At 67.5% G+C, this 115343-nt stretch carries 97 protein-coding genes, 4 tRNA genes and 6 pseudogenes (2 of these 107 only partly in view); 64 read left to right on the top strand and 43 right to left on the bottom strand.

Annotated features, from left to right (window positions below; translation table 11 throughout):
• On the top strand, positions 1-2109 hold the 3' portion of the coding sequence (locus G6N50_RS30135) for a serine/threonine-protein kinase PknH/PknJ (RefSeq protein ID WP_083093166.1). The gene continues 189 nt to the left of window position 1, outside the view; the window shows 2109 of its 2298 coding nt (coding positions 190-2298); its start codon lies beyond the left edge, outside the window; it ends in the stop codon at positions 2107-2109.
• 141 nt (positions 2110-2250) lie between these two features.
• Here G6N50_RS30135 and G6N50_RS16225 read toward each other — a convergent pair whose 3' ends face one another.
• Positions 2251-3075 carry an SDR family oxidoreductase gene (locus G6N50_RS16225; protein ID WP_083093168.1) on the bottom strand — a complete coding sequence of 275 codons (825 nt, stop codon included), beginning with the start codon at positions 3073-3075 and terminating at the stop codon, positions 2251-2253.
• 57 nt (positions 3076-3132) lie between these two features.
• Here G6N50_RS16225 and G6N50_RS16220 point away from each other — a divergent pair, with 57 nt between their 5' ends.
• Positions 3133-3825, top strand: coding sequence for a demethylmenaquinone methyltransferase (locus tag G6N50_RS16220; RefSeq protein ID WP_083093169.1), 693 nt, complete (start codon positions 3133-3135; stop codon positions 3823-3825).
• A 7-nt stretch (positions 3826-3832) separates the two neighbouring features.
• Here the strand turns inward: G6N50_RS16220 and G6N50_RS16215 are convergent, their stop codons facing one another.
• The gene (locus G6N50_RS16215) at positions 3833-4243 is read right to left on the bottom strand and encodes a DUF732 domain-containing protein (RefSeq protein WP_083093171.1); all 411 of its coding nucleotides are present in this window, start codon (positions 4241-4243) and stop codon (positions 3833-3835) included.
• A gap of 112 nt (positions 4244-4355) precedes the next feature.
• Positions 4356-5594 carry a menaquinone reductase gene (menJ, locus tag G6N50_RS16210; protein WP_372509962.1) on the bottom strand — a complete coding sequence of 413 codons (1239 nt, stop codon included), beginning with the start codon at positions 5592-5594 and terminating at the stop codon, positions 4356-4358.
• Positions 5595-5614: 20 nt separating this feature from the next.
• Here menJ and grcC1 point away from each other — a divergent pair, with 20 nt between their 5' ends.
• The 3 genes from grcC1 (at position 5615) to G6N50_RS16195 (ending at position 7869) form a co-directional block, all read left to right on the top strand.
• Entirely contained in the window at positions 5615-6622 is a 1008-nt protein-coding gene (gene grcC1 / locus G6N50_RS16205; RefSeq protein WP_083093173.1) for a nonaprenyl/(2E,6E)-farnesyl/geranylgeranyl diphosphat synthase, read from the top strand.
• 99 nt (positions 6623-6721) lie between these two features.
• Positions 6722-7585: a zinc metalloprotease HtpX gene (gene htpX, locus G6N50_RS16200; RefSeq protein WP_083093174.1), complete on the top strand. Its 864-nt coding sequence runs from the start codon at positions 6722-6724 to the stop codon at positions 7583-7585.
• A gap of 41 nt (positions 7586-7626) precedes the next feature.
• Positions 7627-7869 carry a helix-turn-helix transcriptional regulator gene (locus tag G6N50_RS16195; RefSeq protein WP_083093176.1) on the top strand — a complete coding sequence of 81 codons (243 nt, stop codon included), beginning with the start codon at positions 7627-7629 and terminating at the stop codon, positions 7867-7869.
• A gap of 164 nt (positions 7870-8033) precedes the next feature.
• On the opposite strand, the gene G6N50_RS16190 is transcribed toward G6N50_RS16195, so the two are convergent.
• Both G6N50_RS16190 and G6N50_RS16185 read right to left on the bottom strand, forming a co-directional pair.
• The gene (locus G6N50_RS16190; protein ID WP_083093177.1) at positions 8034-9584 is read right to left on the bottom strand and encodes a SulP family inorganic anion transporter; all 1551 of its coding nucleotides are present in this window, start codon (positions 9582-9584) and stop codon (positions 8034-8036) included.
• A gap of 243 nt (positions 9585-9827) precedes the next feature.
• Positions 9828-10853: an NAD(P)H-dependent glycerol-3-phosphate dehydrogenase gene (locus tag G6N50_RS16185; RefSeq protein WP_083093179.1), complete on the bottom strand. Its 1026-nt coding sequence runs from the start codon at positions 10851-10853 to the stop codon at positions 9828-9830.
• Between the two features lie 172 nt (positions 10854-11025).
• On the opposite strand from G6N50_RS16185, the gene G6N50_RS16180 reads away from it, so the two are divergent.
• The gene (locus G6N50_RS16180) at positions 11026-12441 is read left to right on the top strand and encodes a trypsin-like peptidase domain-containing protein (protein ID WP_083093180.1); all 1416 of its coding nucleotides are present in this window, start codon (positions 11026-11028) and stop codon (positions 12439-12441) included.
• An 11-nt stretch (positions 12442-12452) separates the two neighbouring features.
• On the opposite strand, the gene G6N50_RS16175 is transcribed toward G6N50_RS16180, so the two are convergent.
• Both G6N50_RS16175 and G6N50_RS16170 read right to left on the bottom strand, forming a co-directional pair.
• Positions 12453-13964: a flavin-containing monooxygenase gene (locus G6N50_RS16175; RefSeq protein WP_083093182.1), complete on the bottom strand. Its 1512-nt coding sequence runs from the start codon at positions 13962-13964 to the stop codon at positions 12453-12455.
• Positions 13965-14069: 105 nt separating this feature from the next.
• Complete coding sequence (locus G6N50_RS16170; RefSeq protein ID WP_083093183.1) at positions 14070-14561, bottom strand: YajQ family cyclic di-GMP-binding protein; 492 nt, start codon at positions 14559-14561, stop codon at positions 14070-14072.
• Positions 14562-14630: 69 nt separating this feature from the next.
• Between G6N50_RS16170 and G6N50_RS16165 the strand changes: the two genes are divergently transcribed.
• The 3 genes from G6N50_RS16165 (at position 14631) to G6N50_RS16155 (ending at position 17380) form a co-directional block, all read left to right on the top strand.
• Positions 14631-14714, top strand: a tRNA-Tyr gene (locus G6N50_RS16165).
• A 156-nt stretch (positions 14715-14870) separates the two neighbouring features.
• Positions 14871-16811, top strand: a complete 1941-nt coding sequence (locus G6N50_RS16160) for a putative alpha/beta hydrolase (RefSeq protein ID WP_083093185.1) — start codon at positions 14871-14873, stop codon at positions 16809-16811.
• Positions 16812-16906: 95 nt separating this feature from the next.
• Entirely contained in the window at positions 16907-17380 is a 474-nt protein-coding gene (locus G6N50_RS16155; protein ID WP_083093186.1) for an LppA family lipoprotein, read from the top strand.
• Positions 17381-17389: 9 nt separating this feature from the next.
• Here G6N50_RS16155 and G6N50_RS16150 read toward each other — a convergent pair whose 3' ends face one another.
• Positions 17390-18337: a DMT family transporter gene (locus tag G6N50_RS16150; RefSeq protein ID WP_264028738.1), complete on the bottom strand. Its 948-nt coding sequence runs from the start codon at positions 18335-18337 to the stop codon at positions 17390-17392.
• 133 nt (positions 18338-18470) lie between these two features.
• On the opposite strand from G6N50_RS16150, the gene G6N50_RS16145 reads away from it, so the two are divergent.
• Positions 18471-18971: a hypothetical protein gene (locus G6N50_RS16145; RefSeq protein WP_083093189.1), complete on the top strand. Its 501-nt coding sequence runs from the start codon at positions 18471-18473 to the stop codon at positions 18969-18971.
• 9 nt (positions 18972-18980) lie between these two features.
• On the opposite strand, the pseudogene G6N50_RS16140 reads toward G6N50_RS16145, so the two are convergent.
• A pseudogene (locus G6N50_RS16140) lies at positions 18981-19361 on the bottom strand (molybdopterin dinucleotide binding domain-containing protein); the annotation flags it as partial.
• 114 nt (positions 19362-19475) lie between these two features.
• Here G6N50_RS16140 and G6N50_RS16135 point away from each other — a divergent pair.
• Both G6N50_RS16135 and G6N50_RS16130 read left to right on the top strand, forming a co-directional pair.
• The gene (locus G6N50_RS16135) at positions 19476-20771 is read left to right on the top strand and encodes an NRAMP family divalent metal transporter (protein ID WP_083093191.1); all 1296 of its coding nucleotides are present in this window, start codon (positions 19476-19478) and stop codon (positions 20769-20771) included.
• Between the two features lie 524 nt (positions 20772-21295).
• Entirely contained in the window at positions 21296-21517 is a 222-nt protein-coding gene (locus G6N50_RS16130) for a hypothetical protein (protein ID WP_083093192.1), read from the top strand.
• A 56-nt stretch (positions 21518-21573) separates the two neighbouring features.
• Here the strand turns inward: G6N50_RS16130 and G6N50_RS16125 are convergent, their stop codons facing one another.
• From G6N50_RS16125 to G6N50_RS16115, 3 genes are all read right to left on the bottom strand, one after another.
• Positions 21574-22917 carry a hypothetical protein gene (locus G6N50_RS16125; protein ID WP_083093194.1) on the bottom strand — a complete coding sequence of 448 codons (1344 nt, stop codon included), beginning with the start codon at positions 22915-22917 and terminating at the stop codon, positions 21574-21576.
• Between the two features lie 129 nt (positions 22918-23046).
• Positions 23047-24276, bottom strand: coding sequence for a cytochrome P450 (locus G6N50_RS16120; protein WP_083093195.1), 1230 nt, complete (start codon positions 24274-24276; stop codon positions 23047-23049).
• Between the two features lie 152 nt (positions 24277-24428).
• A complete protein-coding gene (locus G6N50_RS16115) occupies positions 24429-25319 on the bottom strand; it encodes an NYN domain-containing protein (RefSeq protein WP_083093197.1) in 891 nt (296 codons plus the stop codon).
• Positions 25320-25365: 46 nt separating this feature from the next.
• Between G6N50_RS16115 and G6N50_RS16110 the strand changes: the two genes are divergently transcribed.
• Both G6N50_RS16110 and G6N50_RS16105 read left to right on the top strand, forming a co-directional pair.
• Complete coding sequence (locus tag G6N50_RS16110; protein ID WP_083093199.1) at positions 25366-26238, top strand: alpha/beta fold hydrolase; 873 nt, start codon at positions 25366-25368, stop codon at positions 26236-26238.
• 61 nt (positions 26239-26299) lie between these two features.
• Positions 26300-27673: a cytochrome P450 gene (locus tag G6N50_RS16105; protein ID WP_083093200.1), complete on the top strand. Its 1374-nt coding sequence runs from the start codon at positions 26300-26302 to the stop codon at positions 27671-27673.
• Here G6N50_RS16105 and G6N50_RS16100 read toward each other — a convergent pair.
• Positions 27670-28524, bottom strand: a pseudogene (locus G6N50_RS16100) (FAD-dependent monooxygenase); the annotation flags it as partial. The gene G6N50_RS16105 and the pseudogene G6N50_RS16100 overlap by 4 nt on opposite strands.
• Here G6N50_RS16100 and G6N50_RS29405 point away from each other — a divergent pair.
• A pseudogene (locus tag G6N50_RS29405) lies at positions 28511-28783 on the top strand (MerR family DNA-binding protein); the annotation flags it as partial. The pseudogenes G6N50_RS16100 and G6N50_RS29405 overlap by 14 nt on opposite strands.
• Before the next feature lie 282 nt (positions 28784-29065).
• Here G6N50_RS29405 and G6N50_RS16090 read toward each other — a convergent pair.
• Complete coding sequence (locus G6N50_RS16090; RefSeq protein ID WP_083093202.1) at positions 29066-30316, bottom strand: cytochrome P450; 1251 nt, start codon at positions 30314-30316, stop codon at positions 29066-29068.
• A gap of 94 nt (positions 30317-30410) precedes the next feature.
• Entirely contained in the window at positions 30411-32627 is a 2217-nt protein-coding gene (locus G6N50_RS16085) for an FUSC family protein (protein WP_083093203.1), read from the bottom strand.
• A gap of 37 nt (positions 32628-32664) precedes the next feature.
• Between G6N50_RS16085 and galT the strand changes: the two genes are divergently transcribed.
• The 4 genes from galT to G6N50_RS16065 all read left to right on the top strand — a co-directional run bounded on the left by galT (position 32665) and on the right by G6N50_RS16065 (position 36588).
• On the top strand, positions 32665-33852 hold the full coding sequence (gene galT, locus G6N50_RS16080; protein ID WP_083093205.1) for a galactose-1-phosphate uridylyltransferase: 1188 nt from the start codon (positions 32665-32667) through the stop codon (positions 33850-33852).
• The gene (locus tag G6N50_RS16075; protein ID WP_083093206.1) at positions 33849-34949 is read left to right on the top strand and encodes a galactokinase; all 1101 of its coding nucleotides are present in this window, start codon (positions 33849-33851) and stop codon (positions 34947-34949) included. The genes galT and G6N50_RS16075 overlap by 4 nt, the downstream gene beginning before the upstream one ends.
• Positions 34950-35705, top strand: coding sequence for a Mut7-C RNAse domain-containing protein (locus tag G6N50_RS16070; RefSeq protein ID WP_083093208.1), 756 nt, complete (start codon positions 34950-34952; stop codon positions 35703-35705).
• 196 nt (positions 35706-35901) lie between these two features.
• A complete protein-coding gene (locus G6N50_RS16065) occupies positions 35902-36588 on the top strand; it encodes a PAS and ANTAR domain-containing protein (protein WP_083093209.1) in 687 nt (228 codons plus the stop codon).
• 3 nt (positions 36589-36591) lie between these two features.
• On the opposite strand, the gene G6N50_RS16060 is transcribed toward G6N50_RS16065, so the two are convergent.
• Both G6N50_RS16060 and G6N50_RS16055 read right to left on the bottom strand, forming a co-directional pair.
• Positions 36592-37077, bottom strand: a complete 486-nt coding sequence (locus G6N50_RS16060) for a hypothetical protein (RefSeq protein WP_083093545.1) — start codon at positions 37075-37077, stop codon at positions 36592-36594.
• A gap of 84 nt (positions 37078-37161) precedes the next feature.
• Positions 37162-37433 (bottom strand): annotated as a pseudogene (locus tag G6N50_RS16055) (LpqN/LpqT family lipoprotein); the annotation flags it as partial.
• 172 nt (positions 37434-37605) lie between these two features.
• Between G6N50_RS16055 and G6N50_RS16050 the strand changes: the two are divergent.
• Positions 37606-40248, top strand: coding sequence for a GH92 family glycosyl hydrolase (locus G6N50_RS16050; protein ID WP_083093211.1), 2643 nt, complete (start codon positions 37606-37608; stop codon positions 40246-40248).
• A gap of 4 nt (positions 40249-40252) precedes the next feature.
• Here the strand turns inward: G6N50_RS16050 and G6N50_RS16045 are convergent, their stop codons facing one another.
• Positions 40253-42628 carry a lysylphosphatidylglycerol synthase transmembrane domain-containing protein gene (locus G6N50_RS16045; protein WP_083093212.1) on the bottom strand — a complete coding sequence of 792 codons (2376 nt, stop codon included), beginning with the start codon at positions 42626-42628 and terminating at the stop codon, positions 40253-40255.
• A gap of 159 nt (positions 42629-42787) precedes the next feature.
• On the opposite strand from G6N50_RS16045, the gene G6N50_RS16040 reads away from it, so the two are divergent.
• Both G6N50_RS16040 and G6N50_RS16035 read left to right on the top strand, forming a co-directional pair.
• Positions 42788-43750, top strand: coding sequence for a class I SAM-dependent methyltransferase (locus G6N50_RS16040; protein ID WP_083093214.1), 963 nt, complete (start codon positions 42788-42790; stop codon positions 43748-43750).
• Between the two features lie 2 nt (positions 43751-43752).
• Positions 43753-44700 (top strand): class I SAM-dependent methyltransferase, encoded by a 948-nt coding sequence (locus G6N50_RS16035; RefSeq protein ID WP_083093215.1) that lies wholly within the window; start codon positions 43753-43755, stop codon positions 44698-44700.
• Positions 44701-44944: 244 nt separating this feature from the next.
• Here G6N50_RS16035 and G6N50_RS16030 read toward each other — a convergent pair whose 3' ends face one another.
• The 6 genes from G6N50_RS16030 to G6N50_RS16005 form a co-directional block, all read right to left on the bottom strand.
• Positions 44945-46186, bottom strand: coding sequence for an HNH endonuclease signature motif containing protein (locus G6N50_RS16030; protein WP_083093217.1), 1242 nt, complete (start codon positions 46184-46186; stop codon positions 44945-44947).
• 114 nt (positions 46187-46300) lie between these two features.
• Positions 46301-47029, bottom strand: coding sequence for a TVP38/TMEM64 family protein (locus G6N50_RS16025; RefSeq protein WP_083093549.1), 729 nt, complete (start codon positions 47027-47029; stop codon positions 46301-46303).
• Positions 47030-47046: 17 nt separating this feature from the next.
• The gene (gene recD / locus G6N50_RS16020; RefSeq protein ID WP_083093547.1) at positions 47047-48747 is read right to left on the bottom strand and encodes an exodeoxyribonuclease V subunit alpha; all 1701 of its coding nucleotides are present in this window, start codon (positions 48745-48747) and stop codon (positions 47047-47049) included.
• 11 nt (positions 48748-48758) lie between these two features.
• Entirely contained in the window at positions 48759-52061 is a 3303-nt protein-coding gene (recB, locus tag G6N50_RS16015) for an exodeoxyribonuclease V subunit beta (RefSeq protein ID WP_083093219.1), read from the bottom strand.
• Positions 52061-55354: an exodeoxyribonuclease V subunit gamma gene (recC, locus tag G6N50_RS16010; RefSeq protein ID WP_083093220.1), complete on the bottom strand. Its 3294-nt coding sequence runs from the start codon at positions 55352-55354 to the stop codon at positions 52061-52063. Before recC ends, recB begins: the two co-directional genes overlap by 1 nt.
• 83 nt (positions 55355-55437) lie before the next feature.
• Positions 55438-56304, bottom strand: a complete 867-nt coding sequence (locus G6N50_RS16005; protein WP_083093222.1) for a cyclopropane mycolic acid synthase family methyltransferase — start codon at positions 56302-56304, stop codon at positions 55438-55440.
• A 332-nt stretch (positions 56305-56636) separates the two neighbouring features.
• Here G6N50_RS16005 and G6N50_RS16000 point away from each other — a divergent pair, with 332 nt between their 5' ends.
• Together G6N50_RS16000 and cynS are read left to right on the top strand one after the other, a co-directional pair.
• Positions 56637-57152 carry a nitroreductase family protein gene (locus tag G6N50_RS16000; RefSeq protein WP_083093224.1) on the top strand — a complete coding sequence of 172 codons (516 nt, stop codon included), beginning with the start codon at positions 56637-56639 and terminating at the stop codon, positions 57150-57152.
• A 191-nt stretch (positions 57153-57343) separates the two neighbouring features.
• On the top strand, positions 57344-57799 hold the full coding sequence (gene cynS / locus G6N50_RS15995; protein ID WP_443677640.1) for a cyanase: 456 nt from the start codon (positions 57344-57346) through the stop codon (positions 57797-57799).
• A 106-nt stretch (positions 57800-57905) separates the two neighbouring features.
• On the opposite strand, the gene G6N50_RS15990 is transcribed toward cynS, so the two are convergent.
• The 5 genes and pseudogenes from G6N50_RS15990 to G6N50_RS15970 form a co-directional block, all read right to left on the bottom strand.
• Positions 57906-58385, bottom strand: a complete 480-nt coding sequence (locus tag G6N50_RS15990; protein ID WP_083093228.1) for a hypothetical protein — start codon at positions 58383-58385, stop codon at positions 57906-57908.
• Complete coding sequence (locus tag G6N50_RS15985; protein WP_083093230.1) at positions 58382-60829, bottom strand: molybdopterin oxidoreductase family protein; 2448 nt, start codon at positions 60827-60829, stop codon at positions 58382-58384. Before G6N50_RS15985 ends, G6N50_RS15990 begins: the two co-directional genes overlap by 4 nt.
• A gap of 60 nt (positions 60830-60889) precedes the next feature.
• A complete protein-coding gene (locus G6N50_RS15980; protein WP_083093231.1) occupies positions 60890-61585 on the bottom strand; it encodes a crotonase/enoyl-CoA hydratase family protein in 696 nt (231 codons plus the stop codon).
• Positions 61582-62435: pseudogene (locus tag G6N50_RS15975) on the bottom strand (hypothetical protein). Before G6N50_RS15975 ends, G6N50_RS15980 begins: the two are co-directional and overlap by 4 nt.
• Positions 62436-62505: 70 nt before the next feature.
• Entirely contained in the window at positions 62506-63219 is a 714-nt protein-coding gene (locus G6N50_RS15970; RefSeq protein WP_083093235.1) for an MBL fold metallo-hydrolase, read from the bottom strand.
• A 134-nt stretch (positions 63220-63353) separates the two neighbouring features.
• Here G6N50_RS15970 and G6N50_RS15965 point away from each other — a divergent pair, with 134 nt between their 5' ends.
• The 12 genes from G6N50_RS15965 to rplA all read left to right on the top strand — a co-directional run bounded on the left by G6N50_RS15965 (position 63354) and on the right by rplA (position 68381).
• Positions 63354-63560 (top strand): type II toxin-antitoxin system VapB family antitoxin, encoded by a 207-nt coding sequence (locus G6N50_RS15965; RefSeq protein ID WP_083093236.1) that lies wholly within the window; start codon positions 63354-63356, stop codon positions 63558-63560.
• A gap of 76 nt (positions 63561-63636) precedes the next feature.
• Positions 63637-63709, top strand: a tRNA-Thr gene (locus G6N50_RS15960).
• 52 nt (positions 63710-63761) lie between these two features.
• Positions 63762-63835: transfer RNA gene (locus G6N50_RS15955), tRNA-Met, on the top strand.
• A gap of 45 nt (positions 63836-63880) precedes the next feature.
• Entirely contained in the window at positions 63881-64048 is a 168-nt protein-coding gene (rpmG, locus tag G6N50_RS15950) for a 50S ribosomal protein L33 (protein WP_003898538.1), read from the top strand.
• A 75-nt stretch (positions 64049-64123) separates the two neighbouring features.
• Complete coding sequence (gene hadA / locus G6N50_RS15945) at positions 64124-64576, top strand: (3R)-hydroxyacyl-ACP dehydratase subunit HadA (RefSeq protein WP_276053588.1); 453 nt, start codon at positions 64124-64126, stop codon at positions 64574-64576.
• On the top strand, positions 64563-64991 hold the full coding sequence (gene hadB, locus G6N50_RS15940; RefSeq protein WP_067122372.1) for a (3R)-hydroxyacyl-ACP dehydratase subunit HadB: 429 nt from the start codon (positions 64563-64565) through the stop codon (positions 64989-64991). The genes hadA and hadB overlap by 14 nt, the downstream gene beginning before the upstream one ends.
• Before the next feature lie 3 nt (positions 64992-64994).
• On the top strand, positions 64995-65495 hold the full coding sequence (gene hadC, locus G6N50_RS15935; RefSeq protein WP_083093239.1) for a (3R)-hydroxyacyl-ACP dehydratase subunit HadC: 501 nt from the start codon (positions 64995-64997) through the stop codon (positions 65493-65495).
• Positions 65496-65639: 144 nt separating this feature from the next.
• Positions 65640-65712: transfer RNA gene (locus G6N50_RS15930), tRNA-Trp, on the top strand.
• Positions 65713-65859: 147 nt separating this feature from the next.
• Positions 65860-66309: a preprotein translocase subunit SecE gene (gene secE, locus G6N50_RS15925; protein ID WP_083093241.1), complete on the top strand. Its 450-nt coding sequence runs from the start codon at positions 65860-65862 to the stop codon at positions 66307-66309.
• A 25-nt stretch (positions 66310-66334) separates the two neighbouring features.
• Positions 66335-67129 carry a transcription termination/antitermination protein NusG gene (gene nusG / locus G6N50_RS15920; protein WP_083093243.1) on the top strand — a complete coding sequence of 265 codons (795 nt, stop codon included), beginning with the start codon at positions 66335-66337 and terminating at the stop codon, positions 67127-67129.
• A 47-nt stretch (positions 67130-67176) separates the two neighbouring features.
• Positions 67177-67605: a 50S ribosomal protein L11 gene (rplK, locus tag G6N50_RS15915; protein WP_007767860.1), complete on the top strand. Its 429-nt coding sequence runs from the start codon at positions 67177-67179 to the stop codon at positions 67603-67605.
• A 68-nt stretch (positions 67606-67673) separates the two neighbouring features.
• On the top strand, positions 67674-68381 hold the full coding sequence (gene rplA, locus G6N50_RS15910; protein WP_083093245.1) for a 50S ribosomal protein L1: 708 nt from the start codon (positions 67674-67676) through the stop codon (positions 68379-68381).
• Here the strand turns inward: rplA and G6N50_RS15905 are convergent.
• The 8 genes from G6N50_RS15905 to G6N50_RS15870 all read right to left on the bottom strand — a co-directional run bounded on the left by G6N50_RS15905 (position 68378) and on the right by G6N50_RS15870 (position 76231).
• Complete coding sequence (locus G6N50_RS15905; RefSeq protein ID WP_083093247.1) at positions 68378-69595, bottom strand: RNA polymerase sigma factor; 1218 nt, start codon at positions 69593-69595, stop codon at positions 68378-68380. The two genes, rplA and G6N50_RS15905, sit on opposite strands and share 4 nt — an antisense overlap.
• A gap of 9 nt (positions 69596-69604) precedes the next feature.
• Positions 69605-70300, bottom strand: a complete 696-nt coding sequence (locus G6N50_RS15900; protein WP_083093248.1) for a YciI family protein — start codon at positions 70298-70300, stop codon at positions 69605-69607.
• 94 nt (positions 70301-70394) lie between these two features.
• Positions 70395-71291 carry a hydroxymycolate synthase MmaA4 gene (gene mmaA4 / locus G6N50_RS15895; protein WP_083093550.1) on the bottom strand — a complete coding sequence of 299 codons (897 nt, stop codon included), beginning with the start codon at positions 71289-71291 and terminating at the stop codon, positions 70395-70397.
• Positions 71292-71373: 82 nt separating this feature from the next.
• Positions 71374-72255, bottom strand: a complete 882-nt coding sequence (locus G6N50_RS15890) for a cyclopropane mycolic acid synthase family methyltransferase (RefSeq protein ID WP_083093250.1) — start codon at positions 72253-72255, stop codon at positions 71374-71376.
• A gap of 144 nt (positions 72256-72399) precedes the next feature.
• Positions 72400-73260: a cyclopropane mycolic acid synthase family methyltransferase gene (locus tag G6N50_RS15885; protein WP_083093251.1), complete on the bottom strand. Its 861-nt coding sequence runs from the start codon at positions 73258-73260 to the stop codon at positions 72400-72402.
• A gap of 87 nt (positions 73261-73347) precedes the next feature.
• Positions 73348-74253, bottom strand: coding sequence for an alpha/beta fold hydrolase (locus G6N50_RS15880; RefSeq protein WP_083093253.1), 906 nt, complete (start codon positions 74251-74253; stop codon positions 73348-73350).
• Positions 74253-75596, bottom strand: a complete 1344-nt coding sequence (locus G6N50_RS15875; RefSeq protein ID WP_083093254.1) for an ABC1 kinase family protein — start codon at positions 75594-75596, stop codon at positions 74253-74255. The genes G6N50_RS15880 and G6N50_RS15875 overlap by 1 nt, the downstream gene beginning before the upstream one ends.
• Positions 75597-75637: 41 nt before the next feature.
• Entirely contained in the window at positions 75638-76231 is a 594-nt protein-coding gene (locus G6N50_RS15870; RefSeq protein WP_083093552.1) for a DinB family protein, read from the bottom strand.
• 76 nt (positions 76232-76307) lie between these two features.
• Between G6N50_RS15870 and G6N50_RS15865 the strand changes: the two genes are divergently transcribed.
• The 6 genes from G6N50_RS15865 to rplL all read left to right on the top strand — a co-directional run bounded on the left by G6N50_RS15865 (position 76308) and on the right by rplL (position 83803).
• Positions 76308-80486, top strand: coding sequence for a glycoside hydrolase family 38 N-terminal domain-containing protein (locus tag G6N50_RS15865; RefSeq protein WP_083093256.1), 4179 nt, complete (start codon positions 76308-76310; stop codon positions 80484-80486).
• On the top strand, positions 80483-81100 hold the full coding sequence (locus G6N50_RS15860) for a DUF7158 domain-containing protein (protein WP_083093258.1): 618 nt from the start codon (positions 80483-80485) through the stop codon (positions 81098-81100). The genes G6N50_RS15865 and G6N50_RS15860 overlap by 4 nt, the downstream gene beginning before the upstream one ends.
• A 5-nt stretch (positions 81101-81105) precedes the next feature.
• Positions 81106-82038 (top strand): ROK family protein, encoded by a 933-nt coding sequence (locus tag G6N50_RS15855; protein WP_083093260.1) that lies wholly within the window; start codon positions 81106-81108, stop codon positions 82036-82038.
• A gap of 5 nt (positions 82039-82043) precedes the next feature.
• Entirely contained in the window at positions 82044-82484 is a 441-nt protein-coding gene (locus G6N50_RS15850) for an anthrone oxygenase family protein (RefSeq protein ID WP_083093261.1), read from the top strand.
• Between the two features lie 246 nt (positions 82485-82730).
• Positions 82731-83363, top strand: a complete 633-nt coding sequence (gene rplJ / locus G6N50_RS15845) for a 50S ribosomal protein L10 (RefSeq protein ID WP_083093263.1) — start codon at positions 82731-82733, stop codon at positions 83361-83363.
• Positions 83364-83407: 44 nt separating this feature from the next.
• A complete protein-coding gene (gene rplL, locus G6N50_RS15840) occupies positions 83408-83803 on the top strand; it encodes a 50S ribosomal protein L7/L12 (protein ID WP_007767831.1) in 396 nt (131 codons plus the stop codon).
• A 48-nt stretch (positions 83804-83851) separates the two neighbouring features.
• Here the strand turns inward: rplL and G6N50_RS15835 are convergent, their stop codons facing one another.
• Complete coding sequence (locus G6N50_RS15835; RefSeq protein WP_083093265.1) at positions 83852-84535, bottom strand: TetR/AcrR family transcriptional regulator; 684 nt, start codon at positions 84533-84535, stop codon at positions 83852-83854.
• Between the two features lie 71 nt (positions 84536-84606).
• On the opposite strand from G6N50_RS15835, the gene G6N50_RS15830 reads away from it, so the two are divergent.
• The 10 genes from G6N50_RS15830 to G6N50_RS15780 all read left to right on the top strand — a co-directional run bounded on the left by G6N50_RS15830 (position 84607) and on the right by G6N50_RS15780 (position 101106).
• Entirely contained in the window at positions 84607-86088 is a 1482-nt protein-coding gene (locus G6N50_RS15830; RefSeq protein ID WP_083093266.1) for a carotenoid oxygenase family protein, read from the top strand.
• Between the two features lie 181 nt (positions 86089-86269).
• Positions 86270-87280, top strand: coding sequence for an ABC transporter ATP-binding protein (locus tag G6N50_RS15825; RefSeq protein WP_083093269.1), 1011 nt, complete (start codon positions 86270-86272; stop codon positions 87278-87280).
• 392 nt (positions 87281-87672) lie between these two features.
• Positions 87673-91194, top strand: coding sequence for a DNA-directed RNA polymerase subunit beta (gene rpoB / locus G6N50_RS15815; RefSeq protein WP_142275436.1), 3522 nt, complete (start codon positions 87673-87675; stop codon positions 91192-91194).
• Between the two features lie 70 nt (positions 91195-91264).
• Positions 91265-95215 (top strand): DNA-directed RNA polymerase subunit beta', encoded by a 3951-nt coding sequence (locus G6N50_RS15810; RefSeq protein ID WP_083093273.1) that lies wholly within the window; start codon positions 91265-91267, stop codon positions 95213-95215.
• 174 nt (positions 95216-95389) lie between these two features.
• Positions 95390-96145: a deoxyribonuclease IV gene (locus G6N50_RS15805; protein WP_083093275.1), complete on the top strand. Its 756-nt coding sequence runs from the start codon at positions 95390-95392 to the stop codon at positions 96143-96145.
• 10 nt (positions 96146-96155) lie between these two features.
• The gene (locus G6N50_RS15800; RefSeq protein ID WP_083093277.1) at positions 96156-96986 is read left to right on the top strand and encodes an alpha/beta hydrolase family esterase; all 831 of its coding nucleotides are present in this window, start codon (positions 96156-96158) and stop codon (positions 96984-96986) included.
• 49 nt (positions 96987-97035) lie between these two features.
• Entirely contained in the window at positions 97036-98673 is a 1638-nt protein-coding gene (locus G6N50_RS15795; protein ID WP_083093279.1) for an acyl-CoA dehydrogenase family protein, read from the top strand.
• An 8-nt stretch (positions 98674-98681) separates the two neighbouring features.
• Positions 98682-99620, top strand: a complete 939-nt coding sequence (locus tag G6N50_RS15790; RefSeq protein WP_083093281.1) for a crotonase/enoyl-CoA hydratase family protein — start codon at positions 98682-98684, stop codon at positions 99618-99620.
• Positions 99621-99622: 2 nt separating this feature from the next.
• Entirely contained in the window at positions 99623-100342 is a 720-nt protein-coding gene (locus G6N50_RS15785; protein ID WP_083093283.1) for a PaaX family transcriptional regulator C-terminal domain-containing protein, read from the top strand.
• Positions 100339-101106, top strand: coding sequence for a crotonase/enoyl-CoA hydratase family protein (locus tag G6N50_RS15780; protein ID WP_083093285.1), 768 nt, complete (start codon positions 100339-100341; stop codon positions 101104-101106). Before G6N50_RS15785 ends, G6N50_RS15780 begins: the two co-directional genes overlap by 4 nt.
• Before the next feature lie 41 nt (positions 101107-101147).
• On the opposite strand, the gene G6N50_RS15775 is transcribed toward G6N50_RS15780, so the two are convergent.
• Together G6N50_RS15775 and G6N50_RS15770 are read right to left on the bottom strand one after the other, a co-directional pair.
• Positions 101148-101636 carry a DUF3060 domain-containing protein gene (locus G6N50_RS15775; protein ID WP_083093286.1) on the bottom strand — a complete coding sequence of 163 codons (489 nt, stop codon included), beginning with the start codon at positions 101634-101636 and terminating at the stop codon, positions 101148-101150.
• Between the two features lie 42 nt (positions 101637-101678).
• The gene (locus G6N50_RS15770; RefSeq protein ID WP_083093288.1) at positions 101679-102047 is read right to left on the bottom strand and encodes a DUF3060 domain-containing protein; all 369 of its coding nucleotides are present in this window, start codon (positions 102045-102047) and stop codon (positions 101679-101681) included.
• Between the two features lie 194 nt (positions 102048-102241).
• Between G6N50_RS15770 and G6N50_RS15765 the strand changes: the two genes are divergently transcribed.
• The 9 genes from G6N50_RS15765 to G6N50_RS15725 all read left to right on the top strand — a co-directional run bounded on the left by G6N50_RS15765 (position 102242) and on the right by G6N50_RS15725 (position 111505).
• Positions 102242-102886: a TetR/AcrR family transcriptional regulator gene (locus tag G6N50_RS15765; protein ID WP_083093290.1), complete on the top strand. Its 645-nt coding sequence runs from the start codon at positions 102242-102244 to the stop codon at positions 102884-102886.
• 244 nt (positions 102887-103130) lie between these two features.
• Positions 103131-103505 carry a 30S ribosomal protein S12 gene (rpsL, locus tag G6N50_RS15760; RefSeq protein ID WP_007767794.1) on the top strand — a complete coding sequence of 125 codons (375 nt, stop codon included), beginning with the start codon at positions 103131-103133 and terminating at the stop codon, positions 103503-103505.
• Complete coding sequence (rpsG, locus tag G6N50_RS15755) at positions 103505-103975, top strand: 30S ribosomal protein S7 (RefSeq protein WP_067102815.1); 471 nt, start codon at positions 103505-103507, stop codon at positions 103973-103975. Before rpsL ends, rpsG begins: the two co-directional genes overlap by 1 nt.
• Positions 103976-104060: 85 nt before the next feature.
• Positions 104061-106166: an elongation factor G gene (gene fusA, locus G6N50_RS15750; RefSeq protein ID WP_083093291.1), complete on the top strand. Its 2106-nt coding sequence runs from the start codon at positions 104061-104063 to the stop codon at positions 106164-106166.
• A 166-nt stretch (positions 106167-106332) separates the two neighbouring features.
• The gene (gene tuf, locus G6N50_RS15745; protein WP_064883866.1) at positions 106333-107523 is read left to right on the top strand and encodes an elongation factor Tu; all 1191 of its coding nucleotides are present in this window, start codon (positions 106333-106335) and stop codon (positions 107521-107523) included.
• Positions 107524-107685: 162 nt separating this feature from the next.
• Positions 107686-108444 (top strand): PE family protein, encoded by a 759-nt coding sequence (locus tag G6N50_RS15740; protein ID WP_083093293.1) that lies wholly within the window; start codon positions 107686-107688, stop codon positions 108442-108444.
• A 93-nt stretch (positions 108445-108537) separates the two neighbouring features.
• Positions 108538-109374, top strand: coding sequence for an SHOCT domain-containing protein (locus G6N50_RS15735; RefSeq protein WP_083093294.1), 837 nt, complete (start codon positions 108538-108540; stop codon positions 109372-109374).
• Positions 109375-109464: 90 nt separating this feature from the next.
• Positions 109465-110292, top strand: a complete 828-nt coding sequence (locus G6N50_RS15730; RefSeq protein ID WP_083093296.1) for a mycofactocin-coupled SDR family oxidoreductase — start codon at positions 109465-109467, stop codon at positions 110290-110292.
• A gap of 25 nt (positions 110293-110317) precedes the next feature.
• Positions 110318-111505, top strand: a complete 1188-nt coding sequence (locus G6N50_RS15725) for an NAD(P)/FAD-dependent oxidoreductase (RefSeq protein WP_083093297.1) — start codon at positions 110318-110320, stop codon at positions 111503-111505.
• A 30-nt stretch (positions 111506-111535) separates the two neighbouring features.
• Here G6N50_RS15725 and G6N50_RS15720 read toward each other — a convergent pair whose 3' ends face one another.
• Positions 111536-112363 carry an inositol monophosphatase family protein gene (locus G6N50_RS15720; protein WP_083093299.1) on the bottom strand — a complete coding sequence of 276 codons (828 nt, stop codon included), beginning with the start codon at positions 112361-112363 and terminating at the stop codon, positions 111536-111538.
• A gap of 301 nt (positions 112364-112664) precedes the next feature.
• On the opposite strand from G6N50_RS15720, the pseudogene G6N50_RS15715 reads away from it, so the two are divergent.
• Positions 112665-113354: pseudogene (locus tag G6N50_RS15715) on the top strand (aldo/keto reductase); the annotation flags it as partial.
• 57 nt (positions 113355-113411) lie between these two features.
• Here G6N50_RS15715 and G6N50_RS15710 read toward each other — a convergent pair.
• Positions 113412-114455, bottom strand: a complete 1044-nt coding sequence (locus G6N50_RS15710; RefSeq protein ID WP_083093302.1) for a DUF2332 domain-containing protein — start codon at positions 114453-114455, stop codon at positions 113412-113414.
• Entirely contained in the window at positions 114452-115048 is a 597-nt protein-coding gene (mftR, locus tag G6N50_RS15705) for a mycofactocin system transcriptional regulator (protein WP_163650973.1), read from the bottom strand. Before mftR ends, G6N50_RS15710 begins: the two co-directional genes overlap by 4 nt.
• A gap of 99 nt (positions 115049-115147) precedes the next feature.
• Between mftR and mftA the strand changes: the two genes are divergently transcribed.
• Together mftA and mftB are read left to right on the top strand one after the other, a co-directional pair.
• Positions 115148-115237 carry a mycofactocin precursor MftA gene (mftA, locus tag G6N50_RS15700; RefSeq protein ID WP_007773607.1) on the top strand — a complete coding sequence of 30 codons (90 nt, stop codon included), beginning with the start codon at positions 115148-115150 and terminating at the stop codon, positions 115235-115237.
• Positions 115222-115343: the beginning of a mycofactocin biosynthesis chaperone MftB gene (mftB, locus tag G6N50_RS15695; protein WP_197748027.1), read on the top strand. The gene runs 205 nt beyond the window's last position; the window shows 122 of its 327 coding nt (coding positions 1-122); the start codon lies at positions 115222-115224; its stop codon lies off the right edge, out of view. The genes mftA and mftB overlap by 16 nt, the downstream gene beginning before the upstream one ends.

Genomic DNA, 115343 nt, shown 5'->3' with positions numbered 1-115343 from the left:
GCGTCGACACTCTGGCACCCCCACATTGTGGGTGTGCACGACCGTGGCGAAGAAGACGGGCAACTCTGGATATCCATGGACTTCGTCGACGGCCTCGATGCGGCGCGACTGTTGATTGATAAGTATCCGGCCGGGATGCCGGTGGAAGAAGTAAACCGCATCGTTATCGGGGTGGCCAGCGCCCTAGATTATGCGCACAAACAGGGCCTGCTGCACCGAGACGTTAAACCGGCGAACATTATGATCACCCATCTTGATGACGATCAGGACGAGCAGCGAGTCCTGCTGGCCGATTTCGGGATTGCTCGCAACGTCAACGAGATTAGCGGACTGACGGCTACCAACTTCGTTGTAGGAACTTCGCACTATTCGGCACCCGAACAACTGATGAGCCAAGACTTGGATGGCCGGGCCGACCAGTATGCCTTGGCGGCTAGCGCCTACCACCTCCTCGCCGGTGCGCCGCTCTTCCCGCATGCCAACCAGGCCACAATCATCGGTCATCAGCTCACCACCGCACCTCCGAAGCTTGCTGCCACACACCCGGACCTGATGGCGCTGGACCCCGTCCTGGCAAAAGCCTTGGCCAAGAAGCCCTCGGAGCGCTTCTCACGGTGCACCGATTTCGCGCAGGCCTTCGTCTCGGCGAAGGTACAGCCCCGCAGAATTCCGAATGAGCACCGCACAGGGCCGCCGACCTCGCGGGGGGTGCGGGCCGGTAATTCCGATACGGTTTCTCCAAATGCCACGTCGGCTGCTGAGTCGAGGCTCGCGCCGATGGATAAGCGTGTCGCGATGGAGCGCGTGGCCACGCACGACGATATGCGCGAGTTCACCACAAACGACGCAAAGGATTCGGCGGGGAAGAAATCAAACGATTCGGGATCGGTGCGCACAGCGACGTCGACGCCGAGGCAGGTCGCGCCCACAGCGCTCCAGGCTAACCGGGCACGCATACCACGGCCGAAACCGGTCATCGCGGTAGCCATCGGCGTTCTGGCCGCCTTGGCTCTTGGCTACATCCTCGTAGTAACAGGCCATACACCACGGGACCCGGGCTCCACTCACCCCGTCGATGTGCCGCCATCGGCGGATCCGGAAATCACCTTCGACGGCATGCGCGACTTCGTCGCTGCCTATTACGCGGACCTACCAGGCCATCCCGACAATGCCTGGGCGAAACTCGACACCCACTGCAAGGACCAAACGGGATATGCTGACTTCCAAAAGTTCTGGGCGTCAATACAATCGGTAACAATCGTTTCGGTGCGTCCGCGAGACGCCACCAGCGTGGTCGCCCAGCTCAATTACGTCCGGCGTGATGGCACTTCCGACAGCGAAAGCCGCTGGCTTAAGGTCACGCCGGTGAATGGCGCAGTGCTGCTTGACGAATCCGGCCGCATCGGGTCCACCAACGAGTCGCCGCCCCCTGCACCGGCCACCCGCGCACCCAGCACAGGAAGTCCCGGTTTTTCGGCATCGTCGATTGACAGCGTGCTGCCAAGTCCCATGGAAGTCAGCCGGGTCGTGCGTGCTGGGAATCTACAAATCAAGTCGACACAGGGGATGTCGGACAATTCCGGCTTAGTCACACCCTTCTTCTGTGTGGGTCTCATCTTCGGCGCTGACCGGACGGTCTACTCCAAGAGCGGTTTCGACGCGATAATTGACCAGACGCTGGCCGCCAGCACGTCTGCCCCATACACCGCTGCTGGACCGACAGAGGTGGAGCAAACCGTCGTCGTATTTCCCACGGCTCAACAAGCCCAAGCGATACTTGCTTCCTCTCAACGCCAGTGGCAATCATGCGCGACTGGCATCGTCCACTACAGGGTGCCCAACACCAACGGCGAAGTCGGATGGGGTTTTAACGTCGGCGCGGTGCAGCTGAACGACGACATCCTGACCGCCTCGATGGCTGGCATCAACCGGGAAAGCGGCGACAGCGCCTGCCAGCAGGCGCTCGGTATACGCGCGAATGTTCTCGTGGGCGCGCGTACCTGCCTGATGCCTGATATCCCAACTAGCGCAACCGTTGCCGACCCAGCTCTGGCCGGCAACTACGCACATCTCCTGGTGGCCGAAATTCTGAGCCGCATCCACGATTGACGTCTGTGCAGCGGCTGCCTTGTCCAAATATCTTCGAAGGTGTCGGGTTCACCGTAGCCAGAGCAGCCGAGGACACTCGTCGCGGCGACTGAGCCCATTCTCATTTCGTGGTGTCCCGGAAAGGGCCGGACGCGGGGTGATCTACCCCTGCGCCAGCTTGGCCACGGGCTGCCATTCCTCCCAGTTCTTCAGCCGGCTTTCGTAGTCGGCCTTGGCCGTCTCCAGTGGAGAAGCGCCGAAAAAGACTCGCAGCGGCGGCTTTTCGGCGTCGACCACCTTCAGCAGCGCGGCCGCGGACGCCGACGGGTTGCCCGGGCTCGCCCACCGGCGGCTGCGCTCGGCCTGCACGGCGGCGCGTAAGTCGTCGTAGGCCGGAATCGACTCGGCGTGCTTGGCCGAGGAGCCGGCCCAGTCGGTGTCGAAACCGCCCGGTTCGATCAAGGTGACGTGCACACCGAACGGCGCGACCTCCTGAGCCAGCGCCTGCGAGAAGCCCTCCAGCGCCCACTTCGACGCGTGGTACATGCCGACCACGGGGAACGCGGTGATGCCCCCGATCGAGGAGACCTGGATGATGTGGCCGCTGCCCTGCTCGCGCAGATAGGGTAGCGCGGCCTGCGTGATCCACAGGGCCCCAAACACATTGGTCTCGATCTGATCGCGCGCGTCTTGTTCGGAGAGCTCCTCGACGAACCCGAACTGCCCGTAGCCGGCGTTGTTCACCACGATGTCGAGCTGGCCGAAGTGGTCGTGTGCCTGCTTGACCGCCGCGAAGTCCGCCGCGCGGTCGGTGACGTCCAATCGGATCGGCAGCAGCGCGTCGCCGAACTTTTGCGCCAAGTCGTCGAGTGAGGCCGTGTTGCGCGCCGTGGCGGCGACCTTGTCGCCGCGCTCCAGCGCCGCGATCGTCCACGCCCGACCAAAACCCCGCGATGTCCCGGTGATAAACCAAACTTTTTCAGTCACGTCTTCCTACAACGCCGACCGCCTCACCTCATTCCCGCAACAGGTAGCGTCTCTCTGGTGAGTCGCGCGGAGTTGGACAAGGCCCCCCGGGATGTCGCGTCGATGTTCGACGGCGTCGCCCGCCGCTACGACCTGACCAACACCGTGCTGTCGATGGGCCAGGACCGGTACTGGCGCAAAGCCACCCGATCGGCGCTGGCCATCGGACCAGGCCAGAAGGTGCTGGACCTCGCCGCGGGCACCGCGGTGTCCACCGTGGAGCTGAGGAAATCCGGCGCGTGGTGTGTGGCCGCCGACTTCTCGGTCGGCATGCTGGCGGCTGGTGCCGCGCGTGACGTTCCCAAAGTCGCCGGGGACGCCACCAGGTTGCCGTTCGGTGACGACGTATTCGATGCCGTCACAATCAGTTTCGGGCTGCGCAACGTCGTCGACACCCAGGCCGGTCTGCGCGAGATGGCCCGCGTCACCCGCCCGGGCGGCCGATTGGTGGTGTGCGAGTTCTCCACGCCCACCAATGCGCCGTTCGCCACCGTCTATAAGGAGTACCTGATGCGCGCACTGCCGCGGGTGGCGCGGGCGGTGTCTAGCAATCCCGACGCGTACGTGTACCTCGCGGAATCGATCAGGGCGTGGCCCGATCAGGCGGCGCTGGCGCAGCAGATAACTCAGGCCGGATGGTCCGGGGTGCGCTGGCGCAATCTGACCGGCGGAGTCGTCGCGCTACACGCGGCATCCAAGCCCTTGCGCTGAGAACGACCTAGTGAGTGCCGGCGCGCTGTACGAAGCCGACCTGGTCGGGGCAGTAGTGATCAACCGCGGCACCGAGGAACTGGAACGCCTGGCCCTGGGTGGTGCCCCGCGGCAGGTTGTGCTGAATGAAATTGGCCGACTTGTACGGGTCGCCGTCCACGCCCCGGCCAATCCGGTCGCAGGTGATCTTGCCCAGCCATGCCAACTGGTCCTGCGGCTGGTAGATGCCGAAGCCGTTGACGGTGTTCTTGAATGGCGCGTCGTAGTCGCTCGGGGGCGACGGCGTCCGCGGGGTGGGGTACGGCGCCGTGGGCGGCGGATCCGCCTGCGCCGGCACCGAGAGCTCCGCCGGCATGGCCAGCGCGGCCAGAGCGATAGCAGCAGCGGCTCCGATAGTAGCCAGGCTCGTTCCCTTCATTAGCTGGACTATACACGCCTCGGCCTGGCCGCGCGGACGAAAGCCGAACGCCGAAAGACGGCTGCCAGGGGGCCGCGGAAGCTCCCGACCAGCGGCGATGCGGGGGCGCCGGTCAGCTGAACGGCGTTCGGCGGTCGAGCAGCCGCGACAGCCGGCCGCCGCCCCGCCAGGCGCGCGCCACCCAGTCCGCGTCGTCGTCGGTGACGAGGTTGGCCATCACCCGCACCGCGATCGTCATCAGCGTCGTCGACCGCATGGCGACGGGTCCGGTCGCTGGCAGAAACCGCTGGAACGTCAACAACAGCGCCAGCCGGCGCGCCACCGAGAATCCGCGACCGTAGTGCTGCTGCAACAGCGACGGCCACACCTGCGACAGGTCGGGGCAATTCAGCAGCGCAGCGGCCAGCCGCCCGGTCTCGAGCCCGTAGTCGATGCCTTCGCCGTTGAGCGGGTTCACACAGGCCGCCGCGTCGCCGATCAGCATCCAGTTGGCGCCGGCCACCCCGGACACCGCGCCGCCCATCGGCAGCAGCGCCGAGGCCACCGCCCGCGGGTGGCCGGCGAAACCCCACTCGTCGCGGCGCAGGTCGGTGTAGTAGTCGATCAGCGGGCGCAGCGCCAGGTCGGCGGGCCGTTTCGACGTCGACAGCGCTCCGACGCCGATGTTCACCTCGCCGTTGCCGAGCGGGAAAATCCAGCCGTAGCCGGGCAGCACTTTGTCCTTGGAGCCGTCGGGGGAGCGCAGCTCCAGGTGCGACGTCAGCCAGGGGTCGTCGGCGCGCGCAGTGGTCAGATACCCGCGGGCGGCGACGCCGTAGACCGTCTCCTGGTGCCAGCGCCGGCCCAGCTTGCGGCCCAGCGAGGAACGCGCGCCGTCGGCCACGATCAACTCGCTGCAGCTCACCTCGGTGCCGTCGGCTAGCGTCAGCGATGTCACCCGGCCCGATGAATCATGTTGTGCCGCAACCGCCTTCGTTCCGAGCAGCATCCGCGCCCCGGAATCCTCGGCGACTTTGCGGATCCGGTCGTCCAACTCGAGGCGGGCCACCGCGCTGCCGGTCGACGGAAACGACGGGCCGGGCCAGTCGACTTCCACCTCGCCGCCGAACCCGCTCATCCGCAATCCCCGATGCCGGATGCGGGTGTCCAGCCAGTCGCGCAGCCCCAGGCGTTCCAGCTCGGCGACCGCGCGCGGCGTCAGCCCGTCGCCGCAGGCCTTGTCGCGGGGGAAACTCGCCGAATCGATCACCAGGACCTCGTTGCCCGCCCGCGCGGCCCAGGCCGCCGCCGCGGAACCGGCGGGCCCGGCGCCCACGACAACCACTTGGGCCTTGAGGGTTCGGCTCTCCACGCCACCAGTATGTTGGTCGCGTGAGGACTCCGGCGACGGTGGTGGCGGGCGTTGACTTCGGCGACGCCGCTTTCGCGGCGACCGTACGGGACGGTGTCGGGCGGATCGAGCAGCTCATGGACACCGAGCTGAGTAGCGCCGACGACATCATGACCGAGTCGCTGACGCACCTGTTCAAGGCCGGCGGCAAGCGGTTCCGGCCGCTGTTCACCGTGCTGTCGGCGCAGATCGGCCCCGACCCGGACAGCGTGGACGTGACCATCGCCGGCGCCGTCATCGAGTTGGTGCACCTGGCCACGCTCTACCACGACGACGTGATGGACGAGGCGGAGGTTCGTCGCGGCACACCCACCGCGAACGTGCGCTGGGGCAACAACGTCGCGATCCTGGCCGGGGACTATCTGTTCGCCACGGCATCCCGGTTGGTCTCGCGGCTGGGGCCCGAGGCGGTGCGGCTCATCGCCGAGACGTTCGCCCAGTTGGTGACGGGACAGATGCGCGAGACCCGCGGGTTCGTCGAGGGATCCGACCCGATCGAGCACTACCTCAAGGTGGTGTACGAGAAGACCGCCTGCCTGATCGCCGCGGCGGGCCGGTTCGGCGCGATGTTCTCGGGTGCCGACGCCGATCAGGTAGAGCGGCTGAGCCGCCTCGGCGGCATCGTGGGCACCGCGTTCCAGATCTCCGACGACATCATCGACATCGACAGCGACTCCCATGAGTCCGGCAAGCTGCCCGGCACGGATGTACGCGAGGGCGTGCACACCCTGCCCATGGTCTACGCGCTGCGCGAACCCGGGCCCGAAGCGGCGCGGCTGCGTGAGCTGCTGGTCGGGCCCATCGACGACGACGAAGCGGTGGCCGAGGCGCTGACGCTGTTGCGGGCATCGCCGGGGATGGTCAAGGCCAAGCACTCGCTGCAGGAGTACGCGGCGCAGGCCCGCCAGGAGCTGGCCGTGCTGCCGGATGTGCCCGGCCGGCGCGCGTTGCAGACGCTGGTCGACTACACCATCAGCCGGCACGGGTAGCTGCGGGCACGCCCCGCGGAACCAACACGGCGGTCTCGGGCGTTCAATGAGCTGTAATCGGCAATACCCGCGCTCCCGAGTGTTCCGAGGAGGACACCGATGACCTGGCATCCGCATCACAACACGTTCAAGACGTTCGCGTTGTTGGTTGGCATGTCCGCGTTGATCGTGTTCGTCGGCTCGCTGTTCGGCCGGACCGCGATGTTCCTCGCGGTGCTGTTCGCCATCGGCATGAACGTCTACACGTACTACAACAGCGACAAGCTGGCGCTGCGGGCCATGCACGCGCAGCCGGTATCGGAAGTGCAGGCGCCGGCGATGTATCGGATCGTGCGTGAACTGGCCACCGCCGCGCACCAGCCGATGCCCCGGCTGTACATCAGCGACACCAACGCGCCCAACGCGTTCGCGACCGGACGCAACCCCCGCAACGCGGCGGTCTGCTGCACCACCGGCATTCTGGACATCCTCACCGAGCGCGAGCTGCGCGCCGTGCTGGGGCACGAGCTTTCCCACGTCTACAACCGCGACATCTTGATCTCGTGCATCGCCGGGGCGCTGGCGTCGGTGATCACCGCGCTGGCCAACATGGCCATGTTCGCCGGCATGTTCGGCGGAAACGACCGCGACGGCGAGAATCCCTTTGCGCTGCTTCTGGTTTCGTTGCTGGGCCCGATTGCCGCGACGGTGGTGCGGTTGGCGGTGTCGCGGTCACGCGAATACCAGGCGGACGAGTCGGGCGCGGTGCTGACCGGCGACCCATTGGCGCTGGCGTCGGCGCTGCGCAAGATCTCCGGCGGTGTGCAGGCGGCCCCGCTGCCGCCGGAGCCCCAACTGGCCAGCCAGGCGCACCTGATGATCGCCAACCCGTTCCGGGCGGGCGAGCGGATCGGGTCGCTGTTTTCCACCCACCCCCCGATCGAGGACCGGATTCGCCGGTTGGAGTCCATGGCTGGGCGGTAGGCCCCGATCGCACGTACCATCGGACTTGGATGTGATGTGCGATGACTGAACGCGACTCGATGGACATTCACGAAGCCGGGCTGGCGCTGGATCTGCCCGACTTGATCTTCGAAACACGCGCCGGTGCCGGGATGAACCAGGCCCAGCTGGCGCAGGCGCTCGGCACCACCCGCGAAGCCGTCGCCGCGTGGGAGGACGGGACCGAGGTGCCCCGCGTCGACGTGCTGCATCGACTGGCGCAGGTATGCGGCAAGCGGCTGCATATCCGCATCGACGTGGACTGACCGTTGCAGGGCGCTCTTTCCGGGGAATGAGTGAGCTCCGATTTCGATAGCGCATGCGCTATCGGATTCGAGGCAACCCACATGGTCCCCAGAGCCGCGCCGGGGCGCGCCAGCAGGACCGGGGTTAGCCGGGTCAGCCGGGCCGCGCCAGTCGGCCAACCCATTTACGCTGCGGCGCCGGGCCTTTCGGCTTCGACCAAGGGCTCCTGCACGTCCCGCCTGCCCGTCGCGATCACACCCCGGATGTCAACCGTGCCACCGGTCGCCTCGTGTTGAAGCTGCCAGTCGGTAATCGTCTGGTGGGCAGCGTGATCGAGGTAATGGACCGCAATGGCCACCGTCACCGTCGCGCCCTGCGGGACCGCCGCCAGCACCCGCGTCAGCCTCGGCAGCGCCAGGAAGGTGCACGCCGCGCCCTCGATGCTCACCCGCCAATCGTCGTCCACCGGCGTGGCATCGATCTTGGCCCGGATCACCCGCCATCCGGTCAGCGTGATGGCCAACGCCAGCCCGATGATGACCCCGTGCAGCAGGTTGAGGAAGATCACGCTGACGGCCGTCACGACGTACACCGCCAGATCGCCGTGCTTCATTGCGGTTTCGATGTGGGCCGGCTTCAGCAGCTGAACCCCGATGACGATGAGCAGACCGGCAAGGGCGGCGGTGGGGATCTCCTCGACCAGCCCGGCGAACGGGATGGTGAACAGCAGGATCCAGACACCGTGCATGATCGCCGAGGCTCGGGATTTGGCGCCCGCGTTGACATTTGTCGAGCTGCGGACGATGACGCCGGTCACCGGCAGTCCGCCGATGGTGCCCGACACGATGTTGGCGGCTCCCTGCCCCACCAGCTCGCGGTTGAAGTCGGTGCGTGGCCCGTTGTGCATCCGATCGACCGACACCGCCGACAGCAGGCTCTCGACGCTGGCGATGAGCGCCACCGTGATCACCCCGATCGCGAACGCGCCCCAGTTGCCGTGGGGAAGGTCGGGCAGCTGCAGCGCGTCCAGCGGTGACCCCTCGAGGTCGATTCGGCGCACCTGAAATCCGAAGACCACCGAAATCACCGTCACCGCCACGATGGCGACCAGGGGACCGGGAATGCGGCGCACCTTGGCGGGAACCCAGCGCCAGGCGACCAGGATCGCGATCACCAGCACCCCCAGGATCACCCCCGGCCGGTGCGCGCCGACGATCTGGCCCGGTAACCCGACGAGGTTATGCCAGGCCGTGCTCTTGGATTTCCCGCCGAGCAACACGTGCGCCTGCTGCAGGGCGATTGTGATGCCGATGCCGGCGAGCATGGCGTGCACGACGACCGGTGAGATCGCCAGGGCGGCACGGGCAACACGGCTGAGTCCCAACAGAACCTGTACGACACCGGCGGCGACGGTGATCAAGCATGTTATGCCCCAACCGAAATCGGAAACCAGGTCGGCGACCACCACGGTCAGGCCGGCCGCCGGGCCACTGACCTGCAGGGGGGATCCACCCAGCGAGCCGACGATGATCCCGCCGACGATCGCGGCGATCAGGCCGGCGAGGACCGGGGCGCCCGAGGCGATCGCGATCCCCAGCGACAGGGGAAGCGCGACCAAAAACACCACCAGTGATGACGGCAAGTCGTGCCGGATGATGCCGCGCAACCAAGTGATACGCGGCGCGCTGCCGCTCTGTCCCCGGGATCTTTCGCCCGACTGTTCAACGTTGTGCATCGGTCGCGTCCCTCGTTAGGTGTTAGCGGGGGATGTTCCGATATCCGCCCCATCGTGCGCCCATTACCTCTTCGTAACGCGCTGGCGTACAGCCGATTACGACGGACCGACCCGCAGGATCGCGCCCGGAAACCACTGGCCGCCTGGACTGACGGTATTTTGCTGGCAAAGCGGCGGTCAAGCCGACGGGCCCTGCCCATAGAGAACGCAAAGATTTGAATTACCTGGTGTTAAACCACCGGGTCAGAAGCCGGAGCCGTACACCTCATGACCGGGCACCTCGGCGATCAGGCCCCGATAGGCCTCCTCGACGGTCGAACCGTGGTTGATCACGGCATCGACCTCGCGGGCGATCGGCATGGTGAGGCCGAATTCGTTGGCGAATTCCATGATCACGCTGGCGGCCTTGACGCCCTCGGCGACCTGGTTCATCGAGGCGATGATTTCGTCGATTGGCTTGCCCGCCCCCAGTTGTTCACCGACGTGGCGGTTGCGGCTGCGCTGGCTGGTGCAGGTGACGATGAGGTCGCCCAGGCCGGCCAACCCGGGGAAGGTATCGGGATTGCCGCCCAGGGCGACGCCCAGCTTGGTCATCTCGCGCAGCGCACGGGCGATCACCAGCGCCCGGGTGTTTTCCCCGATGCCCAGCGAGTAGCCCATCCCGACCGAGATGGCGTAGACGTTTTTCAGCGCGCCGGCCATTTCCACCCCGATGACGTCATCGGTGGTGTAGACGCGGAACCGGCGGGTGCGGAACAGGCCCGACAGCCGGGTCGCCAGGTGCTGGTCGGGCATCGCCAGGACCGCGGCGGCGGCGTAGCCCTCGCCGACCTCGCGTGCGATGTTGGGCCCGGCCAGGATCCCCGCCGGATGACCGGGCAGCGTCTCCTCGATGATCTGCGACATCCGCATGTTGGTGCCCTGCTCGAGGCCCTTGACCAGCGACACCACCGGTACCCACGGTCGCAGTTCCTTCGCCAGCTCGCTCAAGACCCCCCGAAAGCCGTGGGAGGGAACGCCCATCACGACGACGTCGGCGCAGTTCGCCGCCTCGGCGAAGTCGGTGGTGGCGCGCAGCGTGTCGCTCAGCACCACATCGTTGCCCAGGTAGCGGCTGTTGCGGTGGTTGTCGTTGATGTCGGTGGCGGTCTCCTCGGAGCGCACCCACTGCAGCGTCGGCCCCCGACGCGCGCAGATTGATGCCACGGTGGTGCCCCAGGAGCCGCCACCGAGCACAACGACATTGGGTTCGCGCTTCTCAGATGCCATGGCGATCAGCGTATTGCCGACATCTGCGATTTAGAAGCAGTTCACGAAGTCGCGCCCGCGTACAGCGCGGATCCGGTCGAAACCAAGGACCTCATGCCTGGGGACTTCGGCCCCTACCCCAACCGCCCGGGGTGCCGGATTGTCAGAAGTGGACTCGACGCGAGGAGGAACGATGCCCTTACGTGCTCGTTGTGGCCGGGCGCTGGCATTGGTGTCGGCGGCTGTTCTGGCGGTGTTGATCACCTCGCCGGGCATTGCGACCGCCGACGACCGCCCCCAGGCCAACCCGCAGGAGAGGGCCGCGGCCATGATACGGCCGGCCGTCATGTATCTGGGTGCGCAAGCCTATGGCATGGTTCGGCTGCCCAACGGGCGCAACCTGTCTCAGCTCGGTGAGGGGACGAACATGCCCTTCATCGCAACGTGGAGCTGCACCGCGTTCGTCGTCAATCCCGACGGTTGGGTGGCGACGGCGGGTCACTGTGTCGACCCCGAGACCGCCAAGCAATTGATACTCAAGCGCGCCGCAGGTGAGTACATCAGTGAGTTCCCGGACGCGCCCGAATCGCGGGACCCGGCCGCGGCCGCGGACTGGCTGGCCAAAAACGCAAGGGTTGAAGGGGACTCCGTGGATGGCGGGCCGCAGATGAGCGTGACGCTGGTCTACGGCAGCGGGACGAACGTCGCCGGCAAGCTTGCCGCCAACGTGGCGGACTTCCGGCCCCTGAGCAAAGGCGACGTCGCTTTGCTTAAGCTGGAGAAGCGCAACTTGCCGTCTTCGGAGCTGGCCACCGATGCCGATGTCAGCATTGGGACCCCGATTCTCGCGGTGGGTTACCCGGAAAGCACCCGGAACATCACCGGTCCTTCGCTGGATCCGACCAACAAGAGCGGGACGGTCAGCAAGAAGTCGATGATGGGCCCGGCGTCCGAGTACGAAATCGATGCGCCGGTCACCGAGGGCATGAGCGGTGGACCCGCCATTGAGCTCAACGGCAAGGTGATTGGCATCAGCAGTTTCGCTCCGGCCGGTGAGCCGCAGCCCTTCAACTTCGTTGCGCCCGCGGACAGCCTGGCGGCGATGATGGCCGGCAAGGGCGTTAAGGCTCGCCTGGGACCCGCCGACGTCTACTACCGGAAGGGGCTCGACCACTATTTCGCGGGTCACTACACCGACGCGATCGACGATTTCGACACGGCTCTGGCGCTGTCACCCGATTATCCCGGCCTTGCCGGACTCAAGACGAACGCGGTCAACCTGCGCCAGCAGTACGGCGATCTGTCCGCTCTCAGCGGTGCGCCGCTGGTGTGGTACACCGTGGGCGGCATCGTCCTAGTGCTCGCGGCCGGCGCCGGGTTGACGATTCTGTTGATGAAGAACCGCTCGGGCGCGGGTGAATCGGCCAAAGCGTCCGGGTTGCAGCTAGTCACCGCCGTTCCCGGGAAATCGGCTGGCGCCGAGCCGGATACGGCGACCGAACCGCACTTCTGCTCAAGCTGCGGAGCGCAGCATCATCCCGCCGAGAAGTTCTGCCCGAACTGCGGTAACCACATCCTGCTCGGCGAATCCGCGTTGGGCACCAAGTAAATTTGTCGGGCCTAGCCCGCCAGCGGGGCGGGCTCGGCGGCCCGACCGAACACCATCGCCTCCTCGATGCGGTCGAAGCGGTAGTCGATGGCGTCGGCGAGATAGTTCTGCCGCACGTTCCACGGCCGCTTGGTGCCGGACTTCGGCAACGCGTGCAGAGAGCGCAGCACGTAGCCGGCGTTGATGTCCCACGATGGCTTCTCCGTCATCGGCTCGTTGCCCCGATGCGGGGCGGCGTGGGTGTAGCCGTGAGAGGCCATATGTTCGATGAGCTTTGCCGTTGCCCGGGCGGTGATGTCGGCACGCAGCGTCCACGACGCGTTGGTGTAGCCCACACACCAGAACAGGTTCGGTACGTCCTCGAGCATGTGCGCCTTGTACACGAAGCGATCGCTGGTCTTGATCTCGTTGCCGTCCAGGCTGATCGCGGCCCCGCCCAGCGCCTGCAGCTGCAGGCCGGTGGCGGTGACAATGATGTCGGCGTCGAGGTGTCCGCCGGACTGAAGCGCGATGCCGGTCGCGTCGAAATGGTCGATGTGGTCGGTGACCACCTCGGCGCCCCCGGCGGTGATGGCGTTGTACAGATCGGCGTCGGGGATCAGGCACATCCGCTGGTCCCACGGGTTGTAGCGCGGCTTGAAGTGGGTGTCGACGTCGTAGCCTTCGGGCAGGCTACTGATGGCCTTGCGCCGCAGCAGCCACCGCACCAACCCCGGCGCCTTGCGCGACAAAGCAAAGAACACCGCTTCGGTCAAGGCGCTGTACATGCGGACCACGAGATGAGCGGGCTTGCGGGGCAGTAGCTTTCGAGCGATCGCGGCGACGTTGCCGTACTTGGACGCTGAAATGAGATAGGTGGGCGAGCGCTGCAGCATGGTGACCTTGGCGGCGCGGTCCGACAACGACGGCAGCAGCGTGACCGCGGTCGCCCCACTGCCGATCACCACGACCTTCTTGCCGGAGTAGTCGAGGTCTTCGGGCCAGTGCTGCGGGTGCACCACGGTGCCTCGAAATTCCTCAATGCCCGGGAACTCCGGCGTGTAGCCCTCGTCGTAGTTGTAGTAGCCGCTGCCGAAGAACAGGAAGCGGCAGCGGTACAGCGTGCGCGCGCCGTTCTGCTCGACGGTGACCGTCCAGGTGTCGGTGGCCGAGTCCCAGTCCGCCGAACGCACGTAGCTGTTGAATCGGATGTGGCGGTCGATGCCGTACTTGCGTGCCGTGGCGACCAGGTACTCGCGGATGTGCACGCCGTCGGCGACGCCCTCTTTCCGGGTCCACGGCTCGAACGGGAAGGACAACGTGAAGATGCTGCTGTCCGAGCGGACCCCGGGGTAGCGGAACAGGTCCCACGTCCCACCGATCTGCGTGCGCCGCTCCAGGACGGTGTAGGTCAGGTGCGGATTGCGCTCGGTGATCCGGTAAGCCGCGTCGATGCCGGAGATGCCGGCGCCGACGATGATCACGTCGGAGTAGCCGGCCTCGGTCGCCCCGCTATCGGCGGCTTCCTGGGGAGTCACGGTCATCGTGAACCTCGCTCAAATTGTGGGACTGGTCACTAGCGTAGAGACCCACCGGTTGGTCGGGCTAGTAACTCGCGAATCCGCGCCACTGCGTGTGGATCGCGCCGGTCAACGGTAGTTGACGAATTGCAGCGCCACGTCCAGGTCGGCCTGCTTGAGCATCGCGATCACGGCCTGCAGATCGTCACGCTTTTTGCTGGTGACCCGGATTTCGTCGCCCTGGATCTGGGTTTTGACGGCCTTGGGGCCGTCGTCGCGGATCAGCTTGGTGATCTTCTTGGCATTCTCGCTGCTGATGCCCTGCTTGAGGGTGCCGCTGATCTTGTAGGTCTTGCCCGAGGCCTGCGGTTCGCCGGCGTCGAAGGCCTTCATCGAGATGTCACGACGGATCAGCTTCTCTTTGAAGACGTCGACGGCCGCCTTGACGCGTTCCTCGGTGGACGACGTCAGCTCGATAGCCTCGTCGCCCTTCCAGGCGATCGTGGTGTCGGTGCCGCGGAAGTCGAACCGGGTGGCCAGCTCCTTGGCGGCCTGGTTGAGCGCGTTGTCGACCTCTTGGCGATCCACTTTGCTGACGATGTCGAACGATGAGTCCGCCATGCATTCCGTCCCTTCACTTGGTGATAGGCGTTTGTGCTTTGTCTACTCGCTCGTTGTAACCTGTCTGGCGGCAGGTTGCCCGAGCGGCCAATGGGAGCGGACTGTAAATCCGTCGCGAAAGCTTCACAGGTTCGAATCCTGTACCTGCCACCACCAGGTCAGGGGCCGTTTACCCCGACCGCAACGGGGCGCCGCCACGCCGGTGGTCTCCTCGCAGCTGAATTGATTCGCGGGCCTGCGGCGGTAACCTTTTTCCCAGCGCGGAAGGGGTAGCGATGTTTGTCGGTCAGGTGGGCGGCTGACAATCCCATGCAGCTCCGGTACCTCAGCATCCCGGCGCTGATCGCGGCAGCCGGTGGCGACCCGTGGGCGATCAACCAAAGCCTGCAAGCCGGCAGCCCGCTGCAGATCTCCAACCTCGCGGAGGCCTTTCGCAAAGCGGGCGTGTGTACGACGGAGAGCAACAACGCGTTCGAGCAGGCTCGCACCCGCTTCGAGGCCGCCTGGAACCACCAGGACGGCGGCCATCCGATCAACGACTCCGACGAAGTCCAGCGGGTAGCGAAATCCCTTGGGGCGCAGTCGTTGCAGTTGCCCAAGATCGGTGTCGACCTGGAAACCATCGCCGCGGTGCTGGCCGAGGCGCAAAAAGCCGCGGCCGGCCAGATCGCGACGCTGGAAGCCCAGCTGCAGGAGCTCGACGATCTGATCGGTGAAGCCGACGAGATGGAGGGCGACGAGGGCCTCACCGCGGCCGACATCGATGCGCTCGAAGCGCTCATCGCCAAGTGCGAAGACGACGCCATCCGCGACACCAAAGCCGCGCTGGGCCGGCTGCAGGCGACCCGCGACGGCTACTCGAACGCGTTGCAAAACGCCTTGGGGGCGCTGCACAGTGATGGGTACGACCCCGCAGGCATCCAGGCGGTAGAGGGGCCGCTGTCACCTCTGCCCGCGCTGCCGGATGACCCCAAGGAATTCGCGCAGGTGTGGAACTCGCTGACGTCCCAGCAGAAAGACGCTGAGTACCAACACAATCCGTACATCGGCAACCGCAACGGGATGCCCGCGGTGGACCGCGATCACTACAACCGGCTCACCCTCGGCACCGAGTTGAACGGCGCTCAGACCGCCGCCGCCCAAGCCGACGCGCTCAAGGCCCAGCACCCGGATTGGGCGCAGGGCAAGAACATCCCTCCGCCGAACGAGCCGGGCGCGATCTTCGACGATCGCCTGGCGTACGAGGCGTGGCAACGCCAGTACGATGCCGCCCGAAACGGGGCCAAGTACCTGCCCGACCTCCAAGCGGTCGACAAGGCCGTCAAAATGAGCCCGGATCGGAAACTCATGTTGCTGGACACCAAAACTGGCAAGCAAGCCCGCGCCGCCATCGCGGTCGGCGACCCCGACACCTCCACCCACGTGTCGGTCACCGCGCCCGGCCTCAACACCACGGTGCACGGCGCCATCGGCAGCATGTCGGACGAGGCGACCCGGCTCAGAAGCGAGGCGCTTCGGCAGCTGAGCCTAGCTCCAGGCCACGAACACGACGCCGTCTCGGCGATCGCGTGGATCGGTTATGACCCGCCGCAGGTGCCCGGCCTCGACGAGCTCGGCAAGTCGCTGGCCGGCGGGTGGGGCGTCAGCCACGACGACATCGCCAGGGCCGGCGCCCATGACCTCGCCGGCTTTTACGACGGGATACAGGCCGCCCACCACGGGGGCCCCGCCGATCTCACCGCGATCGGACACTCCTACGGGTCACTGACCACCGGCCTGGCCCTGCAAGAGCCCGGCGACCACGGCGTATCGCGCGCACTGTTCTACGGATCGCCCGGCATCGAGGCGTCCACGCCGCAACAACTGCACCTGCAGCCCGGCCACGTGTTCACCATGGAAACCCCCGATGACCCGATCCAGTGGACCTACGACGGCCCCGCCATCGCCCACACGGTGGCCCCGTTCCTGCCACCGCCGTTGAGCACGCTGGCCGAAAGCGTCCTGGGCGCTGCCGACGCCAGCGGCGCCGGCCACTTCGGGCCGAACCCGGCCACCAACCCCAATTTCACGCACCTTGCGACCGGGGCAGCCACGGTGCCCGACGGCCACGGTGGCACCCTCAACCTGGTTGACGCGCACGGGCACAGTGACTACCCCCGCTTTCCCGACGGCGGAGGGACCAGAACGACCAACTTCAACATCGCGGCCGTCCTGGCCGGACTGGGCGATCAGGCGGTGCCGCAGAAATGACGAACAACCAAGTGACGAGCACCCCGAGACCGCGACGCCTCCGACTCCTCCTGGCCGCCCTGGCCGTCACCGCACTAGCCGCAACAGGATGCCATGTGAACCAACCCCACGACCCCGCCCCGTCCACGGACCCCGCCAAGGCCCTGGCGACGCTGAAATCCCTGCCCTCGTTCGAGGACACCCAAACCCAGGTGCAGGCCGCGATGGCCGAAATCACTGCGGCCGCAAGCAAATTGATTCCTTCGATCAGCTGGGAGACCCCGCACGAGGGCTCGGGTCTGGGCTGCGAACGACCCTTCGATCACACCGACGGACGGGGCTACTTCCTGCCGGATGAGGTGGCCGCGAACGTCGCGGTCTCCGAGCAACAATGGGCGATCATCCAGGAGACCGCCAAACAGGCCGCCGCCAAACTCGACGCCACCGACATGCAGGTCATGCACGACAACCCGGGCAACCACGACGTCGGCTTCTACGGCCCGACGGGAATCTTCATCAAGGTCGGCTATCGGGGAAACCTGGTCGTCTCCGGCTATACCGGCTGCCGCCTACCGCGTGACAAGAAATAGCTCCGAGCCTTAATCGCGGTGATCGCGCCCGCCGCTCGCCCCGACGGCCGCCAGCGCCGCTTCGTCGCGCTCCGACGGCACGGCGGGCGCCTCGGCCGCGGCGTCGGCGTTGTCGATCACCTGGCTACGGCCCAGCGCGACCGTCGCCGCCACCATCGCCGCCACCGCGACGACGAGGACCAGTGCCGTCACGCTGCCCACCGCCAAATGCTCACCGAGCACGATGACACCGAGCAGGACGGCGACGACCGGCTCACCCACCAGCATGATCGGCACCGACGCCTGCAGCGCGCCGGCGTGAAACGCCGAGTTTTGCACCACGGTCACGGTCACCGCCAGCGCGACCAGCACGTACGGGGCGGGGACGATCAGCAGCGCATGCCAGCCGCCGACCGAGTAGCGGTGGGTGCAGACCTTGGTGACGACGGCGATCATGCCGAGCAGGACCGCCACCGCGGCCCCCAGCAGCGACGCGCGCACCCGTCCGGCGGCGCGGTGGGCGGCGATGACGCACGCGATCACCGACGGCACGGTGATCGCCAGGGCCAGGGCCCACGCCGGCAGCGGGGGACGGCCGTGGCCTTCGCGCGGCTGGCCCACCAGCAGGAAGATCGCCAGCGCGGCCGTCAGCAACATTGCCCAGCCCCACTGGACCCGGCTGATGCGCTGGTGGCACAGCGCCGCACTTAGCGGCAACGCGAACAGCAGCGACGACACCAATAACGGCTGGACGAGCAGCAGGGATCCATGCGCCAACGCCACGGCCTGAAACACATAGCCGGCGACGGCGGCAAAGGTCCCCGCCCACCACAGCGGTTCGCGGGCCAACGTGGTCGCCATCGTCGCGGACATGGCCTCATCACCGGGAACGCGGTGGGTGGCCCGCTGCCGCACGACGATTCCCACCGCAGCCCAGAATGCGGAAAGCAAAGCTGAGAAGATTGCGACCGCATGCATTGTTACCCACCCCATGCCCGGATGGATACCCCTGACCTGGGCGCGGTTAACTCACTGTGTCGGAAACGATCCATCCCCGCCTACCCTGTATGGCCGAGGAGTCAGCCCCGATCGGGGCCGATCGAAAGGAAACATGCTGCGTAGCAAAGTAATCACCATAGTGGCGGTCGTCGCGGCCATCGCGTCCGCGGCGCTGACATTTCTGCCCTGGATCGACTTGAGCCACTTGGGATTCCCCATCCGGTGGAATGGCCTTGGCATCTACGACGGCGAGGACGCCGAACACTATGGCCCCATGCTTGCGGGCATGGTGAACAGCACGCCGGGATGGATCGTGCTGATCGCCGCGATCGCGGCCGCCGGTGCGTTGCTTGCCGCAAGGCGGGTGCGCCGGCTGGGGCTCGTCGCGTGCGGCTGCGCAGTGGTCGCATTTGCCGTCGCGGTTTTGTGCCTGGCGTATCCGGCAGTGCTGGTCGGCGGCACCAAGGAGGAGTTGGGTGCGTCCGGGCTGGCGGCCCGGGACTTTGTGAACTCGAGTGCATTGATCGCCGAGGCCGTGGCCACCGGTGTGCTGGCGATCTGCGCCGCGCTCGTCGCCACCGGAACGAAAAGCGCTGCGGACAAAGCTGATTGAGGGGCCGATCTAGGCGGGGTGCAGGCTGACGGGTATCCCGGAGTAGCGCACCATGCCGGTCACCACGTCGATGTCGTCCTTATTTGTCAGGCGGTTGACGTTGGCCACGTGGTGGCCGTGCGGGATCGACACCGCCCCGCGCCGAATGGCGTCGTCGACCTTCGCGATTCCGGTCAGCTCTCCGCTGGCGCTGCGCACCGTCACCTTCTGGCCGTCGATCACTCCCGCGGCGGCACCGTCATCCGGATGAACGAGGATCTCGGGGGCCTCGCCGAGAAAATCGAGCTGCCCGTTGAGCTTTCGGCGCTGCCGACGCGGCACCATCACCAGGGGCGCCGGTGGTTGCAGGGCCGCAAGCTGGTCGACCAGCAGCGGCGGCGCCAGGCGGCCATGCCGTTGGCGAATGCGCTCTTCGGGAAAATGCCCGCGCTTAGGCGAGCCTTAGCTATCCTCGTGGCGGATCGGGTTGCACGACCGCGGTCGTAGCGAAGGAGTGGGCTAGGGGTGACCGAGACAACCGCGCAGCCGGTGACGGACGGATTCGACGCGCCGCCGGTATCTCTGCGAACGCGTGGCCGCTGGCTGCGGTGGGGACTGCTGTCGGTGTGGGGCCCCGGCCTGGTGGTGATGCTGGCCGACACCGACGCGGGTTCGCTGATCACCGCGTCGCAGTCCGGCGCTCAGTGGGGCTACCGAATGGTGCTGCCGCAGCTGATTCTGATGCCGGTCCTCTACGTCGTGCAGGAGATGACCGTGCGGCTGGGCATCGTCACCAAGCGCGGCCACGGTTCGCTGATCCGGGAGCGGTTCGGGCGCGGCTGGGCGTGGCTGTCGGCATTCACCTTGTTCGCCTCGGCGATCGGGGCGTTGCTGACCGAATTCGCCGGCGTCGCCGGGGTGGGCGAACTCTTCGGCGTCTCGCGGTGGGTGAGCATTCCGGTCGCAACGGTCGCGCTGCTGGCGCTGGCACTGACCGGCAGCTACCGGCGCGTCGAACGCATCGGCCTGGTCGTCGGCGCGGCCGAACTGGCGTTCCTGGTGGCCATGGTGATGGCCCGGCCGGACCCGAAGGCACTCGTGGACGGTCTGTCCTCGATGCCGCTGGGGAACTCGTCGTACCTGCTGTTGGTCGCGGCCAACGTCGGCGCGGTCATCATGCCGTGGATGATCTTCTACCAGCAGGGCGCGGTGGTCGATAAGCACTTGTCCGAGAGCACGATTCGCCAGGCCCGTTACGACACGGCGTTCGGCGCGGTGCTGACCCAGCTGATCATGATCGCGGTGGTGGTCACCATGGCCTCGACGATCGGGAAGCACGGCGACGGGGCGGAACTGGAAACCGTCGGTCAGATCGCCCAATCGTTGACGCCCTACCTGGGCCACGTCGGCGGGACGGTGCTGTTCGGCCTGGGCATGCTGGGCGCGGCGCTGGTGGCCGCGATCGTCGCCTCGCTGGCGGGGGCGTGGGGGCTCGCGGAGGTGTTCGGCTGGAAGCACACGCTCAACGAGCGGCCCAATCGCGCCACCGCCAAGTTCTACATCACCTACGGGCTCGCCCACATCGTGGGCGCGGTGCTGGTGCTGGCCAGTGTCGACCTGGTCAACCTGGCCGTCGACGTCGAGGTGATGAACGCGTTGCTGCTGCCCATCGTGCTGGGCCTGCTGCTGGCGCTGGAAGCCAGGGCGCTGCCCGAACAGTGGCGCATGCGGGGTGTGCACAAATACGTCACCCGCGCGCTGTGCTTCGTGACCATCGCCTTCGGTCTCTACATGGTCCCGCAGGCGCTGGGCTGGACTTAAACGCCGTATTGGCTGTCGTGCGCCGGGTAGGCGTGGACGAGCGCGCTGTTGAGCTTTGTACTGCGTGAGTCAACCGTCGGATGCCAGCGCTTTGGTGGGGCTATTAAAAACATAAGGAAGCCAAGGGATCCCGTCGCGCACACGACATGAAATTCTTTGCCCAAACCGATCACCGGCGGCATCGATTGGCCTGTTATCGGTGCCGGAACCGTCGTATGGCGTTATCTTCGCGAGAAGTGTTGTGCGCCAAATGGATAACATTCATCTCGCTCGACGTGTGGCTGCGTGGTTTCTGCTCGTTTCGGGGTTGCTGGGCCGGTTGCCAGGCACCCAGGTCGAGGCGCTCCTCTTTGACGACATAGAGCGCGAAAAGTGCGGCGGTGCCGTCGCGACGGCTTCGCGGTCGCCTGGCCGCCCGAGGGCTCAACGGCGGAGGCGCAACTCGACAAGGACTTTGGTGTACTTGGCACCTTGCCGATCGGTCATGACAAGGACGATGATCGTGACTGGACGGAGACTAAATCATGATACTCAATAGATTCGCCGCCTGGACGGGGCTGCTGTCGACACTCCTTGCGTTCGCCGCGCTGCCGATGGCACTGTTCGCGGCCGGCACCGGCCACTCGGGTTGGGCGTTGGTGGCGGCCGCCGCGTTGCTGTCCTGTGTCTGCCTCGGGGGCGGCGTGGTCGCGGCGGTCGTGCACTACGATCACCGACATCACAGGACCACCCCCCACCTCTTCTAGCGACTCGGCTCGTTGGGCGCTACCCAGCTCCAGGCGTGAGCGCGAACTGGCGCAGTTCAGGACCAGGGCCCGGGGTAGCGGCCGTCCTGGTCTTGCACCATGACGATTTCCTTGCACTCGCCGTTGGCGCCCGGCGCCGTCTCACCGCGGCAGACCAGCGTCCATCCGGAGATCCGCTCGAAAGGCCGCAGCGCCCAGGTCGTTGCGACGGGATCCGTTGCGGGCAAGGTGATTACGGAGAACGTCCCGCCGGTGCCGGTGATGTAGATGTGGTCTTCGAAAAACGCCAGCTTGGAAATCGACAGCTTCTTGGCGTCGTCCCGGTTCTTCTGGAAGTCCCACTGTTGGCTGCGCAGGTTCCACACGCCGAAGCCGAACTGGGAGGTGTCCGAGCCGTGGCCGTCGACGAACAGTTTGCCGTCGGACAGCGCCGCGGTCAGCCCGCCCCCGGAGATCCGGTCGGAATCGCCGATTTTGATGATGGATTTGGCGTTGAGGTCGTAGAACATCGTCGACAGCACCGGAGGATTGTACGAATCCCAGTGCGTGATCTTCACCAGTTTGGTTGGGCCGTCGGTCAATTCGGCGTCGACGGATTGCGCATCGTTGTCCTGGTAGATCGCTTCCCCGTTCGGCAGGCGCAGCTCCGCCCCAGACGTCTTGCCGGGCTCGGTGTTGCGCTGGAATGCGAGCACGTCCTGCCAGACCCGGCCGGGTTGCGGATCGTTCCACATCATCGACAGGTCACCGCCGGACAGGACGACGGTCCGGGGCGCCGCGGCACCGTGGCCGTCTGTGAAGGCGTTCAGCCACGCCACACCCGAGGCGGTCGAGGACAGTCCCCATTCCTTGGGTGCGGACAGCTTCAGGTCGGGGGCCGGCGGCTGCAGCTCCTTGGTGGCCACCTGCTGGCCCGACTTGGAGTCGTAAACGTAGCCGGTGGTCGTGGTGACTTCCGGTGCGGGGCCCTGCGCCGGCTTGACGGTCATGACGAGGTACACGACCTTCATGTCGTCGGCGGTGCCGGTCAGCGCGCAGATGCCGCCGGTGAGGTTCTGCCCGGCCGGAACCGTGGGGATGGCGGGCGCGACGTACCGTCCGGTTTTCGGATCGAAGATCTTCGGCCGGATGTCCTCGAGCGCCGATTTGCTGGTCGAAAACCTCTCCGGACAGCCGAAATAGGCCGTGCCGCCGTAACTTTTCCAGTCCTTCTCCAGCGGGCCGGTGATCGGGGCGGGCGGGGCGACCGCGCGGGTGCTGGTCTTCGAGGCGGCCGTCGAGGTGGTCGGGGTGAGCGCGGGCGGCGCCGCGGTTTCCGAACAGGACGCCATGGCCAGGCAGGCAGCCGACGCGACCACGGCACGCCCGTGGGTGAACAGGCAGTGCCGCGCCGCATGCATCCAGGCTGCAGGCATCGAGAACCCCCGTTAAGTTCGTGTAACCAAGCAGCGTAAAGCCGCCCCGGTGCGACCGCGACTTGGGCGCATAGCGGGCTTAGTCACACGGCCGACGTTGCCCGCTCAACGCAACTATCGGTCGAACTCGATGGGCAGGCTTTTCGGCCCGCTCAGGCTCACCATCGGCTTCCACGGCGCCGCCCCGGCCGTTCGCGGGTTGCGCAGCCGGTGTGCGAGGACGTTGAGCGCTTCGGCGATCTCACGCCTGGCCAGGTTGGCGCCCAGGCAGTAATGCACGCCGCCGCCGAAGGTCAGGATGGGCGGTGCCGCCTCGCGGGTGATGTCGACGCGGTCGGGGTCGTCGTACACCACCGGATCACGGTTGGCCGCAAAGGTATTCACCAACACCGCGGTGCCGGCGGGGAATAAGTAGCCGTCCAGCTCGGCGTCCTCGGCCACCAGGCGCAGGGTTCCGCAGGCGATCGGTGAGTGACGCATGGTCTCGTCGACGGCCCGCATCGCCAGCTCGGGCCGCTGCCGCAGCAGCTCCCACTGTTCGGGGTGATCGCACAGCACGTGCACCGAGGCGGCCACCTGGTTGCGGGTGGTGTCCGTTCCCGCCAGCAGCAGGCCGCCCGCCAGCATGCGCAGCTCGGCGGGGTCGAGGCGGTCGTCCTCGTCCTCGGCGCGAATCAGGTCGGACAGCAGGTCATCGGTCAAACTCCGCCGCCGGCGCGCGACCATCTCGTCGACGTAGCCGTCGAGCTCGTCCCACGCGCGCATCACGACCGGCTCGACTTCGCGCAGATCGACGGTGAAGCTGAAGGCCTTGAACACGTCGTCGGCCCACAACGAAAACTGTTGCCAGTCCTCACGGGGCGCGCCGAGCAGCGCACAGATGATCGGCACCGGGTAGGGACGCGCGATATCGGTGACGACGTCACAGCGGCCCGCGTCCGCCACGCGATCGACCAGTTCGTTCAGCACGCCGACCATGGTGTCGTGCAGGCGCGCGACCGTTCGGGGGGTGAACGCCCTGGAGCACAGGCTGCGCAGCCGATGGTGCGCGTCGCCCTCCAGGCACAACAGACTGTTGGCCACTTTGTCCCACAGTGGGCCCGATGCGATGCCCTGGGCGAGCAGGTTGATACCGGGCGGGATCTGGAATCGGGGGTCCCGGAGCACAGAACGGACCAAGTGGTAGGACAGCACCTCGGGGCCGTGCGGTCCCAGCGCGACCGGTGCCTGGCGCTGCGCCTCCCGCAGCCGCGGGTAGACCTGCGCTGGCGTCTCTTCGGCGTCGTAGGTGAGCACCGGCAGTTCGGCGTCGAAAAGACTTGGGGGAGCGGCACCGACGGTCATGACGGTCTCCTTGGTTCCGCAGACGGCTGCGGACGACTTTGAGTCAATGTATGGCCAGCGCGTAAGAGTGTCAACGATATGGGCTCCCGGTGATCCCAATCGCCATACACCGGATTGAACAATGCATTGCCGCGACGGGCGCGCCGCGATGCTCAGTCCGGCGCGCGCAGCCGCACCGTCCGCGTCGTCGACGTCTCGTCCAACTCGACGGCATCGGCGCGCGAACGCAGGAAATCGCTGAATGACCGGAAACCCAACGATCTTTCGCTGAACGACGGGTCCATCCGCTTCATTTGTGCCTTCACGGCCGAGTTGTGTAGCCAGTCGACGTCGTCTTTCTCCAGGCCGATCCGCAGGGCACGCGTCAGCAGCGCGGTGGCGGCGGCCTGCGGGTCGGTCTGCTCGTCGGGCTCGTCCCGCTTGGCCTGCTTGCTGCGGCCCGCCTTTTTCTTCGGCTCGGCCGCCCCCGCGTCCGACGGCGCCGGTTCGGGAACCGGAACCCCCGGCAGCGCGTCGTAGATGACGAACTCGTCGCAGGCCGCCGCGAGCGCCCGGCTCGACGCGCCGGCCACCCCGATGCCCACCACGTAGCGGCCGAGCCTCTTGCAGCGCTGGGCCAACGGGATGTAGTCGGAGTCACCCGCCACGATCACGACGTGGGTCAGGTCGGGCAGCCGGAACATGTCCTCCACCGCGTCGACCGCCAACCGGATGTCGGCTCCGTTTTTGCCGTACGCCGCCGCCGGGAACAACTGCACCAGATCGACCGCGCGGCCCACCAACTGTCCGCGATACCCGGCGTTGATCTCCGCCGACCAGTCCGCATAGGCGCGGGTGAGCACCAGGGTCCCGAACGACGATGCGAAGTCGAGTATCGCGCCGACGTCGACCGTCGCCTGTCCCAGCCGTTCGGAGTGCTGGTCGAGCCCCTTGGCCTTGTCCCGCTGGAACGAATTGCGGCCGTGAATCTGGTCGTACCGGGAAATCACGATGTTGTCGAAGTCGAGGTAGACGGCCACGCGGCTGGCAACCGGTTCGGTCATGCTCTAGATCATTGCTGAGCAGGACCAAAGCGGGTACCCCGACCACATGAATGAGGTGAAAGTTCTCGAACTGCACGGCGATCGCATCGCCTACCGCGACGAGGGGGAGGGCGAGGTGCTGCTGCTCATCCACGGCATGGCGGGCAGCTCGGAGACCTGGCGGTCGGTGATACCGCCGCTGTCGAAGAAGTTTCGGGTCATCGCCCCAGACCTGCTCGGCCACGGCGAGTCGGCGAAGCCCCGCACGGACTACTCGCTGGGCGCGTTCGCGGTGTGGCTTCGCGATTTTCTCGACGAGCTCGGCGTCAACCAGGCCACCATCGTCGGTCACTCGCTCGGCGGCGGGGTCGCGATGCAATTCGTTTACCAGCATCCCGACTACGCCCAACGGTTGATCCTGATCAGCAGCGGCGGCCTGGGTCCCGACGTCGGCTGGGTGCTGCGGCTGCTCTCGGCCCCCGGGGCGGAGCTGGTGTTGCCGATCATCGCGCCGCCGCCCGTGCTGTCCGTCGGCAACAAGCTGCGGTCCTGGTTGAGGGGCGCCGGCATCCAATCGCCGCGCGGGGCCGAGCTGTGGAGCGCCTACTCGTCGTTGTCGGACGGCGAGACACGGCAGTCGTTCCTGCGGACGCTGCGATCGGTGGTTGACTACCGTGGGCAGGCGGTCAGCGCGCTGAACAGGCTGCGGCTGCGTGAGGATCTACCCGTCATGGCGATCTGGGGCGAGCGCGACGGCATCATTCCCGTCGATCACGCCTACGCCGCGCACGAGGCACGCACAGACGCGAGGCTTGAGGTGCTGCCCGACGTCGGTCACTTCGCGCAGGTAGAGGCGCCCAGCCAGGTGGTGGAGTTGATCGAGGACTTCATCGCCACGGGCGAGCGCCGCGACACGGTGATCACCCGGCTGCGCGACTGACTGAAGGCACCGCCAAATCGGTTTCCGCTGCATCGGGCAGGCCGGCCGTAAAATTACGGCAATGCCCAAAACTGCGGGTGCAGCGCTTCCGCCGGGGCCCCGCCTGCCCCGGACAGTCCAGGCCGCGTTGATGTTGCAAAAGCGCGGGTCGCACTTCGTCGCCGCCTGCCAGCGTCGTTACGGGAACGTGTTCACGCTGCGAGTCGCTGGGATGGGCACGCTGGTGTATCTGGCCGATCCGGCCGACATCAAGACCGTATTCGCAGGCGACCCGAGAATCTTCCACGCCGGCGAGGCCAATGCGATTTTGGGTGGGCTGCTCGGGGACACCTCTCTTCTGGTGATCGACGAAGATTTCCATCGCGATCGGCGACGGCTGATGCTGCCGCCATTCCATCGCGACGCCGTCGCGCGCCAGGCCGGGCTGATGGCCGAGATCGCTGCAGCGAAGATCGCGGGGTGGCCGGTGGGCAAGAACTTCGTGGCTGCGCCCAGGATGTCGGAGATCACCCTGGAGGTGATTCTGCGGACTGTCATCGGCACCACCGACCCTGCCCGGCTTGCTGCGCTGCGTTCGATCATGCCGCGGCTGCTCACCGTGGGCCCATGGGCGACCCTGGCGTTGGCGAAGCCGGACCTGCAGCGCCACCTTCCGTGGCGAGGGCTGCAACGGCGGATGGCCGAAGCCGACCGCCTCCTCTACGCCGAGATCGCCGAGCGCCGCGCGGACTCGGACCTGGCCGAACGCACCGACGTGCTGGCCATGCTGGTCCGCGCCGACGACGGCGGGCGCAAGATGTCCGACCGGGAGCTGCGGGACCAGCTGATGACGTTACTGGTGGCCGGGCACGACACGACCGCGAACGGGTTGTCCTGGGCGCTGGAGCGGTTGACCCGTCACCCGGTCGTGCTCGCCAAGGCCGTGGCCGCCGCGGCGGCCAGCGCGGCGGAAGATCCCGCGGGCGACGCGTATCTCGACGCGTTGGTGAAGGAGACGTTGCGAATCCGTCCGGTGGTGTTCGACGTCGGGCGGGTGCTCACCGAACCGGCCGACGTGGCCGGCTACCGGCTGCCGGCCGGGGTCATGGTGGCGCCCGGAATTGGCCTGGTGCACATGAGCGCCGCGGTGTACCCGGATCCCGACCGATTCGATCCGGACCGGATGCTGGGCGCCGCCCTGAGCCCGACCACCTGGTTCCCGTTCGGCGGCGGCAACCGGCGCTGTCTGGGCGCCGGCTTCGCCATGGTCGAGATGCGCGTGGTGTTGCGCGAGATCCTGCGCCGCGCGGAGTTGGACACCACCGCCGCGGCCGGCGAACGACAGAAGCTGAAGTTCGTTGTGCTGGTGCCGCATCGCGGCGCCCGCATTCGGCTGAGGGCGATCAGGGATGTCCCCGCACCAGCGGCCACGGACACACAGGCGCCGGCCCGCTAGATGCCGTAGTCCGGCAGCTCGAAGTCGTCGCGCACGCTGCCCGCGAAAAGTGTTGCCACAGGGCCAAAACTCATCGTCCGCAGTGCCAGGTTGCGGAACCACAGCCCGAATCGGGTTCGGGTCGCAAAGAACCCGATATTGCGGGCCGCGGCGGCTTGCTTGCTCGCAATGAAGGGACGCAGGCGGGTCTCGTAGGCATCGAACGCGTGGCGGTAGTCGCCCCCGGCGCGGACGAGTTCGCCCGCCAGCACGTAGGCCTCGGTGATCGCCAGGCCGGTACCCTCGCCGCCGAGCAGCGAGATTCATGCGACCGCATCGCCGAGCAGCAGCACCCGGCCGCGCGACCAGCCGTTGATCCTGATCTGGCTGACGACGTCGAAGTACAGGTCGTCGACATCGTCGAGTGCGGCCAGCATGCCGTCGGCCTCCCAGGCGCAGTCGCCAAACATTCTGCGCAGCTGCTCTTTTGGTGACACGTCGGTGCCGCCGTGTTCGGCGCGGAAGATAAACAAGAACGTGGTGCGGTCGCCACGAAGCGCGAAACGCGCCTGCTGTCGCCCCGGTGCGGCGTAGGTGACGTAGGCCAGCTCGTCGCGTGGCCAATAGCCGTCGACCACACAGGCCGCGACCTTGCAACCCAGATACTGTTCGAATTGCCGCTCGGGCCCGAAGACCAGACGGCGCACGTTGGAATGGAGTCCGTCGGCGCCGATCAGCAGGTCGAATTCGCGCGTCCCGCCGCCGTCCAGGGTGAGTCGGACACCGTCGCTGTGCTCGTCGACGGTCGCGATGCTATCGCCGAAGATCGTTTCGACCCTGTCCTCGATGCTGGTGTAGATCGCGTCGGCCATTCGCTACTACGAGCAGATCGGTCTGCTGCGCAACCCGCGGCGGGTCGGCGGTCAGCGCAGCTATGACGACGAAGAGGTGCGGCGGGTGACTTTCATTCGACGCTGCCGCGACCTTGATTTCTCGGTCGAGCAGATCCGCAATCTTGTCGAACTCACGCACGATGCCGACCGGTCCTGCCTCGAGGCCCGTGATTTGGCGGAGCTCCATCTCACCGCGGTGCGGGCTAAGCTCGCGGACTTGCAAACGCTGGAAAGCCGCATCACCGAATTGATCGCTACCTCGAAGGCCGGCTGCGGTGGTCGGCCTGCCCCGGAATGCGTTGTCTGGAAGGGTTGTCCCGGCCCGGTGATTAGTCCGGGGTTATGTCCGTGCGTCTTCGATGAGCCGTTTGAGATAGCGCAACTCCGTTCGGGTGTGCTCGCGATCCTTTTCGACACCGTTGAGCAAGTGCATGAACGCGAAGCCGGCGATGCGCCCCACCAGGTGGCGCGGGATGGGGCATCGCTCCTGACCGGGGACGGTTGGCCGGCGGAATCCGGACTAGTAGGCGACGGTTCGCGCGCCCCGGTAATCGACGTGCCAGTGCTTGATGCCGTTGATGAACGACGACCGCAGCCGCTCGGGATTGGCCAGCGGAGTCAGGTCGGGCACATGATCGGCGAGCGCGCTGAACATCAGGTCGATCGTCATGCGCGCCAGGTTCGCACCGATGCAGTAATGCGCCCCGGTGCCGCCGAAACCCAGGTGCGGGTTGGGGCTGCGCAGGATGTCGAAGGCGTACGGGTCGTCGAAGACCTCTTCGTCGAAGTTGGCCGAGCGGTAGAACAGCACCACCCGCTGGCCCCTGGCGATCCGGACCCCGCCAAGCTCGGTGTCCACCAGCGCGGTGCGCTGAAACGCCGTGATCGGTGTCGCCCAACGGATTATCTCGTCGGCTGCGGTCTTGGGTCGCTGTGCCTTAAACAATTCCCACTGCGCCGGGTGGTCGGTGAACGCCATCATGCCCTGCGTGATGGAGTTGCGGGTCGTCTCGTTTCCGGCGACGGCCAGCGTGACCACGAACATGCCGAACTCGGCCTCCGACAGGCTCTGGCCTTCGGCGTCGGCCCGGATCAGCGTGGTGACAATGTCGTCCTCAGGTTCTTCACGCTTGCGTGCGGCCAATTGCATGGCGTACCACATCAGTTCACCCGCCGACGTCAGCGCATCGTTGCCGGCGAACTCCGGGTCGTCGCTGCCGATCATGTTGTTCGTCCAGTCGAACAGCTTCTCGTAGTCCTCCTGCGGAACCCCAAGCAGACCGCAGATCGCCTGCAGCGGTAGTTCGCAGGCCACCTGACGCACAAAGTCGCCCGAACCGGCCGCCGCGGCGTCGGTCACAATGCACCGCGCCCGCTCGTAGAGTTCGGCGCGCAGCCGCTCCACCGCGCGGGGAGTGAACGCCCGCGAGACGATCTTGCGCAGCCGGCTGTGCTCGGGGTCGTCCATCATGATCATCGACGCTCGTCCGGCCTCAATCTGGCCGGCGGCCAGGTTATTTCGGTAACGCGGAACGATCGACTTGGTCGCCGACGAGAAGACGTCGCTGCGCAAGGAGACATCGCGGATGTCGCGGTGTTTGGTCACCACCCAGTAACCGCCGTCGCCGAAGCCGCCCTGATCGAGGGGCTGCTCGTTCCACCAGATGGGTTCCGTGGAGCGCAGTTCGGCTAATTCCCGCACCGGGAGCCGTTGGGCGTAGATGTCGGGATCGGTGAAATCGAAGCCCGGCGGGAGGTTCGGTGTCGCCATGGGATTTCTCCTCGACTCCCGCCGACCGGCCGCGGCGGTTAGCAAGATGGTAGCCGCGCGCGTTCGGATCGCCTAGCAGTCAAGGCGCACGGCATCAGCGCGACGCGGGAATGGCCGTCTTGACGCTTTCGCGCCCACCGAGATTGGTGGCCGCGGTGATGACGGCGCGCTCGATCTGGCGCAGGGCGTGCACGGCGGTGAGGAAGCGCCGGGTGTTGGGGCCCGTGCCGCCGGGACCGTTGCCGTCCTGTTGCCGGGCCACCGTCTCAGCGGCGTCGAGCTCGTCGGCCGCCGAGACCAGGGTCGGCGGGTGGCCACCCTCGATGGCCTCCTGCAACGCGTCGATGTTGCGTCGCGTCTGGGCCGCGGCCGCCGAAAATGCCTGCGCCAGTTCGGCGGCGAGCGATGGCGCCCCGACCGGGTCCCGATACTGCTCGGCGCTGCGCGCCAGGGTCCGGCCGTACTGGTCGCAGGCGGTGAAGATCCCCAGCGCGCGGCGGACGCTGCGCCGGCCGGCAAGTCCGGCGACGCCCACCAGCAACGGCTTGGCGGTGACCCGGAACTGCTGCAAGTCCCGGTCGAGTTGACGCGCCCGCTCCGAGGGGCTGGCGCCCTCCTCTTCGCCGGACATAGTCGCGGCCGCGATCTCGATCAGGCCGGACAGGCTCGTCAGGAAGGTACGCGTGTCGCTGCGGATCGCGGTTCTGGTGTTGGTGGGCAGCACCACGACCGCGACGGTCGCCCCGATGACGGCTCCGATCGCGGTCTCCTCGATCCGCAGCATCAGCACGCCGAACGAGAATTGGCCGAGCAGGCCGTACAGCAGCGCCAGCATCGTGGTGATCCAGAAGGTCATCAGGCTGTAGGTGACCGTCATGAAGTAGAAGGCGCAGAACAGGCAGACGAAGATGCCGACGAGCGCGGCGGTCTTGTGACCGGTAAGCAGCGTGGCCACGAGCACGCCGCATGGCACGCCGAGCAGGGTGCCCAGCAGCCGCTGCCACCCCTTGGTCAGGGTTTCGCCCCAGGAGTTGGTGCCGGCGAAAATGACGAACGTGGCGATCACCGCCCAATACCAGCGCGCCGGCGATACCAGCTCGCCGACGACGATGGCCAGGGATGCGGCGACGGAGACCTGGATGGCTTGCCGGGTGGTCGGCGGCAGCCCCGTCGTCTGTTCTTCCTCGGTGGCCTCCCCGGACGCGGCGTCCTCGGGCGCCGGGGTGTCGGCGTCGTCCAGCGGGCGGCCGGTGGCTACCCGGTCGACGATCGCCCGCACGTCGGAAGTTGCTGTCGCGGCGTTGATTATCGCCAGCGCGAGGCGGCGCACCGCCGCGCTGCCCGCGTCGTCGTCCGCCGGGTCGGAAGTGGGGCCGCACTGCTCGTCGAGCAGCCGCTGGGCCCGATCTGCGGCCCGGCGCAGCCCGTCGGGCTCGGGAAGCCGGATCGCTCGCGACAGTTGGGAGAGCGCGTCGACGAGCGCGGCCCGGGTGGACACCGGGATGGAATCCGGGGCCGCACAGGCAAGGACGGCCGCCCGCCGGCCGGCGGTGGCGACCCATTCGATGGCCAGCTCGGCATCCAGCAGCCACGGGGCCAGCTGTTCGGCGGTGACGCCGGGCCACAGGGTGCCGGGGTCGGCCTTGTCCTCGATCTGGCTCTGCACCATCAGGGCGGTCTCGTTGAGCCGGATGGTGCGGGCCCGCATGCGGCGGCGGCGTCGCTCGTCGAGGCGGCCCGTCCGTACCGCTTCGGCGGTGGTGTCGACCACGATGGCCATTCGCGCCCGCAGCGCCCGGATGGTGGCGCGCAGCACCCGTTCGGGTCGATCGGGCATCACGTAGGTGCTCATCACGTATGTGCACACGGTGCCCACCGCGACGGCCCCGATCATCCAGGGCAGCTCGGCGAGGCGGGCCCGCAGATACAGCGTGAAGAAGTAGGACATGAACGCGACCATGCCCAGCGCCCTGCCCCGCGCCCCGAACCGCCGGATGTATGCCGCGGTGAACACGACGCCCACGAAGACGACGTCGCTGGCCACCGTGTGCGGCGCCAGCACCGCGGCGGCGGTGATGGACGCCGCGGCGGGCAGGGGCAGCAGCGCCATGGTGATCCGCTGCTGGCGCGGGTCGGGTTCGTTGACGGAGCGCGACGCGACCATGGTGATGACGACACCCAGCAGGGCGACGGTCAGCGGTTGTCCCGTCGCCCTGGTCAGCAGGTACAGCGCCAGTAGTGAAAGGCCAAGCGCGGCGGTCGTCCGAGTCGCCATGCGCAGCCGAAGCAAGCCAGGATCGGAGCCGATCAGCCAGTTGCGGGCGCGTTCGTAAAGAACAGTTATTCGGATGACCGCCTCTCTTGCGCTTACCCCACATGGTTACCCGAACCGTGCCGCGGCGACCAAGCTAGTCTTCGACATCGTGACGGGGCCGACTCGGGCGAACCTGGCTGACGGTCGTGAGCTGCTGTTCTTCGCCCTGCCGGGGAATCGTCCGGCGCCGGTCGAAGATCGCCGGCCGCTGCCGGCGCGTGCCACCGAGCCCGCTGCGCAGTCGCAGTTGCGGTTCGACCGGTCCACCGGGCAGTGGGTGATCATCGCGGCTCTGCGCCAGGACCGCACCTATAAGCCGCCGCCGGAGGCGTGCCCGCTGTGCCCGGGCCCGACCGGGCTGACCAGCGAGGTGCCCGCCGCCGACTACGACGTCGTCGTGTTCGAGAACCGATTCCCCAGCCTGTCCGGCGCGCTGCCCGCCACTGCGCCCGTGCCCGTCCGGGCGCCCGTGCCGGCCGGGCAAGGCTTCGTGACCGCGCCCGGGCTTGGCCGCTGCGAAGTGATCTGTTTCTCCGCCGACCACACCGGGTCCGTCGCCGGGCTCAAACCGGCGCACGCGCGGCTGGTCGTCGAGGCGTGGCGGCATCGCACCGCCGACCTGATGGCCAGGCCGGGCATCGAGCAGGTGTTCTGCTTCGAGAACCGCGGCGAGGAAATCGGGGTGACGCTGACCCATCCGCACGGTCAGATCTACGGCTATCCCTATCTGACGCCGCGTGCCGCCACCATGCTGGAGCAGGCGCGTCAGCATCGAAAACGGCATAGCAGCAACCTCTTCGGTGATTTGTTGTCCCGCGAGATCGACGACGGCGGCCGCATCATCGCGCGCAACGAGCTGTTCACCGCCTTCGTGCCGTTCGCGGCGCGCTGGCCGGTGGAGGTGCACATCTACCCGAACCGGTTCGTGCGCAACCTGACCGAGCTCGGCGAGGACGAACTGGGCGCGTTCACGCACGTCTACCTGGACGTGCTCGGGCGCTTCGACCGAATGTATTCCTCACCGCTGCCCTACATTTCGGCGCTGCATCAATACGCCGACACCGAGGCCCAGGCCGAGGGCTACTTTCACGTCGAGTTGATGTCCATCCGGCGCAGCGCCACCAAGCTCAAGTACCTGGCGGCCTCCGAGTCGGCGATGGATGCGTTCATCGGCGACGTGATGCCGGAAAGCGTGGCCCAGCGGCTGCGGGAACTGGCATGACGATCCGCTACGCCGCGCCGGGGCGGATCAATCTGATCGGCGAACACACCGACTACAACCTGGGTTTCGCGCTGCCGATCGCATTACCGCAGCGCACCGTGGTCACTTTCACGCCCGCCGACGACGATGCGATCACCGTGGTCAGCGACCGCGCGGATGCCCCGGTGCGCGTTCGGATCGGCACCGTTCCCGGTGAGGTGGCCGGCTGGGCGGCCTACGTGGCCGGGGTGATGTGGGCGCTGCGTCAGGGCGGCCACCCGGTGTCCGGCGGCACGATGTCGATCACCAGCGACGTGGAAATGGGGTCGGGTCTGTCTTCCTCGGCGGCGCTGGAATGCGCGGTGCTGGGCGCGATCGCGTCGGCGGCCGGTGTCCGCATCGACGCCAAAGACCAGGCGCGGTTGGCCCAGCGCGCCGAAAACGAGTATGTCGGCGCGCCAACGGGTTTGCTTGACCAGCTCGCCTCCCTCTTCGGCCGCGAAGCGACGGCGGTGCTGATCGACTTCTCCGACCTCACCGTCACACCGGTGGTGTTCGACCCGGACGCCGCGGGTGTCGCGTTGTTGCTGATCGACTCGCAAGAGCGCCACCGGCACGCCGGCGGCGACTACGCCGCGCGCCGCACGTCGTGCGAGCGGGCCGCCGCCGACCTGTCGGCGACGTCGCTGCGTGAGGTGCAGGACACCGCGGGCCGTGCAGGGTCCGACTTCCTGTCCGCGGTGCGAGACCCCATCGACGCCCGTCGCGCCCGCCACGTGCTGACCGAAAACCAGAGGGTCATCGATTGCGTTGCGGCGCTGCGGACTTCCGATTACCCGGAAGCCGGGCGGATTTTCACCGCCTCGCACGCCTCCATGCGCGACGATTTCGACATCACCACCGAACGCATCGACCTGATCGCCGACACCGCGGTGCGCGCGGGCGCGCTCGGCGCGCGGATGACCGGCGGTGGCTTCGGCGGGTGCGTGATCGCCCTGGTTCCGCTGGGCCGCGTGGACACGGTCGGCGAGGCGGTGCAACGGGCCGCGGCCGCCGCCGGCTTCGAGCAACCCGCCGTCACCCGAACCCGCGCGGCCGCCGGCGCGGGGCCTGCGTGAGTGAACGAGCCGACCGGCTACGTCGAAGTTCGGGCATACGCCGAACTCAATGACTTCGTGGCCGCGCCGCTGCGCGGGCACACGGTGCGCCGGCCCTTCCGGCCCCACCAGACCGTCAAAGACGTGTTGGAGGCGATGGGAATCCCGCACACCGAGGTCGACCTGATCCTGGTGAACGGTGCCGCCCAGGGGTTCGATTACCGCCCGAGCTTCGGCGACCGCATCGCCGCCTATCCGGTGTTCGAGGGGCTCGACATCGGCCCGACCGCGAGGTTGCGGCCCGTGCCGTTGCGCGATCCACGTTTCGTCGTCGACGTGAACCTCGGCCGGCTGGCGTGGCTGCTGCGGCTGTTCGGATTCGACGTGTGGTGGTCCCACGACGCCGACGACAAGACCCTCGCCGACATCAGCGGCGAGCAGCGGCGCATTCTGCTGACCCGCGACCGTGGCCTGCTCAAGCGCCGCGCCGTCACCCATGGTCTGTTCGTGCGCCCCGACGACCCCGAGGAGCAGGCGCTTGCCGTCATCCGTCGGCTCGATCTGCGGCAGCGACTGGCACCGCTGACCCGGTGCGTGCGCTGCAACGGCACTTTGACCGCGGTCACCAAGGACGAGGTGATCGACCAGCTGGAGCCGCTGACCCGCGAGCACTACGACGACTTCAGCCGGTGTGCGCAATGCGGCCGGATCTATTGGCCCGGGTCGCACCACGCGAAGTTGGTCGCCCTCGTCGAAGAATTGCGGCGGCGGATCTGAACGAAAAAGTTACTCGCCCGGCAATTTCGTCGTTCCGGGCGTGACCAGTGGTCAGGAAATGTAGCCTAGCCGCCATGGAGTTATCTCACTCCTGCGGGCGCAGTACCGGTCTTCTCGCCGGGACGGTAGCGATCGATGTGCGATCGCTGCCGATTGCTGCCGTCAACTCCACCGCCGACGATGTGAAACGTTCGCTGTGGCTTGGAAATTAGACGGCCAAGCCGCGGCGATCGAGCGGGGTCTGGCCGGCGCTACGCCGCAATGCGCGGGCTGGTTCCGCTTCTACTTCGAAGGCCAGCGCTGGGTCTGGTCCGATCAGGTCCAACGCATGCACGGATACACGCCCGGCACCGTGACACCCACCACCGAGCTGGTGCTCGCGCACAAGCATCCGGCCGACCGTCCCCAGGTGACCGACGGCATCAACGACATGATCAAGCGCCGCCAGGCGTTTTCCACGCGGCATCGCATCGTGGACACCGGCGGCATGATCCACCACGTCCTCGTGGTGGGCGACCAATTCTGCGATGACGACGGGAACGTCGTCGGGACCCATGGCTTCTACATCGAAGTCGCGCCGCCACCCGCCCGCAGCCGCGAGGACTCCATCAGCGCGAAAGTCGCGGAGATCGTCGGGCGGCGCGGCGTGATCGACCGCACCAAAGGCATGTTGATGCTCATCTACGGCATCGACGAGGACGCCGCGTTCAACATGCTCAAAACGGTGTCCCAGACGCGAAACATCAAGCTCGGACTGCTCGCCCAAGGGATCGCCGAGGACTTCGCGGCACTGGGCAAAGAGGTCATCACCGCGCGTTCGCCCTTCGACCAGCGGCTGCGTAGCGTGCAGCCGCGCGGGCCCGGCGAGGCCGAGGGCACCTGAGTGCTATTCGGCCGGACTGAGCCGGACCGCCCCAAGGTGCAGTCGGTCGACGGCCTCGGCGAACTCATCGCGGGTCGGTATGCGGTGGTCGCGAAACTTCAGTCCGATCATGCGTTGTGCGCGCTGGACTCCGTAGGACTCGGCGCAGCGCAACAACAGATCGGCGACGGCGGTCCGGTCGCGGATGAGCTCACCGTGCATCGACGTCGTCTTGGCGTCGAAGACAACCTGGACGGGGCCGCCGTCGCGGAAGTTCTGCTTCCACGGATTGCCGGTCAGCGCGTACAGCTGGCCGTCAATCACATGGGCGCTCAACGGGATTGAGTACGGGCGTCCCGTCTTGCGCCCGGTGAAACTCAACACCATGAATTGGTTGCGCGCGAGGCCGGCCAGCGGACTGCGCAGCAAGAATCCCATCAGCGGATTGACCAGGCGCATCAGCGCCGACGGCGGGTGCCCGGCTTCCACCACATATGACTGCTCTGTCATGTGTTCACCGTAGAGCCAACCCGGCTCTGCAGCCAGCGATGCGAAGCCGCGGAGCTTTTCGGTCTCCGCGGCTCGCATCGGGGGTCAGCCGGTGATGGTGGTTTGGTCGTCGATGATGTTGGTGGCGTCCATCAACGGGCCTTGATCGCTCTCCAGGCCGTCGGCGTTGAGTTGAAGCACGTAGACCGCGCCTTGGCTCGGGATAACCACCGTCTTGTGCGCGATCACGCGGGTTTTGCCGCCCCGCTGGTACGTGCCGCCCACCTGCCAGGCCTGGAATCCGCCAGCGTGGACGCGGAGCCGTCACCGCCGCCCTGGTATCCGGGCAGATTCTGCACCTCGCCGGGGGCGTACTCCCAGCGCCAGCCATGGTGCGCATGACAGTAACCGAAATAACCTGCGGGTTTGCCAGAATCTTTCGGAGTTTGTTGCGACAACCCCGCCGGCCGCCAATCGTTATCCAGTTCGTCGGCGAAAACACCTGCCGGAATGCGCCCCCATCCAGCCGTTATCGAGTATTAGACAGGTATGCGGTCGCGGCGGGCCCTCATTGCGGTCATCGCGGCGGCGGCTGTCTTGATGGTTTTCGTCATGGTTCTCGTCGCGCCGGCCCCGCCGAAGGGATACGACGGTCCGCCCCTGTTCGTGGCGAATCCGGTCGACCACGTCGCGACGCTGATCGGCACCGGGACGGGCGGCGAGACGGTGGGGGAGATCAACAATTTCCCGGGTGCCACCGTCCCGTTCGGGATGGTGCAGTACTCGCCGGACACCGCCGGCAACTACGCCGGCTACAACTACGACAACCCACGCGCCACCGGGTTCAGCATGACCCACGCCTCGGTGGGATGCGCCGCGTTCGGCGACGTCTCGATGCTGCCGGTAACCGGCAAAATCGGCCCGCAGCCCTGGGCGGCCGCGGAGGAAATCGCCCACGACGACACCGAACAGGGCGTCCCCGGCTATTACTCGGTGCGGTTCCCCGGCACCGGGGTGAAAGCGGAACTCACCGCCACCGCGCACACGGGGGTCGGCCGATTCAGTTATCCGCGCAACGGCCGCCCCGCTCTGCTCCAGGTGCGTTCCGGCTCGTCGCTGGCGGGCAACTCTCGCGCGACCATCCAGATCGGGGAGGACAACACCACTATCACCGGGTGGGCCACCAGCGGCGGATTCTGTGACAAGCCGAACGCCTACACGGTGTATTTCGCGATGAAATTCAGTCAGCCCTTCACTTCGTACGGATCCTGGGATGGCAGTGCTGTATACGCCGGCGCCCGCAGCGCAAACGCACCGTACAGCGGCGGCTACGTCGAATTTCCGGCCGGCTCGGCGATCGAGGTGCGCACCGCGATCTCCTACGTCGGAATCGAGGGCGCGCAGGCGAACCTGGCGGCCGAGGGGGCGGGTTTCGACGAGGTTCGCGCCGCGGCATCCAGGGAATGGAACGCCGCGTTGTCCCGGGTGACGGTCGCCGGCCGAAATGTCGATGATCTGACGACGTTCTACACCTCGCTGTATCGAACGCTGCTGCACCCCAACATGTTCAATGACGCCGACGGGCGCTACGTCGGGTTCGACGGCTCCATCCGCACGGTGGCCGCCGGCCACACGCAGTACGCCAACTTCTCCGACTGGGACACCTATCGATGCCTGGCGGCGTTGCAGGCGCTGTTGTTTCCCGAGCGGGCCAGCGACATGGCCCAGTCGCTGGTAAACGACGCCGAGCAGAGCGGCGCGCTGCCGCGCTGGGCGTTCGCCAATGCCGCGACGGGCGAGATGACCGGGGACAGTGTGGTGCCGCTCATCGCGAACCTGAACACGTTCGGAGCCAACGACTTCGACGTCAACACCGCGCTGCGCTACATGGTGGATGGGGCGACCGAGGGCGGTGTCGGCCTAAACGGCTATGTGGAGCGCCGCGGCATCGCCACCTACCTGCGGTTCGGCTATGCGCCGTTCACCCAGGAGTTCGCCCGCAACGGGTGGATCGCCGACGCGTCGATCACCCTGGAGTGGTCGATCGACGACTTCGCCATTTCCCGATTCGCCAACTCACTGGGCGACGCCGCGACCGCCGCGGAATTTCAGAACCGGGCGCAGTATTGGCAGAATCTGTTCAATCCGACCACCCGATCGATCGTGCCGCGCAGCTGGACCGGCCTGTTTCGGCGCGGTCCGGCAGTCGTGGTGGCCCCGGAAAACTTCGGGCAGGTCGGCTACGACGAGGGCAACGCCGAACAATACGTCTGGTCGGTGCCGCACAACGTCGCGGGCCTGGTGACCGCGCTCGGCGGCCGCGCGGCCGTGGCCAACCGGCTGGACCGCTTCACCGAGCGACTCAACGTCGGCCCCAACCGGCCGTATCTGTGGGCGGGCAACGAGCCGAGTTTCGGTGTGCCGTGGCTGTACAACTACATCGGTCAACCGTGGAAAACGCAGCACACGGTCGACCGGGTCCGGGGGCTCTTCGCTCCGACCGCCGACGGTGAGCCGGGCAACGACGACCTGGGCGCGCTGGCCAGCTGGTACGTCTGGGCGGCGCTGGGCCTGTACCCGGCCACCCCGGGAACGCCGATCCTCACCGTCGGCGCACCGCTTTTCGACAGTGTCGAAATCGCGCTTCCGGCAAACAAATCCATCCGCATCTCGGCCCCGGGTGCGTCGGGGCCGCGTCACCTGAAATACATCAGCGGCCTGAGGGTCGACGGCCAGGCCACCGGCCACACGTGGCTACCCGAGTCGATCATCCGCACCGGCGGCACGCTGGCGTTCTCGCTTGCCGCTTATCCCGACAAGCGTTGGGGCACTGCCGAAGACGATGCGCCCCCGTCGTTCGGGGCGGGTAGTTCGGCAGTGGCCGTCAACGTGTCGACGCCCGTTGTCACGATCGCGCCCGGGCACACGGGCAGCGTGACCCTCGACGCGCAGCGCATGACCAACGGCGCCGACGGCTACGCCGTTGCGGGCACGTCATCGGATGCCGGGATCGGCGTCACGCCGACGTCTGGCCGATTCACCGCCGACGGATCGGCCGGCGTTACCGTCCCGATCACCGTGGCACAGTCGGTGCCCGAGGACTACTACCTGGTGTATTTGACCACCGCGGTCGGCCAAAGCGTGTGCACCTCAACCGTTCTCGTGGTCGCGCAGACCGAATCCGAGAGCTAGGCCCTCAGACCATCTCGTGTGCGGTCAGCCACCGCATCACCGGCCAGCCGACGAAGACCGGGAGCCAACAGGTCAGCACCCGATACAGCAGGACGGACGGCACGCCGACGGCCGCCGGGACGCCGAACGCGGCCAGGCCGCCGATCAGCGCCGCCTCGACCGCCCCGACACCGCCGGGCGTGGGGGCCGCCGAGGCCAGCGTCCCGCCGACCATGGTGACCACGGTGACAGCGACGAAAGTCGTTCCGCCGCCGAAGGCTTCGATGCTGGCCCACAGCGCCAGCGCCGCCCCAAGGGTCGTTCCCGCACAACCCAGCAGGATCAGGGCCAGCCGGCGCGGTTCGCGGGCGAGCTTGACCAGATCGGTCACCACCTCGTTCAGCTTGGGGCGCACCTCGGTCGCCAGCCACTTGCGCAGGGTGGGCACGAACAGGAACGTGCCGATGATGCCGAGCGCGACCCCCGCGATCAGGTATAGCAATGTCGCGCTCGGGACGAAATGCCGTAGGTTCATCGAGGCTCCGGCGGCGGCGCTGAACACGATCAGCAGCGCGAGGTGCGCGATCACCTGTACCGACTGCTGCAGCGCCACCGCCGCGGTCGCGCGCATCGCCGACAACCCACTCTTCTGCAGGAACCGCGTGCTCAGCGCCAGCCCGCCGACGCCGGCCGGGGTGGTGGTCGCGGCAAAAGTGTTGGCCACCTGAGCGATTGACAGCGTCCAGAAGTTCACCATGCCGTCGGCGCAGGCCCACAACGCGGCGGCCGCACCGACGTAGGTCAGCGCCGACACCAGCAGGCCCAGCAGTGACCACGACCAGTTCGCGTGCCTCAGCTGGGAGAAGAACGTCGGTGCCGTGCTGATGAAGGGATACGCGACATAGACCAGCGCGCCGAAGAGCACCAGCTGGACGATCTGGCTGCGGGTGAACCTGGTGATGGTCTGGGGCTTGATCTGGTCGGCACCGGTTTGCCGTTTGACCTCCGCCCGCGCCGCGGAGATGACGGCACCGGAGTTCGGCACCGAACGCCGAACAGACCGCGGCACGGCGACTTTCGTGAGGCGGCGGGATGCGCTCAGGATGGTGTCCTTGCCGAACACCTCGATCGCCGCGCGCACCGCGGACTTCGGCTCGTACAAGGCAGAAGTGGTCACCAGCAGCTGTGCGATGTCGGACTGCAGTTGGGCATCGGTGGCTCCGTACTCGGCGCTGCCGAAGCCGCCGAACATCACGGTGTCGTCCTCCACCGTGATGTGGTGGTTGCGCAGGTCCCCGTGGGCGATCTGGCGGTCGTTGAGGACTCGCAGCGATTCCCACGGCCGGGCAACGGGAGTCGTCTTGGCGCATTCGTCGATGGGTGTTCCGCGAGGCGGCCGGTGCGAGTACAGCATCCACCCGCGGTCCAGCGGAGCGACGGCGACCGTCGCCGTGTTGGCCAGGCCCGCCTCGCCGATGGCGATCGCCATCAGCGCCCGATGCTCCACGGCCCGGCGCATGGATGTCACCAGGGGTGCGGTCTCGGCGTCGCGCAACTTCAGCTTCCCCCACAACTGGCGCAGCGCCCCGCCGCTGCGTTGATGCGGGCCGTACAACTCGATCAGTGCCGTCTCGCCGAGATGTTCGCCGTCGGCCGAAAGAATCAGCGGGCCGCGCCCGGCCGGCCGCACCACCCTGAGCCGCGAGACGGCGAAGCCGCCCTTGGCCAGGGCACGCACCGCGGCGTCCAGTGGCACCTCGAGCGCGGGAGTGCCGACGACGAGCACCACCAGCGCCCCGACCACCCACCCGACCGTCAGGCCCACCAGCGAGCGCGCCGGGACGATGGCACTGACCACCAGGTGGATGGGCACGAAGGCCAGTAGCAGCGCCCACCACCAGCGCCGCCAGCGCGCCGGCAGCCAAGGGCCCGAAACCGTCAGCACGGCCGCCAGCATCCCGATCCACCGCGGGTCGTCGAGCAACTGCGCCGGCAGCGTGGTCAGCCGGTCGAGGGCGTCGAAGTGCCACCGCGGCGCGGACAGGCCGGTGCCGCTGATCGACAACAACACAATGGCGCTCAACCCCGCGGCGGCGTACGCGCCCAGCAGCTTCCACTGCCCGGCGACGATCAGACCGATCAGGATTACGAATGGCAATGCCACGATCGCCAATCCGTAGATCAGGTACACCGCATCGGATTGCGTCGGCGACAAAACGCCGACGATCTGCGAGACGGATTTCTCCAGCGCGATCCACTGCGGACGGGTGATCACCGAACCCGTGATCACCAGCGCCAGAGAGAGCACTGCCAGTATCAGCCGCAGGATGTCGTTGGTCCGTCGGGTCAGTGGCTGCAGCAAGCTGCCGGAAACGATGATCTCGCGCCCGTCAACTCGCATCTATCAACGATCCTTTGAGTTCGCGCTGGCACTCTGCTTGCGGCCTGCTGGCCCGCGGACAAGTTAACTTAAATACCCGGTCCGTTGACAGCTCCCAGTCATCCGGCGCGCGTAGGGTCGGTTAGGTAGGCGTGCTAGCGAATTGGGGAGGGCACCGGCGTGGCCAGGACGGACGACGACAGCTGGGAGATCACCGAGAGCGTGGGGGCGACTGCTCTGGGCGTGGCGGCGGCCCGGGCCGCCGAGACCGAGAGTGAGAATCCGCTGATCAGCGACCCATTCGCGCGGGTGTTTCTGCAGGCGGCCGGGGAAGGCATGTGGGACTGGTTCGCGGCTCCCAATCTGCCCGCCCAGATCGCCGAGCTCGAACCGGACCTGAAGCCCCGGATGCAGGGGATGGTCGACTACATGGCCGCCCGGACGGCGTTCTTCGACAGGTTCTTCCTCGACGCAATCGGCGGGGGCGTGCGTCAGGTGGTGATTCTGGCGGCGGGGCTGGACTCCCGGGCCTGGCGGCTGCCCTTCGGAAAAGAGGGGCCGGATGCCACCACGGTGTACGAGTTGGACCAGCCGCGGGTGTTGGACTTTAAGGCGTCGACGCTGCGCGAAAAGGGCGCCCAGCCAACCTGCAAGCTCGTCAACGTTCCCGTCGACCTGCGCCACGACTGGCCGTCCGCATTGCAGCAGGCCGGATTTGACCTCTCGGCGCCCAGCGTGTGGTCGGCGGAGGGGCTGTTGCCGTTTCTGCCGGCAGCCGCCCAAGAGCTGCTGTTCGACCGGGTACAGGCGCTCAGCGCGCACGGCAGCCGGATCGCCGTGGAAGCGCCCGGCCCCGACTTCCTCGACGAGGAGGCCCGGAACCGGCAACGCCAGACCATGCAGCGGGTGCGCGACCTGATGGCCGAACTGGACCCCGAGCGCGACATTCCCGACGTGCAAGACCTGTGGTACTTCGAGGAACGTGAGGATGTGGCTGACTGGCTGGGCCGGCACGGCTGGGAGGTGACGGTCACCCCAGCGCCGGAGCTGATGGCCGGCTACGGCCGCAAGCCACCACAGGGCATCGACGACGCCACGCCGCAGACGCTGTTCGTGGCGGCGCAGCGGACGGGAGGGAACTGATCGTGGCCAGAACCGACAACGACAGCTGGGAGATCACCGAAAGCGTGGGCGCGACCGCGCTTGGTGTGGCCTCGGCCCGTGCCGCGGAGACCCGCAGCGAAAACCCTTTGATCACAGATCCATTCGCTCAGGTGTTCCTCGACGCCGCCGGTGACGGCGTGTGGAATTGGCACTCCGGGGCGCAGCTGCCGGCCGAAATCGTCGAAGCCGAGCCGACGCTGCCGCTGCAGATGCAGTCGATGGTCGGTTACATGGCCTCGCGCACGGCGTTTTTCGACAAGTTCTTCCTCGACGCCACCGGTGCGGGCATCCGCCAGGCGGTGATCCTGGCGGCCGGCCTGGACGCGCGGTCCTGGCGGTTGCCCTGGCCGGCGGGCACCACAGTCTACGAGCTCGACCAGACCCGGGTGCTGGACTTCAAGGCGTCCACCCTGGCCGAGCATGGGGCTCAACCCGCCTGCAACCGCGTCGCAGTCCCGGTGGACCTGCGCCAGGATTGGCCGACCGCGTTGCGGCAGGCGGGTTTTGACGCGTCAGCGTCCAGTGTCTGGTCGGCCGAGGGATTGATGCCGTACCTGCCCGCGGCCGCGCAAGAGTTACTGTTCGACCGCATCCAGGGGCTGACCGGTCCCGGCAGCCGGGTCGCCGTGGAGGCGCTGGGCCCGAAGTTCCTCGATCCGCAGGCCCGCGCCAAGCGCCGTGAGCGGATGGACCGGATCCGCGCGCTGATGGCCGGAGTGGATCCGGATCGCGAGCTGCCCCGGACCGACGAGCTCTGGTATTTCGAGGAACGCGAGGACGTCGGCGAGTGGTTCGGCCGCCACGGCTGGGACGTGACGGTGACGCCGGCCGACGAGTTGATGGCCGGCTACGGGCGCGCGGCGCCCAAGGAGGTCCGGGACTACGTGCCCGGGAATCTGTTCGTGGCTGCGCAACGGGCCGGGAGCTAACGCCGTTAATCCCTTGTGCTACTTGAGCTTATAGCCGTCGGCGGTCAGCCGTCAGCCCAACGGGATACTTATCCAGCCCTAGAGGGCGGACTACCGGTCGCGTCGATCCGGCGGTGCGGGATTGGTTGTCGGACCCGATGCCCACGACGCGGTGGGCGGCCGGATGGCCTAAACGAAGTCCTTTATGCCCCAACATGTTTAAGCTTCGATATGTTGCCGGTAGTGAGCGGCCCGGATAGTCAACCTAGTTGGTTGTTGGTGGTGGTTGGGGTTGGAAGGGTTCGTACCACCACCAGTCGGCGCGCTCGCCGGTGGGCCCGGGGCAGGGCGGGACGGCGGGCGGGGCATGGTGGGGCGGTCGTGCGAGTGATCGCGCGCTGAGGGTTCCGCCGGCGCTGTCGGTGATGAGGAGTGCGTCGGCGGGTCCGGCGATGGTGATGGCGCCGCGGTGGTGTGCGCGGTGGTGATAGGGGCAGATCAGCACCAGGTTGGATAAGTCGGTGGGGCCGCCGTCTTCCCAGTGGATGATGTGATGCGCGTGCAGGCCGCGGGTGGCTCCGCAACCGGGTACCGCGCAGGTGGGGTGGCGGTGCTCGAGGGCGCGGCGCAATCTGCGGTTGACTATCCGGGTGGTGCGGCCGGCGCCGAGGGGCTGTCCGTCGCGTTCGAACCAGACTTCGCAGGTGGCATCGCAGGTCAGGTGTTGGCGTTCGGCGTCGGACAGCAGCGGACCCAGATGCAGCGCTGCGGCGGGCTTCTCAACGTCGAGGTGGGCCACCACGGTGGTGTGCTGCCCGTGGGGCCGACGGGCCGCCTCGGCGTCCCAGCCCGTTTCGACCAGGCGCATAAACGCCTCGCCGGTGCTCGGCAAGGGTGGTGCCTGATCGCGCTCGCCGTCGCCGTGGTCGCGCTTCCATTCAGCGAGGAGCGCATCACGATGCGCCGCCAAGGCCGCGTCGAACTTCGCCGCGTCCAGGTGGGGAAGTCTGATCCGCCAGCAGCTGAACTCCTCGCTGGAAGTCTTGGTGATCGAGGCCTGCGGTTGGGGTCGAGAATCGGGGTTGGGTCGCGGTTCCAGCTTGACCGCGGTGCGCAGCTGGTTGACCGTGGCCACCTCCGCCAGCTGCGCGTAGTGCTCATCGGACCCCTCGCCGGCGCGTGCGGCGATGACCCCGACCTGATCGAGCGACAGCCGACCTTCGGCCATGCCGGCCGCGCAGCGGGGAAACTCGGCCAGCCGGTGGGCCACGGTGGCGATCGTGTGGGCGTTCGCCGAGGACGCGCCGAGCTTCCAGGCCACCAGCGCTGCGACCGAGCGTGCACCGGTCACACCGCAGAGGTCGTCGCGATCGAGCTCGGCGACGATCTCCACGATGCGCCCATCAATCGCGTTGCGCTGACCGCTCAACTCCGCCAACTCCTCGAACAACACCTCCACCCGCTCGGCAGGGCTCACCGCCACGGGAGGCGACGCGTTCAACGACATAACGCCATCATGACAACCGAGTACGACAAGTTTCGTTCCGCCCGATCCTCGCTGCCGGCAGCTGGCAACGCAGCGCTTTCCACGTCGCGAGCGACCAAAGCTCGCTAGCGGGTTCTACGGATCCCGTTCAGGTACAGCATCGTCGCGACCTGCGTGGCCGCGCCATTTGCGGTACCCGCGATGCGCGGCGAACGCGCCGACGATGGCGCTCCCGCACCACACCGCTATCGCCGCGTAGGCCAGCGGCGACGACCTGTTCCCGATCGAGGCGCCCAGCGCGGTGTAGGCGAAGGCCCGCGGGGCCGAACCGATGAACGCACCAATGGCCATCTGCCACACCGGAACTCCGAACGCCCCGAATGCGTACGAGGCCAGCGCATCCGAGATACCGGGCACGAAGCGCTGGCCGACGACGGCCCACAGGCCGCCGCGTCCGATCAGGACGTCCATGCGATCGGCCCGCGTCGGCCCGAGCAGCGCGCGTGCGCTGTCGCGACCGGCCCGCCGGCCGACGAAACTCGCGACGGTCGCGGTGCCCACCGTCGCGCCCAACGTCACGAAGACGCCCACCAGCGGACCGAACAGCAACCCACTGCCCGCCGCCAGTATCGAGCCCGGAACGAACAACGCCCCCACCACCGCCGAGACCACCACGTAGGTCAGCGGCGCCGCCGGCCCGGTCGCCGACACCACGCCCCGAATCTCGTCGATGTTGATCACCCGCGCGACGGCCACCAAGTAGAAGACCACCGCCAGGAACCCGGCGAACACCACGAGCCGCGCGATGTGGCCGCGTCGCGATCCGGGCCGCGATGCCGGTGCGGGAGCGTCGTCGTCGTTCATGTCGTTCATGCCGGCCGTCACTTCGCACCGCCGCGCAGCCGCTGCGCCAATCCGCTGGCCCGCGCGGCCCGACGGCCGATCGCGGCGCGTACCGAAGCCTCCGGCCCTACCACCCGCACCTTGGTCTTCGCCCGGGTGATCGCCGTGTAGAACAATTCCCGCGTGAGCAATCGCGAATCTTCGGGCGGTATCAACACCGTCACCTCGGCGGCCTGGCTGCCCTGGCTCTTGTGAATGGTCATGGCGTGCATCGTTTCCACCTCGCCGAGGCGGCTGGTCGCGAAGTCCAGCGGTCCGGTCGCGCCGGCGAAGACCGCACGCAGGCCGTCCGCACCGGCCACCGTCACGCCGGTGTCCCCGTTGTACAGGCGCAGCCCGTAGTCGTTCGCCGTCACCAGCAGGGGGCGGCCGGCATACCACTGGGACCAGGCCGGCTGGCCGGTCGCCTCGGCAATCCACTTCTGCACCTGCGTGTTCCAGTGCGTCGCCCCGTAGGGTCCGTCGCGGTGCGCACACAACAACCGGTGTTCATCCAGCGTGGTCGACGCCTCGCGCACCGCGCCCAGCAGCGCGGCCGACCGCAGCCGCAGCGCGTGCGCAACCAGCACCTCACGCAGCCGGTCGGCCGGGCGATCGGAATCCACCCATTCGATGTGCTCGCCGCCGGCCGCCAGCAGCCCCACGACCCGGTCCGCGTCGCCGATCCGGACCGCCTCGGCCAGGGCACCGATCGACGTGCCGAACCGGTGCGGGGTGCGCAGCGCGGCCACCCGCACGTCGTCGCGGGCGGCCAGCCCCTCCACCAGATCGGCCAACACGGCGCCCGCCTCCACCGAGGCCAACTGGTCGGGGTCACCGACCAGGATCAGCCGGGTGTCCGGCCGTACCGCTTCGACCAGCCGGGCCATCATGGTCAACGACACCATCGACGTCTCGTCCACCACGATGACGTCGTGCGGCAGTCGATTGGCGCGATTGTGCTTGAACCGCACCGACGTGTCCGGCCGGGGACCCAGCAGGCGGTGCAGCGTGGTTCCCGGTAGGCCGGTCAGCCGCGCCCGGTCCGCGGCGGTGAGCTCCTCGATCCCCGCGGCCACCGCCTCGGCCAGCCGGGCCGCCGCCTTGCCCGTCGGGGCGGCCAGCGCGATCCGGGGTTTGGGCAAACCGGCACGCTCCGCATGTTCGGTGAGCAGGGCGAGCAGGCGGGCGACTGTGGTGGTCTTGCCGGTGCCGGGCCCGCCGGTCAGCACGGTCAACGCCTGCGACACCGCGATCTCGGCGGCCGCCCGCTGTTCCTCGTAACCGGGCGGGAAAAGTCTTTCGTAACTGGATGATTCGACGGTGGCCGGAGCTGCCGAAAGCGCCAGCAGGTCGGTGCAGACCTGCTGCTCCTCGAGCCAGTACCTGTCGAAGTACAGCAGATCGCCGAGCAGTCGTAGCACCGGTGGCGTCTGAAGCAAGGCGCTGGCCCGCACCGCCGACATCCAGTCGGCGGCGCCGGGCCAGGGCAGGTCGGCGTCATCGACCTGGGCGGGCACTGCGCGCAGATCGACGCAGACCGAGCCGCCGCGCAGCGCACGCACCACCAAAGCGACGGCCAGCTCCACCCGCTCATCGGATCCACCCGTGAGCGAGGTAAGCCGTTGCGCCACATGGATATCGGCGGGCTCGAGAACACCGGCGTCACTGAACGTGCGCAGCAATCCGGTCGCGGACATCACTTCCGCGGTCACGCGGCCACCCCCCGGGCGTCGAGCAGGTCGGACAGCGCCGCGATCAACGACCAGGGCGGCCGCCAATCGAAGACGCCCGCCGGATGCCCGTCGAGCACCGGCGTCTGCGCGCCGCACATGCCCCGCACGAACAGGTAGAGGACGCCACCGAGATGGCGGCTCGGGTCGTAATCCGTCAGCCGCCACCGCAGGAACCGATGCAGCACAGCGCAATACAGCAGCGCCTGCAGCGGATAGTCCGAGTGCAACATCGCCTCCGCCATCCGTGACCGGTCGTAGTCGGCAGCGGTCAGCGGTCGTTCCGGGTCCCCGAGCCGGTTGGTCTTGTAATCCACTACCACGAAGCGGTGCCCCGCCCCGTCGGGAACACGGAGGACGGCGTCGATCGATCCGGTGAGGTATCCGCGCAGCGACTGATCGCCGAGGCCGGGTTCGGCCAACCGGTCGGCATACGATGCCAGCACATCATCGGCCGGCAGGTGTTCGCGCAACAGCGGCGCCAGATCCGCCAGCCGAACCTGCGCCGCCGTCGCACGACGATCCCCACCGGCCAAGGGAAGTTCAAAATCCAGCTCGCGCAACCGGTCTGGCAATCCGATCTGGCGCAGCGTCATACCACCGGTCAACGGCCCCAGCGAGGTGTCGTGCATCGGCACCATCGCCGCGGCCAACTCCTCGGGCGCCGCGGCAACCGGCCACCACGCCGAATGCGCCCGGATCTGCGTCTCCAGCTCGGCCGCGAGGTCCGCGGCGAACGGGTCGGCCGTTTCCAGCACGGCGTGCACCAGCGAGCCGAACGTGGCGCCGGCCGGAAGATCCGCCATCGGCGAGGGTACGTCCGGCCCGGATACCGCGGACACCAACGGGATGTCGCCCACTTCGTCGTCGAGTTCGCCGACTTCGGGCTCGCTGCTCACCCCGCTGCTCTGCGCCGCCCGTATCAGACCGGAATAGGAGGTGCGCCGCCAGCCGGTGTCGATGCCGCGGTGGAAGTGGCGACTTTCCAGGCGCGCGGGCACCGGTTCGGCGGGCAGCGACGGGGCCGGCGCCACCACCGACTCCTCGATGACCGGCCCGCCGGCCGCCTCCCACTCGCGCAGCCGGGCCATGGCGTCGTCGTCGGAGATCTTCGCGGGTTCGCAGCGGTCCGGAACCACCGGCTCGCCGGGCCGGCGACCCCGCAGCAGCCGCGACAGGCCGCCGTTGGGTTCGTAGTACGCCGGCGACCACCACGCCACCACCTGGGCCTGCGCCCTGGTCAGCGCGACGTAGGTGAGCCGGCTGTCGTCGCTGGCGTCCTCTTTACGGCCAAGCCGCTCAACGACTTTGAAGTCGGGGCTGTCCTTGCCTCCGACGTGCAGACAACGCATGCCGTCCTCGTCGTGGAACAGCACCACGTCGCTGTCCTGGGTGTTGCGGTTGAACGCGAACGGCAGGTACACGATCGGGTATTGCAGGCCCTTGCTGACGAAGACGGTCATGATCTGCACGGCCGCGGCGTCGCTGTCGAGCCGGCGGTTGCGCTCCGGTGCGCCGCTGCGTTCGTCACGCTGCCGGCGCAGCCAATCGCGCAGCGCGGGCAGGCTGTAGTGCTCACGGTGCGCGACATCCTGCAGCAGCTGGGTGACATGCGCCAGGTCGGTCATGTGCCGCTCACCACCCTGCCAGGCGAGCACGCGATTGCCCATGCCCAGCAATTGCGCCGCCTCGAAGATGGCCGCGACACCGCGTTCGCGGGCGTGACCGGCCCACTCGCGCAGGGTCATTGCGATCCGGTCCGTCAGGGCGTCGCCCCCGGCGGCCAGCGTTTCGGCGGTCTCCCCGAAGAACATCGTCGCCGCGGCCGCGCGCACCATCCCGGGCCGGTGCGGTTGATCGAACGCCTCCAGCAGGCACAGCCAATCCTCGGCGGCCTCGGAGGTGAACACGTCGGAGTTGCCGGTGTAGACCGCGGGGACGCCCGCGTCGCAGAGCGCCTTGAAACACGCGTGCGCGTCCCGGTGCTTCTCCACGATGACGGCGATGTCGCGGGCCTGCAGCGGCCGGCCGCCGAACGTCGCACCGCTGGCCAGCAACGCGCGGATGTCGGACGCCAGGTCCGCACCGATATGCTCGCGCACCTGGTCGATCGGCAGGTTCTGAACCCCGCGTCGCCCCAAAGCGTTTCGCGCGACCACACGCAACCGGAAGGGGTCGTTGCACGGTGCTCCGGCGAGCCGATGGCCGCGGTGATGCGCGTCGACGTCGTTCACCACGATCGCGGGGTCGCCGAGTTGGGCGCCGCGCAGCACCACCTGCAGCCGCTGCAGCAGCGCGGAATCGGTGCGCCAGTTGGTGTCCAGCGTCTTGCGCTCACCCGCCGTCTCGGCCGCCCGCAGGTAGGTGACGATGTCACCGCCGCGAAACGCATAGATCGCCTGCTTGGGATCACCGATGAGAATCACCGTGGAGCGCCCACTGAACGCGCGGTCGATCACCTGCCATTGCACGGGGTCGGTGTCCTGGAACTCGTCGACCATGACGATCGGCCAGCGTTGATGCATGCGCAGCCGGGCGGGGGAGTCGCCGGTGGCCAGCGCATCGGCCAGCCGGATCAACAGGTCGTCATAGCCGAGGACGCCCAGCCGGCGCTTGCGTGTATCCAACTCGGCCAGAACATCATTGGCGAACCCGACGCTGACAGCGGCCCGCGAATCGGGATCCGGGTCACGCGGCCGCAGCTGGGTCGACGGGTTCTTGACGACCTCGCGCGCCAGCCGCAGCGCCTCGCGATAGTGCAGCACCGGATCGTCGCGCTCCTGGCCGAAGTGGGCCAGGTACAGGTCATCGACGATCTCGGTCACCAGGTCGTCGAGGCTGTCGAGCAGCGTCACGCTGGCCGCGGTGTCGCCGGCCACGCCGAGCGAGCGCAGCACCAGTTGGCAGAACTGGTGGGTGGTGGCGATCGTCGCCGCGTCGAAGCCGGCCAGCGCGTCGCGAAGGCGCTGTTGGCGCGCTGCACGCTGATCGTCGGTGCCGTCCAGTAGGTACGCCACCACCTGGTTGTCGCCGACGGTCGACGGATCCGCGAAAGTGCGTACGGCATCGACGATTTGGCAGCGGACGCGCTCGCGCAGCTCCTGGCTGGCGGCCCGGCCGAAGGTGATCAGCAGCATCTGGTCCAGCGTCGCGGCGCCGTCGGCGAGATACCGCGTCACCAGGCCGGCCAACGCGAACGTCTTGCCGGTCCCCGCGCTGGCCTCCAGCACGGTGGTGGAACGCTCGGCCGGCAGCGCGCCCAACAGGTCGAAGCGCTCCATCAGACCCGCTTCCTCTCGGCGCGCAGCATCGGCAGCCAGACTCGGGCAGCGTAGGCGCCGAGCCGGTTGTCTTCGCCGTCGCACTCCTCGCCTGGCCGCACCGGCTGCATCAGCGCGTCGAGCGGCGCACCCTTTCCCCACGCCCGCGCGTGCGCCGGAGCCTGGTCCTCGCCAGGGAAACGGTCGCTGGATCTCCATCGGTACCGCGCCTCGGTCACCGGGTCGTCGCCGCCGTAGCGCGCGGCCGCCCAAGCGTAGGACGTTTTGATGGGCAACGGAATTGGCTCACGCCGTCCCGCATCGTAGATCGCCACCAGCTCGCTCAGCACCTCGACGGCCCGCTCACCGTCGCCCGGCGGTCCCAGACCCTCCGCCCGGGTGCCGGTGCCCCTGCGCATGCGGCCGATGCACACCGCCGACCAGTCCCGGCCGGGATCGTGAGCGACCAGCGCCAGCAACGGTATCCACGATTCCAGCAGGTGCTTGCCGTCCAGCCGCGAATACGTCACCGACACCGTTTGCTCGCCATACACCGGCGACACCGTGCCGGTGAGGCGCCGCCCGCCGCCCAGATCGACGTCGACATCGTATGCGGCGGGGCGGTGCTTTTGCGTGTGACGAAGCGCCTCGAGCGCCAATACGGCGGCCTGGTCGCGAATCTCGGTGACCTTGCGCCAGCCGAGTTGACCCGGCGGCAGCGTGCCGCGCCGCCACTCGGCCTGCCGCGCATCGTCGGGAGTCATCCCGCGCAGGATGTCACCCAGCATCCGGTCGCCGACCGTCCACTCTTCGAGACCGTCGATGTCGACGGGCATGGCGTCCTGCACGCCGTCGACATCGTGCGGCAACGTGAATTCCAGTGCGCGGAAGAACCCTTTCACCGGGTCTCTGAAGAAGCCGACCAGATCGGCGAGGATCACGTCACCGGCCGGCGGGGCCGGCAGCGGCGCCACGATGAACCTCGGCTGCTCGCTGTGTTCGCCGGTGGCCGCGCGCGCCGCGCGCAGCACCGTGGGGTCGAAACTGAACGGCACGTCCGGGACCAGCCTGCCGGGGATCACGTTGCGAAGGTCGAACGGCTGCAACGGATGTTCGATGACGATCCGGTCACGCACCTTCGCTGTGGTGGTCATGTCGAGGGTATCCAGCAATTCGGCCAGCGGCACCGCGGGCGGGCGTGGCTGCCCCGAATACTCGTTGGCGCCGGTGTAGGTGATCACCAGTTTCTCGGTGGCCGCGCCGATCGCGTCGAGCAACAGTTGCCTGTCCTCGGACCGGATGTCGCGCTCGCCGGTCATCGGGCACCGGGCCAGCGCGTCGTCACCGTCGACGATGCCGAGCCGTGGGAACAGGCCGTCGTCGAGCCCGACCAGGCAGACCACCCGGTGTGGTACGGAGCGCATCGGCACCATGGTGCACACCGTCAGGGTGCCGGTGCGGAAGTTGGCCCGCGTCGGGCGCCCGGAAAGGCGTTGGCCGAGCAGCGCGCGAATGTCGGGCAGCCGCAGCGCGGTGCCGCCCCGGGATCCGGCCTGCGCTGCCGTTCGGGCGAACTCGCGTTGCATCTGACCGGTCTGCCATTCGTCCGCATCGCGGACTTGGGTCAGCAGCGCGACGCCCCCGGCCAGGGCGGCCAACCACTCGGTCAGCGGCCGGGTGCCGGTGAGGGAGTCGACCACATGCGCCAGCCGGGCGACGAATTCGGCGAACTGGCCGGCCAATTGGACGCGGTTGCTGCTGACGTCGTCGAGCGGCAGCGTCGCGTCGATCCATGCGTTCGAATCGTCCGACATCGCGACGCCCGCCAGTATTCGGTCGATGCCGAAACGCCATGTGTTGTGCACGAAGTCGACGTGGTAGGGCCGCCGGTGCTCCTGGTCCAATCCCCACCGGATGTTCGCCTGCCGCACCCAACGGGTGATGGCTTCCAGGTCGTCATCGGTGAACCCGAACCGGGCGCGCACCGGCGGCGCCTGGGCCAGGTTGAGCACCTCGCTGGCCGTCACCCGGCCGGCCGCCAGGGCCAGCAGTTGCGCGGCGATGCCCAGCAGCGGATTGGTCTGGATCGGCGAGCGGTCCGCCAGCCGCACCCGTAGCTGGTGGGCGGGATGGGCGCCGTGCACCACGTCGCCCAGGCCGAAGTCGGCCATGATCAGCGGCGCGTAGGTTTCGATGTCCGGGCACATCACCAGGATGTCGCGCGGTTCGAGCGTCGGGTCGTCCTGTAACAGGCCGAGCAGCACCTCGCGTAGCACGTCGACCTGGCGGGCCGGGCCGTGGCAGTTGTGTATCTGTACCGATCGGTCGTCGGCCGCCACCGTGCGGCCAAGTGGGCGAACGACATTGGCGGCGATGTCGGACTGCAGCCAGCCGAGCAGCGTGTCCGGACGCGCAGCACCGGTGAGGTAGTCGTCTGTCACCGGATCGGCCGGCAGGCCGCGTTGCAGTTCGCGCAGGTCTCGGCCCAGCGTCGCGAGCAGCGGATGGGACACCGCGCGATGGCTCACGTCCTCGCGCCGGGCAATGGCGCCGTGTGTGCCGGCCAGCGCCCGCCACAGCTGGTCGCTGGGGTGCGGTAACCACAGGTGTAGCTCGTGGTGGGTGGCCACGGCCTCCAAGAGCTCGATGTCGGTGCGGGTCAACCGGGTGTGCCCGAACAGCGAGAGCCGCGGCGGCAGTTCGCCGGGCGCCCCCCGCAACCGCGCGATGGTCTCACCGTGGCGGATATGCGGCGGGTCGGCGGCGACCCGGGCAACCAGCGCCCGCCACAGCTCGGGCTGCCAGCGCAGGTCCTCGTCGAGATCACCGACGTCGCCGTCGCACCAGTCGACCAGCAGTTGCGGGCGTTGCCGAGCGTAGGAGTCGAACAGCCCCGCCAGCCGGCGCGCCACCTCGTATCGTCTGCCCCGGCGCAGCTCGGCCTCCGCGCCGGTGTGGAAATGCCCCACGTGCGTGGCCAGCGTGCGGCACCACGGCTTGTCCAGCGAACAGTCGATCGCCTCCAGCAGCGGCCAGGCCATCGCGTCCGGCGACCACGGGTCGTTGTCGGCGGTGCCGGTGATCTCGGCGATCAACGAACCCGGGCTGCGGAAATCGACCCCGGCGCACACTCCGTCACCGCCGCGCGCACCGAGCACATGCGACAACCGCTGGCTGAGCCAGCGCTCCACGCCGCGCGCCGGGACCACGACGAGTTCGGTGGCGAACGGATCGGACAACGGGCGGGCCAGCAGAGCGCCGAGACCGTCGGCCAACAGATCGGTGCGCTCGGCACGGTGCAGATGAAGCGGCATTTCGCTGTCACGATAAACCCGGACACCGACGCGGGTGGCCGCTTACGTCCGCGGCGTGTGTCGCCCGAGGGGCGGGCGCGGGGTTATTTGGCCAGCGTGAACTGGTTGACGTCGATGTATCCGGCCCGGAATGCGTCGGCGCAGCCGGTCAGGTACCGCATGTAGCGCTGGTAGACCTCTTCGGACTGGATTTCGACGGCCTCGCGGTGGCGCGCCTGCAACGCCTCGGCCCAGTGATCGAGGGTGCGGGCGTAGTGCAGCCGCAACGACTGCCGGCGTTTCAGATTGAAGCCCATCTTCGATGCGTGGAACTCCACTATCTCGATCGCCGGCAACTGACCGCCCGGGAAGATCTCGGTGGCGATGAATTCGTTGAAGCTGGTCTGCTCCTCGGTCATCGGCAGTTCGCGCTCGACGATCTGCTGCGGGGTCAGCATGGTGATGGTGTGCAGCATCATCACCCCGTCCTCGGGCAGGGTGCGGTGGGCCATCGCGAAGAAGTCGTCGTAGCGGTCATACCCGAAATGCTCGAACGCGCCGATGGAGACGATCCGGTCCGCGTGTTCGTCGAACTCTTCCCAGCCGTGCAGCAACACCCGCCTGCTGCGTTCGGTGTTCATCGCGTCGAAGAGCTTCTGCACGTGGGCGGCCTGGTGCTCGGACAGGGTCAGACCGACGACGTTCACGTCGTAGTTTTCGATCGCGCGGCGCATGGTGCCTCCCCAGCCGCACCCGATGTCCAGCAGCGTCATGCCCGGCCGCAGACCCAGCTTGCCCAGCGAGAGGTCCATCTTGCGCAACTGCGCCTCTTCCAGCGAGATATCCCGGTTGCGATCCCAGTACGCGCAGCTGTAGGTCATGGTGGGGTCGAGGAACAACCGGAAGAAGTCGTCGGACAGGTCGTAGTGGGCCTGTACCTCTTCGAAGTGCGGCGTCAGGTTTTCTGCCACGGCGCAAACCCGCCTTTCTGTCTAGGGACCATTCGGTTGTTCACGAGTGCGCCGCTCGGATGGTTCACCACGGCTTCCCCGAAACGCCGCAAACAAACCACAACGTCCGTGCCGGGAATCCTCGATCGATCCGGCGTGGCATGGCCGCCGCGGCTCTGGCCACCCCGCAGGAGAAGTCGTATTTAGCTGTGGCCCAAGACGTTTGGCTACGCTGGCACCCGACCACTCACATCTACCGGAGCTAGGCTAAGGGCGAACGCGCAATCCCTACCTGGGAATTGAGCCGATCCTACGCCGGTTGATCCGGGAAAACAGACGATGGAGGGAGCCAGATGGAAGCTTGGGACGCGATCTGCGCACGCCGCAACGTGCGGGATTACCAGCCGAAACCGATACCGGGCGAGGACCTGGACCGCATCGCGGAAGCAGGCTGGCGCGCACCGTCGGCGAAGAACCGCCAGCCGTGGGACTTCGTCATCGTCACCGACCGCAACCAGCTGGCCGAGCTGTCCACGGTCTGGCGGGGGGCCGGCCACATCGCGGCGGCCCCGGCCGCGATCGCCATCGTGGTCCCGGTGCCGCCCGACGAACGCCGAGTGGTCACCGACAACTATGACGTCGGGCAGGCCACCATGGCCATGATGATCGCCGCCACGGACCTGGGTATCGGGACCGGTCACTCGTCGGTGGGGGACCAGGACAAGGCCCGCGCCATCCTCGGTGTGCCCGACGAGTACCTGGTGGCCTTCCTGCTCGGTGTCGGCTATCCCGCCGACCGCCCGCTACGCCCGATCCGCAAGCCGAATCGGCGGCCGTTCTCGGAGGTCGTCCACCACGGCCGTTGGTGATCGCCACCGCAAGCCTTCGGCGCCTTATCGAGTCGCGCGTGCATGACCGCCGGGTTACGGTCCCGCCGGTGTCGGAGGTATGCGTCACCACCAAACTCGCTAGCGCATGCGCTAGCGGATCCGGCGAAGTGTCCAATTCCCCGGACACGGCCCCGGCGCAACTACCTTTCCGTTCGTGCATGCTGAGACGCATGACGAGAAACGAACTCACCGAACAGATCGTCGTCGCGCGGTTGGCGAAAGGGCTGACGTGGCAACAGCTGGCCGATGCGATCGACCGGCCGCTGATGTGGACCACGGCGGCGTTGCTCGGCCAGCACCCGATCCCGGTCGAACATGCCAAGGTTCTCATCGACATGCTCGGTCTCGACGAGTCGGCGGTGCCGGTGCTGGCCGCCGCTTCGATGCGCGGCGGGCTGCCCACCGCGGTTCCGACGGACCCGACCATCTACCGCTTCTACGAAGCCCTGCAGGTATACGGCGGCGCCCTCAAGGAAGTCATCGCCGAACAGTTCGGCGACGGCATCATGAGCGCGATCAACTTCAGTCTCGACGTGCAAAAGAAGCCGCACCCGTCCGGCGACCGGGTGGTGGTGACGTTCGACGGGAAGTTCCTGCCCTATCAATGGGTCGCGGCGGATGACTGAGGCGAGGTCGCCCGGGTGAAGTGACGGCGGCACGCACGCGTGTCAGACTGGCGTCGAGGAGGCGAAGGGAACGCGGTGGCGCCAGCGGCGGCCACCGCGTTGTCGTTCAGTTCATCAAGACTTGCGGGGAAAGCTCTTTGAGCATCGCGTTGGCCCAGCGCATCTGGCGCAACGTCTCGGGGTGGCAGCGCGACGTCAGGCTCAGCAGTTCGGCATCCTTGGCGGCTTGCGCGCCCTGCGCCAGCAACTCCCAATCCAGCGACACCCCCGCCGACAGCCGGTGAATCCGTCGCAGGTCGGCGAGCAGCGCCAGGCCGGGTTCGGGTCGGTGCCGCAGCATCGCACTGACCCGCGACTGGACTAAACCGGTGATCGCGCCGGTGTGCGGGTCGGGGGACAGGCGCAGACCATAGTGGCGGCCGTGCTGCGCCAGTTCCCGCAGATGTTGCCGCGACCAGCCGGCCAGGTCGCGTGCCAGGTGACAGATGTCCTGGTCACTGCGATGACGCGCGGACACCACGTTGAGCTCGTGGGCCAGCTTGCGTTCGGAACGGTGCAGCTCGCGGATCGCCAACTTCAGCTTCATGGCCGGTTTCCCGTCAGGACGACCTCGGTCACGCCGGCCATCGCGCCGCCTTCCGTCGCGGGCACCGATCCGTTGACCGGTGTGGACGCCGCGGTGGTGGGCGCGTAACCGTTTTGGCCGGGCGGCCTGACCCGAACCTTGCGCAGCCGGGCGGCGGCCGTCTTGTAGATCGGTTGCTTGGACACCGGATCCCAATCGGTGAGTGTCATTTCATTGCCCGCACGCTGGTGGGTCTTGCCGTCGGTGTCCCAATAGCCGTAGTGGAAGGGCACGAACAGCACGCCGTCGCGAATGCCGCAGATGCGAGCGGCGCAGGAGACGCGGCCGCGCGGCGTGCTCACCTCGACGAGGTCGCCCTCCTCGATGCCCAGGTGGTGGGCGTCGCGTTCGGACACCTCGACCCACACCTCGGGAGCCGCCCGCTGAAGTTGCTGTGCCCGAGCGGTTTTGGTGCGGGTATGGAAGTGGTAGACGGTGCGACCCGTGATCAATGCGAACGGGAACTCGGAGCTGGTTCGCTCGTGCGGAGGCACGTACTCGGCCGCCTTGATGATGGCCTTGCCGAAGGGGTTCATCGAGCGGTACTCGTCGGGCTGCAGTGGGGCGCCGGTGATCAGGTCCTTGCCGTACGCCTCGCAATAGTCCGGGGTGGCCCAGAATTTCGCGTCGGCGTAGAGCCGTTCGGTGCCGTCGGGATGCTCTGCGTTGCAAGGCCATTGGATACCGCCGCCGCCGCGCAGCTTCTCATAGCTCAAGCCCGTGTAGTCACACGGCCGGCCGGCGCTGCATTGCTTCCACGCCTCGAACGCCGACTCCGCATCCGTCCAGGGCGGGAAGGGCCGGCCGTCCTTGTCGCGGAAGTCCATCCGCCGCGCGTAGTCCAAGAAGATATCGAGGTCGGAACGCGCGGAACCCGGTGGTTCCACGGCCTTTTCGGACAGGTGCACGGTGCGGTCGGCATTGGTGAAGGTGCCGGTCTTCTCGGCCCACGCGGCAGCGGGCAACACCACGTCGGCCAGCGCGGCGGTCTCGGTCATGAAGATGTCCTGGACGATCAGAAACAGCCGTTCCTGCGACAAGATGTCGCGGATCCGCGGCAACTCCGGTAGGGACACCGCGGGATTGGTGGCGGTGACCCACAGCATCCGCAACGTTCCCTCCTCGGCGTAGCGGAACATCTGCATGGCGTGCGTCGGCGGGCCGTAGTGCGGAATCTGCAGGACGTCAAGGTTCCACAATTTCGCCAGCTCGGCGACGTGGGAGTCGTTGGACCAGTTGCGGAAGCCGGCCAGGTCCCCGTTGGCGCCGCACTCGCGGGTGTTCTCCGCGGTCGGCTGCCCGTTCATCTGCAACACCCCGCAACCCGGCTTGCCCAGCATGCCGCGCACCAGGTGAATGTTGTTGACCTGCACGGCCGCCGCGGTGGCCTGGTGGGACTGATAGAAGCCCTGCAGCACGGTGGACATCAACCGCCTGGCCGTGCCCAGCAGCCGCGCCGCGCGCCGGATGTCGTCGGCCCGCACACCGCAGATCTCGGCCACCCGCTCGGGCGGGAACTCTTCGACCCGCCCGCGCAGCTCGTCGAAACCGACTGTGTGCGTGTCGATGTAGTCGCGGTCGATCCAGCCGTGGCCGATGATCTCGTGCAACAGGCCGTTCATCAACGCCACGTTGGTGCCGGGCAGCGGCGCCAGGTGGATCGTGGCGTGCCGCGCCACCGGCGTGAGCCGGGGGTCGACGCAGATGATCGCCGGCGGCGAGCTGCCGGCCAGCCGGTCCAGCATCCGCGCCCACAGCACGGTCTGCGTCTCGGCGACGTTGTGCCCGAACAACGCGATGACGTCGGCATGATCGACATCGGTGTAGGACCCCGGTTGGCCGTCGCAGCCGAACGATTCCTTGAGTGCCTCGGCCGCCGTCGCGGTGCACAGCCGGGTGTTGCCATCGACGTGATTGGTGCCGATCGCCCCGTGCGCGATCGCCCCCTGGGTGTAGTACGCCTCGGCGAACAGCTGCCCGGAGGTGTAGAAACCGATCGAGCTGGGGCCGTGGCGGTCGAGTAAGTCCCTGGAGCGGTCCACGATCCGCTGCATGGCGGTGTCCCAGCCGCACGGCTTGAGCTCACCGTGGATCCGGATCATCGGTGTGGTGAGCCGGTCGGCCGAGGCGTTGGCCTGCCAGCCGAAGAGGTCCTTCGGGTCGAGCCGCCCGTGGTTGACCCGGTCGACGCCACGCCCGCGCACCCCCACGATCCGCCCGTCCTTGACGGCGATGTCCAGGCCGTCGCCGTTGGAGTGCAACACCGCGGCCGATTGCACCCAGCGATCCACCGCCTCGGCTGTGACTCCGTCGGCCAGGTAGGTATCGACTCGCTCCGGCCACCGCGTGCCGGGTTCGTACGGAGTCCGCGTGCCCCAGGGGTCCGCGATGCGATCTATGGCCATGCCGGTGACTTCCCCGGCAGCGCCCCGCGAAACCGGCTCAGGCGCACGGCGCCGCGCGGCTCACACCCCGAATTCGGCTTCGATCCCGTCGATGCCGGCGCGGATGGCCGCCAGGGCGTCGGCGCGGGTGCGCAGCTTGGTGGCGGCGTGCGCGTGCCGATGCAGGCCGGCGAACTCCCGTGCGGCCTCCTCGGCCCGGTCCACCACCATCTCGGGCAACACGATCTCGTCGACAAACCCTGCGGCGAGCGCGGTTTCACCGAAGAACGTCTTGGCCAACCCGCTGGCCTGTTGGTAGGCCGACGGCGTCAACCGCAATTTCATGATCTCCAGCGCGGCATAGGGAATCACCATGCCGATCGCGACCTCGTTGGCCTGGATGTTGTAGGCGTGCGCGGCCACCCGGTGATCGCCCGCCGACAACAGGAACGCCCCCATCGCGATGGCGTGGCCGGTGCACGCCATCACCACCGGCTTGGGATGGGACAGCAGGCGATACGCCAGCTCGAATCCGCCGCGCAGCATGTCGATCGCGGGCTGCACCTCACCGGAGGTTAGGATCTTCAGGTCGAAGCCGCCGCTGAACACCCGCTCGTTCCCGGCGATCACCAACGCCCCGGCGTTGTCCGCCTCGGCCCGGTCGATCGCGTCGTTCAGGGCCTGCTGCATGGTCGGGCCCAGCGCATTGACCTTGCCGTCGTCCATCTTGATGACGGCGATGGAGTCCTTGGTGGTGTAGTGGACCGGGGCGCTCATCGGTTGCTCCTTGCCGTCACGCGGGCTGGCTGTGGTGTTTGCCCAGGTCGTCTTCGGCGTTACTCCAGCGCAGGCTGACATCGGTGGGTTCGTCGAGTTGGCGGGTGCGCCACCTGTCTTGGGTTTCCCGGACCGCGGCGTTGATCCGTTCGATCTCGCTGCGGAACACCTCGGGGCGGGTTTCCTTGCTGGCGTAGTGGAAATAGGTCAGCAGGCCGCGCAGCAGCTCCAGCTTCTCCTTCTCCCGCTTCGCCAGGTCATGGGTGGTCATCAACTCGATGCGCTGCACGGGCGGCAGGGCGGCCCAGTCCAGCACCACATCGGTGTGCAGCGGGGAACGTTCGCGCTGCCAGAACCGCCGGCCGGCTTTCTGATCGGGCCGGTCGTAATAGGTCAGGGTGCCGGTGAAGCGGGATTCGATGCCACTGCCGATCTCGGCGCGGTCGAGGGCGGAATCCCACACCATGCGCCATTCCTGGCCGGGGGCCAGCATCGGCAGCTCGCGGGGGAGCCGCAGTTCGATGACGTCGGCGTAGCCGTCGGTGGCGTTCTCGTATTCGGCCACGGTTGGGGGATTCAGGAAGGAAAATCCGATGTCGTAGGCCGCGGTCTGGCCGAAGTTCCGGACCACGAGTTCGATCACGTGCCAGTCGGCGGAGTGCGGCTCCATGAACATCGCGACGTGTGGTCGGGTCTGCCCGGCCGCCGCGCGGCGGTTGCGGTTGATCTGGCTGTTGGTGAAGACCAGTGTGACGACGGCCAGGACGATTGCTGCCCACGCTGCCCACGCAATCCAGGTGCCGGACCCGACGTGCGTGACATCATGCCAGCTGTCCTGGATCCAACCCATGGAATCCACCCTCCGCTTATATCACAGGGGCGGTCGCCGGATGGCCCTGACCGAGCGATCCCCGAGGAGCTCAGCCGCCCATCAGCATCCGCCATTGACCGAGGTCCGCGGCCCGGTACACGTAGTTGGAACGCTTGACCTCCGAGAGCGAGGCGCTCGGCTCCGCCGAATACCAGTGCCCCGGAAACACCGTCGGGTCACCCGGCAGCGTCGCGAGCCGCTGCAGACTGCGGTACATCTCGTCGGAGTCGCCGCCGGGGAAGTCCGTGCGCCCGCAGCCCTCCAAAAACAACGTGTCACCGGCGACGAGGCGGCCGTCGAGCAGAAAGCACTGGCTGCCCGGCGTGTGGCCGGGGGTGTGCAGCAGCTCGATCTCGATGTCGCCGATGCTGACCTTGTCGTGGTTCTCGTGTGAGGTCAGGTCGCCCAGACTGATCCCCGTGACTCGCGAAACCCATTGTGCCTCATGAGTATTGACATGCACCGGCACCGCTTTACGGTCTAGCAACTCGGCCAGGCCCTGCAGCGAAAAGCCCATCATCGATCCGCCCACATGGTCGGGATGATGGTGCGTCACCAGCACCCCGGACAGGTGCATGCCGTCGGCCTCGAGCGTGTCGAGGAGTTCGCCGGCGGCGTACGCGGGGTCGACCACCACGCAGTCGCCGGTTTGCCGGTCGCCGATCAGGTAGGCGAAGTTGCGCATCTGCGTCGCGAACATGTCGCCGGCGGCGAAGTCGCGACCGGAGAGCAGTTGACGAAAGTACAGCCGGTCCTCGGGCACGTGACCAGACTAGGACCTCGACCCGGCCGCGCCACGAGTAGACCGCCGCCCCCGGGGATTCGCGGCGACGGAAGCCGTCCGACACCACCGTTTCGGACCCGATTACGCCGGTATGCAGTGGGTATGGTTTGCCCATGAGGAAGAAGGTCGAAATCGAGGTCGATGTCGATCTGGTCGACGAGGCGATCCGCCGCTTCCAAGTCGCCGACGTGCGCGAGGCCGTCAACCTCGCCTTGCGGACGCTGCTCCGTGAGGGCGATTCCGTCGAGCAGGACGATGACTACGACGAGTTCAGCGACCTCAATGCATGGCAACCCCGGCGCAGCGCCGGGGATGGTTGATGTGGTTTGGTGCCGCTGCAAGCCAGGCTGTACCCTCTTTTAGGCCCGCGCGGACTGAAATCGCTTCGGGTGAACGGCCCCCTTAGCTCAGTCGGTAGAGCGTTTCCATGGTAAGGAAAAGGTCAACGGTTCGATTCCGTTAGGGGGCTCGGCGGACGCCGAGCAGGCGTGGCGGCCCCGGCTCTAAAAGGGGTGGCCAGAGGCGATGTAGCTCAGTCGGTTAGAGCGAACGACTCATAATCGTTAGGTCGCCGGTTCGAGTCCGGCCATCGCTACAACACAACAGCACAGCTTTTTAAAGGAATTGAGAGAGAACCGTCATGGCGTCCAGTACCGACGTACGGCCGAAGATCACCTTGGCATGCGAGGTGTGCAAGCACCGCAACTACATCACCAAGAAAAACCGCCGGAACGACCCGGACCGGCTTGAGCTGAAGAAGTTCTGCCCCAACTGCGGCAAGCACCAGGCGCATCGGGAGACACGCTAGCGGTCACCCGCGGGCGTTTGTTCGGATTGACTAGGTAGTTTAAGAACCGTGCCGTTAACCGAAAGCATCGTGGGGATGCACTACCGCTACCCCGATCATTACGAGGTGGAGCGGGAGAAGATCCGCGAGTACGCGGTGGCCGTGCAAAACGACAGCCCCGAGTTCTTCGAGGAGAAGGCGGCGGCCGAACTCGGCTATAAAGGGTTGCTCGCGCCGTTGACGTTCATCTGCGTATTCGGCTACCAGGCGCAGACGGCGTTCTTCAAGCACGCGAACGTGGCCGTCCAGGACGCGCAGATCGTCCAGGTCGACCAGGTACTGAAATTCAACGCGCCGATCGTCGCCGGCGACAAGCTGTACTGCGATGTCTATGTGGACTCGGTCCGCGTGTCGCACGGCACCCAGATCATTGTCACCAAGAATGTCATCACCAACGAAGCCGGTGACGTCGTGCAAGAGACCTACACGACCCTGGCGGGCCGTGCCGGTGAGGATGGAGAAGAGGGATTTACTGATGCCACTGCGTGAGTTCAGCTCCGTGAAGGTGGGTGACCAGCTTCCTGAGAAGACCTATCCGCTGACCCGACAGGATCTGGTGAATTACGCGGGCGTTTCCGGCGACTTGAACCCGATTCACTGGGACGACGAGATTGCCAAGGTCGTCGGCCTGGACACCGCGATCGCGCACGGCATGCTGACCATGGGCATCGGCGGCGGCTACGTGACCGCGTGGATCGGTGACCCCGGTGCGGTCACCGAGTACAACGTGCGGTTCACCGCGGTGGTGCCGGTGCCCAACGACGGCAAGGGCGCCGAGCTGGTCTTCAGCGGACGGGTGAAGTCTGCCGATCCCGAGACGAAGTCCGTGACCATCGCGCTCACGGCCACCACCGGCGGCAAGAAGATCTTCGGTAGGGCGATCGCCTCCGCAACTCTGGCATAGCCCATGGCGCTCAAAACAGACATCAGGGGAATGATCTGGCGCTACCCGGACTACTTCGTTGTGGGGCGGGAACAACTGCGCCAGTTCGCACTGTCCGTCAAGAACGACCACCGCGCCCACTTCGAGGAAAGCGTGGCCGCCGACCTCGGCCACGACGCGATCGTCGCGCCGCTGACCTTCGCGACCATCTTCGCCAAGCTGGTCCAGCTGGATTTCTTCCGGCATGTCGACATCGGCATGGAGACGCTGGTGATCGTCCAGGTCGACCAGCGCTTCGTGTTCTCCAAGCCGATCAAGGCCGGCGACAAGCTGTGGGCCCGCATGGACGTCTATTCGGTGGAGGAGCGCTTCGGCGCCGACATCGTCGTCACCAAAAACACCTGCACCAACGACGACGGCGAGGTGGTCCTGGAGGCCTACACCACGTTGATGAGCCAGTACACCGACGGATCCGCGAACCTGCGCTGGGACCCGGAATCCGGCCAGGTCGTCAGAACGGCGTAATTAGTATCTGACTCCTGCGTCGATGTACACTCGGTCCTCGGGGTTTTCCCAGCATTAGCGCGCTTTCCGTGAGTCGAGCAATCGGAGGGCGCGCGTGTCATGTGAGCCCCGGTAGGTAAGCGCAGGTTGGCCTGCCAACCGCGAAGGGGCGTAGCTCAACTGGCAGAGCAGCGGTCTCCAAAACCGCAGGTTGCAGGTTCAAGTCCTGTCGCCCCTGCTGAAGACGAGCGTTCGGTGACGATGCGGGCCGGGACGGCCTGAGGAGGATCCGGACCATAAGAGGATGTGCCATGGTGGACACTGGAAGTACGTGCCGCCACACATGGGACGGCTCTAAAAGCATTAGCAAACAAAGGAGCATGCGGTGAGCGACGAAGGCGACGTTGCCAACGACGCCGCAAGCGACGGCACTGACAAAGAGGACGGCGGCGCGAGCGGCGGTCGGACAGCGGTGGTGACGCGGCCGCAGCGCCCCACGGGCAAGCGGTCCAGGCAGCGGGCGGCCGAGGCCGGCGAAGACGTTGGCCCGTCGGACGAGGTCGACGCCTCCACGCCGGCGAAGGCCGAAAAGGGCGCGAAAGCCAAGAAGGTCGCCAAGTCCAAGAAGGCCGGCGACCGCCGGGCCAACCCCTTCGTGTTCGTCTACAACTACCTCAAGCAGGTCGTTGCGGAGATGCGGAAGGTCATCTGGCCCAACCGCAAGCAGATGCTCACTTACACCTCCGTTGTGTTGGCTTTTCTGGCCTTCATGGTGACGCTGGTCGGCCTGGCGGACTTCGGCCTGACCAAGCTGGTGATGTTGGTGTTCGGCTGAGCGAGTGACAGAGAGGACTCAAACCGTGACTACCTTCGACGGTGACCCGTCAGCGGGTGAAGCGGTCGACGTGGACGAAGCCGCGCAGGCGCAGGCCACGGACACCTCTGCGGCCGCTGAGGTCACCGAGGCGACCGCGGGCGTGGCTGCCGACGAGACGGCCGCGGCCGCCGTGGCTGCCGACGAGACGGCCGAAGAGGCCGACCCGGCCGCCGCGCTCAAGGCGGAACTGCGCAGAAAGCCCGGCGACTGGTATGTCATCCACTCCTACGCGGGCTACGAGAACAAGGTCAAAGCCAACCTCGAAACGCGTGTGCAGAACCTTGACGTCGGGGACTACATCTTCCAGGTGGAGGTGCCCACCGAAGAGGTCACCGAGATCAAGAACGGCCAGCGCAAGCAGGTCAATCGCAAGGTGCTGCCCGGCTACATCCTGGTGCGCATGGACCTGACCGACGACTCGTGGGCCGCGGTGCGCAACACCCCCGGCGTCACGGGGTTCGTCGGGGCGACCTCGCGTCCGTCGGCGCTGACACTCGACGACGTGGTGAAGTTCCTGCTGCCGCGCGGCGCGACGAAGAAGGCCGCCAAGGGTGCGGCCACCACCGCCGCCGCCGAGGTCGGCGGGCTGGAACGTCCGGCCATCGAGGTCGACTACGAGGTCGGCGAATCGGTGACGGTCATGGACGGGCCGTTCGCGACGCTGCCGGCCACCATCAGCGAGGTCAACGGCGAACAGCAGAAGCTCAAGGTGCTGGTGTCGATCTTCGGCCGCGAAACCCCGGTCGAATTGACCTTCAGCCAAGTCTCCAAGCTCTAAACCGGCGCATACGCCGGGCGTAAACCAGGAAGGAACAGCACAACCTCATGGCCCCGAAGAAGAAAGTCGTCGGGCTGATCAAGCTTCAGATCCAGGCGGGGCAGGCCAACCCGGCGCCGCCGGTCGGGCCCGCGCTCGGTCAGCACGGCGTCAACATCATGGAGTTCTGCAAGGCATACAACGCTGCCACGGAAAACCAGCGCGGCCAGGTCATCCCGGTGGAGATCACGGTCTACGAGGACCGCAGCTTCACCTTCGCGCTAAAGACGCCGCCCGCCGCCAAGCTGCTGCTCAAGGCCGCCGGCGTGGGCAAGGGATCGGCCGAACCGCACAAGACCAAGGTCGCCAAGGTCAGCTGGGATCAGGTCAAGGAGATCGCCGAGACCAAGAAGGCCGATCTGAACGCCAACGACATCGACGCCGCCGCCAAGATCATCGCCGGCACCGCCCGGTCGATGGGCATCACCGTCGAATAAGCCCCTAACCGTGGGAGGGCCAGCTTCGGCCCGCTAACCACGACCCCAACACCCGATTGGATTAGCAAGTGAGCAAGAACAGCAAGGCATACCGCGCCGCCGCCGAGAAGGTGGATCGCGACAACCTCTACTCCCCGCTGGAAGCGGCCAAGCTCGCCAAGGAGACGTCGTCGAGCAAGCAGGATGCAACCGTCGAGGTGGCCATCCGGCTCGGCGTCGACCCGCGCAAGGCCGACCAGATGGTCCGCGGCACGGTCAACCTGCCGCACGGCACCGGTAAGACCGCCCGCGTCGCGGTGTTCGCGGTGGGCGACAAGGCCGAGCAGGCGCAGGCGGCCGGCGCAGACATCGTCGGCAGCGACGACCTGATCGAGAAGATCCAGGGCGGGTTCCTGGACTTCGACGCCGCGATCGCGACCCCGGACCAGATGGCCAAGGTGGGCCGCATCGCCCGGGTGCTCGGTCCGCGCGGCCTGATGCCGAACCCCAAGACCGGTACCGTGACCCCCGATGTCGCCAAGGCCGTGGCCGACATCAAGGGCGGCAAGATCAACTTCCGGGTGGACAAGCAGGCCAACCTGCACTTCGTCATCGGCAAGGCCTCGTTCGACGAGAAGGCGCTGGCCGAGAACTACGGCGCCGCGCTGGACGAGGTGCTGCGGCTCAAGCCGTCCGCGTCCAAGGGACGCTACCTGAAGAAGATTGTGGTCTCGACCACGACGGGACCGGGCATCCCGGTGGACCCGGCCGTCACCCGCAACTTCGCGGAGTCCTAACCGCCGCACTCGGCGATGCGCCGCCGCAGAAACCGGCGACCGGGGTCAGATCCGTTGGACTCCAACGCCATTCGATACCAGGCGAGCGCATCGGCGGGCCTGCCCGCGCGCCGCAACAGGTCGGCCCGCACGGTCGCGACCAGGTTGGAGCGACCGAGTCGCGGATCGTGTGCCACCTTGTCCAGCGCGGCCAGGCCGGCGTCGGGGCCGTCGCGGAATCCGATCGCCAGCGCCCGGTTGGCGGCCACCACCGGCGAGCCGGTCATCGCGAACAGCCTGTCGTAGGCGGTGCCGATGGTGACCCAGTCGGTCTCCTCCCAGGACGGTGCCGTGGCGTGCAGCGCTGCGATCACGGCCTGGGGCAGGTAGGCGCCCGTCGCCCCCTGGGCGTGGCGCAACCGGTCGAGCCCGCGCGAGATGCACCCGCGGTCCCAGCGGCGCCGGTCCTGGTCCTCGAGCGGCACCAGCATCCCGGTGTCGTCCACCCGGGTCGCGCGGCGCGAATCATGCAGCAACATCAGGGCGGACAGGGCGTGCGCCTCCGGCTCGTCGGGCAGCAGCGCGCACAACTCCCCGCCCAGCCGGATCCCCTCGTCGCACAGGTCGTCCCGGATGGCCGACGGGCCCGCGGTCGACCAGTAGCCCTCAGTGAACACCGAATAGACGCACCCGAACACGTGCGGTGTGCGCTCGGGCAGCAGCTCGGCGGGTGGCACCCGCAGCGGGATGTTGGCGTGCCGAACCTTGTTCTTGGCGCGCGTGATTCGCTGACCGATCGCCGCCTCGGTCTGCAGGAGCGCGCGGGCGATCTCGCCGACGGTCAGACCGGACACCAGTCGCAGCGTCAGCGCCAGTTGCGATTGCCGGTCCAGCGCCGGGTGGGCACAGGTGAACATCATCCGCAGCTCGTCGTCGCGAACCGGATGCGGGTCGGTGTGATCGGTGCGTGCCCTGATGTCGTCCAGCACAGCCGCTAATTCCTTTCCGGGGCGCACGGATTCGCGGCGCAGCCGGTCCCGCGCGCGGTTGCGGCCGACGGTCACCAGCCACCCGCCCGGGTTGACGGGCACCCCGTTCAGAGACCAGGTGCGCAGCGCCTCGGCGCAGGCCTCCTGGACGGCGTCCTCGGCGACGGTGAGGTCACCCGACCACCGGGCGAGCGCGGCCACGGCGGGACCCCACTCCCGGCGAAAGACGCCGTCCAGGTCGGCCATTCGCGACGGCTAGAGCGCGGAAAGGCCGGCCAGTTGCCGCACCTGCACGGTCGAGGCGGGGATCATCGAAGCGAGCTTGACGGCCTCGTCGCGATCCGCGGCACTCAAAAGGTAGATCCCCGTGGCGATCTCGGCGCCCTCGACATAGGGCCCGTCGGTGATGAGGACCTCGCCGTCGCGCACCCGCACGGTCGTCGCCGTGGAGCGGTCGTGCAACGCGGCGCCCCCGATGATGTGGTCGCCCGCGCACGCATGCAGGCCCGCGTGCTTGGCCGCCACGGCCTCCCACTCCGGGGTTCCCGGCGTGTGCGCCGACGCGGGGGGTTCCAGCAGCAGCGCGAGCCAGTCGTTCCCGGTGAGCCGGCGGGACGGCTCGATCATGTGGACCGTGGGCCACACTTCCACGGCGCCGTACGTGGCGAGCGGGACATCGCGGGCCAATGCCAGCGCCTCGTCCAGGTTCTCCGCTTCGAACACGTAGTAACCGCAGGCCACCTCGGCGGCCTCGGCGAAGGGACCGTCGGTGACCACCGGGGCGTCCGGACCTCCGGTGACGACCACGGCGTCGGCGGCGGGCGCCAGTGCGTCTCCGGATTTGATCGCCGGGCCGGCTTTGGCGTGGAAGTCGCCCCACGCGGCCATCGCGGCCGGGTCTTCGGGTGCGCGGTCTTGCTCCCTGCTGATCAATAGGGCGAAGTACTGCATGTCTCGTCACCTCCAGGTAGTGAGCGAAGCCCTGTGCTCCACTCTCTACCTTTTCGACGAACGACGCGCGGGCAATCCGACAGCCGCGAAAGTTTTAGGCCGCAGCCCCGGGCTTGAGGTAGGTCACCAGGCTGACGTCGAGCATCTCGTCGCCGAAGTAGTGCTCGCAGCCACGCAGGTACTTGATGTAGCGGTTGTACACCTCTTCGGAGGTGACCTCGATGGCCTTGTCCTTGTTGGACTCGAGCGTGTCGCCCCAGATGTGCAGCGTCTTGATGTAGTGCGGCCGTAGCGAAATCGGTTCGGGCACAACAAATCCTGCCTTCTCGCCGTGATCCACCATCATCTGGGTGGACGGCAGTCGGCCGCCGGGGAAGATCTCGGTGACGATGAACTTGATGAACCGCGCGGTCTCGAAGCTGAGCTTCTTGCCGCGGGCGGCCAGGTCGTACGGGTGGTAGCTGACACTGCTCTGCACGGTCATCCGGCCGTCGTCGGGCATGATGTCGAAAGTCCGCTTGAAGAAATCGTCGTAGTTCTCGTGGCCGAAGTGCTCGAAGGCCTCGATCGAGACGATGCGGTCGACCGGCTCGTTGAAGTCCTCCCAGTTCTGCAGGCGCACCTCCCGCGTGCGGTTGCTGTCGGTCGAGTCGAGCAACGCCTGAGCGCGGGCGTGTTGATTCTTGGACAGCGTCAGGCCGATTACGTTGACGTCGAACCGCTCGACGGCGCGCTTCATGGTGGTGCCCCACCCGCAGCCGATGTCCAGCAGAGTCATGCCCGGCTTGAGGTCCAGCTTGTCGAGGTTGAGGTCGATCTTGGCGTACTGGGCCTCTTCCAGGCTCATGTCGTCGCGCTCGAAATAGGCGCAGCTGTAGATCCGGGTCGGGTCTTGGAACAGGCCGAAAAAGTCGTCGGAGACGTCGTAGTGCGCCTGAATGTCCTCGGGAGCCGTCCGCGTCTTCGTCGGGCTAGCCGGTTGATCAGCCATTTTCGTCTTGTTCTCCTGGATGAAGTTCACTGCGTGTTACCCGCGGACTGCCTTGGGGTGTGACGTGCAACGATACCCAACTCTACTTTTCCAGCGTGAATTGGTTGCAGTCGACGTAGCCCATACGGAACACCTTGGCGCAGCCGGTCAGGTACTTCATGTACGTCTCGTAGACCGCTTCGGACTGAATGGCGATGGCCTCGTCCCTGTGGGCCTTCAGCGTCTCGGACCAGAAATCCAGGGTCTTGGCGAAGTCCGACTGCAGCGACTGGACGCGGGCCACCGTGAACCCGACCCTCGTCGCGTGCTCCTCGACCGTCTCGATCATCGGCAGCCGGCCACCCGGGAAGATTTCGGTGACGATGAACCTCATGAATTTCGCCATCTCCATCGTCAACGGGATGCCGCGCTCCATCACCTGCTTGACGTGCAGACCGGTGATCGAGTGCAGCAGCATCACGCCGTCGCCGGGCAGCGCGGTGTAGGCGAATTCGAAGAAGTCGTCGTAGCGGTGAAAACCGAAGTGCTCCAACGCCTCGATGACGACCATGCGGTCCACGGGTTCGTCGAACTCGGCCCAGTCCCGTAGCAGCACCCGCCGTGACCGGCCGGTGTCCATCCCGTCGAGCACCTGCTGGCAATAGGCATGTTGATTTTTGGACAGGGTCAGGCCGACGACGTTGACGTCGTAGCGCTCGACGGCGCGCTTCAGCCCCGAACCCCAGCCGCAGCCGACGTCGAGCAGGGTCATCCCCGGCTGGAGCCCGAGCTTGTCCAGAGTCAGGTCGAGTTTGGCGAGCTGCGCTTCGCGCAAGGTCATGCGCTCGCGAGGGAAATACGCGCAGCTGTAGGTGCGGGTCGGATCCAGAAAGAGCGCGAAGAATTCGTTGGACAGGTCGTAGTGCGCCCGTACGTCGTCCGAATTGGACCGCGTACGAACAGCGCCAGCCCGATTGTCAGACATCTACCCTCCCACGTGATGTACACCACAGGGGTGCCCATCCGCGAGGCACGCTACTCGCCGGAGATCGAAAACGGCGCATTTGAGTGCGCGTGCGGCGGAGATTCTGCCGTTCTACTTTCCGGCGACTTACGAGGCGATGGGTCGCTATTTGGTCAGCGTGTACTGCGCCACGTTGGAGATGCCCTTGCGGAACAGGTCCGCGCAGCCGGTCAGATAGCGCATGAACCGGTCGTACACCTCTTGGGACTGGATGGCGATGGCCCGTTCGCGATTGGCCTCCAAATTGGCCGCCCACGTGTCCAGGGTCCGCGCGTAGTGTGGCTGCAGGTATTCGATCTGCTCGATCGAGAAACCGCTGGTTTGCGCATTGTCGACGATGTCGGGTTCGCCGCACATCTGGCCGCCGGGAAAGATTTCCTTGCCCAGGAAGTGGAAGAAACGCAGATCCGACATTGTGATCTGGACGCCACGCTGCTTCCACTCCGACTGCGGATACGTGAAGATGCTGTGCATCAGCATCCGACTGTCGCCGGTGAGGGTTTTGTAGGCCCAATCCCAGAATGCGGGCCAGCGTTCCTTTTTGAACGCGTCGAACGCCTCGAAGCTGATGATCCGATCGACCGGCTCGTCAAACTCTTCCCAACCCTGCAGCCGCGCCTCGGCCCGCCGCGTTGTCGGAATCGCGGCCAGCCTCGCTTTGGTGCGCGCGTAGTGGTTGCGGCTCAGCGTGATGCCAATGACGTTGACGTCGTATTTCTCCAGCGCCCGGACCACGGCTCCGCCCCAACCGCACCCGACATCGAGCACGGTCATTCCCGGCTCGAGCTTCAGCTTGCCCAACCCCAGATCCAGCTTGGCGAGCTGCGCCTCTTCCAGCGTCATGTCGTCGCGCTCGAAGTAGGCGCACGTGTAGACCATGTTCGGGTCAAGGAAAAGCGCGAAGAAGTCGTCCGAAATGTCGTAGGTTGCCTGCGACTCTTCGTAATACGGCTTCAGCTTGGCCATTTAGACACCCACCCTTCTTTGCCAACCGTACAGCCCTGCGACATGGACTGAAAATCGCAGGACGCGTTTCTACCGAGTGTTTTTGGGCTAGCTGGCCCTGCTGAAGTTTTTCGTCAGCACGCCGATCACGTGGTCCCACAACTGCTGTGGCAGATCATGTCCCATCCCGTCGAATAACACCAATCGAGCGCCGTCGATGGCCCTGGCCACCGCGCGCCCGCCGAATGGGCGCATCAGCTTGTCCGCCCGGCCGTGGATCACCACGGTGGGCGCGACGGTCCGGCGGTTGTACTGCCGCAGGCTGCCGCTGCCCAGCACAGCACCGAAATGCCTGGCGACGCCTTGGGGGTAATAGTTGCGGTCGTATCCCTCGGCGGCCTCGGCGCGGGCCTGCTCTTCGGGCACACGGTAGCGCGGACTGCCGATGATGTTGCCGACGCGCACGGCGTTGTCGATGATCACCTCGCGCGGCGAATCCGGCGGCGGGCCCTTCAGGAGCGCCAGCAACGCGCGCGGGGCCGGCGGCGGCAATAGAGCCGAATTGTTGCTGGAGAAAATGATCGCGAGGCTTTTCGTGCGCTCGCGGAATCGTCCGGCGAAAATCTGGGCGATCATGCCGCCCATCGATGCGCCCACAATGTGCGCGTGGCCGATGCCCAGATGATCAAGCACGGCCGCGGCGTCGTCGGCCATGTCCTCGAGCTTGTACGCCGCTTTGCTCGGCAGGCCCAGCCAGGAGCGCGCCAGCCGCGTCACCAGCGGCTGCCCCGAGCTGTGGTGCTGGGTCTTGCTCGACAGGCCGACGTCCCGGTTGTCGTACCGGATGACGCGCAGCCCGTGGCTGACCAGCCGCTCGCAGAAGGCGGTGCGCCACAGCAGCAGCTGGGCGCCCAGCCCCATGATCAGCAGTACGGGTGGGTCGTCGATGTCGCCCATGTCCTCGTAGTACAGCTTGAGGTCGCCTGAGGTGGCGTGGCCGGTGCGGACCTCCATCAGACTTCCTCGGGCTGGTGCTCGCGGCTGACCTCGACCATGAAGTTCGCGAAATAGCCCGTCAGTTGCGGATCCGACATCATCTGCCACTTGGGCGCCAGCAGCTTCATGTACCGCTCGACGTAGAGGAATTGCTTCCCGATCAGCACCAGCTCGCGGGGCAGCTTGACGTCGTAGGCGTCGGCCAGCGCCGAGAGCTGCCGACCGATGTCGGCGTAGGACATGTCGCCCAGCGTCGACATGGTCAGCGGGGTGGCGAAGCGCTCCAGGTCCTTGGCGGCCTCGGCCTCCGGCTTCATGGTGCCGACGGCGCCCATCAGCACCACGATCTTGCCGGCCGCGGCGTGGTCCTTCTTGACCAGCAGCGCGTACACCAGCTCGCGCAGCAGCCAGCGGGTGCGGGGATCGATGCGGCCCATGATCCCGAAGTCGAAGAACACGATGCGGCCCTGGTCGTCGACGTAGAGATTGCCCGCGTGCAGGTCGCCGTGGAACAGCCCGTGCCGCAGCCCGCCCTCGAACAGCGAGAACAGCAGCGCCTTCACCAGCTCGACGCCGTCGAATCCGGCCTTGCGAACGGCGGCGACGTCGTCGATGCGGATGCCGTGCACCCGCTCCATGGTCAGCACCCGGTCGCTGGTGAAGTCCCAGAACACCTGCGGCACGCGGATGTTCTTGCCCAGCGGGGAGGCGTGCAGGTGCGACACCCACGCCTCCATCGACTGCGCCTCCAGCCGGAAATTCAGCTCCTCGGCCAGGTTGTCGGAGAAGTCGGCGACCACGTCCTGCGCGGAGAGCCGGCGGCCCAGCTTGGCCAGTTCGACGGCCTGGGCGAAACGCTTCAGGATCTGCAGGTCGGCCGCGACCCGGCGCCGGATGCCCGGGCGCTGGATCTTGACGACGACCTCCTCGCCGGTGTGCAGCGTCGCGTAGTGCACCTGCGCGATGGACGCCGACGCGAACGGCGTCTCGTCCCATTTGGCGAACAACTCGGACGGGTCGCCGCCGAGGTCTTCGACGAAGAGCTTGTGCACTTCGTCGGAGTCGGCGGGCGGCACCCGGTCGAGCAGGCCGCGGAACTCCCGGGACAACGATTCACCGAACGCCCCGGGACTGGACGCGATGATCTGTCCGAATTTGACGTAGGTCGGTCCCAGGTCGGCGAAGGTCTGCGGGAGCTGCTGGATCACCTTCTGTTGCCACGGGCCCCTGCCCGGCAGCTTGGTGACGATGCGAGCGGCGGTGCGGGTGACCTGCCAGCCTGTCACGGCAACCCGGGCCGCTTCGACCGGCAACGGCACCCGGTCGAGCTTGGCCCCCTCTCGATGCTTGGTAGAGCTCATCTGTGCAGTGTGCCGCATCCGCGGGGGTGCGTCCCAATCCGCTAACTCGGACGCGGACCGCTGTCGCTGCTTTTCCAGGGCTGCACCCAGCCCTGGATGGCCCAGCCCTCCCGCGCGGCGATCAACTCGTACATGGTGGCGCCGTCGATGGTCTCCCGGATGATGTCGGCGTGCCCGGCGTGCCGGGCCAGTTCGTTGATCACATGCAGGATCACCCAGCGCACCGACCAGGCCTGCTGGTTCTTGGGAAACCACGGGATGTCCTGCGGAACGGGCACCGGGGCGTCGAGGTCGGTGGTCTCCACCAGCCGCAGCGACGTCGCGTTCTGCGCCTCGAACGCGTCCAGCAGCCCGGCCAGCGTCTCGTCGGGCCGCATCACGTGCTGGTCGGCGAACTCCTCGGCGATCCGCTCGAACGGGCGGGGGTCTTTCGGCGGTGCGTCCGGCGCGGCGGCGACGCGCGCCATCCAGCTGCGTTGCATCCCGGTGGCGTGTTTGATCAGCCCGCCGATCGACAGCGCACTGACCGAGGGCGTGGACCGGGCCTGTTCGTCGGTGAGGCCATGGCTGACCGCGAAATACGCGCTCTGGTGAAACGCCAGGAATTCGCGCAGCGCGTTGCGTTCGTCGGTCACCGGCGGGGCGAGGGCGGGCATGGATCGATCGTAGGTCTCGGGCGCCGTAAGGTGCGGGGATGCAGGTGGTTTCGGCATGCAGATGACCAGGGCCGAGTCGACCGAGCTCTTCGTCGGGCCACCGGACGCGCCGCTGCAGCTGGTCCGCGTCACCGTGTCTGGGTGTGCCGAGCCCACGCGCGTGCGCATAGACGGCCGCGGCCTGCGCGGGCAGGCGGTCGCCGAGCCCGGCTGCGAGGTCGTCGAGGTTGCGGTGACGGTGGACGAGCCGGTCGCCGGGCAGCGCCGGCCCGCGCGGGCGCACGCCGGCAGTCTGCGGCTGCCGTTCGAGTTCACCGTGGCCGAGCCCGGCTGGACCATGTTCATGGTCAGCCACTTTCACTACGACCCGGTGTGGTGGAACACCCAGGGCGCCTATACCAGCGAGTGGATCGAGGACCCGCCGGGGCGGGCCCGTCAGGCCAACGGTTTCGACCTGGTGCACGCGCATCTGGAGATGGCGCGCCGCGAGCCCGAGTACAAGTTCGTGCTGGCCGAGGTCGACTACCTCAAGCCGTACTGGGACACCCGGCCCGAGGACCGTGCCGATCTGCGCCGGTTCATCGCCCAGGGCCGCGTCGAGGTGATGGGCGGCACCTACAACGAACCCAACACCAACCTCACCAGCCCGGAGACGACGATCCGAAACCTGGTGCACGGCATAGGTTTTCAGCGTCACATCATGGGAGCCAACCCGGCAACCGCGTGGCAGCTGGACGTGTTCGGCCACGATCCGCAATTCCCGGGATTCGCCGCCGACGCCGGCCTGACGTCGAGTTCGTGGGCCCGGGGACCGCACCACCAGTGGGGCCCGGCGCTGGGCGACGGCGATGTCGAGCGCATGCAGTTCTGCAGCGAGTTCGAGTGGATCTCGCCGTCGGGCCGCGGCCTGCTCACCCATTACATGCCCGCGCATTACTCGGCGGGCTGGTGGATGGATTCCGCGGCGTCGCTGAGCGAGGCCGAGACCGCCACGTATGAGCTGTTCGATCAGCTCAAGAGGGTCGCGCTGACCCGCAACGTGCTGCTGCCGGTCGGCACCGACTACACCCCGCCCAACAAGTGGGTCACCGAGATCCACCGTGACTGGGCCGCCCGCTACACCTGGCCGCGCTTCGTGTGCGCGTTGCCGCGCGAGTTCTTCGCGGCGGTGCGCGCCGAACTGGCGCAGCGCGATCACCTGCCGTCACCGCAGACCCGGGACATGAACCCGATCTACACCGGCAAGGACGTGTCCTACATCGACACCAAGCAGGCCAACCGGGCCGCCGAGAACACCGTGCTGCAGGCCGAGCGCTTCGCGGTGTTCGCCGGTCTGCTGGCCGGCGCCCAGTACCCGCAGGCCGCCCTGGCCAAGGCCTGGGTGCAGCTGGCCTACGGCGCGCACCACGACGCCATCACCGGCTCGGAATCCGACCAGGTGTACCTCGACCTGCTGACCGGATGGCGCGACGCCTGGGAGCTGGGCCGCGCGGCCCGCGACAATTCGCTGGCCTTGCTGTCCGGCGAGGTCGGTTCCGGCGAGGGCGACGTGATCGTGTGGAATCCGCTGACCGGCCCGCGCACCGACGTCGTCACCGCGCGCCTCGACCCGCCGCTCGGCGCCCGGGTGCGGGTGTTCGAGGTCGACGGAGCCGAGCTGGCGGCGCACGTCGAGCACGGCGGCCGCTCGGTCAGCTGGCTGGCGCGCGATGTGCCCTCGCTGGGCTGGCGGGCGTACCGGTTGGTGCCCGAACCGGGGGGCGAACGGGCCGGCTGGGAACCGGCGGCGGGATCGGTGATCGCCAACGAGCACTACCGGGTCGAGGCCGACCCGGCGCGCGGCGGGGGAGTCGCCTCGCTGGTCCAGGACGGCCGCGAGCTGATCGCCGACGGAAGGGTGGGCAACGAGCTCGCCGTCTACGAGGAGTACCCGGCGCACCCCAGCCAGGGCGAGGGCCCCTGGCATCTGCTGCCCAAGGGGCCGGTGGTGTGTTCGTCGGCGACGCCCGCGCGGGTGCGCGCCTACCGCGGGCCGCTCGGTCAGCGGCTGGTGGTGCACGGCCGGATCGGCACGCTGCTGCGCTACACCCAAACCCTGACGCTGTGGACTGGAGTCGCGCGGCTCGACTGCCGCACCACCATCGACGAGTTCACCGGGGCCGACCAGCTGGTGCGGCTGCGCTGGCCGTGCCCGGTGCCGGGCGCCATGCCGGTCAGCGAGGTGGGCGACGCCGTCGTCGGCCGCGGTTTAGCGCTGCTGCATGACGGACCGGGCGGCTCGCGCTCGGTGGACACCGCCCGGCACCTCTGGACGTTGGACAACCCGGCGTACGGCTGGTTCGGCCTGTCGTCGGCGGCCCGGGTCCGAGTGCCGGGCGCCGGGGTGCGGGCGGTGTCGGTCGCCGAGGTGGTGTCGCCGGCCGAGGCGGTGTCCGGGCCGCTGGCCCGGGAGCTGATGGTCGCGCTGGTCCGCGCCGGCGTCACGGCCACCTGCGGAGCCGCGGACAAGCCGCGCTACGGCCACCTCGAGGTCGATTCCAACCTGCCCGACGTGCGCATCGCGCTGGGGGGGCCTGCCCGCAACGCCTTCGCTGCGGCCGTGCTGGCCGACGCTCCGGCCTACCGCGACGAACTGGACCGCCAGCTGGCGAGCACCGGCCGGGCCAGGGTGTGGGTGCCGGCCGAGACGCCGCTGGATGCGGTGTGGGTGCCCGGCGCCGACCTGCGTCCATCGCGGGCGCTGCCGGTGCTGGTCATCGACGGCCGCGACGAGGACGATCTGCGGGCCGCGATCACCGCGGTGGCCGACGATCTCGGCGACGCCGAGATCGTCGTGTCGCAGCGATCGCCTTCGGGAACATACGCTTTCGAAGATCGCACCGTCGCGCTGCTCAACCGCGGGGTGCCCAGCTTCGCCGTCGACACCGAGGGCACGCTGCACACCGCGCTGATGCGTTCCTGCACCGGCTGGCCGTCGGGCATCTGGATCGACGACCCGCGCCGCACCGCGCCGGACGGCTCCAACTTTGCGCTCCAGCACTGGACCCACGCCTTCGACTACGCGTTGGTCAGCGGAGCCGGCGACTGGCGGCAGGCGGCGATCCCCGCACGCAGCGCCCAGTTCTCCCAGCCACTGCTCGCCGTCACACCGGACCGGCACGGGGACGCGCTGCCGCCGGCCGGATCGCTGCTTCGCGTCGAGCCCGCCGGATCGGTGCAACTGGCCGCCCTCAAGGCCGCCGGCAATCCACTGACCGCGGGCAGCGCGGCGCCCCTCGACCCCAATGCCGTCGCCCTGCGCCTGGTGGAGACGACCGGCGCGGGCACCCACGTCGTCATCGACTCGGACCTCGCGTCGGTGAGCGACCTGCGACGTGTCGACCTGCTGGAAACGCAACCCGAACCCGTGCCGTCGGTCGAGCTGCACGGCTACCAGGTGGCGACCGTGCTGGCCCGATTCGACGCGCCCGCGGCGACGACCGACGCCGCCGTCCTGGCCCCAGACGCGGAGGCCGCGCAGCCGCTCTACGCGCGGTATTGGCTGCACAATCGCGGCCCCGCGCCACTGGGTGGGCTGCCGGCCGTCGCCCACCTGCACCCGCCGCAGATGACGGCGGAACCCGGCGCCGCGGTGACGCTGCGCCTCACCGCGGCCAGTGACAGCACCGACGCCACGCTGCACGGCACCGTCGCCCTGCGCTGCCCGGACGGCTGGACGGCCACGCCCACCGAGCTGCCCTTCACCCTGTGCACCGGCGACCACCTGCACACCGACGTGGCCGTGTCGGTCCCGGCCCGCGCCGAACCGGGGCTCTACCCGATCCGCGCCGAACTCCGCGTCGCCGGCGAAGCGGTCCCGGCCGCCTGGCGCCAGCCCGTCGAGGACGTTTGCGTGGTGGCGGTGGGCGAGCCCGGCGAGCTGATCTACCTCGCCGACGGGCCGGCCGAGGTGACGCTCCGACCCGGCGAGGCGGGCGCGCTGGCCGTCACGGTCGGCAGCCGCGCCGGGGCCGACCTGGCGCTGGAGGCGCATCTGATCAGCCCCTGGGGCACCTGGGAATGGATGGGTCCCGGCGCGCTCGGCGCGGTGCTGCCCGCCCGCGGCACCGCCGACCTACGCTTCGAGCTGACCCCGCCGGCCTGGCTGGAGCCGGGCCAGTGGTGGGCGCTGGTGCGGATCGGCTGCGCCGGCCGACTGGTCTACTCGCCGGCGGTGAAGGTGACGGTGACATGAGCACGCATCCGATCGCGACCGTGGCCGGCGTGCCCGTGTCACCGGATGCTCTCGACGCCGCCGAAGCGCGGCTGCGCACCGCGCGGGGAACGGCCGCCCTGCCGGTCAGCGGCACCAGCGAGGGCCGCCAGCTGCGGCGGTGGCTGACCCAACTGATCGTCACCGAGCGGGTGGTCGCCGCGGAGGCGGCCGCGCGGGGGCTGACCCCGCGCGGAGCGCCGTCCGAGGCCGAGCTGCTGCCCGACGTGACCGCCCGGCTGGAGATCGGCAGCGTCGCCGCGGCCGTGCTGGCCGATCCGCGTGCGCGGGCGCTGTTGGCCGAGGTCACCGCCGCGGTGCGGGTGACCGACACCGAGGTGACCGCCTATCACGCCCGCAACCCGCTGCGCTTCGCCGCGCCGCGTCGGGGCGAACACGGTTGGTGCACGACGGCGGTGACCGGCCCGCCGCTGGACGAGGTGCGAGCGGCGATCGAGGAGCACCTGCGCGGCGCAGCGCGGCGACGCGCCTTCCGGCTGTGGCTGGACGCGCGGCGCGCCACGCTGGTGCAGCTGGCGCCCGGCCACGAGCATCCCGGCGACCCCCGTCAACCCGACAACACCCACCGGCACTGAACACGATGCTGACGCTGTGCCTGGACATCGGTGGCACCAAAATCGCTGCCGCGCTTGCGGATTCGGGCGGCAAGCTGGTGTACACCGCCATCCGCCCCACACCCGTCACGACCGCCGCGGACGACGTCTGGGCCGTCGTCGAAGCGTTGATCGCCGACGCGCTGCAGGCGGCCGGCGCTCCGGTCGCCGCGGTGGGGATCGCGTCGGCCGGACCCATCGACCTGCACAGCGGGTCGGTCAGCCCGATCAACATCGACAGTTGGGACCGTTTCCCGTTGCGCGACAGGGTCGCCGCGGCGGTGCCTGGACCGCCGGTGGTGCTGGGCGGTGACGGCGTCTGCATGGCGTTGGGGGAGCACTGGATCGGGGCCGGGAAAACCGCGGACGCGCGGTTTCTGCTGGGCATGGTGGTGTCCACCGGGGTGGGCGGCGGACTGGTGCTCGACGGCGTCCCCTACTCGGGGCGCACCGGCAACGCCGGTCACGTCGGGCACGTGGTGGTCGAACTGGACGGCCGGCCGTGTGCCTGCGGCGGCCACGGGTGCGTGGAGACCGTCGCGTCCGGGCCGTGGATGGTGCGCCGGGCGCGAGAGAACGGATGGTCCGCCCCGCCGGGCGCCGGCGCCAGGGACCTGGCCGCGGCGGCAGCGGCCGGAGACCCGGTGGCCCAGCAGGCATTCCACCGGGGGGCCAACGCCCTGGCCGCGATGATCGCCTCGGTCGGCGCGGTGTGCGACCTGGACCTCGTGGTGATCGGGGGAGGCGTCGCCAAGTCCGGCCCGGTGCTCTTCGACCCGCTGCGGGCCAAGCTGGCCGAATACGCCGGCCTGGACTTCCTGTCCGGGCTGCGGGTGGTGCCCGGCGAGCTCGGCGGTGAGGCCGGCCTGATCGGCGCGGCCCGCCTCGCGGGCCTCGGGCCCGGCGTCATGCCAAGGTGATTGCCATGAATCACCGCATCGACGCACTCGCAGTCGTCGTCACCGGGCTGATGGTCGGCGTGGAGCTGGCGGTCGCGGTCTTCTTCAACCCGCTCATCGCCCGGCTGCCCGACGACGCCTTCCGTGCGGCGCGCGGCGGCGCCGGCCGGGCGTTGGGCACCACGATGCCGTTCTGGTATGCCGTCGTCCTGCTGCTGTTGGCGGCGCTCGCCTTCGAGGAGCGCGGCGCCCCGCGCGACTGGCTGTGCGGCATCGCCGCGGGCCTGATGGCCGCGGTGGTGCTGTTCACGGTCACCGTGTTGGTGCCGATCAACAACCGCATCGCGAAATGGCCGAGCACCGGTGAGCTCTCGCGCGAGCTCGCCGCCCGCTGGGATCGACGGCACCGGGTGCGGGTGATCCTGCTGCTGGCGGTGTTGGTCCTGCTGGCCCTCGCCGTCACCTGAGGTCGCCGTTTTGGCTGATCGCGTGGGCCACGCTATCCTGTTAGCCGATCCACCGAAGACCGTCGGTCACCGAGCAATCGGTTGAAGGTCCGGGAGCATCCCGGCGGCCCACGCAGGAGGACGAGGCACCGCGCCGGCTCGCGCCGGCGTATTTTCACGCCCCGGCCGCTTCTGCGCCGGGGCGTTCGTCGTTCTCGGGGGAATCGAGACGACACGTCGCATTGACTTTCACATCAGGAGGTAGGCATGGCAAGGGCTGACAAGGCCACCGCCGTTGCAGATATCGCCGAGCAGTTCAAGGAATCGACCGCGACCCTGATCACGGAGTACCGCGGTCTGACCGTCGCCAACCTGGCCGAGCTGCGGCGCTCGCTCAACGGGTCGGCCACCTACTCGGTGGCCAAGAACACGCTGGTGAAGCGGGCGGCATCGGAAGCCGGGGTGGAGGGGCTCGACGAGCTGTTCGCCGGCCCGACGGCCATCGCCTTCGTCACCGGTGAAGCGGTCGACGCGGCCAAGGCCATCAAGACCTTCGCCAAGGAACACAAGGCGCTGGTCATCAAGGGCGGCTACATGGACGGCCGTGCGCTGACCGTCGCCGAGGTCGAGCGCATCGCCGACCTCGAGTCGCGCGAGGTGCTGCTGGCCAAGCTGGCCGGCGCGATGAAGGGCAACCTCGCCAAGGCGGCCGGGCTGTTCAACGCCCCGGCTTCGCAGGTCGCCCGGCTCGCGGCGGCACTGCAAGAGAAGAAGGCCGCCGAAGGCCCCGCCGCCGCTGCGGAACCCGCAGCCGCTGCGGAGCCCGCCGCGGAAACCACCCCGGAACCAGCTTCGGAAACACCCACTGAGGCGCCGGAGACCCCGGCCGAAGCCGAATAACAACCCAACGCGGAACCTGGAAAAACAAGGAAGGACCCATACCCATGGCAAAGATGTCTACTGACGACCTGCTCGACGCCTTCAAGGAGATGACCCTGCTGGAGCTCTCCGACTTCGTGAAGAAGTTCGAGGAGACCTTCGAGGTCACCGCGGCCGCTCCGGTCGCCGTCGCCGCCGCCGGTGGTGGCGCAGCCGGTGGCGCGCCCGCCGAGGCCGCCGAGGAGCAGTCGGAGTTCGACGTGATCCTCGAGGCCGCCGGCGACAAGAAGATCGGCGTCATCAAGGTGGTCCGCGAGATCGTCTCCGGCCTGGGCCTCAAGGAGGCCAAGGATCTGGTCGACGGCGCGCCCAAGCCGCTGCTGGAGAAGGTGGCCAAGGAGGCGGCCGACGAGGCCAAGACCAAGCTCGAGGCCGCTGGCGCCACCGTCACCGTCAAGTAAGTCACTGCGCGTAAACCCCCGGGACCACCGTCCCGGGGGTTCGTGCATTCAGGCCATTGCCGACCGCACGGACTGTTGTACGCGATCCGCTGAATCGCCAAGCGCCACAAGCAAACTCGAGTACATCGCGACGAGTACCGGCGTGACTGCCGCGCCGCCGTCGCCGTAGTAGCCGGCCAGCTCCAGCATGACGAACCCGTGAATCAACGCCCAGAATTGGGCCGCGGTGGCCACGACTGACGCGTCGTCGACGCCGTCGTTCAATGAGCCCGCGGGTTTGATCCGGCCGACCAGCATGCATCGGTGCACCCCGCGCACGACGTGCGCGAAGCTGGGGTAGCTCCGTTCGATCTCGGCGACTGTCAGCGTCAGGACGTTGTGGGCGGGCGCGTTGATGCCGTGTGCGCTGGTGCTGCCGAACATCAGCCGATACATGTGCGGTCGCCCGATCGCGTAGCGCCGGTAGGCGGCACCGGTGGCAAACAGGTCGGCCACCGGATCGGCGGTCTGCGGCACCGATAGTGCGGCGTCGAACTGCCGCAGCCCCTCCTCGGCCACCTCGGCGATCAGACCCCGCATCCCGCCGAAGTGGGTGTAGACCGCCATCGTGGACGTCCCCGCGGAGCCGGCCACCTTGCGCGTCTGCAGGGCGTCGGGCCCGTGCTCGTCGAGCAGGGCGACCGCGGCGTGCAGCAGCTCCTCGCGAACGCCGCGCTGAACCTCGGAAGTCATCGTTGCCATCTTCTCATTGGGAGCGTACGGTGCGAATAACGCTGAAATAACAATGTTATAGGAGTTCAGCCATGGTGACCACGGCAACCGCCAAGCCCGGCAATCCCTACCTCGAGGACTTCCTGTCGCCGGTGAGCGCGGAAGTCACCGCGCACGATCTGCGCGTCACCGGGCGCATTCCCGAACACCTCGACGGGCGCTACCTGCGCAACGGCCCCAACCCGGCCGCCGAGGTGGACCCAGCCGTCTACCACTGGTTCAGCGGCGACGGCATGGTGCACGGGGTGGCGCTGCGCGACGGGCAGGCCCGCTGGTACCGCAACCGGTGGGTGCGCAGCCCGTCGGTGTGCCGCATCCTCGGCGAGCCGGCGCCGGGCCGGCTCGACCCGCGCGCGGGAATGCTGAGCCTGGGCGCCAACACCAACGTGTTGAGCCACGCCGGGCGGACCCTGGCGCTGGTGGAGGGCGGCGTCGCCAACTACGAGCTCACCGAGGAGCTGGACACCGTCGGGACGTGCGACTTCGACGGCACGCTGGCGGGCGGCTACACCGCGCACCCGCACCGCGACCCGCGCACCGGCGAACTTCACGCGATCTCTTACTCGTTCACGCGCGGGCGGACCGTGCAGTACTCGGTGATCGACGTCGCCGGCCGCGCCCGCCGCACGCTGGACATCGAGGTCGGCGGGTCGCCGATGATGCACGACTTCTCGCTGACCGACAAATACGTCGTGATCTACGACCTGCCGGTGACCTTCGACCCGGTACAGGTGCTGCCGCGGCAGATGCCGCCCTGGTTGGCCCTGCCGGCCCGTCTGGTGCTGCAGTCGCTGATCGGGCGGGTGCGGGTGCCGAGCCCAATTAACGCGCGGATGAACCGCGACGCGCGGCACTCCGATCGGATGCCCTACGCCTGGAACCCGCACTACCCGGCGCGCGTCGGGGTCATGCCGCGTGAGGGCGACAACAAGGATGTGCGCTGGTTCGACATCGAACCCTGCTACGTCTACCACCCGCTCAACGCATATTCCGAAATTCGAAGCGGCGCTGAGGTTTTGGTGCTCGACGTGGTGCGCTATGCGCGGATGTTCGACCGGGACCGGCGCGGCCCCGGGGAAAGCACCCCCATGCTGGACCGCTGGACCATCAACCTGGCGACCGGTGCGGTCACCACCGAATGCCGCGACGATCAGTCGCAGGAATTCCCGCGGATCAACGAGGAGTTGCTGGGCGGACGGCACCGGTACGGCTACACCGTCGGCGCCCAGTTCGCCGGCGGCGGATCCGGCCTTTTCAAACACGATTACGCGACCGGGTCCCGCGAGGTAGCGGCCCTCGATGCCGGCCTTTCACTCGGCGAGATGTCCTTTGTGCCGAACCCCGCGGCCGGCACCGAAGACGACGGCATCCTGATGGGCTTCGGCTATCACCGCGACCGCGACGAAGGCCAATTGCTTTTGCTGGACGCGCAGACGCTCGAGCAGGTGGCCACCGTTCACCTGCCGCAGCGGGTGCCGATGGGCTTCCACGGCAACTGGGCGCCCACCGGCTGACGTTGGCTAACACGCGCGTCAAATAAGTTGTGCCGCGCGGGCTTCCGGGTGATCTCAGGACGGCTAATATTTCCCGGCTGTCGTCCGCATCCCTGATGCCGTGCGGCAGCAGTGCGCTACAGTGACTCATGCCACACAAAAGGGCAGGTGGCGGGCACGAGCGTCGACGGAAGGATTCCCCATGGGCGTCGCTATCGAGGTGAATGGACTAACGAAGTCCTTCGGCTCCTCGAGGATTTGGGAAGACGTGACGTTGGAGGTCCCCGCCGGGGAGGTCAGCGTCCTGCTGGGGCCGTCGGGTACCGGCAAATCGGTTTTCCTGAAGTCCCTGATCGGTTTGTTGCGGCCCGAGCGCGGCTCGGTCGTGATCGACGGCACCGACATCCTGCAGTGTTCGGCCAAGGAGCTCTACGAGATCCGCACGCTCTTCGGCGTGATGTTCCAGGACGGCGCCCTGTTCGGTTCGATGAACCTGTTCGACAACGCGGCCTTCCCGCTGCGCGAGCACACCAAGAAGAAGGAAGGCGAGATCCGTGACATCGTCATGGAGAAGCTGACCCTGGTCGGTCTCGGCGGCGACGAGAAGAAGTTCCCAGGGGAGATCTCCGGTGGTATGCGCAAGCGCGCCAGCCTGGCCCGCGCCCTGGTGATGGACCCGCAGATCATCCTGTGCGACGAGCCCGACTCCGGTCTGGACCCGGTGCGTACCGCCTACCTAAGCCAGCTGATCCTGGACATCAACGCCCAGATCGATGCCACGGTGCTGATCGTGACCCACAACATCAACATCGCCCGCACCGTGCCGGACAACATGGGCATGCTGTTCCGCCGCAAGTTGGTCATGTTCGGCCCGCGCGAGGTGCTTCTGACCAGCGACGAGCCCGTTGTGCGGCAGTTCCTCAACGGTCGCCGTATCGGCCCGATCGGCATGTCCGAGGAAAAAGACGAGGCGACCATGGCCGAAGAGCAGGCCGCGCTGGACGCCGGGCAACATGCCGGTGGTGTCGAGGAAGTCGAGGGCGTCCCCCCGCAGATCGTCGCGTCGCCGGGCATGCCGGAGCGCAAGGCGGTCGCGCGCCGCCAGGCCCGGGTGCGCGAGATCCTGCATACCCTTCCCAAGGACGCTCAGGCCGCCATCCTCGACGACCTCGAAGGCACCCACAAGTTCCGTGCACACGAGTTCGGCGACTAGAGCGTGCGGTCCGGTGGGTTTCGCGATGACTCCGCGCAACACGGCGGCCCGCCCTCTTGACGACGGGCCCTAAACCGGCCAGTCTGTTGGGCAGCATGTATCCAGCGGAAAGTCGAGATGCCAGCCAGCGCCGATGTCCCTGGAATGCTGACGCTGCGAAGTTGAGGAATGCGCCGTCCTGCGCTATTGTTGGACGTTGCGCTGGCTACCTCCTGCCCACCTCACCCGCCACCTGACACCGTGGTCTAAGCCTGAGCCCCCTCAAGCGGCTTAGTTCTAGTTGCGCGTGAGATTCGGACAGATCGTTCGCCGGCCGAACCGACACAATTCGCGGCGAGCTGGCCGGTGGTCCCGGCCTTCGTGAGTCGCACGAGGTGCTGGAAGGATGCATCTTGGCAGATTTCCGCCAGAGCAAGACGGATCGCCCACAAAGTTCCTCTAACGGAAGTTCCTCAAACGGCTCCGTGCCCGGAGCGCCCAACCGAGTCTCCTTCGCCAAGCTCCGCGAACCCCTCGAGGTTCCGGGCCTGCTTGACGTGCAGATCGACTCTTTCGAATGGTTGATCGGCGCGCCGCGCTGGCGTGAGGCCGCCGCCGCCCGTGGGGACGTGACTCCGGTGGGTGGCCTGGAAGAGGTGCTCTACGAGCTCTCGCCGATCGAGGACTTCTCCGGCTCGATGTCCCTGTCGTTCTCCGACCCGCGTTTCGACGAGGTCAAGGCACCGGTCGACGAGTGCAAAGACAAGGACATGACGTACGCGGCCCCGCTGTTCGTCACCGCCGAGTTCATCAACAACAACACCGGCGAGATCAAGAGCCAGACGGTGTTCATGGGTGACTTCCCGATGATGACCGAGAAGGGCACCTTCATCATCAACGGCACCGAGCGTGTGGTGGTCAGTCAGCTGGTCCGCTCGCCCGGTGTGTACTTCGACGAGAGCATCGACAAGTCGACCGAGAAGCTGCTGCACAGCGTCAAGGTGATCCCGAGCCGGGGTGCCTGGCTGGAGTTCGACGTCGACAAGCGCGACACCGTCGGCGTCCGCATCGACCGCAAGCGCCGCCAGCCGGTCACCGTGCTGCTCAAGGCGCTGGGCTGGACCAACGAGCAGATCACCGAGCGGTTCGGCTTCTCCGAGATCATGATGTCGACGCTGGAGAAGGACAACACCGCCGGCACCGACGAGGCGCTGCTGGACATCTACCGCAAGCTGCGTCCGGGCGAGCCGCCGACCAAGGAGTCCGCGCAGACCCTGCTGGAGAACCTGTTCTTCAAGGAGAAGCGCTACGACCTGGCCCGCGTGGGCCGCTACAAGGTCAACAAGAAGCTCGGCCTGCACGCCGGCGAGCCCATCACGTCGTCGACCCTGACCGAGGAAGACGTCGTCGCCACTATCGAGTACCTGGTGCGCCTGCACCACTCCCGTACGGATGGCCAGCCCGCTGTCATGACTGTCCCCGGCGGCACCGAGGTGCCGGTGGAGACCGACGACATCGACCACTTCGGTAACCGCCGGCTGCGCACCGTGGGCGAGCTGATCCAGAACCAGATCCGGGTCGGCATGTCCCGGATGGAGCGCGTGGTCCGGGAGCGGATGACCACCCAGGACGTCGAGGCCATCACGCCGCAGACCCTGATCAACATCCGGCCGGTCGTCGCCGCGATCAAGGAGTTCTTCGGCACCAGCCAGCTGTCGCAGTTCATGGACCAGAACAACCCGCTGTCCGGGCTGACCCACAAGCGCCGGCTCTCGGCGCTGGGCCCGGGCGGTCTGTCCCGTGAGCGCGCTGGCCTGGAGGTCCGTGACGTCCACCCGTCGCACTACGGCCGCATGTGCCCGATCGAAACCCCGGAGGGTCCGAACATCGGCCTGATCGGGTCGCTGTCGGTGTACGCCCGGGTCAACCCGTTCGGGTTCATCGAGACGCCGTACCGCAAGGTCGTCGACGGTGTCGTCTCCGACGAGATCCACTACCTGACCGCCGACGAGGAGGACCGCCACGTCGTGGCGCAGGCCAACTCGCCGATCGACAGCAAGGGCCGGTTCGAGGAGTCACGCGTCCTGGTCCGCCGGAAGGCGGGCGAGGTCGAGTACGTGCCCTCGTCCGAGGTGGACTACATGGACGTGTCGCCGCGCCAGATGGTGTCGGTGGCCACGGCCATGATCCCGTTCCTCGAGCACGACGACGCCAACCGCGCCCTGATGGGTGCCAACATGCAGCGCCAGGCGGTTCCGCTGGTGCGCAGCGAGGCACCGCTGGTGGGTACCGGTATGGAGCTGCGTGCGGCGATCGACGCCGGCGACGTGGTGGTGGCCGAGAAGGCCGGGGTGATCGAGGAGGTCTCCGCCGACTACATCACCGTGATGGCCGACGACGGCACCCGGCACACCTACCGGATGCGCAAGTTCGAGCGGTCCAATCACGGCACCTGCGCCAACCAGTCGCCGATCGTCGACGCGGGCGCGCGGGTCGAGGCCGGCCAGGTCATTGCAGACGGTCCGTGCACGGAGAACGGTGAGATGGCGCTGGGCAAGAACCTGCTCGTCGCTGTCATGCCGTGGGAGGGCCACAACTACGAGGACGCGATCATCCTCTCCAACCGCCTGGTTGAGGAGGACGTGCTCACCTCGATCCACATCGAGGAGCACGAGATCGACGCCCGCGACACCAAGCTGGGCGCCGAGGAGATCACCCGGGACATCCCGAACGTCTCCGATGAGGTGCTGGCCGACCTCGACGAGCGCGGCATCGTGCGCATCGGCGCCGAGGTTCGCGACGGCGACATCCTGGTCGGCAAGGTCACCCCGAAGGGTGAGACCGAGCTGACGCCGGAGGAGCGGCTGCTGCGCGCGATCTTCGGGGAGAAGGCCCGCGAGGTCCGCGACACCTCCCTGAAGGTGCCGCACGGCGAGTCCGGCAAGGTCATCGGCATCCGGGTGTTCTCCCGCGAGGACGACGACGAGCTGCCGGCCGGTGTCAACGAGCTGGTGCGCGTCTACGTGGCCCAGAAGCGCAAGATCTCCGACGGCGACAAGCTCGCCGGACGCCACGGCAACAAGGGCGTCATCGGCAAGATCCTGCCGCAGGAGGACATGCCGTTCCTGCCGGACGGCACGCCGGTCGACATCATCCTGAACACCCACGGTGTGCCGCGACGGATGAACATCGGTCAGATCTTGGAGACCCACCTCGGGTGGGTGGCCAAGTCCGGCTGGAACATCGACGGCTCGCCCGACTGGGCGGTCAACCTGCCCGAGCAGCTGCGGCACGCGCAGCCGAACCAGATCGTGTCGACGCCGGTGTTCGACGGCGCCAAGGAGGAGGAGCTGCAGGGCATGCTGTCCTGCACGCTGCCCAACCGCGACGGTGAGGTCATGGTCGACGGCGACGGCAAGGCGGTGCTGTTCGACGGCCGCAGCGGGGAGCCGTTCCCGTACCCGGTGACCGTTGGCTACATGTACATCATGAAGCTGCACCACCTGGTGGACGACAAGATCCACGCCCGTTCCACCGGTCCGTACTCGATGATCACGCAGCAGCCGCTGGGTGGTAAGGCGCAGTTCGGTGGCCAGCGCTTCGGTGAGATGGAGTGCTGGGCCATGCAGGCCTACGGCGCCGCGTACACGCTGCAGGAGCTGTTGACCATCAAGTCCGACGACACCGTCGGCCGGGTCAAGGTGTACGAGGCGATCGTCAAGGGCGAGAACATCCCGGAGCCGGGTATTCCCGAGTCCTTCAAGGTGTTGCTCAAGGAGCTGCAGTCGCTCTGCCTCAACGTCGAGGTGCTCTCCTCGGACGGCGCGGCGATCGAGTTGCGCGAAGGCGAGGACGAAGACCTCGAGCGGGCGGCGGCAAACCTGGGAATCAACCTGTCCCGCAACGAATCTGCGTCTGTTGAGGACCTGGCTTAGCGACGGCGCCCAAGTGGCGATAGCCAGCCTCTTTATTGGTAACTAAACCCGCAAGGGGAAAGGGAGTTACGTGCTCGACGTCAACTTCTTCGATGAACTCCGTATCGGCCTGGCCACCGCGGAGGACATCAGGCAATGGTCTTACGGCGAGGTCAAGAAGCCGGAGACGATCAACTACCGCACGCTGAAGCCGGAGAAGGACGGCCTGTTCTGCGAGAAGATCTTCGGACCGACTCGCGACTGGGAGTGCTACTGCGGCAAGTACAAGCGCGTCCGGTTCAAGGGCATCATCTGTGAGCGCTGCGGCGTCGAGGTGACCCGCGCCAAGGTGCGTCGCGAGCGGATGGGCCACATCGAGCTGGCCGCGCCCGTCACGCACATCTGGTACTTCAAGGGCGTGCCGAGCCGGCTCGGTTACCTGCTCGACCTGGCCCCGAAGGATCTCGAGAAGATCATCTACTTCGCGGCCTACGTCATCACCGCGGTCGACGACGAGATGCGCCACAACGAGCTCTCGACGCTTGAGGCCGAGATGATGGTGGAGCGCAAGGCCATCGAGGACCAGCGCGACGCCGACCTGGAGGCCCGTGCCCAGAAGCTCGAGGCCGACCTGGCCGAGCTGGAGGCCGAGGGTGCGAAAGCGGACGCAAGGCGGAAGGTTCGGGACGGCGGCGAGCGCGAGATGCGTCAGCTGCGCGACCGCGCCCAGCGTGAGCTGGACCGGCTCGAGGAGATCTGGACGACCTTCACCAAGCTGGCCCCCAAGCAGCTGATCGTCGACGAGAACCTCTACCGCGAGCTGATCGACCGCTTCGGTGAGTACTTCACCGGCGCCATGGGTGCGGAGTCGATCCAGAAGCTGATCGAGAACTTCGACATCGACGCCGAGGCCGAGATCCTGCGCGACGTCATCCGAAACGGCAAGGGGCAGAAGAAGCTTCGTGCGCTCAAGCGTCTCAAGGTGGTCGCCGCCTTCCAGCAGTCTGGCAACTCACCGATGGGCATGGTGCTCGACGCCGTCCCGGTGATCCCGCCGGAACTGCGGCCGATGGTGCAGCTCGACGGTGGCCGGTTCGCCACGAGCGACCTGAACGACCTGTACCGCCGCGTGATCAACCGGAACAACCGCCTCAAGAGGCTGATCGACCTCGGCGCGCCCGAGATCATCGTCAACAACGAGAAGCGGATGCTGCAGGAGTCCGTGGATGCGCTGTTCGACAACGGCCGTCGCGGCCGCCCGGTCACCGGGCCGGGTAACCGCCCGCTGAAGTCGCTGAGCGATCTGCTCAAGGGTAAGCAGGGCCGGTTCCGGCAGAACCTGCTCGGTAAGCGTGTCGACTACTCGGGCCGTTCGGTCATCGTGGTCGGTCCGCAGCTCAAGCTGCACCAGTGCGGCCTGCCCAAGCTGATGGCGCTGGAGCTGTTCAAGCCGTTCGTGATGAAGCGGCTGGTCGACCTCAACCACGCGCAGAACATCAAGAGCGCCAAGCGAATGGTGGAGCGTCAGCGTCCCCAGGTGTGGGATGTCCTCGAAGAGGTCATCGCCGAGCACCCGGTGCTGCTGAACCGCGCACCCACCCTGCACCGGCTGGGTATCCAGGCCTTCGAGCCAATGCTGGTGGAAGGCAAGGCAATCCAGCTGCACCCGCTGGTGTGTGAGGCGTTCAACGCCGACTTCGACGGTGACCAGATGGCGGTGCACCTGCCGCTGAGCGCCGAGGCGCAGGCCGAGGCTCGCATCCTGATGCTGTCTTCCAACAACATCCTGTCGCCCGCATCGGGTCGTCCGCTGGCCATGCCGCGTCTGGACATGGTGACCGGTCTGTACTACCTGACCACCGAGGTGGACGGCGACAAGGGCGAATTCAAGGCGGCCGCCAAGGACGAGCCGGAGGTCGGCGTCTACTCCTCGCCGGCCGAGGCGATCATGGCGTCCGACCGCGGCGTTTTGTCGGTGCGGGCCAAGATCAAGGTGCGGCTGACCCAGTTGCGTCCGCCCGCCGAGATCGAGGCCCAGCTGTTCGGCGCCAACGGCTGGCAGCCGGGCGACGCCTGGCTGGCCGAGACCACGCTGGGCCGTGTGCTTTTCAACGAGCTGCTGCCGGTCGGCTATCCGTTTGTGAACAAGCAGATGCACAAGAAGGTGCAGGCGTCGATCATCAACGACCTGGCCGAGCGCTACCCGATGATCGTCGTCGCGCAGACCGTGGACAAGCTGAAGGACGCCGGTTTCTACTGGGCGACCCGCAGCGGTGTCACGGTCTCCATGGCCGACGTGCTCGTCCCGCCGCGCAAGAAGGAGATCCTCGACCAGTACGAGGAGCGGGCCGAGAAGGTCGAAAAGCAGTTCCAGCGTGGTGCTTTGAACCACGACGAGCGCAACGAGGCGCTGGTGGAGATCTGGAAGGAAGCCACCGACGAGGTCGGTCAGGCGCTGCGGGAGCACTACCCCAGCGACAACCCGATCATCACGATCGTCGACTCGGGCGCCACGGGTAACTTCACCCAGACCCGAACGCTGGCCGGCATGAAGGGCCTGGTGACCAACCCGAAGGGTGAGTTCATCCCGCGTCCGGTCAAGTCGTCGTTCCGCGAGGGCCTGACCGTGCTGGAGTACTTCATCAACACGCACGGCGCTCGAAAGGGTTTGGCGGACACCGCGTTGCGTACCGCCGACTCCGGTTACCTGACCCGTCGTCTGGTGGACGTGAGCCAGGACGTCATCGTCCGCGAGCACGACTGCGAGACCGAGCGCGGCATCCTCGTCGAGCTGGCCGAGCGTCAGCCCGACGGCACGCTGATTCGCGACCCGTACATCGAAACCTCGGCGTACGCGCGGACTTTGGGCGCCGACGCGGTCGACGAGGCCGGCAACGTTGTCGTCGCACGAGGTGAGGACCTGGGTGACCCGGAGATCGACGCCCTGCTGGCGGCCGGCATCACGCAGGTCAAGGTGCGCTCGGTGCTAACGTGCACCACCGGCACCGGGGTGTGTGCGACCTGTTACGGGCGGTCCATGGCCACCGGAAAGCTGGTCGACATCGGCGAGGCCGTCGGCATCGTCGCCGCGCAGTCCATCGGTGAGCCCGGTACCCAGCTGACCATGCGTACCTTCCACCAGGGTGGTGTCGGTGAGGACATCACCGGCGGTCTGCCCCGGGTCCAGGAGCTGTTCGAGGCCCGCATCCCGCGCGGTAAGGCGCCGATCGCCGACGTCACCGGGCGGGTCCGTCTCGAGGACGGTGAGCGCTTCTACAAGATCACCATCGTTCCCGACGACGGCAGCGAAGAGGTCGTGTACGACAAGCTCTCCAAGCGGCAGCGGCTGCGCGTCTTTAAGCACGAAGACGGTTCCGAGCGGGTGCTGTCCGACGGCGACCACGTCGAGGTCGGCCAGCAGCTGATGGAAGGCTCGGCCGACCCGCACGAGGTGCTGCGCGTGCAGGGCCCGCGCGAGGTGCAGATCCACCTGGTCCGCGAGGTCCAGGAGGTCTACCGCGCACAGGGTGTGTCGATCCACGACAAGCACATCGAGGTGATCGTCCGCCAGATGCTGCGCCGCGTCACCATCATCGACTCCGGCTCGACCGAGTTCCTGCCGGGTTCGCTGATCGACCGCGCGGAGTTCGAGGCGGAGAACCGCCGGGTGGTGGCCGAGGGCGGCGAGCCCGCCGCGGGTCGTCCGGTGCTGATGGGTATCACGAAGGCATCGCTGGCCACCGACTCGTGGCTGTCCGCGGCGTCGTTCCAGGAGACCACGCGAGTGCTGACCGATGCGGCGATCAACTGCCGCAGTGACAAGCTCAACGGTCTGAAGGAGAACGTGATCATCGGAAAGCTGATCCCGGCCGGTACCGGTATCAACCGGTACCGCAACATCCAGGTGCAGCCGACGGAGGAGGCCCGGGCCGCCGCGTACACGATCCCGTCCTACGAGGATCAGTACTACAGCCCGGACTTCGGCCAGGCCACCGGCGCCGCGGTGCCGCTGGACGACTACGGCTACAGCGACTACCGCTAGTCCACGCATTGGAAAAGCCCCGGGTTTCGGCCCGGGGCTCTTTCATGCGCCGAGCATGCGTCGAGCTGTGGGCACCACCCGCCTTCGAGCGTCACGCCAGCGTGGCTGTCGCATTCCAACGTCACGCCAGCGTGACGTTGGGCGGGCTCTGGCTCCCCAACTAGACTGGCCGACGTGCTCATCGGTTCGCATGTCCATCAAGACGCTCCCCTGGCCGCGGCCCAGGCGGACGGCGCCGACGTGGTGCAGTTCTTCCTGGGCAACCCGCAGAGCTGGAAGAAGCCCAAACCCCGCGACGACGCCGAGGCGCTGAAGGCGTCCACCATCCCGCTGTACGTCCACGCGCCATACCTCATCAACGTGGCGTCGGCCAACAACCGCATCCGCATCCCGTCGCGCAAGATCCTGCAGGACACCTGCGATGCCGCCGCGGAGATCAACGCGACGGCCGTGGTCGTGCACGGCGGCCACGCCGACGACAACGACATGGAGGCCGGCTTCGAGCGGTGGGTCAAGGCGCTGGACTACCTGGAGACCGACGTGCGGGTGTACCTGGAGAACACCGCCGGCGGCGACCACGCGATGGCCCGCTACTTCGACACCATCGGCAGGCTGTGGGATCGCATCGGCGACAAGGGCATTGGGTTCTGCCTGGACACCTGCCATGCGTGGGCCGCGGGTGAGGAACTGATCGACGCGGTGGACCGGATCAAGGCGCTGACCGGCCGCATCGACCTGGTGCACTGCAACGACTCGAGGGACGCGGCGGGCTCGGGCGCCGACCGGCACGCCAACTTCGGCACCGGCCAGATCGATCCCGAGCTGCTCGCCGCGGTGGTCACGGCGGCCGACGCGCCGGTCATCTGCGAGACCGCCGACGAGGGCCGCAAGGACGACATCGCGTTCCTGCGGGAAAAGACCAGCGGCTGAGCCACGGCCCATGCCCGGTCGGCTCGCGACGCTCTTCGGGGCGCTCCTGTTAATCGCGGGTTGTGCGTCGGCGCTGCCGTCGGGCTTCGTCACCGGCACCAGCGTGCACCACATCAATGTCGGCGGGCGCGATCGCAGCTATCGGCTCTACGAGCCCGCGGGGATACCGGCTTCGACGCCGCTCGTGGTCGTGCTGCACGGCTACTCCGGGAGCGCACAGCAGGTCGAAAGGGATTACGGCTGGGACGAATTGGCCGATGCGGGCCGGTTCGTCGTCGCTTACCCGGATGGAGTTGACCGGGCCTGGAACGTCGACGGGGAAGGCTGCTGCGGCCGGCCGGGACGGGAGGGTGTCGATGACGTCGCCTTCATCAGCGCGGCCGTCGCCGACATCGCCAGGAACGTAGCCACCGATCCCGCCAGGGTCTATGTCACCGGCATGAGTAACGGCGCCATCATGTCCTACACGCTGGCGTGCGACACCGACATCTTCGCCGCCATCGGTCCGGTGGCGGGCACGCTGCTGACCGACTGCCGCAAGCCCCGCCCGATGTCGATCATGCACATCCACGGCACGGCGGATCGGCTGGTGCCCTACGGCGGCGGGCAGGGTTTCAGCGTCATCCACGGCCCGTCGGTGCCCAGCCTGAATGCATTCTGGCGCAACGTTGATCAGTGTGGCAGTCCGGCCACCGTGACGAACGGTCCGTTGGCCACGTCGACGGCCGGATGTACCGGTAACCGCGGCGTCGTCCTCATCACCATCGACGGCGGCGGCCACGAATGGCCGGGCTTCGCCAGCCAACGGCTGTGGGAGTTCTTCGCGGCCCATCCCCGGTAGCTGTATTACAGCTCTTGTGCAACTGTCGGAAAAATGTAACATGAGGGGCATGTCGGATACGCATGTCGTCACCAACCAGGTTCCTCCGCTGGAGAACTACAATCCCGCGACGTCCGCGGTGCTCGTCGAGGCCCTGATCCGCGAGGGCGGGGAATGGGGCTTAGAAGAGGTGAACGAGGTCGGTGCCATCGCGGGTGGCCACGAGGCCCAGCGGTGGGGTGAGCTCGCCGACCGCAACCGGCCCATCCTGCACACGCACGACAAATACGGTCATCGCGTCGACGAGGTCGAATACGACCCGGCCTACCACGAGCTGATGCGCACGGCGATCGCCGGCGGCATCCACGCCGCGCCGTGGGCCGACGACCGCCCGGGCGCACACGTGGTGCGGGCCGCCAAGATGTCGGTCTGGAACGTCGAGCCCGGCCACACCTGCCCGATCTCGATGACCTACGCCGTGGTCCCGGCGCTGCGCTTCAACCCGGAGCTCGCGGCGGTGTACGAGCCCCTGCTGACCAGCCGTGAATACGATCCCGAACTCAAGCTGGCCACCACCAAGCGGGGCATCACCGCCGGCATGTCGATGACCGAGAAGCAGGGCGGCTCCGACGTGCGCGCCGGCACCACCGAGGCGACCCCGAACGGCCCCAACGCTGATGGCAGTTATCGCCTCACCGGCCACAAGTGGTTCACCTCGGCGCCGATGTGCGACATCTTCCTGGTACTCGCGCAGGCTCCGGGCGGCCTGTCGTGCTTCATGTTGCCGCGAGTGCTGCCCGACGGTACCCGCAACCGGATGTTCCTGCAGCGGCTCAAAGACAAGCTCGGCAACCACGCCAACGCCTCCAGCGAGGTCGAATACGACGGCGCCATCGCGTGGCTGGTGGGCGAGGAGGGCCGCGGCGTCCCCACCATCATCGAGATGGTCAACCTGACCCGCCTGGACTGCACCCTGGGCAGCGCCACCAGCATGCGCACCGGCCTGACCCGCGCCATCCACCACGCCCAGCACCGAAAGGCGTTCGGCGCCTACCTGATCGACCAGCCGCTGATGCGCAACGTGCTGGCCGACCTCGCCGTGGAGGCCGAGGCCGCGACCATCGTCGCGATGCGGATGGCCGCCGCCACCGACAAAGCGTTGCGCGGCGACGGGCAGGAGGCGCTGCTGCGCCGCATCGGCCTGGCGGCGAGCAAGTACTGGGTGTGCAAGCGCGCCACCCCGCACGCGGCCGAGGCGCTGGAATGCCTGGGCGGCAACGGTTACGTCGAGGACTCGGGCATGCCGCGACTGTTCCGTGAGGCGCCGCTGATGGGCATCTGGGAGGGCTCGGGCAACGTCAGCGCGCTGGACACGTTGCGCGCCATGGCAACTCGCCCCGAATGCGTCGAGGTGCTGTTCACCGAGCTGGCCGAGAGCGTCGGGGCCGACCCGCGATTGGGTGCTCACGTGCAGCGGCTGCGTCAGGACCTGACCGACCTGGACACCATCGCGCACCGCGCCCGCAAGGTCGCCGAGGACATCTGCCTGGCGCTGCAGGCGTCCCTGCTGGTGCGCCACGGCCACCCCGCCGTCGCCGAGGCCTTCCTGACCACCCGGCTCGACCGCCAGTGGGGCGGGGCGTACGGCACCATGCCCACCGGCCTGGATCTGGCCCCAATCCTCGAGCGCGCGCTGGTAAAGGGCTGAGCGCCCGCATGACTCACGCGATCAGGCCGGTCGACTTCGACAACCTGAAGACGATGACCTACGAGGTCACCGATCGGGTTGCCCGGATCACCTTCAACCGGCCGGAAAAGGGCAACGCGATCGTCGCGGACACCCCGCTGGAGCTCTCTGCGCTGGTGGAGCGCGCCGACCTCGACCCGAATGTGCACGTCATCCTGGTGTCCGGTCGCGGCGAGGGCTTCTGCGCGGGATTCGACCTGAGCGCCTATGCGGACCGCACCGGCTCGGCGGGCGGCACCGGCGCGTACAAGGGCACCGTGCTGGACGGAAAAACCCAGGCGGTCAACCACTTACCCGACCAGCCGTGGGACCCCATGATCGACTACCAGATGATGAGCCGGTTCGTGCGGGGCTTCTCCAGCCTGATGCACGCCGATAAGCCGACGGTGGTCAAGATCCACGGCTACTGCGTGGCCGGCGGCACCGACATCGCGCTGCACGCCGACCAGGTGATCGTCGCGGCCGATGCCAAGATCGGCTACCCGCCCACCCGCGTGTGGGGCGTCCCGGCCGCGGGCCTGTGGGCGCACCGCCTCGGCGACCAGCGCGCCAAAAGGCTGCTGTTCACCGGCGACTGCATCACCGGCGCCCAGGCCGCGGAATGGGGGCTGGCGGTCGAGGCGCCAGACCCGGCGGACCTCGACGAGCGCACGGAGCGACTGGTCGAACGGATCGCCGCGGTGCCCGTCAACCAGCTGATCATGGTCAAGCTCGCGCTGAATTCGGCGCTGCTGCAACAGGGCGTGGCCACCAGCCGCATGGTCAGCACCGTGTTCGACGGTGTCGCCCGGCACACCCCGGAGGGCCACGCCTTCGTCGCCGACGCCACCGAGCACGGCTTCCGGGAAGCGGTACGGCATCGCGACGAGCCTTTCGGCGACCACGGCCGCCGCGCCTCCCAGGTGTAGCCATGCCGGACATGACCGCACGGTCGGTGGTGCTCAGCGTGCTGCTCGGCGCGCACCCCGCGCACGCTCGTGCCAACGAATTAGTAAGGCTCACTTCTGATTTTGGCATCAAGGAGTCGACGTTGCGGGTAGCGCTGACCCGCATGGTCGGTGCCGGCGACCTGATCCGCTCCGCGGACGGCTACCGGCTCTCGGATCGCCTGCTGGCCCGCCAGCGGCGGCAGGACGACGCCATCGACCCGCGGGTCCGGCCCTGGCACGGGGAGTGGGTCACGCTCATCGTGACCAGCGTGGGCAACGACGCGCGTACCCGCGCGGCGCTGCGAACCGCCCTGCACGACAAGCGGTTCGGTGAACTCCGCGAAGGCGTGTGGATGCGCCCCGACAACATCGACGCGGAGCCCGGCCCCGACGTCACGGCCCAGGCGCGGGTGCTGCGCGCGCGCGACGACCACCCCGACGAGCTCGCCGCCCAGCTATGGGACCTGCCCGCCTGGGCCCAGACCGGGCATCGGCTGCTCGACGAGATAGCCGCCGCGCCAGACATTCCCGGTCGTTTCGTGGTGGCGGCGGCGACGGTGCGCCACCTGCTCACCGACCCGGTGCTGCCCGACGAGTTACTGCCGGCCGACTGGCCTGGCGCCCGATTGCGCGCGGCCTACCACGACTTCGCCGCTGAGCTGCTCAGGCGGCGCGAACCACTATTTGCGGAGGCGACATGACTGATCCGGTGCGTATCGAGCGCAACGGCCCGGTGACCACGGTGATCATCAACCGGCCGGCGGCGCGCAACGCGGTCAACGGCCCGACGGCGGCCGCGCTGTACTCGGCGTTCGAGGAGTTCGACCGCGACGACTCCGCATCGGTGGCGGTGCTGTGGGGCGATAACGGAACATTCTGCGCCGGAGCCGATTTGAAGGCCTTCGGCACACCCGACGCCAACGCCGTGCATCGCACCGGCCCGGGCCCGATGGGCCCGACGCGGATGGTGCTGTCCAAACCCGTCATCGCCGCGGTCAGCGGCTACGCCGTCGCCGGCGGCTTGGAGCTGGCCACCTGGTGCGACCTTCGGGTGGCCGAGGAGGGCGCCGTGTTCGGTGTGTTCTGCCGGCGCTGGGGGGTCCCCCTCATCGACGGTGGCACCGTGCGGCTGCCCCGGCTGATCGGACACAGCCGCGCGATGGACATGATCCTCACCGGCCGCGCGGTCGCCGCCGACGAAGCCCTGGCGATCGGGTTGGCGAATCGGGTGGTCCCCAAGGGCCAGGCGCGCCAGGCCGCCGAGGAATTGGCCGCGCAACTGGCGGCGCTGCCCCAGCAATGCCTGCGCTCGGATCGGCTCTCAGCGTTACACCAATGGGGGACAACGGAATCCGACGCGCTCGACTTCGAATTCGCCAGCATCTCGCGGGTGGCCGCGGAGGCCAACGAGGGGGCCGGGCGCTTCGCGGCGGGCGCGGGACGGCACGGGGCGCCGGCCGGCTAGCCGGGAGCGGTAGGCGCGGCCGGCGGGCTGGGCGTTACCGGTCAGCTGCCCTTGGTGATCGTGTTGCTCTGGCCGATCTTGTCGACCTTGGGGTCACCGTCTTTGTAGGTGATGGTGTTGTTCATCCCCAGCACGGTGATGCGGGTGTTGACCTTGTCGAAGGTGATCTTGTTGTTGGTGCCGCTGACGGTGGCCGTCTCGCAGGTACCCGTGATCGTCAGGGTGTTGTCCGAGCCGCCGACGTTCAGCGACTTGCCGCTGGCGCAGTCCAGGGTGGTGGTGGTGCCCATAGATCCGTAGTTGATCGTGTTGCCGATCTCGATGGACGCGGTGGTGCTCGCACCGCTCGATCCCGTCGTCGGCGCCGCACCGGCACTGGTCGTCGTCGCGGTGCTCTTGGTGGTGGTCGTCGAGGAGCCCGCCGGCGGGTTGGCCGTCGAACTGCAGCCGGCCAGCACCAGGGCCGCGGCCGCCGGTGTCACGGTGAGCACGGCCAGGCGCAGTGAGTGGTCACGGATGTAGGCGGGCATGGTTCCTCGATTCTTGATCGGATGATGTTGTGCTGCTGTGGTTTAGCCCGGCACCTGCTGGAGCCGATTGGTCATGCCCAGTTCGCGGCCGCGGTCCCACAGGGCGGGCTGACCGCTCTTGTAGAACACCGTCTCGTTGTAGCCGTACACGGTGATGTCGTGCGACACCGAGTCGGCGATCACGGTGTTCGACGAACCCATCACCGTCACGGCGTAGCAGTTGCCCAGCGCGGTGACGTTGATGCCGGTGCCGTTGACCATCAGCGTGGCGTCGTTGCAGTCGATCGTCTGCTCGATGTCCTGCCCGATGATGTGGGTGTCGCCGTTCTTGGCCTGCGCGACCGGCAGGGCGGCCGCGGCGACGGCGATGACACAGGTGGCCAGTGACCCGGCGACAGTCGTCCACTTCACTGCGGGCCCCCTTTTGGACGGGTCGGCTGCTAACGAGGCAAGCATGACATTACGTGCATTCGCCGGCCCGGTGGCAGACTTTGTTGTCCTTTGCCGCGTGCTCGTATCCGCTCGGGACATTCGTGTCCGAACGGGTGTCAACTAGAGTCATTAGTTAACCGCAACCCGTTTCACGTAATCGAAGGGCGACCGCCATGGCAGCTCCACCGGATCCGCCGCCGGCGGTCGGGCGCCAGCGCGCGGGACGGCCCGCCTCCCGTCCGGCCAAGCTGAGCCGGGACGGGATCATCGACGGCGCCCTGACGTTCTTGGATCGCGAGGGCTGGGACGCCCTGACCATCAACGCGCTGGCGATGCAGCTGGGCACCAAGGGGCCGTCGCTGTACAACCACGTCGACAGCCTGGAAGACCTGCGCCGCGCGGTGCGGATCCGCGTGATCGACGACATCATCACGATGCTCAACCGGGTCGGTCAGGGCCGCGCCCGCGACGACGCGGTGCTGGTGATGGCGGGCGCCTACCGCAGCTATGCCCACCACCACCCGGGCCGCTACTCGGCCTTCACCCGGATGCCGCTGGGCGGTGACGATCCCGAATACACCGCCGCGACCCGCGGGGCGGCCGCACCGGTGATCGCCGTGCTGTCCTCCTACGGCCTGGACGGCGAGGCGGCCTTCCACGCCGCGCTGGAGTTCTGGTCCGCCCTGCACGGCTTCGTTTTGCTGGAGATGACCGGTGTCATGGACGACATCGACACCGACGCACTGTTCTCCGACATGGTGCTGCGGTTGGCGGCCGGGCTGGAAAAGCGCACCGCCCACGACGGCGCCAGGGGTTAGCCGCCGCTTTGACCTGCGAGACCGCTGGCGGGTATTGTGGTCCCTCGTGCCTGGCGGCTTACGGCGCCTAACCGTAAGGGAGTGGATGCCGGGCGAATTCGCGTGTCCACGAAGCTTCGGGCCAAGTCCGGTGCGCAGCGCATGCGACACACCCGGGCGCGGGGTGACGCGGCCGGACATAATTGCAGTACACAGACTTGAAAACGCTAGAAAAATGCCGAACACGAACACAGAAAGCCGGTAGATGCCAACCATTCAGCAGCTGGTCCGCAAGGGTCGCCGCGACAAGGTCGCCAAGGTCAAGACCGCGGCCCTGAAGGGCAGCCCGCAGCGCCGTGGCGTATGCACCCGCGTGTACACCACCACCCCGAAGAAGCCGAACTCGGCGCTTCGGAAGGTCGCCCGCGTGAAGCTGACGAGCCAGGTTGAGGTCACCGCCTACATCCCCGGGGAGGGCCACAACCTGCAGGAGCACTCGATGGTGCTGGTGCGTGGTGGCCGAGTCAAGGACCTGCCCGGTGTCCGGTACAAGATCATCCGCGGCTCACTCGACACTCAGGGTGTCAAGAACCGCAAGCAGGCTCGCAGCCGTTACGGCGCCAAGAAGGAGAAGAGCTGATGCCGCGCAAGGGGCCCGCGCCGAAGCGTCCATTGGTCAATGACCCGGTCTACGGGTCGCAGCTGGTGACGCAGCTGGTGAACAAAGTTCTGCTGGACGGGAAGAAATCGCTGGCCGAACGCATTGTTTATGGAGCGCTCGAGAACGCCCGGGATAAGACGGGCACTGACCCGGTGATCACGCTCAAGCGCGCGATGGACAACGTCAAGCCCTCCCTCGAGGTGCGCAGCCGCCGCGTCGGTGGCGCTACGTACCAGGTCCCGGTCGAGGTGCGTCCCGATCGCTCGGTGACGCTGGCGCTGCGTTGGCTGGTCAGTTTCTCCAAGCAACGCCGCGAAAAGACCATGGTCGAGCGGCTCGCCAACGAGATCCTGGATGCCAGCAATGGCCTCGGAGCCGCCGTCAAGCGGCGCGAGGACACCCACAAGATGGCCGAGGCCAACCGCGCCTTCGCGCACTATCGCTGGTAGGGGCCGGACGGCGCCCAAAGGCAGAGTGGTCGGGCGCAAACCGACAGCGAACTAACCAAGCAATCGAAAGAGTGGGAAGACTTCTGTGGCACAGAAGGACGTGCTGACCGACCTGACCAAGGTCCGCAACATCGGCATCATGGCGCACATCGACGCCGGCAAGACGACGACGACCGAGCGCATCCTCTACTACACCGGTATCAGCTACAAGATCGGTGAGGTGCACGACGGCGCCGCCACCATGGACTGGATGGAGCAGGAGCAGGAGCGTGGGATCACCATCACCTCCGCCGCCACCACCTGCTTCTGGAAAGACAACCAGATCAACATCATTGACACGCCTGGCCACGTCGACTTCACCGTCGAGGTGGAACGCAGCCTGCGCGTGCTCGACGGTGCCGTCGCCGTCTTCGACGGCAAGGAAGGTGTCGAGCCGCAGTCCGAGCAGGTCTGGCGGCAGGCCGACAAGTACGACGTCCCGCGCATCTGCTTCGTCAACAAGATGGACAAGATCGGGGCCGACTTCTACTTCTCGGTGAGGACCATGGAGGAGCGCCTCGGCGCCAACGCCATCCCGATCCAGCTGCCCGTCGGCTCCGAGGGCGACTTCGAGGGCATCGTCGACCTGGTCGAGATGAACGCCAAGGTGTGGCGCGGCGAGACGAAGCTGGGCGAAACCTACGACACCATCGACATCCCGGCCGAGATGGCCGACAAGGTCGAGGAGTACCGCACCAAACTGCTCGAGGCCGTCGCCGAGACCGACGAGGCGCTGCTGGAGAAGTACCTCGGCGGGGAGGAGCTCACCGTCGAGGAGATCAAGGGCGCCATCCGCAAGCTGACCATCAGCTCGGAGGCGTACCCGGTGCTGTGCGGCAGCGCGTTCAAGAACAAGGGCGTGCAGCCCATGCTGGACGCCGTCATCGACTACCTGCCCTCGCCGCTGGACGTACCCCCGGCCGTCGGCCACGCGCCGGGCAAGGAGGACGAAGAGGTCACCCGCAACCCCTCGACCGACGAGCCGTTCTCCGCGTTGGCGTTCAAGGTCGCGACGCACCCGTTCTTCGGCAAGCTGACCTACGTCCGCGTGTACTCGGGGAAGGTCGACTCCGGCAGTCAGGTCATCAACGCCACCAAGGGCAAAAAGGAGCGGCTGGGCAAGCTGTTCCAGATGCACTCCAACAAGGAGAACCCGGTGGAGACCGCCTCGGCCGGCCACATCTATGCGGTGATCGGGCTGAAGGACACCACCACCGGTGACACCCTGAGCGACCCGAACCAGCAGGTCGTGCTGGAGTCGATGACCTTCCCCGACCCGGTCATCGAGGTGGCTATCGAGCCCAAGACCAAGAGCGACCAGGAGAAGCTGTCGCTGTCGATCCAGAAGCTCGCCGAGGAGGACCCGACCTTCAAGGTTCACCAGGACTCAGAGACCGGCCAGACCGTGATCGGCGGGATGGGCGAGTTGCACCTGGACATCCTGGTGGACCGGATGCGCCGCGAGTTCAAGGTCGAGGCCAACGTCGGTAAGCCGCAGGTCGCCTACAAGGAGACCATCAAGCGGACGGTGGAAAAGGTCGAGTTCACTCACAAGAAGCAGACCGGCGGTTCCGGCCAGTTCGCCAAGGTGCTGATCAGCCTCGAACCGTTCCACGGCGAAGACGGTGCGACCTACGAATTCGAGAACAAGGTCACCGGTGGACGTATCCCGCGTGAGTACATCCCGTCGGTGGACGCCGGCGCGCAGGACGCCATGCAGTACGGCGTGCTGGCCGGTTACCCGCTGGTCAACTTGAAGGTCACCCTGCTCGACGGGGCTTTCCACGAGGTCGACTCGTCGGAGATGGCCTTCAAGATCGCCGGTTCGCAGGTGCTGAAAAAGGCTGCGGCGCAAGCGCAGCCAGTCATCCTGGAACCGATCATGGCCGTCGAGGTCACCACGCCCGAGGACTATATGGGCGACGTGATCGGCGACCTGAACTCTCGCCGTGGCCAGATCCAGGCCATGGAGGAGCGGAGCGGTGCGCGCGTCGTCAAGGCGCATGTGCCGCTGTCGGAGATGTTCGGCTACGTCGGCGACCTGCGGTCCAAGACCCAAGGCCGGGCGAACTACTCCATGGTCTTCGACTCGTACGCCGAAGTGCCGGCGAACGTGTCAAAGGAGATCATCGCGAAGGCGACCGGTCAGTGAGCGAAGACGACGGCGAGTAAGCGGAGCTTACGAGCGAGGAGTCGAGCCATCAGCTCAAGTCACCTCGGAGTAACCTTGCCGGGTCATTGGAATGCCTTGGGCGCGGCACAACTGAAAACACCAACACTGCTTTAACGAGCACCAACTAGTCCAGGAGGACACAGAAGTGGCGAAGGCGAAGTTCGAGCGGACGAAGCCGCACGTCAACATCGGGACCATTGGTCACGTTGACCACGGCAAGACCACGCTGACCGCGGCTATCACCAAGGTTCTGCACGACAAGTACCCCAACCTGAACGAGTCCCGCGCGTTCGACCAGATCGACAACGCGCCCGAGGAGCGTCAGCGCGGTATCACGATCAACATCTCCCACGTGGAGTATCAGACCGAGAAGCGTCACTACGCCCACGTCGACGCCCCGGGTCACGCCGACTACATCAAGAACATGATCACCGGCGCGGCTCAGATGGACGGGGCGATCCTGGTGGTCGCCGCCACCGACGGCCCCATGCCGCAGACCCGTGAGCACGTGCTGCTCGCGCGTCAGGTCGGCGTGCCCTACATCCTGGTCGCCCTGAACAAGGCCGACATGGTCGACGACGAGGAGCTGCTCGAGCTCGTCGAGATGGAGGTCCGCGAGCTGCTGGCCGCCCAGGAGTTCGACGAGGACGCCCCGGTGGTGCGGGTCTCCGCGCTCAAGGCGCTCGAGGGCGACGCCAAGTGGGTCGAGTCCGTCGAGCAGCTGATGGAGGCTGTCGACGAGTCGATCCCGGACCCGGTCCGTGAGACCGAGAAGCCGTTCCTGATGCCGGTGGAGGACGTCTTCACCATCACCGGGCGTGGCACGGTGGTCACCGGCCGTGTCGAGCGCGGTGTGATCAACGTGAACGAAGAAGTCGAGATCGTCGGTATCAAGCCGACCAGCACCAAGACCACGGTCACCGGTGTGGAGATGTTCCGCAAGCTGCTCGACCAGGGCCAGGCCGGCGACAACGTCGGTCTGCTGCTGCGTGGTATCAAGCGTGAGGACGTCGAGCGTGGCCAGGTTGTGGTCAAGCCCGGCACCACCACGCCGCACACCGAGTTCGAGGGCAGCGTCTACATCCTGTCCAAGGACGAGGGCGGCCGGCACACGCCGTTCTTCAACAACTACCGCCCGCAGTTCTACTTCCGCACCACCGATGTGACAGGTGTGGTGACGCTGCCGGAGGGCACCGAAATGGTGATGCCCGGTGACAACACCAACATCTCGGTGAAGCTGATCCAGCCCGTCGCCATGGACGACGGTCTGCGGTTCGCGATCCGTGAGGGTGGCCGCACCGTCGGCGCCGGCCGGGTCGTCAAGATCATCAAGTAGTTCCGAACCACCGCGAAGCCCGGATTGCCGACTCGGCAATCCGGGCTTTGTGCATTGGCTCGGCGTCGGTCCGGGGCAACGCGGAGGAAATCATGCGGCGACGGCCGCGGCTGGTTTAGGATTTACCCATAATTCTCCTGACGGTTCGGCGGGGAGGTATTGATGTCCTTCGTTGAAGCGACGCCGGAATTCGTTGCGGCCGCCGCGGGGGATTTGGCCAGGATCGGGACGACGATCAGCTCCGCCAACTCCATTGCATTGGGTCCGACGTCGGGTGTGCTGGCCCCCGGCGCCGACGAGGTGTCGGCGAGTATCGCCGCACTCTTCGACGCGCACTCCCAGGTCTATCAGGCGCTCAGCGCCCAGGCGGCCGCGTTTCACAGCCAGTTCGTGCAACTGATGAACGGCGGTGCCACGCAGTACGCCTTGGCCGAGGCGGCCAACACCACGCCGTTGCAGACCGCGGCGGCCCCGGCGTCGGTGGCCGCGCAGGTACCGGCGGTGAGCGGCGCCCTGGGCCCTTCCGCTCCGGGCGCACCCGCGGGCCCGCTGATGGCGGCGGTGGCACCCGCCGCCACCGCGGCGATGCCCGCACCGGCCGGCACGCCGGTCGCGGCGGCTCCGGCGGGATCGGCGACGCTGGCCTCGGCCACTATGCCGGCCGGTGCGGCGCGGGTGGTCACCCCGGCCTACGCCCCGGCCAGTTCTCCGGCCGCGGTCCAGCCGGTGGCATCGGCGGCGACGCCGGCCGGCCCTCCCGCGGCGGCCATGCAGACCGCGGTGCCGCCGCAGACCTCGGCGGCCCCGGCGATGCCGGTATCGGCGCGTACCGCTGCGACCCCTGCCGCCCCGGCGCACCCGGCGCAACAGGCGACGGCGCCGGTACGCCGGGTGCCGATCGTTCCCCCAGAGATGGTTTAAGCGACCAGAACACCGTTTGCGCGTATCGCATCCGCCGCGGCACCGCGAGCGCTACTCTGACTCGGATTCCCCAGTAAGACGAGGGAGGGGCAAGTGTTGGCGCGCTACCTGAAGGCACAGTTGGTGGTTTTGCTGTGCGGCGGTCTGGTCGGACCGATTTTCCTGATCGTGTACTTCACCCTGGCCCTCGGCAGCCTGCTGCAGTGGATGTTCTACGTCGGCCTGCTCATCACCCTGGCCGACGTGCTGGTCGCGCTGGCGTTGGCGAACTACGGGGCCAAGTCGTCGGCGAAGGTGGCCGCGCTCGAGCAGAGCGGCGTGCTGGCGCTCGCGCAGATCACCGGGATCACCGAGACGGGGACGTGGGTCAACAACCAACAGGTCGTCAAGGTGCACCTGCACATCGCCGGCCCCGGATTCCTGCCGTTCGACAGCGAAGACAGGGTCATCGCCAGCGTCACCCGGCTGGGCAACCTCAACGCCCGCAAGGTGGTGGTCCTGGTCAACCCCACCACCAACGAATATCGAATCGACTGGGAGCGAAGCGCTTTGGTCAACGGTCTGGTGCCCGCGCAGTTCACGGTGGCCGAAGACAACAAGACCTATGACCTGAGCGGGCAGGCGGGCCCGCTGATGGAGATCCTGCAGATCCTCAAGGCCAACAACGTCGCGCTCAATCAGATGCTCGACATCCGGTCGAACCCGGCGTTGCGCGCGCAGATTCAGGCCGTGGTGCGACGCGCGGTCGAGCACCAGGTCCCGGCCGCTCAACCGGCGCCGGCCGCGGCGCCCGCGGCGGCGGCGGTCGTCACGCCGCCCGAGCCGTCGATCGCCGCGCGGCTGCAAGAACTGCAGGATCTGCACGCCAGTGGGGCGCTGACCGACGCGGAATACGCCAGCCGCCGCGCCGCGATCATCGCCGAAATCTAAAGTGCCGCTCGGCAACGCCGGGTGAATTAGAACACGTTTCAGTTCCGCTGCTAGCCTGGCTTGGTCTATCGGCGGTCGAAGGGGTTACACGTGGCTGGACAGGCCGGATCACTGCAGGGTCGGGTGGCGTTCATCACCGGGGCCGCACGCGGGCAGGGACGCTCGCACGCGGTGCGGCTGGCCCGCGAGGGCGCCGACATCATCGCGCTGGACATCTGCGCGCCGGCGTCCGCCAGCGTGACGTACGCGCCGGCCGGCCCCGAGGATCTCGATGAGACCGCCCGCCTGGTGGAGAACGAGGGCCGCAAGATCCTGACCCGCGAGGTCGACATCCGCGACGACGCGGCGCTGCGGGACCTGGTGGCCGACGGCGTCGAGCAGTTCGGCCGGCTCGACATCGTGGTGGCCAACGCTGGAGTGCTGAGCTGGGGCCGCATTTGGGAGCTCACCGATGAACAGTGGGACACGGTAATCGGCGTCAATCTGACCGGCACCTGGCGCACGCTGCGCGCCACCGTGCCGGCGATGATCGAGGCGGGAAACGGCGGATCGATCATCGTGGTCAGCTCGTCGGCGGGGATCAAGGCCACACCGGGCAACGGCCACTACTCGGCCAGCAAACACGGGCTCACCGCGCTCACCAACACGCTGGCCATCGAGCTCGGCGAATACGGCATCCGGGTCAACTCGATTCACCCGTACTCGGTGGACACCCCGATGATCGAGCCCGAGGCGATGATGGAGATCTTTGCCCGGCATCCCAGCTTCGTGCACAGCTTTCCGCCAATGCCGGTGCAGCCCAACGGCTTCATGGCCGCCGACGAGGTGGCCGACGTGGTGGCCTGGCTCGCCGGCGCTGGTTCGGGCACGCTCACGGGCACCCAGATCCCCGTGGATAAGGGCGCCCTAAAGTACTGACGGCCCATCGTGCTATGAACTCCACGTGAGTAGTGACGCAAGCGCCAACAACGGAATCGTGATTGTCGGCGGCGGACTGGCCGCCGCCCGCACCGCCGAGCAGCTGCGGCGCTCGGAGTATTCCGGGCCCATCACAATCGTCAGCGACGAGGTGCACCTGCCCTACGACCGCCCGCCGCTGTCCAAAGAGGTGCTGCGCAAAGAGGTCGACGACACCGCGCTCAAACCCCGCGAGTGGTACGACCAGAACGACATCACCCTGCGACTGGGGTCGGCCGCGAGGAGTCTGGACACCGCGGCGCAGAGGGTGACTCTCGACGACGGCACGACGCTCGGCTACGCCGAACTGGTGATAGCCACCGGCCTGGTGCCCCGGCGCATCCCGGCCATCCCCGATCTCGAGGGGATCCGCGTGCTGCGGTCCTTCGACGAAAGCATGGCGCTGCGCAAGCACGCGTCCGCGGCGCAGCGCGCCGTCGTCATCGGCGCCGGCTTCATCGGCTGCGAGGTGGCGGCCAGCCTGCGCAGCCTGGGCGTGGACGTGGTTCTGGTGGAGCCGCAGCCGACGCCGCTGGCCGCGGTTCTCGGCGAGCGGATCGGTGAGCTGGTGGCCCGGCTGCACCGCGCCGAGGGCGTCGACGTCCGCCTCGGCGTCGGGGTGGCGGAGGTGCGCGGTGAGGAACACGTCGAGGCGGTGGTGTTGAGCGACGGCACCGAACTGCCGGCCGACATAGTGGTCGTCGGCATCGGGTCGCGCCCGGCGACCGAATGGCTCGAGGGCAGCGGCGTCGAGGTCGACAACGGCGTCATCTGCGACGAGGCCGGACGGACCAGCGCGCCGAATGTGTGGGCGCTCGGTGATGTCGCGTCGTGGCGTGACGCGATGGGACACCAAGGGCGCGTTGAACATTGGAGCAATGTCGCCGACCAGGCGCGTGCCGTCGTGCCCGCGATGCTGGGCCAGGATGTGCCGCCGGTGGTGGTGGTCCCGTACTTCTGGAGCGACCAGTACGACGTCAAGATCCAGTGCCTGGGCGAGCCGGAGGCCGACGACATCGTGCACGTCGTCGAGGACGACGGCCGCAAGTTTCTGGCCTACTACGAACGCGACGGGGCCCTGGTTGGGGTGGTCGGCGGCGGGATGCCGGGCAAGGTCATGAAGGCGCGTGCCAAGATCGCCGCGGCCGTGCCCATCGCCGAAGTGCTGGGCTGAGGCAAGCCCACTACTGGTACACGTCCGCCGCTAGACGGCGGCGACCGCGTACGGGTCGCTGGGGATGCCGGTATTGCGAATCACCGTGGCGAGCTGCTCGGCGACACCCGGCGCGGTGACGATCGTCGACGCGGATTTGTGGGTGTGCGGGTTGCCCCGCGCGTCGGTGAGCAGCGCTCCCGCTTCGCGGGCGAGCAGTGTCCCCGCGGCGGTGTCCCACGGCTTGTTGGACATCATCACGCAGGCGTCCAGGGCGCCCTCGGCGACGAAAGCGAGATCGAGCGTGGCCGCGCCGATCATCCGGATGCGCTCGACGCGGGGCACCAGCTCGGTGGTGAGCGCCAGCCGGTGCGCGTTGAGTCGGCCGGCATCGTGGCCGACGGCATAGTCGCCGAGGGACACGATGGCCCCGCTGAGGCTGTCGGTGGCGCTGGCGGTGATCCGTTGCCCGTTGACGAACGCGCCCTTGCCTTCGATGGCGTGGTAGGTCTTGCCGATCAGGGGGGCGTGGGTGACGGCCAGTACGGTGCGGCCGGCGTGCAGCAGGGCCAGCGATACCGCGCACAGCGGCAGGCCGTGGACGAAATTGGACGTGCCGTCGATGGGGTCGAGCACCCACAGCCACTCGGAAGTTTCGATGTCCGGCTGGTGCTCGGACTCTTCGGCCAGTAGCGCGATATCGGGTGTGATCTGGGTGAGGTAGTCGTCGATATCGCGCTGGATGGTGAGGTCGACATCGGTGACAGTGTCGCGGTCACCTTTGTGCTGTACCGAGCTCGGCTGTGACTTCTTGAGCCTGGTGGCACCGATTTGTGTTGCTTGCCAAGCTATTTCGAAAAGTTCTTGCATTGTCTTCATGGGACAGATCTGCCTCGCTTCCAGTGTTGGGTGCGTTCGGCGTTTTTCGAGCATAAGGGTTCAGCTATTTCGCGTCGCCCGCACCCCGGGCGAATCGGGTATTAGACCAAAGCGGCGCAAATTGGGCATGCACCACAGCACAATTCGATGGCGACACACCTCGCATTTGGAACGCTCGATGGCCAATGCGGCGGCGTTGTAGTCCGTGTCACACAATTGCCAGCACCGGCACAGCCAAACTCATTGTGCTGGAAACCCGTAACTCTTCGATGTGACGAATTTTGCTGTGCCGACATGCCTCGCCGCCTCCTACGGAAACGAGGATGCCGTCGGGCGCGCGATAGCCGCGTCGGGCATCCCCCGCGAGGAGTTGTTCGTCGCCACCAAGCTGGGCACCTCCAAACAGGGCTTCCACACCGCCCAGCAGTCGTGCAAGCAGAGCCTGGACCGACTCGGGCTGGATCATCTCGACCTCTATCTGATCCACTGGCCGGCGCCGAAGCTGGGCAAGTATGTGGAGAGCTTCGAGGGCATGAAAGTGGCTCGCGAAGAGGGGCACGTCCGCTCGATCGGCGTCTGCAACTTCACGGAGGAGCTGCTGGCGACGGTCATCGAGGAAGCCGACGAGGTGCCCGCGGTGAACCAGGTCGAGTTGCACCCGCGGCTGAACCAGGCCGAGCTGCGCCAGGCCCACGCCCATCACGAGGTGACCACGCAGTCCTACAGCCCGCTGGGCGTCGGCCGGCTGATCGAGGAGCCGGTCGTGACCTCGATCGCCGCCGAGTACGGCCGCACACCCGCACAGGTCCTGGTCCGGTGGAACCTGCAGCTGGACAACGTCGTCGTCTCGCGATCGTCCAAGCCCGAGCGCGTCGCCCAGAACCTGGACGTGTTCGACTTCACCCTCGACCCCGTGCACATGGAAGCGATCGAAGGATTGCACGACGGCACCCGCGTGCTGCACGATCCGATGACCTTCATGGGAACCTAGCCCCGATCCGGTTGCGGCCGAAATACCGTACCGCAGTTCGGCATTGGGCCGTGCCGGTCATAGCCAGTCCACCGGGGGCCCGTGCGGATGGCATTCGCCCAGAATCTGCGGATCGCCGTGCGGCCAGCAGCGCGCCCGCACCACGAACTTGATCGGTGCGCCCGGGCCGTCGCGGGCGGGCTCCATCGTGAGGTGCGCGAACGGCGAGCCCGCATCGGCCCGTCCGGCCAGCGCGTCGACGTGGGCGAGCACCGCGCTGCGTTCGTCGACGGACAGATACTGCCAGGTGATCGAATGCCACAACACGGTCAGCGCGCCATCCGTCAGTGTCAGGCCGGCGACCGCGTCGGCTGCGCTCCGGCGCTCCAGCCCGGCCGGGACCCGGCGGGCGACCTCGATGGCGCCGCGCAGCCGCGCCAGCCGGGCGCCCTGGTCGGGCCAGACGTAGCTCAGCACGGTCATCTCCCCGTCGGTGTCGCCGACGTCGATGGGCGCGATGTCGTATCCGTGGCGCGCCACGATCCGCAATTCGCGCCGGGGCGGCAGCGCGCCGCGCCACGCTTCGTCGATGGTCACCGCTGCGTCGGCCGGTCCCCAGTGGCCCCCGGCGAAATGGTAGCGGTAGTGGTCCGCGCGCAGGTTCAGGCCCGCACTCGATCCGATCTCGAAAAGCCTTATGGGCAAGCCGAATTCCTGGTTGATGTGTAGCAGTCCGCCGATCAGCGCGGCCGACCGGCCCACCTCGTTGGTCTGCGGTGGCCGGCCCAGCGCCGCGCGCAGCATGTCGACGTGACCGGCCACGGTGTCCAGAATCTCCGGCCAGGCGGACCCGGCGTCCCACGCGCCCCCCGTGCTGGGATAGAAGCGGCGCAGGTGCGCCGCTCGGCCGTCGAGCACCAGCCGGTGCAGCCCGCCGAGCAACCGCAGCGGCACCGCGTCGCCCGACGGGGCGTCCTCGCGCCCGGACAGGACGGTCGCGAAGACGCCGCCGGACCCGACGTCGCCGGCCACCAGCTCGCACAGTTCGCCATACATCCGCGAGCCCGACGAGTCGCAGAACCTGCCCTGCGACCGGAGGGTGTGCACCAGGTGCTCGGTCACCTGTCCAGTCCGTCCAGCCCGGCGCGGACAACGTCGAAGGCGTTGCCCAGGGCAACCGGCAGCGGGACGGACTCATCGCTGAGCCAGTGTTCGTAGGCCGACAGCGCCACCCCGAGCATCGTCCAGGCGACGGTCTGGGGCAGCAGATCGGCGGTCTTACAGTCCAGGCGGCGGGCCACGAACCCGGCGATCACCTCGCGCCAGCCGGCATACATCGTCATCGAATACGCTTGCAGCTCAGCGGTTTGCAGGATCACCCGCATGCGCTGGCGGTGCCGGGCCGTCTCGGATTCGTCAAAGGTGTTGAACGCCAACAGTGCTGAGCGCAGCGCATCACCCAGGCGCACGTCGGATTCGACCTTGTCGAGCAGATCGCGCAGGTGGGCAAGGTGATTGTCGAAGTCGCCCCAGGGAATGGCGTTCTTGGACGCGTAATACCGGAAGAGGGTCCGGCGGGAGATGCCGGCGGCGTGGGCGACGTCGTCGACGCTCACCTCGGCGAAACCGCGGGCCGTGAACATGTCGATCGCGACGTCGGTGATGTGGTGCGGGGTGGTCGAGCGGCGCCTGCCCACCCGCGGCTGCGGCATCATCGGACCCGGCCCTTCCATTTCGGCACTCGATGCCATATTCTGACGGCGAGTGTGACTCAGACCCCATCGTTGTCAAGACCGGACGAAAGGCAAGGCCCCGTGGATCACGAGACCGAAACTGACACCCAGCTCGTCACCGAGACCCTGGTCGAAGAGGTATCCATCGACGGCATGTGCGGGGTCTACTGACCGTGCCCGCACCCGCGGAGGCTCGAACGGGAACCCCGTTCGATCCCGATCGCGGCTGGTTACTCCACCCTCAGGTAGCGGTTCGGCCGGAGCCGTTCGGCGCGCT

The sequence above is a fragment of the Mycobacterium mantenii genome, assembly GCF_010731775.1.
GTDB lineage: Bacteria > Actinomycetota > Actinomycetes > Mycobacteriales > Mycobacteriaceae > Mycobacterium > Mycobacterium mantenii.
The sequence above is the reverse complement of the archived record's forward strand: the minus strand, read 5'-3'. Positions and strand labels throughout refer to the sequence as shown.

Excerpts from the sequence above, each read along its gene's own strand:
- G6N50_RS16215 (WP_083093171.1), bottom strand. The coding sequence starts at position 4,243 with ATGAAGGGAACGAGCCTGGCTACTATCGGAGCCGCTGCTGCTATCGCT.
- htpX (WP_083093174.1), top strand. The coding sequence starts at position 6,722 with ATGACCTGGCATCCGCATCACAACACGTTCAAGACGTTCGCGTTGTTG.
- G6N50_RS16195 (WP_083093176.1), top strand. The coding sequence starts at position 7,627 with ATGACTGAACGCGACTCGATGGACATTCACGAAGCCGGGCTGGCGCTG.
- G6N50_RS16190 (WP_083093177.1), bottom strand. The coding sequence starts at position 9,584 with ATGCACAACGTTGAACAGTCGGGCGAAAGATCCCGGGGACAGAGCGGC.
- G6N50_RS16185 (WP_083093179.1), bottom strand. The coding sequence starts at position 10,853 with ATGGCATCTGAGAAGCGCGAACCCAATGTCGTTGTGCTCGGTGGCGGC.
- G6N50_RS16180 (WP_083093180.1), top strand. The coding sequence starts at position 11,026 with ATGCCCTTACGTGCTCGTTGTGGCCGGGCGCTGGCATTGGTGTCGGCG.
- G6N50_RS16175 (WP_083093182.1), bottom strand. The coding sequence starts at position 13,964 with ATGACCGTGACTCCCCAGGAAGCCGCCGATAGCGGGGCGACCGAGGCC.
- G6N50_RS16170 (WP_083093183.1), bottom strand. The coding sequence starts at position 14,561 with ATGGCGGACTCATCGTTCGACATCGTCAGCAAAGTGGATCGCCAAGAG.
- G6N50_RS16160 (WP_083093185.1), top strand. The coding sequence starts at position 14,871 with ATGCAGCTCCGGTACCTCAGCATCCCGGCGCTGATCGCGGCAGCCGGT.
- G6N50_RS16150 (WP_264028738.1), bottom strand. The coding sequence starts at position 18,337 with ATGCATGCGGTCGCAATCTTCTCAGCTTTGCTTTCCGCATTCTGGGCT.
- G6N50_RS16145 (WP_083093189.1), top strand. The coding sequence starts at position 18,471 with ATGCTGCGTAGCAAAGTAATCACCATAGTGGCGGTCGTCGCGGCCATC.
- G6N50_RS16130 (WP_083093192.1), top strand. The coding sequence starts at position 21,296 with ATGATACTCAATAGATTCGCCGCCTGGACGGGGCTGCTGTCGACACTC.
- G6N50_RS16125 (WP_083093194.1), bottom strand. The coding sequence starts at position 22,917 with ATGCATGCGGCGCGGCACTGCCTGTTCACCCACGGGCGTGCCGTGGTC.
- G6N50_RS16120 (WP_083093195.1), bottom strand. The coding sequence starts at position 24,276 with ATGACCGTCGGTGCCGCTCCCCCAAGTCTTTTCGACGCCGAACTGCCG.
- G6N50_RS16115 (WP_083093197.1), bottom strand. The coding sequence starts at position 25,319 with ATGACCGAACCGGTTGCCAGCCGCGTGGCCGTCTACCTCGACTTCGAC.
- G6N50_RS16110 (WP_083093199.1), top strand. The coding sequence starts at position 25,366 with ATGAATGAGGTGAAAGTTCTCGAACTGCACGGCGATCGCATCGCCTAC.
- G6N50_RS16105 (WP_083093200.1), top strand. The coding sequence starts at position 26,300 with ATGCCCAAAACTGCGGGTGCAGCGCTTCCGCCGGGGCCCCGCCTGCCC.
- G6N50_RS16090 (WP_083093202.1), bottom strand. The coding sequence starts at position 30,316 with ATGGCGACACCGAACCTCCCGCCGGGCTTCGATTTCACCGATCCCGAC.
- galT (WP_083093205.1), top strand. The coding sequence starts at position 32,665 with ATGACCGCCTCTCTTGCGCTTACCCCACATGGTTACCCGAACCGTGCC.
- G6N50_RS16075 (WP_083093206.1), top strand. The coding sequence starts at position 33,849 with ATGACGATCCGCTACGCCGCGCCGGGGCGGATCAATCTGATCGGCGAA.
- G6N50_RS16060 (WP_083093545.1), bottom strand. The coding sequence starts at position 37,077 with ATGACAGAGCAGTCATATGTGGTGGAAGCCGGGCACCCGCCGTCGGCG.
- G6N50_RS16050 (WP_083093211.1), top strand. The coding sequence starts at position 37,606 with ATGCGGTCGCGGCGGGCCCTCATTGCGGTCATCGCGGCGGCGGCTGTC.
- G6N50_RS16045 (WP_083093212.1), bottom strand. The coding sequence starts at position 42,628 with ATGCGAGTTGACGGGCGCGAGATCATCGTTTCCGGCAGCTTGCTGCAG.
- G6N50_RS16030 (WP_083093217.1), bottom strand. The coding sequence starts at position 46,186 with ATGTCGTTGAACGCGTCGCCTCCCGTGGCGGTGAGCCCTGCCGAGCGG.
- G6N50_RS16025 (WP_083093549.1), bottom strand. The coding sequence starts at position 47,029 with ATGAACGACGACGACGCTCCCGCACCGGCATCGCGGCCCGGATCGCGA.
- recD (WP_083093547.1), bottom strand. The coding sequence starts at position 48,747 with ATGTCCGCGACCGGATTGCTGCGCACGTTCAGTGACGCCGGTGTTCTC.
- recB (WP_083093219.1), bottom strand. The coding sequence starts at position 52,061 with ATGGAGCGCTTCGACCTGTTGGGCGCGCTGCCGGCCGAGCGTTCCACC.
- recC (WP_083093220.1), bottom strand. The coding sequence starts at position 55,354 with ATGCCGCTTCATCTGCACCGTGCCGAGCGCACCGATCTGTTGGCCGAC.
- G6N50_RS16000 (WP_083093224.1), top strand. The coding sequence starts at position 56,637 with ATGGAAGCTTGGGACGCGATCTGCGCACGCCGCAACGTGCGGGATTAC.
- cynS (WP_443677640.1), top strand. The coding sequence starts at position 57,344 with ATGACGAGAAACGAACTCACCGAACAGATCGTCGTCGCGCGGTTGGCG.
- G6N50_RS15990 (WP_083093228.1), bottom strand. The coding sequence starts at position 58,385 with ATGAAGCTGAAGTTGGCGATCCGCGAGCTGCACCGTTCCGAACGCAAG.
- G6N50_RS15985 (WP_083093230.1), bottom strand. The coding sequence starts at position 60,829 with ATGGCCATAGATCGCATCGCGGACCCCTGGGGCACGCGGACTCCGTAC.
- G6N50_RS15980 (WP_083093231.1), bottom strand. The coding sequence starts at position 61,585 with ATGAGCGCCCCGGTCCACTACACCACCAAGGACTCCATCGCCGTCATC.
- G6N50_RS15965 (WP_083093236.1), top strand. The coding sequence starts at position 63,354 with ATGAGGAAGAAGGTCGAAATCGAGGTCGATGTCGATCTGGTCGACGAG.
- rpmG (WP_003898538.1), top strand. The coding sequence starts at position 63,881 with ATGGCGTCCAGTACCGACGTACGGCCGAAGATCACCTTGGCATGCGAG.
- hadA (WP_276053588.1), top strand. The coding sequence starts at position 64,124 with ATGCACTACCGCTACCCCGATCATTACGAGGTGGAGCGGGAGAAGATC.
- hadB (WP_067122372.1), top strand. The coding sequence starts at position 64,563 with ATGCCACTGCGTGAGTTCAGCTCCGTGAAGGTGGGTGACCAGCTTCCT.
- hadC (WP_083093239.1), top strand. The coding sequence starts at position 64,995 with ATGGCGCTCAAAACAGACATCAGGGGAATGATCTGGCGCTACCCGGAC.
- rplK (WP_007767860.1), top strand. The coding sequence starts at position 67,177 with ATGGCCCCGAAGAAGAAAGTCGTCGGGCTGATCAAGCTTCAGATCCAG.
- G6N50_RS15905 (WP_083093247.1), bottom strand. The coding sequence starts at position 69,595 with ATGGCCGACCTGGACGGCGTCTTTCGCCGGGAGTGGGGTCCCGCCGTG.
- G6N50_RS15900 (WP_083093248.1), bottom strand. The coding sequence starts at position 70,300 with ATGCAGTACTTCGCCCTATTGATCAGCAGGGAGCAAGACCGCGCACCC.
- mmaA4 (WP_083093550.1), bottom strand. The coding sequence starts at position 71,291 with ATGGCTGATCAACCGGCTAGCCCGACGAAGACGCGGACGGCTCCCGAG.
- G6N50_RS15890 (WP_083093250.1), bottom strand. The coding sequence starts at position 72,255 with ATGTCTGACAATCGGGCTGGCGCTGTTCGTACGCGGTCCAATTCGGAC.
- G6N50_RS15885 (WP_083093251.1), bottom strand. The coding sequence starts at position 73,260 with ATGGCCAAGCTGAAGCCGTATTACGAAGAGTCGCAGGCAACCTACGAC.
- G6N50_RS15880 (WP_083093253.1), bottom strand. The coding sequence starts at position 74,253 with ATGGAGGTCCGCACCGGCCACGCCACCTCAGGCGACCTCAAGCTGTAC.
- G6N50_RS15875 (WP_083093254.1), bottom strand. The coding sequence starts at position 75,596 with ATGAGCTCTACCAAGCATCGAGAGGGGGCCAAGCTCGACCGGGTGCCG.
- G6N50_RS15865 (WP_083093256.1), top strand. The coding sequence starts at position 76,308 with ATGCAGATGACCAGGGCCGAGTCGACCGAGCTCTTCGTCGGGCCACCG.
- G6N50_RS15860 (WP_083093258.1), top strand. The coding sequence starts at position 80,483 with ATGAGCACGCATCCGATCGCGACCGTGGCCGGCGTGCCCGTGTCACCG.
- G6N50_RS15855 (WP_083093260.1), top strand. The coding sequence starts at position 81,106 with ATGCTGACGCTGTGCCTGGACATCGGTGGCACCAAAATCGCTGCCGCG.
- G6N50_RS15850 (WP_083093261.1), top strand. The coding sequence starts at position 82,044 with ATGAATCACCGCATCGACGCACTCGCAGTCGTCGTCACCGGGCTGATG.
- rplJ (WP_083093263.1), top strand. The coding sequence starts at position 82,731 with ATGGCAAGGGCTGACAAGGCCACCGCCGTTGCAGATATCGCCGAGCAG.
- rplL (WP_007767831.1), top strand. The coding sequence starts at position 83,408 with ATGGCAAAGATGTCTACTGACGACCTGCTCGACGCCTTCAAGGAGATG.
- G6N50_RS15835 (WP_083093265.1), bottom strand. The coding sequence starts at position 84,535 with ATGACTTCCGAGGTTCAGCGCGGCGTTCGCGAGGAGCTGCTGCACGCC.
- G6N50_RS15830 (WP_083093266.1), top strand. The coding sequence starts at position 84,607 with ATGGTGACCACGGCAACCGCCAAGCCCGGCAATCCCTACCTCGAGGAC.
- G6N50_RS15825 (WP_083093269.1), top strand. The coding sequence starts at position 86,270 with ATGGGCGTCGCTATCGAGGTGAATGGACTAACGAAGTCCTTCGGCTCC.
- G6N50_RS15800 (WP_083093277.1), top strand. The coding sequence starts at position 96,156 with ATGCCCGGTCGGCTCGCGACGCTCTTCGGGGCGCTCCTGTTAATCGCG.
- G6N50_RS15795 (WP_083093279.1), top strand. The coding sequence starts at position 97,036 with ATGTCGGATACGCATGTCGTCACCAACCAGGTTCCTCCGCTGGAGAAC.
- G6N50_RS15790 (WP_083093281.1), top strand. The coding sequence starts at position 98,682 with ATGACTCACGCGATCAGGCCGGTCGACTTCGACAACCTGAAGACGATG.
- G6N50_RS15785 (WP_083093283.1), top strand. The coding sequence starts at position 99,623 with ATGCCGGACATGACCGCACGGTCGGTGGTGCTCAGCGTGCTGCTCGGC.
- G6N50_RS15780 (WP_083093285.1), top strand. The coding sequence starts at position 100,339 with ATGACTGATCCGGTGCGTATCGAGCGCAACGGCCCGGTGACCACGGTG.
- G6N50_RS15775 (WP_083093286.1), bottom strand. The coding sequence starts at position 101,636 with ATGCCCGCCTACATCCGTGACCACTCACTGCGCCTGGCCGTGCTCACC.
- G6N50_RS15765 (WP_083093290.1), top strand. The coding sequence starts at position 102,242 with ATGGCAGCTCCACCGGATCCGCCGCCGGCGGTCGGGCGCCAGCGCGCG.
- rpsL (WP_007767794.1), top strand. The coding sequence starts at position 103,131 with ATGCCAACCATTCAGCAGCTGGTCCGCAAGGGTCGCCGCGACAAGGTC.
- rpsG (WP_067102815.1), top strand. The coding sequence starts at position 103,505 with ATGCCGCGCAAGGGGCCCGCGCCGAAGCGTCCATTGGTCAATGACCCG.
- G6N50_RS15740 (WP_083093293.1), top strand. The coding sequence starts at position 107,686 with ATGTCCTTCGTTGAAGCGACGCCGGAATTCGTTGCGGCCGCCGCGGGG.
- G6N50_RS15720 (WP_083093299.1), bottom strand. The coding sequence starts at position 112,363 with ATGAAGACAATGCAAGAACTTTTCGAAATAGCTTGGCAAGCAACACAA.
- mftR (WP_163650973.1), bottom strand. The coding sequence starts at position 115,048 with ATGATGCCGCAGCCGCGGGTGGGCAGGCGCCGCTCGACCACCCCGCAC.